Raw genomic sequence first — 103,152 nt, 5'->3', positions numbered from 1 at the left:
CACCCCCCAGGTCATGCCTTCGACAGGGGGACACAGTCATGCCGGGCCCGGAGGCCAGCGGTCCCGTTGCAGGACCGCGAAAAACATAACGGGGGTTCCTCACGCCCGAGGGATACCGGGCCGGCCTGGACGGTCCGATGCCCCACGCGATCGCTCCGGTCGTGTGGGGGCGGTGTCGTCCGTCGCCGGATCCGGTGACCTTGGGCGCGCCTGCCGATCGCGATGCTCGCCGCATCGTGACGGCTGGTCTTGCGGTGGGGGCCGACCATCGGCTTTTGCCAGTGCTGGGCGCCCCACTTGCTGGTGTAGGCGGGGTCGACGGCGATGATCGCGATACCGGTGGCATCGGCCATGGAGGCCGGCCGGGCACGCATCGACGAACGGCGCCGCCACCTCCCGCAGACCGCCCACCGTGACCACCCCCTCCGTCCCGGACCACACACACCCGCCACCATCCCAACGACCGAGACCCGTAAGGGTCACCCATTCGACAGACGAATCCCCGTACCACCGCCCAGGATGCAAACCCGCACACGCCGGCCCACAAGACACCCATAAACGCCAGAACGCACACATGCACCGTCACACGACAGCAGTTCACAACCCCTTTCCCCCGGCCACTTCGTGACGAAGCGAGTCCTGCCATGCCTTCCCTGAACGACGCCACCGGCCGCCGGGTGCTCTTCGGCGGCGACTACAACCCCGAGCAGTGGCCGGAAGAGACCTGGCTCGAGGACGCACGGCTGATGAATCAGGCCGGGGTCAACTCCGTCACGCTCGGCGTGTTCTCCTGGGCGAAGATCGAACCCCGCCCGGGAGCACGCGAGTTCGGCTGGCTCGACCGGCTGATGGACCTGATGGGCGGCAACGGCATCGGGGTCGTCCTCGCCACCCCGACCGCCTCCCCGCCGCCGTGGATGGGCGTCCGGCATCCCGAGACGCTGCCGCGCGGCGAGGACGGGTCGGTGGTCTGGTACGGCTCCCGCCAGCACTTCTGCCCCAGCTCACCGGTCTACCGGGAGTACGCGGCGGCGATCACCGAGGACCTCGCGGCACGCTACGGCGACCACCCGGCGCTGCGCATGTGGCACATCAACAACGAGTACTGCACGTACTGCTGGTGCGACGGGACCGCCGCCCACTTCCGCCGCTGGCTGCGGGAGAAGTACCCGACCCTCGACGCCCTCAACGACGCCTGGGGCACCGCCTTCTGGAGCCAGCGCTACGACGACTGGGAGGAGGTCCTGCCGCCTCGCAAGGCCCAGTACCTGCGCAACCCCGGCTGCACCCTGGACTTCCGCCGGTTCACCTCCGACGCGCTCCTCGAGTGCTACGCCGCGGAGCGGGACATCGTCGCGGCGCGCACCCCGCGGCTGCCGGTGACGACCAACTTCATGCCCTTCTGGACGGGGCAGGACGCCTGGCGGTGGGCCGAGGAGGAGGACGTCGTCTCCGTCGACATCTACCCGGACCCGCGTGATCCGCTGGGCGGGCAGTACGGAGCGATGATCCAGGACATGACCCGCTCCCAGGCGCGCGGTCCGTGGATGCTGATGGAGCAGGCGGCGGGGCCGGTGAACTTCCGGGGCGTGAACCATCCCAAGCCCCGCGGTCTGAACCGCCTCTGGTCGCTGCAGGCCGTGGCACGCGGCGCGGACGCCGTCTGCTACTTCCAGTGGCGGCAGTCGAGGCAGGGCGCGGAGAAGTTCCACTCGGCGATGGTCACCCACGCCGGCGAACAGGGCCGCACCTACCAGGAGATCAAACGGATCGGCGCGGACCTCGCCGGGATCGGCGAGCAGGTCGCGGGGGCCGGCGTGCCCGCCGGCGTGGCGATCCTGCACGACTGGAACTCCTGGTGGGCGGGCGACCAGGAGGGCCGGCTCTCCCGCGACCTCGACTACCCGGCCGTGGTCCGGGCCTGGCACCGCGCCCTGTGGGAGTCGGGCCTGACCACCGACTTCGCCCACCCGGAGCACGACCTGAGCGCCTACCGCCTCGTCGTCGTGCCCCACCTCTATCTGCTGACCGACGCCGCCGTCGACAACCTCGTCCGCCATGTCCAAGGCGGCGGCACGCTCGTGTCCGGCTTCCTCACCGGCACTGCGGACGGCGACGACCGCGTCAGGCCCGGCGGCATGGACGAGCGGCTGAGGGACCTCTTCGGCATCGCGACGGTCCACGAATGGTGGCCGCTGGAGGCCGGCGAGACGGTCGCCTGCGCCGGGCCCGGGCCCTTCCTCGGCACGGTCTGGTCGGAGGAGCTGGAGCCGTCCACCGCCGAGACCGTCGGCGTCTACACCGGCGGTGAACTCGCCGGTCTGCCGGCCGTCCTGCGCCGGGGCAGCGCCTGGTACGTCTCCACGCTCCCCGACCCCGCCGCCCTGCGCGGCCTGCTCGCACGCGCCGCCGAAGACGCCGGGGTCCGGCCGGTGCTGGCGGACCGGCCGGCCGGGCTGGAGGCCGTACGCCGGGGTGACCTGCTCTTCCTGCTCAACCACGCTCCCGGACCGGTCACCGTCACGGTGCCGGGCCACCACCGGGACCTGCTCACCGGCGACCCGGTCTCGGGCCCGGTCCGGCTCGACCGCCACGGCGCCGCCGTGCTGAAGGCCGTACCCGAGGCGGAACGGGCGTGAGACACGGGACGTGGGAACCCTCTCCCGCCACGCGGTGGGAGGACGCCTTCCTCAGCGGCAACGGCCGCCACGGCGCGATGGTGTACGGCGACGCCGGCGACGAGCGGGTCGTGGTCAACCACCACACCCTGGTGTGCCCGAACGGCAGCGAGACGGCCGGCCCGCCGGAGCTCGCCGCCGGGCTGCCGGCGCTCCAGGACGCGCTGCTGGCCGGTGACACGACGGCGGCCGAACGTTTCGGGGCCGGACACCCGCATCTGTGGGTGCAGCCCTTCCACCCCGCCTTCCAGGTCCGCGTCCGGCTTACCCACGACGCCGCGGCGACGGCCGGGACCTACCGCAGGGAGGTCGACTTCACCTCGGGTGTGGTGACCGCGGCGCGCGGCGCCTGGCGCAGCGAGGTGTTCGTCTCCCGCGCCGACGACGTGATCGTCCACCGGACGACGACGGAACCGGGCGGCCTGAGCGCCGAACTCATCCTCGACGAGCAACTGCCGGGCCTGCCCGGCGGACTGCGGATCACCCGCGCCGCCACCGAGGAGCCCGACGGAGCAGGCGCCGCCCTGCTGCGGCTGCGCGTCGACTACCCGAACGGGCGGACCTCGTTCACCGGAACCACCCTGGTCGCCGTCACCGGCGGCAGCACGACACGCACCCGGCACGGTCTGCGCGTGACCGGCGCCTCGGCGGTGCTGCTGCTGACCCGGGTCGAGCGGCACCCGGCCGACCACGAGCCGGCCGACACCCAGGCGGCGGCCCTCCGGGCACTCGTGGCGCCGGCCGGCGCGTACGCCACCGGCGCGTACCCGCAGCTCCTCGCGCGCCATCTCCCGCCGCACCGCGACGCCTACGAGCGCGCCGCGCTCAGCCTGGACGCCGACCCGGCGGAGCGGGAGCTGCCGGGCGGCGAACTGCTCCGCAGGCCCGGTCCCGCCCTGCTGGAACGGCTCTTCGCCGCGGGCCGCTACCACCTGCTGTCGGCCAGCGGCATGCTGCCGCCCCGGCTGGTCGGCCTGTGGACCGGCGACTGGAACACCGCATGGTCCGGCGCCTTCACCACCAACGCCAACCTCAACCTCCAGACCGCCTCCGCCACGGCCGCCGCCCTCCCCGAGGTCACCGAGGCCCACGCCGCCCTGATCCACGGGCAGCTCCCGCACTGGCGGGACAACGCCCGCGCGATCTTCGGCGCCCGGGGCGTCGTCGCGCCCTCGCACACCGACGGCGAGTCCGGGCACACCTGCCACTTCAGCCGCGAATACCCCCTGCACCTGTGGACGGCGGGCGCCGACTGGCTGCTGGGGCCCCTCGTCGAGCACGACGAGAGCCGCGGCGCCCACGACCCCCGCACCACCGCCGCACTCGCCGAAGTCGCCCTGTTCTACGAGGACTTCCTCACCCGGACCGACGACAGCGGCCGCGTGGTCGTCGTCCCCTCCTACTCGCCGGAGAACCGTCCCGCGAACGCGAGCTGGGGCACGGTGAACGCGGCCATGGACCTCTCCGCCGCCCGGCACGCCCTGCTGACCGCCGCCGACCGCCACCCCGAGCACGCCGACCGCTGGCGCGCCCTCGCCGACCGTCTCCCACCGCACCGGATCAACGCCGACGGCGCCCTCGCCGAATGGGCCCGCCCCGGCCTGGCGGACAGCTACGACCACCGCCACCTCAGCCACCTCTACGGCGTCTGGCCGCTCGACGAGATCAACCCCTACGACACCCCCGAACTCGCCGCGGCCGCCCACCGCGCCCTCGAGCTGCGCGGCGCCGAGAACGACTCCGCCCACGGGCACCTCCACCACGCCCTGATCGCGGCCCGGCTCGGCGACGGCGCCCGGGTCGGCCAGGCCCTCGGCCGGGTGCTCGACGGCGACTTCTTCCACCCGTCCCTGATGAGCGCGCACTACCCCCACCGCGACGTCTACAACGCGGACGCCGCGCACGCCCTCCCGGCGGTGCTCATCGAGATGCTCGTGCAGTCCACCCCCGACCGGCTGGTCCTGCTGCCCGCCCTCCCCGCCCTCTGCCCGGCGGGCCGGCTCACGGGCGTACGCACCCGGTTCGGGGCGGAACTCGACCTCACCTGGGCCCCCGGCGCGGACGCGACCGCCGTCCTGCGCCCCACCCGCAGCCACCGCATCGAACTCCGGACTTCGTCCGGCGCCGAGCCGCTCGACCTCGTCGCCGGAGAGGACCGCGTCATCCGCCTCACACGTGTCATGGCGCGGTAGCCCCCGCAACATCCCCCCACCCCTGGAAGGAACCCCCCATGGCATCACGCATCCGCACGCCACGCGTCCTGACGGCCCTCCTGGCCCCGGCCCTCGCGCTGGGCGTCACCGTCGGCCTCGCCGCCCCCGCACAGGCCGCCGTCTGGCACTCCTGCGACCAGTGGGGCAACACGAACCTGAACGGCTACACCCTCTACAACAACATCTGGGGCTCCGGCGCCGGCAACCAGTGCGTCTGGGCCAACTCCGGCACCAACTGGGGCGCCTGGGCCGACCACCCGAACACCGGCGGCATCAAGTCCTACCCCAACTCCAAGAAGGTGATCAACAAGCCGATCGCCTCCCTCTCCTCGCTCAACAGCAGCTACGACGTCAGCGTCCCGTCGTCCGGCGCGTACAACACCTCGTACGACATCTGGGACACCGACTACGACTACGAGATCATGCTGTGGGTCAACCACCACGGCCCCGTCGGCCCGCTCGGCAGCCCGCAGGGGTCGGTCACCCTCGGCGGCCACACCTGGGACGTCTACAAGGGCGACAACGGCGCCAACGAGGTCTTCTCGTTCCTGCGGACCTCCGACTCGAACGCGGGGCGCGTCCAGATCCTGCCGATCCTGAAGTGGATCAAGGACACCAAGGGCTGGATGGGCAACGAGACCATCGGTGACGTCCAGTTCGGCTTCGAGATCACCTCGTCCGCCGGCGGCCTGGACTTCCGCACCAACAACCTGACCGTCAGCGGCGGCTGACACCGCACCTGGGCCGGGGCCGGCCGGGCCGTCAGGCGCGGTCGACCCCGGCCCGCAGCGCGTCGTAGTCCGCGAAGGCCGACGCCACGTCGGCGCGGGTCAGGCCGTAGCGGGCGAGGTCGTACCGGTGGCGGCGGGCGCCCTTGGGCCGGGCGACGACCCCGGCCAGCCGCGCCGCCTCCGCGCCGGTCCAGCGGGCGCCGACGGCGTCGTACAGCTTCGGCGCGCCCGTCGCCGGATCGGACCCGAGCCAGGAGTACGGAACGTCCACCAGCGCCTCCGTCGGGATGGCGGCACGGGCCGCGAGACCGCGCGCCGCGGCGCGGCTCAGCAGGTCCAGCCAGGTGGCGCCGATGCCGTGGAGGTCGACGGGCCGGGTGCTGAGGACCATGCCGTGCTCGACCAGACTGCAGAACGACGCCACGACGGTGACCGGGTCGCGGTGGGTCCACACAATGGTGGCGTCCGGGAAGACCGTGCGCAGCGCGTCCAGATTCTCCAGGTGCATGGGGGACTTCAGGATCCAGCGGCGGCGCGGGCGGCCGTACTGGAGCACCTGGAAGACCCGCTTCAGATGCCGGTAGTCGGGCACGAAGTCCCGTCCGCAGTGCCACGCCTGGTACTCGGGTATCCGGGCCTGGGACAGCGGCATCAGGGCGTGCGGCAGGGCGAAGGTGCACTCCTCGGGCCCGTCCGCGGTCATGGGGTGGATGTCGCGGAAGCGCGGCGCGAACAGGTTGGTGCCGCCGACGAGCCGGCGGGCCGGCGCCGTCGCCGCGCGCCGCCGGCCGGCCGGCACCTCCGGACCGGGGCTGAGCAGCTCCCACAGCAGGGGACCACGGTGCTCGTCCGAGAGGGACAGCACGCCGTGCGTGAGCGTCGTCGCGGTGCGCGGCAGCCCCACCACGAACACCGGTCTCTCCACGGGTTCTTGCTCGATCGCCGGGTGCTCGGCGATCAGCCGCCGGATCCGGGCCCGGTTGGTGAGGTGCCGGCGGACATGGGTCTGCGCCGCCTGCCAGCCCACGGGGGTCAGGTTCTCGGCCCCGGCCCACCAGCGCAGCAGTGATCGGAATTCGTCGGCGAACCGCTCGTCGCCCTCCGCCCCGCCCGCCCGGGCGAGGAGCCGGTCGAAGGTCCGGTCGGGCGTGCGACGGGAGCCGAACGCCGGCCGGAGCAGCAGATCGGCGACGCCGAGAGCGAGGGGAGTCCTGGACACCGGGTTCCTTCCAAGGCGGGACATGGCGCCCCGACCGGGTTGCTGGGCAAGTCGGTTGCTCTACGGGACGAGGACCCGGCAACCTTCGCCCGTCCGGCGGCGACCCGCAAGAACGCCCGTCCGGTCCCGGCCGCGGGCGCGCCACCGTTCCGCCCGGCCGCGGCCGGGCCGGGCGTGTACGACCGGCCCGGCCCGCACCACCCCGCTAAGGAGCCACCGGCAGCTCCGCGCCGTCCCGCAGGAACAGCGGGATCCGCTCCAGCGGCGCGTCCACCGTCACCGTGCGCCCCCCCTCGTACTCCTCGCCCGTCCAGGCGTCGGTCCACCGCGCCCCGGCCGGGAGATACGCCGCACGGCTCGTGGCCCCCGCCGCCAGCACCGGCGCCACCAGCAGATCGGGACCGAAGAGATAGGCGTCGGCCACCTCCCACGCCTTCGGGTCGTCCGGGAACTCCAGGAACAGGGGGCGCATCGGCGGCAGGCCCTCCTCGTGGGCCGCCCGCATCTGCTCCAGCACATACGGCTTCAGCCGCTCCCGCAGCCCCAGGTACCAGCTCAGGATCTCCTCGGCCCGCTCGCCGTACGACCACACCTCGTTGGGGCCGCCCGTCATCGACGGACCGAGCGGCATACCGGGGTCGCGGAAGCCGTGCAGCCGCATCAGCGGGGACAGCGCGCCGAACTGGAACCATCGGACCATGACCTCGCGGTACGCCGCGTCGTCCGGGTCGCCGCCGTGGAAACCGCCGATGTCGGTGTTCCACCACGGGATGCCGGACAGCGCGGTGTTCAGCCCGGCCGCGATCTGGCGCCGCAGGGTGGCGAAGTCGGTGCCGATGTCACCGGACCACAGGGCCGCCCCGTAACGCTGACTGCCCGCCCACGCGGACCGGTTGAGGGTGACGACCTCCTCCTCGCCGGCGGCGAGCATCCCCTCGTAGAAGGTGCGGGCGTTCTCGCGCGGATAGAGGTTGCCGACCTCCAGGCCGGGTCCCGCGTGGTAGCGCAGATTCGCGGAGAAGCCGGGCTTCAGCTCCGGCTCGCAGGCGTCCAGCCAGAACGAGCGGATGCCGTACGGCTCGAGGTAGTTCTCCCGCACCCGCGACCAGAGGAAGTCACGCGCCGCCGGGTTCGTCGCGTCGTAGAACGCGACCTGCACCGGCTCCGCCACCTCCTTGTCCGGCCAGTCGGCGTGGGCCATCGGCCCGTACTCCGTACCGATGAAGTGCCCCTGCTGCTCCATCGGCCCGTGGTTCTCGCTCAGCGGCGACACCGACGGCCACACGGAGACGACCAGCTTGATGCCGAGCTCCTCCAGCTCGCGGGTCATGGCCGCCGGGTCGGGCCACTCGGCCGGGTCGAACTTCCACTCGCCGAGATGCGTCCAGTGGAAGAAGTCGCACACGATCGCGCCGATCGGCAGCCCGCGCCGCTTGTACTCGCGGGCCACCGACAGCAGTTCCTCCTGCGTGCGGTAGCGCAGCTTGCACTGCCAGAAACCCGCCGCCCACTCCGGCAGCATCGGGGTGCGCCCGGTCACCGCCGAATAGCGCCGCTGCGCCGGGGCCGGGTCGCCGGCGGTGATCCAGTAGTCGATCTGCCGGGCGCTGTCCGCGACCCAGCGGGTACCGGTCTGCGCCAGCTCCACCCGGCCGATCGCCGGGTTGTTCCACAGCAGGGTGTAGCCGCGGCTGGAGGTGAGGACCGGAATGGTGACCTCGGCGTTGCGCTGGACCAGGTCGACGACGGCGCCCTTCTGGTCGAGAAGGCCGTGCTGGTGCTGCCCGAGGCCGTACAGCTTCTCGTCCTCGTAGGCGGCGAAGCGCTGTTCCAGGCGGTGGTAGCCGTTGCCGTTCGGTGTGTAGAGGCGGGGGCCGGGCCACCAGAAGTGGGCGCGCTCCTCGGCGAGCAGTTCGCGCCCGTCGTCGGTGGCCGTGAACCGCACCATGCCCTCGGCGTCGATCTCCGCGGTCAGCGCGCCGTTGACGACCCGTCCGCGGCCGTCCTCAGTCTTGACGGTCGCCGCGGCGGGGGGCGGAGCGCCGAGCAGCGCGCCCGGCAGCCCCTCCAGCAGCGGGCCGCCGATCCTGGCCCGGACCCGGACGGCGTCGGGCCCCCACGGTTCGATGCGTACGGTCTCCTGCCGCCCGCTCCACTCCAGGGCGCCCCCGTCCTCACGGAAGGTGCCGGCGGTGGGGGAGGACTGGGCGAGACTCGCTGACTGGTCCACGGAGGGAACTCCTGGGAGTGAGGGCATACGGACGGTATGCCGGGCGGGGACGAGGGGACGGGAGCAGGCCGGAACAGGGCTTCGGCCGCGACGGGGCCTTTGCCACAGGCGCGTCGGATTCGGGGGCGTTGAGTCGAAGCAGGCAGTTCAGTCGGAGGAGGAGCGGCCGGTCGCAGGGAGAGCGGTCGGTCGGGGCGGGCGCGCTCAGTCGGAGACCGGAGCCGGGCCGCTGCTGGCCCGGACCGTCAGTTCGGGCGCGAGGAGGACCACCTCGTCGCCCGCACGGCCCTCGATCTTGGCGATCACATGGTCGACGGCGTGCCGTGCCATCTCCCGGGCGGGAACGGCCACCGAGGTGAGCCGCACCGAGCCCTGGACGGCCACCTGTTCCGGGCAGACGGCGACCACCGAGATGTCCTCCGGCACGGCCCGCCGGTTCTGGCGCAGCAGGCCGAGCAGCGGTTCCACGGCTGTCTCGTTCTGCACGACGAAGCCCGTGACCTCGGGGCGTTCGGTGAAGATCTGGCCGAGCGTGCCGGCCATCGCCGCGTAACTGCCCTCGGAGGGGCGGTGCAGCACGCGCAGGCCCAACAGGCGTGCACGCCCCCGGAGTCCGTCGATGGTCCGCTCCGCGAAGCCGGTCCGGCGCTCGTACACCGCCGGGGCCTCACCGATCACGGCGATCTCGCGGTGTCCGAGGCCGGCCAGATGCTCCGCGCACAGCGCACCGGCCTCGGCGAAGTCGAGATCCACGCAGGTCAGGCCGGTGGTCTCGGCAGGCAGCCCGATCAGTACGGCGGGCCGTCCGCTCTGACGCAGCAACGGCAGCCGGGCGTCCTCGAGTTCGACGTCCATGAGGATCATGGCGTCGGCGAGACCGCTGCCCACCACGCGGCGGACCGCCTCCGGGCCCTCCTCGCCGGTGAGCATCAGGACGTCGTACCCGTACGAGCGCGCGTGGGTGGCGATCGCGATGGCGATCTCCGTCATCACGGGCACGTACATGTCCATGCGCAGCGGCATCATCAGGGCGATGATGTTGGATCTGCTGCTCGCCAGCGCACGGGCCCCGGCGTTGGGGTGGTAGCCCAGTTCCGCGATGCTCCGCTCGACCCGCTCACGGGTGAGCGCGGAGATGGTCCGCTTCCCGCTGAGGACGTAGCTCACCGTGCTGGCCGAGACTCCGGCGTGCTGCGCCACGTCGGCAAGGGTGACCATGGACATCTCCAGTGCTGAAGCGCTTCGACTGAGCCGGGCGTGTCGGTGACGAGCAACTGGTGCAGAGCGTAATTCCCTGCCTTGCGCCCTGTCCAGAGCGTTGTCGAAGCGCTTCAATGAATGCGCGCACCACTGCGGGCACGGATACGTGCGCGGGTCACGGACACCGATAGCGGAACGACGTGCTCGCCGCGTGCCGCGACGGCGAGTCGATCCGCAGCTCCGCTCGGGCCCGGTACTCGCCCCTGCCGCGGAACGTCCACAGCAGATGCAGCCGGGCCTGCCGCTGGCCGCGCGCCACCTCCTGGCGCAGCACGCCCGAAGTGGTCCCGTCGCTGCGTACCCACCGGTAGGTCAGCGTGCCGGGCCGCCCGTCGGTGCGCACGACGCCCACGACATCGGCGGTCCCGTCGCAGCCCGGCCCCTGTGCCGACGCCGTCACGGCCACGTCCCGCACGGCCATCCGCGGCCCGAACCGCTGCCAGGCCAGGAACCCGAGCACCAGCGCCAGGACGACGGCGGCCAGCGCGTACCGCCGCATTCCGCGGTGCCGTCCGCGCGACGGCTGCGGTGCGGTCTGCTGTCCGGCGAGCGTCCCGTGCCACACGTCGACGGCCGTGGCGCCGCTGCCGTGCTGCCGGACGAACGCGGTCACACCGGGGCCGAAACGCAGCACGTCGCCCTCGACCCGGTCGGGCACGGCACTGGGTTCCGGCCGTTCGAACCAGTGGCTGGCCAGCTCGGTGGCGCTGTACTCGTCGTCGTCGCCGTAGGGCGCGGGCGGGTGGTTCACAGGACCGGGCACCCCCCTCTGGTCAGCAACTGCTGGGTGGAGGCGCCGTTCGCCGCGGCCGGGTCGCTGCTCGCCCGGACGGCCCAGTAGCAGCCCGTGCCCTGGTAGGTGTGGTCCAGGGTCAGGGTGTAGCTGGTGGCGCCGCTCCGCTCGAACGCCCCGGTGTGCTCGACGGTCCCCGGCTCGCCCTTCGCGTTGCTCGTGGACCATGAGACGGCGATCGTCACCGGACCCGTCCCGTCCGTCACGATCTCGACGGCGGCGGCGGCCGTAGCCGGACCGGTCTGCCGGAACCCGGTGACGTCGACCGACGTCACCCGCACCGGCACGACCGTCGGCGGCGGACTGCTGACCGGCTCGGCCGACGGCTCCGCCGGCGGCACGGTCGGCGGCACTGCGTACGACGGCACTGCGTACGACGGCGTGGCGGGCGGGGGCGACGACGGCGCGGACGGCTCGGCGCTCGTGGACGCGGAGGGCGGGGGAGAGGTGGCGGCCGGTGAGCCGGACGGCTCCGGCGTGCCGTCCGTCCCGCCCGCCTCCGGCGCCGGCGCGCCGTCGCCGGACGGCAGCGCGCTGGTGGTGGCGACGGCCTGGGCGACCGCGCCCGGCGGGTCGCCCTCGCCCGCCCGGGCGCTGACGGCGATCGCGGCGGCCACGGCCAGCGCGGCCGCCCCCGCGAGGGCCTTGCGCAGGGCCGGCGGCAGCCATCCGGCGGGGTGGGCCCCGGTGCCGATGCCCGCGCCCCCGCCCGTGCCGATCGCGGTCGTGGCGGTGTCCGGCGGCGCCGCGGCCGGGCCGCCCGAGGGGAACAGCAGCGGCAGCAGGGCGGCGAGCGCCGCCAGCCTGCGCTGCCCGCGCTCCTCCCAGTCGGGGCCGTACGCCGCTCCCGCGATCTCCTCGAGCTCGGCCACGAACGCCGCGGCGTTGACCGGCCGCTGCTCGGGCGACTTGGCGAGTCCGCGCCGGATCAGGGGCCGCACCGGCTCGGGCGTGTCGTCCTCGGGGACGGGCGCGCCGATGTGCTGGAGCGCCAGCTCGGCGATGTTCTCGCCGCGGAACGGCTTGAGGCCCGTCAGGCATTCGTAGAACGTCGCGGTGGCCGCGTACACGTCGGCAGCCGGTGACGCGGGCTCGCCGTGCCACTGCTCGGGGGCCATGTAGGCGGGCGTGCCCGCGACGCCCGGCGTGGTGCCGCGGCCCGCGGCGATGCCGAAGTCGACGAGCTTGGACGAGCCGTCCGCCGCCACCAGCACGTTCTCCGGTTTGTAGTCCCGGTGCACCACACCCGCGCCGTGCGCGGCGGCCAGCCCCAGCAGCGAGCCCTTCAGCACCGTCAGCGCCGCCTCGGGACCGGTCGCGCCCTCCCGCAGCAACAGGGCGCGCAGCGCGACCCCGTCGACCAGCTCCATCACGATGGCGGCGCCCTGCGGGGCTTCGACGTACTCGTAGAGCCGCACCACGTACGGGGAGTCGAGGCCGCCCAGCAGCTGGGCCTCCGCGCGGAACTCCCGTACGAACCCGGTGTCCGCGAGCAGCCGCTCGTTCAGATACTTCACCGCCACCGGCACGCCGGTGGCGTCGTGGACGGCGAGCACGACGCGCCCGCAGCCGCCGGAACCGAGTTCCCGGGACTCCGTGTATCCGGATACGGACCAGGTGTTCATGGCGATCCCCCCGCCTGGGTGCTGTCTTGGGCACAGACACATTTTCTTCACGGCCGGTTCCCGGCGGGATCAGGACAACTCGGGTACGCCCGCGCGCTTGGCATGGACCTGATCCCACCCTTTCCGTTACGCTCCGCCCCGGGCGCATCTGAGAGCGCTCTCAGATGCGGCCTGTTCCAACCCCCACATCGCTGGAACAACCGAAAGGTCAACGCCTTGAGACGCACGACAGCCATACGTACCGGCCTGTCCGCACTCCTCATCCTGGGCTCCTGGGCCGCGGTCGGAGCGGGCCCCGCCGCCGCGTCCGCCACCCCCGCGCCGGCACCCCGGCTCTCCACCGGCCTCCTCGAGGCCATGCAGCGCGACCTCGGCCTCGACGAGGCCGGGGCGAAGGCCCGCCTGGCCGCGGAGAAGAAGGCCGCCACCGTCGAAGGAAAGGCCCAGCGGGCCGCCGGCAAAGCCTTCGGCGGCTCCTGGTTCGACGCCGGCACCGGCAGACTGACCGTGGCCGTCACCGACTCGGGCAGGGCCGGAGCCGTCCGCGCCACGGGCGCCGACGTCCGCCTCGTCGCCCACAGCGCCAACCGGCTCGACTCGGTCAAGGCGGAGATCGACGCGCTGAAGGCGCCCGCCGGCGTCAGCAGTTGGCACGTCGATCCGAAGGCCAACCGGGTCGTGGTCAACGTGGTCGCCTCCGAGCGGGCTGACAACGATGTCCGGGCGTTCCTGGACCGGGCGAGGGACGCCGGCCCGGTCGCCGTGCAGGAGACCTCAGAGGCTCCGCGGCCGTTCGCCGCGGGCACCGTCGGCGGCGACCCGTACTACACCGGCAACGTCCGCTGCTCCATCGGCTTCTCGGTGCACGGCGGCTTCGTCACCGCCGGGCACTGCGGGCGCGCCGGAGCCGCCGTCCGCGGCTGGGACGGTACGCACATCGGCCACTTCCAGGGCTCGTCCTTCCCCGGTGACGACTACGCCTGGGTCAACGTCGGCAGCGGCTGGTGGACCGTCCCCGTGGTCCTGGGCTGGGGAACCGTCCCGGACCAGCTCGTCCGCGGCTCGGCGGAGGCCCCGATCGGCGCCTCCGTCTGCCGCTCCGGCTCCACCACCCGCTGGCACTGCGGCAACGTCCTCGCCAAGAACGAGACCGTCAACTACAGCCAGGGCGCCGTCCACCAGATGACCAAGACGAGCGTCTGCGCCGAACCGGGCGACTCCGGCGGCTCGTTCATCAGCGGCGACCAGGCACAGGGCGTCACCTCCGGCGGCTGGGGCAACTGCAGCAGCGGCGGTCAGACCTGGCACCAGCCGGTCAACGAGATCCTGAACCGCTACGGGCTGCGTCTGCACACGGCCTGACGACGGGGGGCCACCCACGGCCGGAGGCGTCCGCCCCCCGACGCGACCGGCCGCAGCGGCTCCCGGGGCCGGGTCACGCGACCGCGTGGCCCGGCCCGCCGTCGCTCCCTGTGCGGCGCGTTCCGCGCGAAGTCCCGAATTACCAGCGGGACGATGTCGAATCGGCGCCTCCCGGATCGACGCACGGGTGAGACCGTCGCCCACCGCACCGAAGGAGCCGCACATGACGACGACCGTCACCGCCGATCTGGCCATGTCACTGGACGGATATGTAGCCGGCACGGACATCAGCCCCGACAACCCCGGAGGCAACGGCGTACAGGCGCTGTTCGAATGGATCCACAACCTCGCGTCGTGGCGCGAGCGCCAGGGCATGACCGGCGGAGAGGACAACGAGGACTCCGAGCTCATGCGCGAGTGGTTCGACTCGACCGGGGCCGTGGTCATGGGACGGACCATGTACGACACCGGGGAGGTGCCGTGGGGCGACGACCCGCCCTTCCGTACCCCGGTGTTCGTCCTCACCCACCGTCCGCGCCGGCCGCTCGTCAAGGAGGGCGGCACCACCTTCACCTTCGTCACGGACGGCATCCACAGCGCGCTGGAACAGGCCAAGGCCGCCGCCGGCGGGCGCAATGTCGACATCGCGGGCGGCGCGGCCACGGTCCAGCAGTATCTGCGGGCCGGGCTGATCGACGAGCTCCAACTCCATGTGGTTCCGGCACTGATGGGCGACGGCCTGCGGTTGTTCGACAGCCTGGGAGCCCAGCAGCGGCGGCTGGAGACGGTCAGGGTCGTCGCCACTCCGCGCGCCACGCACCTCAAGTACCGCCTCCGGCCGTAGCGTCGCGGCGGCCGCCCGGCCGGTCCGCCGGACCGGGTACCGTGCTGCTGTGCTGATCACAGGGGAGGACCCGAAGAACCGGGAACCGGGGACCGCGCTGCTCCTCGCAGCCGCCCCGGCCGGCAAGGGGCGGTTGATGGACGCGGCGTCGGTGCTGCCCGCGCTCGCCGCCGTGCCGGCGGACATCCTCGCCGGCACGGCCGGCGCCGCGTCCGCCACGGTGATCGAGCTCGCCGATCCGCTCGACCCCCAGGCCGTGCTCACCCGCATCCGTGCGGCGGCGGCCGCGCCCGGTCCGCTGCACCTCTATCTCGCCGGACAACTGCAGGTGGACCGCAAACAGCGCCGGCTGCACATGGCCCTCGCGCGCACGGCACCGGCGACACTGCGCTACACGGGCCTGCCCTGGCACTGGCTGGCCGGCGAGATCAAGGCCCGGCGGCCGGGCACCACCACGGTCGTCCTCGACCTCGTCGCCGACGCGGAGGCGTGGGAGCAGGTCACCGACGGCCACATAGGTCTCGGCGACGGAACCCGCGTCTACGGGCGGATCGCCCCCACGCCCGGCCGGCGTCAGCTCGCCTCCCCCGTCCATCTGAAGGCCGTGGCCGGTATCTGGCGCAGCGGGGCGCGTCCGCCGCTTCCGGAGCTCCACGAACAGGCCGCCGCGCAGGCCGCCGCCGAGAACGGCCCGGACGGCGCATTGCTGTTCGGCCTCGCGGGGCCCGGCCCGGCGGGCGCCGCTCACGCGGCCGGGTCCGGTGCCTGGGCGGATACGCCGGGGCCCGGACCCGCACCCGTTCGACCGGCGACCGGTGCCGAACCGCCGCAGCGTGGGCCCGTCCCGGCGCCGGGGCCCGGGGCCGTCCCGTCTGCGGATGTCCGTCCCGCCCCGCGACCGGAGTCCGGAGACGAACCACCGCAGCCCGGTGCCGAACCGGCGCCGCCCGGGCCGGGGCCCGCCGCGTCCCCCCGACCTGGTGCCGTTCCGCCGCGGGAGCCGGGGACCGAAGCGCCCGCGGTCGAACGGCCGGACGGCGATCCGCACCCGGCGATCCTCGCCGCCGCCATGGCCGGGCGTCACGCCGAGGCCGCCGCGGCGGCCTCGGCGCGCGAGGACGAGGCGCTGCGCGCCCACGGTCCCGGCTCGGTCCAGGTACTGCACTGGCTGGAGGTACGGGCGGACCTGGCGCGCCTCGCCCGGGACCCGGCCCGCAGCTGCGAATTGTGGATGGCCGCCGCGGAAGTACGGCTGGGGCGGCAGCAGACCCCCGACGACCCGGATGTCGAGGCGGCCGTGGACCGCGCCCACCACCAGTGGGAGCAGACCGGCGACACCGGCCGGGCCCGCCGGCTCGCCCCGGCCCTCGTCGCGTTGCGACGCCGGGTGCCCGGTCGCCAGCGCGGTGCGCTCCGGCTGCTCCAGCGACGCCTTGAGCAACTCCACGAGCACCGGCCCGCCACGCCGACCCGCTGACGGCGACACGTAAGACACGGCATACGGAGGGCGCCTGACCGGCTCTCATGAACCGGTCAGGCGCCCTCCCCGTGGAACACCCCGCTCGGCGTCGGCGTCAGGCCGCGCCGCCCGGGCCGTGGCGTCCGTGCTTCTCGCTGGAAGCCCGTTCGGTCGCCTGGTCAGGCATCTCGGCCTCGATCCGCTCCTTGCGGACCCGGCCCTTGACGGTCTCTTCGTCGGTGCGCTCCTCGGTGGTCAGCCGGACGCGCTCGACCGGCTCGACGCGGGTCTCCACCACAGGCCGCTCCTCGTACAGAGTGACCTCGTACTCGTCCTCGGAGATCTCCGGACCGGACAACGCGGCGTCCTTGTTGGACTGTGTGATCGGCTCACGCTCGATGCGGACCTCGTCGTGGCGCAGCGGAACGGTCTGCTGCTGTTCCTCCGTCACCACGTACTTGCGCAGCCGCGCCCGGCCGACCTCGTGCCGCTCGGTGCCGATGTGCATGCTCTCCTCGGACCGTGTCATCGCCGTGTCGGTCTCGTCCTGGCGGCCCCTGTCCGCCGTGTCCCGGCGCTCGCCCTCCATGTCCCGGCCGCGGGGTTCACCGGCCGCCGCCGCCCGTCCGTGGGCTGGGGTCTCGCCGGCCATGCCCTGACCGGACGTCGCACGGCTCCTGCCCGCCATGCCCGCCGCTCCTGCGGCACCCGCCGCACCGGCAGCACCCGCGGCGCCCGCCGTGCCTGCGGTGCCCGTGCCCGCGGCACCCGCCGTCCCCGCGGCACCCGCCGTCCCCGCGGCGCCCGCCGTGTCTGCGGTGCCCGTCCCCGCGGTGCCGGTCTTGTCGGAGTGGGCCCAGCCGCTCTCGGTGGGCTGGTTGGCCTTCTTCCACGCGGCGTCCCAGTCGATGCTGTAGTGCCGGTACAGGCGCTGCTCCTCCTGTGCCGAGAGGTGACCGCCGGCGTCCACGTCGACGTTCGGCGCCTCCTTGATCTTGTCCTTCGGATAGGGCACTTCGAGGTGGTCCTCGACCATGTGCGCGTCGCGGATCGGGACGAACGACTCGTTGCTGCCGAACATGCCCGTCTGCACGCTCACCCAGTCCGGTTCCCCGGTTGCATCGTCGAGGAAGACATGCTTGGCGTTGCCGACCTTGTGGCCGTCGGCGTCGTAGACCGGGTGGTCGAGCACATTCCTGATCTGTGCTTTCGTGATCACTTTGCTTCCTCCTTCTCCGCGTCCCTCGATCCGTGTAACCACCCCAAAACTGGATAAACGGCACACCCTGTCGTCGATGAGTGGCGAGTCTTGCCGCGAGACCGGAGAGGGATTAGAATCCGAGCCGGACCGTAATTAAATCTGGATGGGGGAGGCGTCATGCGGGTGAAGGACTTCGACCACCTGGTGCTCAATGTCCAGGACGTCGAGCGCGCCCTGGAGTTCTACTGCGGCCCGCTCGGGCTCGAGCCCGTCCGGGTGGAGGAGTGGCGGGCCGGCAAGGTGCCGTTCCCGTCGGTCCGGGTCACCCCGGCCACCATCATCGACCTCGTGAGCCGACCCCGGGGCGGGTCCAACGTGGACCACATCTGCCTCGTGGTCGACCCGCTGGACTGGCAGGAGGTCATCGACTCCGGTGTGTTCACCGTCCTGGAGGGCCCCGTCGGCCGGTACGGCGCACGGGGTGACGCCCAGTCGATATATGTGCGCGACCCCGACGGCAACACCGTCGAACTGCGCTGGTACCCCGAGGACGCGGACACCGAGCGGTGACGCCCGCCGCCGGCCGCCCGCGCGACCCGGCGATCGACGCCGCCGTGGTCGCCGCGACCCTCGGCGTACTGCGCGAGCACGGGTACGGCGGGTTCGCCCTGGAGGCGGTCGCGGCCAGGGCCGGGACGACGAAGCCGACCATCCGGCGGCGCTGGCCCACCCGGCAGAGTCTGGTCATCGACGCCCTCGCGTCCGTCCTGGTCACGCCACCCGTGCCGGACAACGGCTGCACCCGCTGCGATCTGACCCAGAGCGTCGGCCTGCTCGCGGAGACGCTGCTCGAACGGCTTCCGCCCGGCGTCCTCGCGCCGCTGGTCGCCGACTGTGCCCACGACCCGGCTCTCCATCAGCGGTTGACCGACATGCTGGTGCGGCCGAGCAGACATGCCGCGACGGTCGCCGTGCGGCGCGCCGTCGACCGCGGCGATCTGCGGGCCGGTGTCGACCCGGACCTGCTGGTCGACATGCTGGCCTCCGTGGTCTACCAGCGGGCCCTGTTCGGAGGCCTGCCGTCCGGCCGGGACTCCGCCCGTCAGCTCGTCGACCTGCTGCTGCAGGGCGCGGCGGTCGACTTCGGCCATCTGGTACGGGTGAGCGAGCTGCCCGCCCACGCCAGGCACCTGCACTGACGGCGCGTCAGGAAAGCCTGGAGACATGTGGCACGAGCGGGCGGACCTCCTCGGCCACGAAGCGTACGAAGTCCTCCGGCGCGGGTTCGTCGGCCGTCGGCTGGAGCACCACGGTGCCCGCGCCGGCGTCCACGAGGCGCTGTACGGCCTTCGCCACCGCGTCCGCGTCGCCCGCCACGCCGAGTTCGCCGCCGGTGGCGTGCCCCGAGCGCTCCAGCTCGGCCCTGAGCCGGTCCTCGGCACCGGGGCCCGTCGCCGTGTGGAGACAGACCACGATCTCGTGACGTCCGGTGCGCCCGGCGGCCGCCCGCCCCTCGTCGATGAGCCGGCACGCCTGCCGCACCCCGTCGGGCCCCATCGACGCGTCCAGGACCGTGCCGTCGGCCGCCTCTCCGGTCAGCCGCACGGAGCGCGGACCGACGGCCCCCGCCAGCACTGGGGGAACGGTCGGCGGCGGCCAGCCGAGGGCGACGCCGTCGAGCTTCACGTAACGGCCCTCCATCGTGACCCGTTCCCCGTTCAACAGGGCCCGCATCGCGGCGAGATACTCGCGCAGCAGGGTCAGCGGCGACTCGGCGCGCGCGCCGACCTGGCCCATCCAGTCCTGGACGCCGTGCCCCACCGCCAGGGTGACCCGCCCGGGGAAGAGCCGGTGCAGCGTGGCGGCTTCCATCGACGTCAGCGCCACGTTCCGCAACGGCACCGGGAGCAGGCCGACGCCCACCCTGAGCCGCTCCGACCAGGCGAGCGCGGCGGCCGCCGTCGCGATCCCGCTCTCCAGGAAGCAGTCCTCCCAGAGCCACAGTTCCTCCAGCCCCGCGGCGTCCGCCGTGCGGACCATCTCCCGCAACCGCTCGGGAGGCAACTGCGGACGGAACACTGCGCCGAGAGAAGTCATGCGCCACACCTACCCGTCCGGGTGCGGCTTCGACAACCCGCCATCCCCGGGCGCCCGTTCCGCCGGGCGGCCGGATGCCCGTTTTCGTGCCTCTCCGACGGGAACCCGGAAGCGCATGGACCACTCGCGGACACCCGTACTGGAAGCGCTCGCCGCCTACCACGCGGAGAGCCAGACGCCCTTCACCCCGCCCGGACACAAGCAGGCCCGCGGCGCGGACCCCCGGGTCCGCGCGGTGCTCGGCGACGCGGTCTTCCGGTCCGACGTCCTCGCGATCAGCGGCCTCGACGACCGGACCTCCTCACACCAGGTCCTCGAGCAGGCCCAGGAGCTGATGGCGGACGCCGTCGGGGCGGAGCGCACGTTCTTCTCCACCTGCGGCAGCTCGCTCTCCGTCAAGGCGGCCATGCTCGCCGTCGCCGGGCCGTACGAGAAACTGGTCGTCGGCAGGGACGCCCACAAGTCCGTGGTCTCCGGGCTCGTCCTCGCCGGTATCCGGCCCGTCTGGGTCGACCCGCAGTGGGACCCGGCCCGCCGGCTGGCTCACCCGCCGACCGCCGACGCCTTCCGCGACGCACTGGCCCGCCATCCCGACGCGCGGGGAGCCCTGGTGACGACTCCCACGCCCTACGGGACCTGCTCCGACCTGTCGGGCATCGCGGCCGCCTGCCACGACCACGGTGTGCCGCTCATCGTCGACGAGGCGTGGGGCGCCCATCTGCCGTTCCATCCGGGACTGCCGACCTGGGCCATGGACGCCGGGGCCGACGTGTGCGTCACCTCGGTCCACAAGATGGGCTCCGGCCTCGAACAGGGCTCCGTCTTCCATCTGCAGGGCGACCTGATCGACCCGACGGTCCTCAAGAGCCGCGAGGACCTGCTGGGCACGACGAGCCCGTCCGCCCTGATCTACGCGGCGCTCGACGGCTGGCGCCGCCAGATGGTCGAGCACGGCCGGGCCCTGTACGACGGGGCCCTGGCCCTGGCCGACGGCGTCCGGGCGCGCATCGCGGAGATCCCCGGCATGCACGTCCACGGCCGGGACGACTTCTGCGGTCCCGGCCGCGCCACCGATCTGGACCCGCTGCAGATCATCGTGGACGTCACCGAACTGGGTACGACCGGCTACCGCGTCGCCGACTGGCTGCGTGAGCACCACCGGGTGAACCTCCACCTCGCCGACCACCGGCGCATCAGCGCCCAGCTGACGCACGCGGACGACGAGAGCTCGGCGGACCGGCTGCTCACCGCCCTGCGCGACGTGCCGGGCCACGCGCCACGGTTCGGACCGGCGCCCGTGGTCGAGGTGCCGGACCCCGCGGAGCTGCGTCTCGAGCAGGTCATGCTGCCCCGCGACGCCTACTTCGGCCGGGTCGAGCAGGTCTCCTGGGAGGACGCCGTGGGCCGTGTCAGCGCCGAGATGCACACCCCGTACCCGCCCGGCATCCCCGCGGCGCTGCCCGGTGAGCGGCTGAACAAGGCGGTGCTGCGCTACCTGCGCAGCGGTGCCGGGGCCGGCATGGTGATCCCCGACGGCGCCGACCCCGAGGTCAGGACCATCCGGGTCGCCGTCGAGGAGTGACGGGCCCCGGCCGGGGCGCCTACGGCGGCGGTATGGGCGTAATGTCCATAAAGGGTGAAAACGCAACCGCCCGTCCGGGCCGCGGAGGAACAGGCCATGGCAGCACCCGAGGAGGAAGACGCCGACGGAGAGGACGTCCAACGGCTGCTGTCCGGGATGCTGCGCGAAACCGGCGCCTACGGCGGTGGGGTCTACGTCCTCGTTCCCGGCGACGACCAGGTGCTGTCCGCCGTCGTCCTCGTCGGAGTCCCGTCCAGCCTGGCCATGCCGTGGGCCAGAGTCGGCGTATCGGCCTCCGGGCCGCTCGCCCAGGCGGTCCGCGAGAGGCGCCTGGTCTGGGTGGGGGCCGAAGGCGAGCTGGCACGCCGCTACCCGCGCATCGGACTCGCCCTGCCCTACTCGTTCGCGCTCGCCGCAGCCCCCGTGACCGCCGAGGACCGTGTCCTCGGCGGTGTCGTACTCCTCTGGGCCGGCTCGCAGCCCATGGAGATCGAACCGGCCCGGAAAGAGGCGATCGAGCGGACGTGCCGCCGCATCGGAGCAACGCTGCGCCGGGCGTCGGACGAGGGCCGGCCCGTCCTGCCGGCACCGGAGAACCTGCTGATGCCGGTGCCACGCGGCCGCGAGGTGACACGGTCCCAGGCACTGGCCGCGGTGGACTACGCCGAGCGCCTGCCCGACGGCTGCTGCGCGCTCGACCTCGACGGCAGGATCACCTTCGTCACCACCCGGGGCGCGGAGCTGGTCGGCAGCGACATCGACTCCATGATGGGCGCACGCCCCTGGGAACTGCTGCCCTGGCTGGACGACCCCGTGTTCGAGGACCGCTACCGCTCGGCCGTCATGAGCCGCCGCCCCACCTCGTTCACCGCCCGGACCCCGGACGGTCGGTGGCTGGCGTTCGAGCTCTATCCCGACGCGCGCGGCATCAGCGTCCGCATCGCACGCTCCCGCCTCAGCGAAGGCGCCGGCGAACCGCGGCTCGCCCGCGAGGCCGGAGCGCCCGCCGCGGCGGAGACGGCTCCGGCCTCCGCGGCCCCCCGGATCGGTGTCCTCTACCAGCTCGCCCACCTCTCCGCCGCGCTCACGGAGGCGCTCAGCGTCCCCGACGTGATCAAACTCGTCGTCGACCAGATCGCCCCCAGCTTCGGCGCCCACGCCGTCGCCCTGTTCAGCACCCACGCCGGGAAACTGCGCCTGCGCGGCCATCACGGCTACGGCCCCCACGAGGCGGAAGAGCTCAGCGCCGTGCCGCTGACGCCCGACAATCCGAGCGGCCGCGCGGTGATCACCGGAGAGCCGGCCTTCTTCGGCTCCCGCGACGCGCTGGACGAGGCGTTCCCGGACACGGCCGGCGACCACGGCGGGCACGCCTGGGCGTTCCTCCCGCTGGTCGCCGCCGGCCGCCCGATGGGCTGCTGCGTCCTCGCCTACGAGAGCCCGCAGAGCTTCACCCACGACGAACGGGCCCTGCTGACCGCCTTCGCGGGCCTGGTCGCCCAGGCCCTGGACCGGGGCCATCTCTACGACACCAAGAGCGGCCTCGCCCGCAGCCTCCAGGCCAGCCTGCTCCCGCAGGAGCTCCCGGTGCTGACGGGCCTTCAGGCCACCGCCCGCTATCTGCCCGCCACCCGCGGCATGGACATCGGAGGCGACTTCTACGACCTGATCCGCCTCGACGACACCACCGCCGCGGCCGTCATCGGCGACGTCCAGGGGCACAGCGTCACCGCGGCGGCCCTGATGGGCCAGGTCCGCACCGCGGTGCGGGCGCACGCCCTCGCCGGGGCCGCCCCCGACGACGTCCTCGCCGGCGCCAACCGCGTGCTCGCGGACCTGAATCCGGGACTCTTCGCCAGCTGCCTCTACGTCCAGATCGACCTCGCCCGCGGCGGCGCCTGCCTGGCCACCGCCGGCCACCTCCCGCCGCTGCTGCGCGGGCCGGACGGCAGCGCCGCGCCCGTGGACATGCCGCCCGGTCTGCTGCTCGGCATCGAACCGGGCTCCGACTACCGGTCGGTCGAATGCGCCCTGCCGCCCGGCGCGGTCCTCGCCCTGTTCACCGACGGGCTGGTGGAACGGCCCGGCGCCGACATCGGCGCCGCGATCGACGACCTCGCCCGCTCCCTGGCCGCCGGTCCCCAGGACCTCGAAACCCTGGCCGACCGCCTGGTGGAACGTGCCGCTCCCTCCGGCGACCGGACAGACGACACCGCCCTGTTCCTGCTGCGCGCCATGCCCTGAAGCAGGCGCCCGGCGGCCGCGCACTACAGTGCGAGCGCCATCAGTCCACCGGCGCGCGTGACCCTCCGCCCGCGCCTTCGTCCGACCGGAGCCCTCCTTGCGCCAGCCCCTCACCATCGTCACCGGCGGCAGCCGCGGCATCGGCGCCGCGATCTGCGCCCGACTCGCAGCCGAGGGCCACGACGTGGTGGTCGGCTACCGCTCCGACACCGAGGCCGCGCACGACGTCGCCAAGGCCGTCCGCACGGCGGGCCGCGGGTCCCTCGCCGTCCAGGTCGACACCGCCGACGAGGCGGCCGTCGACCGCCTCTTCGACAGCGCCGCCGAACTCGGCGCCGTCACCGGCCTGGTGAACAACGCCGGGATCAGCGGCCCCAACGGCCGCCTCGCCGACGCCGACGCCGACGGGATGCGCCGCGCCCTCGACGTGAACGTCTGGGGATACCTGCTCTGCGCCCGCCGCGCGGTCCGCGACATGACCCGCTCCGGCGGCGGCGCGATCGTCAACGTCTCCTCCGCGGCGGCCACCCTCGGCAGCCCCGGCCAGTACGTCCACTACGCCGCCACCAAGGCCGCCGTCGACGCCATGACCACCGGGCTGTCCAAGGAGGTCGCCGCCGACGGCATCCGCGTCAACTGCGTGGCGCCGGGCACCGTCTGCACCGGTTTCCACGAGGACCCCGAGCGGCCGGCGAAGGTCGCCGCCGCCGTCCCCATGGGCCGGGCAGGCAGGCCGCAGGAGATCGCCGGCGCGGTCGCCTGGCTGCTCTCCGACGACGCGTCGTACACGACGGGGGCCGTCCTGCGCGTCGCGGGCGGCATCTAGGACCTCTCGTTCGGATCTTGCCGGGCTCGCGGGGTCTGGCACCGCGCCTTACTGCGGTGTCGTCAGTCGCCGACTCCCCCGTAGCCCTTCGGGCACGGGAGGTGCCCCCTCCGCGTGGACTCTCGCCCCGCCTTTGGTGGGGCCCCCTCGGCCCTGGCGGGCCGGGGGAGACCCCATGCCTCGGCCCTGGCGGGCCGGGGGAGACCCCATGCCTCGGCCCTGGCGGGCCGGGGGAGACCCCATGCACCAGACCCCGCTCACTGATCCGGCCTGATCCAAACGGAAGACGCTAACCGCGGGCGGCCCGCGGCGCCGTTCCGGCAGCACCCACCGCGGTCCGGAACACCCCCGCTTGGCCCACCTGGATGGGGGTACTCAGGCTGCTCCGTGCCGCTCGCGGCAGAAGAATCGGCCGGGTATGCCCGACGGCGGTCACCCTCCGGCGTCCGGCACCCGACATCGTGGAGGACGCATGAACCGGAAGGACTCCCCGCCCCGGAACGGCATCCCGGGCGGGCCCTCGCCAGAGCCGCCCACCGTCGAAGAGCCGACCGAGCCCCGACAGCCCCTCCCGGCCAAGCCGGACCAGACCGGTCCCGCGACCGTCAGCCCGACGGGCCAGGAGACCGGGGCGGAGCAGGCGGACCTGGCCCAGGGCGGCGCCTACCTCACCACCGCGCAGGGCGCCCGGCTCCCCGACACAGACCATTCGCTGAAGGCCGGCAGCCGAGGGCCCGTCCTGCTGCAGGACCACCATCTGCGCGAGAAGATCACCCACTTCGACCACGAGCGCATCCCCGAGCGGGTCGTCCACGCCCGCGGCGCCGCGGCGCACGGCGTCTTCCAGGGGTACGGCACGGCCGCCGAGGTCACCAAGGCGGCGTTCCTGGCCAAGGACGTCGAGACGCCGGTCTTCGTCCGCTTCTCGACGGTGCTCGGATCGCGGGGCTCCGCCGACACGGTGCGCGACACCCGCGGATTCGCCACGAAGTTCTACACCAGCGAGGGCACGTTCGACCTCGTCGGCAACAACATCCCGGTGTTCTTCATCCAGGACGCCATCAAGTTTCCCGACATCATCCACGCCGGAAAACCGCACCCGGACCGGGAGATCCCGCAGGCGCAGAGCGCCCACGACACGTTCTGGGACTTCGTCACCCTGCACACGGAGGCCACCCACCACACGCTGTGGAACATGTCCGACCGCGGTATCCCCCGCTCCTTCCGCATGATGGAGGGGTTCGGCGTCCACACCTTCCGGCTGGTCAACGCCGCGGGAGCGACGACGCTGGTGAAGTTCCACTGGAAGCCGAAGCTGGGCGTGCATTCCATGGTCTGGGAGGAGGCCCAGATCACCGGCGGCATGGACCCCGACTTCCACCGCAGGGACCTCGCCGACGCGATCGAGGCCGGTGCCCACCCGCAGTGGGAGCTGGGCATCCAGACCTTCCCCGACAACCCGGAGCAGACCTTCGAGGGCATCGACCTCCTCGACCCGACGAACATCGTCCCCGAGGAGCTGGCGCCGGTGCGGCCGATCGGCCTGCTCACCCTGAACGCCAACCCGTCGAACTTCTTCGCGGAGACCGAGCAGGTGGCCTTCCACCCCGGCCACCTCGTCCCCGGCATCGACATCACGGACGACCCCCTGCTGTCCGGCCGGCTCTTCTCGTACCTCGACACCCAGATCACCCGGCTCGGCGGCCCGAACTTCGCGCAGATCCCCGTCAACCGCACCCACGCACCCGTCAACGACATGCTGCGCGACGGCATGCACCAGACCGCCGTGCACCGGGGCGTGGCGCCCTACCGGCCCAACTCGCTCGACGGCGGCTGCCCCTTCCAGGCCGGGGCCGACCTGGGCGCCTACATCGAGGTGCCCCACGAGGTGCCGGCCGCGAAGAAGGTCCGCGAGGCGCCGGAGACGTTCGCCGACCACTTCAGCCAGCCCCGCCGGTTCTGGCTCAGCATGACCCCCGTGGAGCGGCAGCACATCATCGCCGCCTACTCGTTCGAGCTGGGCAAGTGCTACGAGCAGGCCGTCAAGGAACGCGGCCTGCGGGTCCTCGCCAACATCGACCCGGAGCTGTGCGCCGGCGTCGCCACCGCCCTCGGCCTGCCCGCTCCCGAGCCGTCGGAGCCCCTCGCCATGGTCGAACCGAGCCCGGCGCTGTCCCAGATCGGGCAGACCTGGCCCCTGGACGGCCGGATCATCGGCATCGTCGCCGACGCCGGCTGCGACCTCGACGGGGTCCGCTTCGTGCGGCAGGCGGTGTTCGACGCGGGCATGGTGCCACTGGTCGTCGCGCCGTCCGGCGGGACGCTGGGCGACGGCGGGGAGCCGGTGACCGTGCAGCGCACCTTCGCCACCGCCCGCTCGATCGAGTTCGACGCCGTCCTGCTCGCCGGCGCCCCCGGCCCGGCGGCGGACGCCGCGGGCGCGCTCGACGCGAAGGCCGGCGACCCGGCGGCGGACGGCGGAACCGACCCGCGGGTGCTGCTGATGCTGTCGGAGGCGTACCGCCACGGGAAGGCCATCGGCGGGTGGGCGGGCGCCGAGAGCGTCCTCACGGCGGCGGGTGTGCCCACGGACGCGCCCGGCGTGGTGACCGGTGACAGCGGTGACGACACGCTCGCCGGGATCACCCGGCTGCTGGGCAGCCACCGCGTCTGGGAGCGGTTCGCCTGACGCCCGACCCGCACCGCGTCTCTGCCGCGTCTACCGGCGGGACACCTCACGGAGCACACCGATCTTGTCGATGCGGTGCTCCGGATTGCCCTTGTCGTCCCGCCAGAAGTTGCCTGCCGCGTCGTCCTCCGGCGTCGCGCAGGTGGAGACGGTGATCATCGCCTTGGTGGGCCGCTCGCCGGGGGAGCCGGGCACCGCGGCCCGCTGCTCGGCGAGCGAGCGCTCCGAACGGAACGACGTCTGCCGGGTCTCGGTGATCACGTACTCGTAGACAGTGCCGCCCGCGCGGACGAACACCGACTCGCCCTTCTCCAGCGACGGCAGGTCGCGCAGGGGGCCGCCCGCGGACAGCCGGTGTGCGGTGACCAGGTAGTTGCCGACCTCGCCGGGGCCGACGCCGCCGTTCTCCCCGTACGGGCCGGCGGCCACGCCGCGGTTCTGGATGCGGGTGCCGGGCCAGTCGTCGGTCGTGCCCTCGTACGGGACGACCCGCAGGTCGTCGAGGCCGATGGCCGGTACGGACAGGGTCGCCGTCTCGGGCCGCGGCTCGGGCGTCGGCGTGGGGGTGGGCGTGGGCGCGGCGCTCGGCGGGGGAGCGGCGGCGGTCTGCGCCGGGGCGGAGGCCGGCGCCGGGGCGGCGGACGAGCCGGGCCCGTCGTCGGCGGCAGCGCCGCCGCAGCCGACGACGAGCGCGGCCACCACGCCCGCGAGGGCGGCGGGAGCGATACGGGAAGAGATCATCAGCAGCCGGACTCCGTAGCCGGGGACGGTCGGGCCGAAACGCGGACGGGCCACGACCCTTTCAGGGCGAAAACAGCACAATCCGAGCAGATGTTCCCCGCCGGGTCAACGCCCGTCCCGCCTGTCCGGTCCCGCTGTCAGCACCCCGTGCCAGCATGGGCCGGGTGACCGACCAGGCCCATCTCCGACAGTTGCGGCTGGCCAAGGACGCGATGGACCGCGACGGGGCCGGCCCGCTGGACCTCGAGGCGACCGCCGCCCACGCCGGATACTCCCGGTACCACTTCGTCCGCGCCTTCAAGGCCGTGTACGGGCAGACCCCCGGCCAGTACCTGTCCCGCCGCCGGGTCGAACGGGCCGAGGAGATGCTGCGCTCCGCCGATCTCTCGGTCACCGAGATCTGCACGCTCGTCGGCTTCAGCAGCCTCGGGACCTTCTCCGCCCGCTCCAAGAAGCAGACGGGCCTCTCCCCGAGCGAGTACCGCGCCGCGCACGTCGGCCGCGGCGCCGCCCTCATCCCCGGCTGCTACGCGATGTTCTGGGGCGGAGGCTTCCCCCCGCCGGGCGGCCGCCCACAGCGGAGCGACCCACGGCACGGCGATCCGGAACACCGCAATTCTGGAGAAGCGGGCTGACACGGCCGCTGCCTACCGTGGCAGCACCGCGAAGAACACCGTCCGAGGAGCAGGAAATGATCAAGGGCCTCGCCATTTCCACCGTCTGGGTGCTGGACCAGGACCGCGCCAAGGAGTTCTACACCGAGAAGCTCGGCCTCGAAGTGCGTACGGACATGACGATGGGCGAGGGAGGCATGCGCTGGCTGACCGTCGGGGCCAAGGACCAGCCCGACGTCGAGCTGACCCTGATGGTGCCGGGCACCCCGGCCATGGACCCTGAGTCGGCCGAGGCGATGCGCACCCTCGTCGCCAAGGGCGTCCTCGGCGCGGGCGTCCTCGCCACCGACGACATCCACGGCGACTACGGGAAGCTCAAGGCGCGCGGCGTGGAGTTCCTCCAGGAGCCGCAGGAACGGCCCTACGGGACGGAGGCCGTCTTCCGCGACGACTCGGGGAACTGGTTCTCCTTCACCCAGCGGCGCGAGCAGGCCGACCTCGACCTCGACAAGGACTGGGCCTGCTGACCGGGCCCGCTGAAAGCGGCAGGCCCGGCCCGCGCGGGCGCGTCGCCCTGCGGGCCGTTCAGCGCGTCCGGACGGCCGGTTCCGGCCCGGTCTCCAGGGCGTACAGCAGCTGCTGGGTCTGCGCGGCGATCCCGCCCACCGCGGTCGCCGTCTCGTGGTCGTGGTCCGGGAGGCGTTCCTTGAGACGCCGGTGCGCCTCCCAGGCCCGCCGCAGCGTCTCCCTCCGATCCTCCTGGGCCTTCCCGGCTTCGCCGGCCGGCGGCGGAGAGGCCAGCGCGGCGCGGTCGGCCTCGCACGCGTCCGCGGCGGCCCGCAGCAGGTCGGTCAGGAGGCCCAGCGCCCCGTCCGGCGGCGCGGCGAGCCTGCGCGACTCCCCGGCCGTGTCCATCAGGGTGGCCGTGAGCGACTCCAGACGGTCGGCGATCCCGTTCCAGTAGGTGTCCCAGTGGTCCGGCGGAGGGGGCGCGCAGCGCCGCAGCCGGTGGCCGGGATTGAAGCGGTAGCTCTCCCGCGTCCAGCCGCGTGCGTTGTCCAGGCCCCGCACGGCGCCGCACAGCCGCTGGGCTCCCTCGTGCCACTGGCCGGCGCTGGTCCGGTCGTAGCCGTCCTCCACGTCGTCGGCCACGGTCCTCAGTAGCTTGGCGCTGTCACGGCCGAGTCCGTCCAGGTTCTCCCGTACGTCGCGGAGGTGGACCGGGGGCAGGACGAGGGCGTTCACGGCGATGCCGATCACCGCGCCGACGAACGCCTCGAACAGGCGGTGCGCGATCGCGGTCGTCGAGAAGGAGCTGTAGGCCAGCACGAAGATGGCCGTCGTCGGCGCGTAGATGCCCTGGTCCCCGAAGCGGGAGTAGTTCCCCAGCAGAACGGCCGGCGGCAGCGCCAGCGCCATCGCCGCCATCGAGTTCCCCGTCAGCGTCGCGGCCCCCGCGGCGAGCAGGGTGCCGAGGCAGATGAGGGTCATCTGCTGCGCCCCGGCACGCAGCGACCGGTAAACGGTGCTCTGCACCAGGACCACGGCCGTCCAGGGCGCCATCAGCGCCATCGGCGCCTTCCACCACCAGCCGACCAGCGCCCACGCGAGGACGGCCGCCCCGGCGGCCTTGAGCGACTGGACCGCCAGGTCCCGTTCCGTCCCGGGCTCCGTCAGGGCGCGGCGCACGGACGTCCACACCCGCGCGCACTCCCACGTCACCCACCGCTGCGCCTGCACGGTCAGCTCCGCTCCCTCCCTGTGGCCGCGGCCGCGGGCGGCCCCCGCGCCACCGGTCACGGAACGTGTAACCGCAGGTCGTCCGCCGAATCCTCCGGCTTCCCCCTGCGGCCTCTGGCCAGGAGGCGCGCGGTCAGGCCGTCTCGCAGAGAAGCCGGTAGGCGGTCGTGACGAGCGCGTCGTGCCGGTGGTAGCGGCTGGTGGACAGCGCGGTGAGCGCGGTGCCGGTGTCCGGGCGGAAGCCGAGGAACGCCTGCTGGCCGCTGGTCGCCCCGGAGTGGAAGTACATCTCCCCGTGCTCCGCCGGATGCCGGAACCAGGTCAGCGTGTGCTCATGCCGGTGGCCGAGCCCGCGCCGCAGCACCGGACGCGCCACCGCCCGCAGCGCGTCCGCCGGCGGCAGCGCGCCGGGGCGCAGATGCGCTTCGAGGAAGGTCAGCAGGTCGTGCGGCGTGGCCCGTACCGCGCCCGCGGCCTGGAAGCCGCCGATGAGGAGCGGCGGTACGGGTGTCGCGCCGTCCGCCCGGTGACCGGTCGCGTCGCGGTCCGGGCCGGCCGGGGCGAGGGCGGTGTCCGCCAGCCCGAGCGGGGCGAGGACCTCCCGTGTCAGGAGCTCCTCCCACGGTGTGGCCGTGGCGGCGGCCAGGGTGTGCCCGAGCACGGCGACACCGAAGTTGGAGTAGCGCCACCGGGTTCCCGGCCGGTGCCGGGGCCGGCTGTCGAGGAAGGCCCGGACGACCCGCTCGGCCGGATATCCGGCGTACGGGTTGGTGGACCACCGGGGCAGCGCCTGGCGGCGGAAGCCGGGCGGCAGCGGCGGGAGTCCGGAGGTGTGGGTGATCAGGTGCGTGAGCGCGATGTCGCCGGGGCCGCTCCCGCGCCCGTCGGCGAGGTGCGCCGCGGCCGGATCGGAGCCGGACACCCGGCCGTCGAGCATCAGCCGGGCGAGCAGCAGGCCGGTGAACGTCTTCGACGCCGACCCGATCTCGTAGCGCAGCAGCTCGCGTGGGACCTGCCCGGGCGGCCGGGTGCCGCCGCCGAGCACGGTCCGGCGGCTGCCTCGCGAGAGCGCGAAGACGACGTCCGGGGCGTCGACCGCGCGGACGGCCTCCCGCAGCCGCGCTTCCACGGCGTCGTCGTCGCCGGCCGCCGGGGGGTCCGCTGCCACCGCCGTACGAGCGGTGTCGTGCGCCGTCATACGGAAGCACCCGCCAGCCGGGCCAGGGCACGCGAGGTGGCCAGCACCGAGGCGAAGGCGGCGACCAGCGTCGGGTGGTACACGACGTCGAACACGTCCTCCGGGTCGCCCTGCGGCATTCCGGCGACCGCGGGCATCGCCCCGTCCGGCTGCTGGGCCGCGGCGAACCCCTCCCAGGCCCGTTCGTCGAGGGTGGGGTCCGGCAGGCAGGCGTCGACGACGAGCAGTTCCCCGAGCAGGTCCCAGCGTTCGAGGTCGAGCCAGTCGTCCAGCCAGACCGGCAGCCAGACGTCGAGGTAGTCGGCGACGTCCTGCGGCAGGCCCCCCGGATTCTCGCCCCAGTCGGTGAGGTGGAAGACGGTGTGCGTGATGTCGTAGCCGATGTGCGCGTCGACCGTCCAGGGCTCCGGCCTGCCGCCGAGCCAGGTGCGGCCCAGCGCCTCGTCCTCCGCCATGGTGGCGGGCAGGCCCAGCCGGCGTTCGAACGCCGACAGGCCGAGCCGCCGTACGGGCAGCACCTCGCGCGCCGCCCAGCTGCGCAGCCCGTGCTGGAGCCGGGCGACCCGTTCCATCTCGGGCTGCGAGTAGCCCAGTTCCCGGAACGGCACGTACACCTCGAGGGGGATGGGCGAGCTCGGCTCGATGCGCTGGCCGTGCGCCAGCAGCCGGCCGCCGTCCAGGGCCTCGCGCCAGGCGTGGTCGACCAGGCGGCGGGCCAGCTCCGACTGCCGGGAGCCGGAGACCCCTTCACGGAACAGCACCTTGCAGATCAGGGCCAGTTCACCGATCGGCTTGAAGCGTTCGAGGAAGCCCACTTCCGGGTCGACGTCCCGTTCGAGCCGGAAGCCGTCGCGGTGGGCGTACAGCCACTCGATGGCTCCCTCGCCGACCGCGTGGACCAGGCGGGTACTCGTCATGCCGGCGCTCCTTGCGGGGTGCCGCCGTGGCGGCTGCCGAGGGTCAGGGCGGCGGCGAACGCCGCCATCAGCGTGGAGTGGTAGCAGTTGGCGAAGTCGCGTGGGACGTGCCTGCCCGGGCGCCCGGGGCCGATCTCGGGCAGCGCGCCCGACGGGTCCTGGGCGGCGGCCAGTGCCGCCCAGGCGGGCTCGGTGGCCTCCGGCGGCGGGAGGTCGGGCAGGCCGGCGGCGACCGCGAGGAGTTCGCAGCTCAGGTCCCACTGCTCGTCCTCCAGGCAGGTGTCGAGCCAGGGCGGCAGCCAGGTGTGCAGATAGTCCGCGAGCCGAGGGGGGACACCGTGCACGTCGAGTCCCCAGTCGGTGAGGTGGAAGACGACATGGGTGAGGGCGTAGCCCGCGGCGCGTTCGAACGACCACGGCTCCGGCAGCCCGCCGAGCCAGGTGCGCTCCAGTGCGGAGGCCATCGGCTCGTGGGGCGTGAGGCCGCCGCGCCGCTCGGAGTTGAGGATGCCGAGCCGCCGGTTCGGCTCCTGCTCGGTGAGCCGCCAGCCGCGGGTACGGGAGACGGCCCGGGCGAACTCCTCGACCCCGGCGTGCCGCAGCCCGCCGGAGGCGAACGCGGCATAGACCTCCAGGGGGTACGTCGCCCAGGGTTCGAGCCGCTGGAGGTCGAGGAGGAGGACCCCCTCGCGGGTCTGCCGCCAGGCGAAGTCCAGCAGGTCGCCGGCGCACTCGTGGAGGGTGTCCCCGGGCGGCGTCCGCCCGCGGACGCTGACGCACACCTGGGCGAGTTCGCCGAGGGGTTTCCACGAGCGGTTCACCCGGCCGCCCGGCGCGAGGGCGTCGTCCGCGAGCCGGAAGGAGTCGCGGTGGTCCGAGACCCAGCGGAGCGCCGCCTCGGCGACCGGCCGGACCCGGTCCGGGCCGGCCGCCACCCCGGCGGCAGCGGCCGCTGGTTCCGCTCCGGCCGTCACACCCGTGCTCCGGCCATCAGCTGTGCCGCCCGCACGTGCAGCACCACGCGGGGGTCGCCACCGGCCATGTGCTCCACGAACTCCAGCCCGGCGCCGAGGCCGAGACTGTCCGGCACCCCGTCGAGCACGGCCAGCCAGCGCCCCGCTCCTGCGGCCTGCAGCCAGTCGCGGCGCCGTACCGCGCGCACGAACCCGCGGGCCACGTCGACCGGCCGCCTCCGGGCCGCCGCGGCGACCCCGCACGTCGTGCCGGGCACGCACAGGGCGCCCAGGACGGCGAGTTGGTGCGTGAGCAGCTGCCAGGGCGCGCCGTCCAGCCACGCGGTGTCCGGCTCGTACGCCTGCGCCGGGTCGACGACCGCCGAAGTGCCCTGGTCCAGCAGGGTGGTTGTCATCGCCCAGTGGCTCCACACCGAGGTGGGGGCGGCGTCCGGGCCGGGCGGGAAGGTGACCACCGCCTTCTCCAGCGCGGCGAGGTCCTCCGTGGCGGGCGGCCGGCCGGCCATGACGGCCGGCAGCAGCACGTCCGCTCCGAGGACGCGAACCGCCGCGAGGGACAGGCCTTCGTCCCCCGGTGCTCCGGCCGCACGGCAGACCGCTTCGCCGTGGTCTCCGCTGCTGAGAGCGGAGACCACCTGCAAAGCGAGTTCCTGCACGGCGCCCGTCAGCGGGGACGTGTCAGGACGCTCCATTGCGCTGTCCCGTCAGCGCTTCTTCGGGCGCGGAGTGGGCGGCGCGAGCAGCAGCTCGTGGCTGCCGCCCGACAGCGCCAGCGCGGCGCATTCGCGGGTGTCGCGGTAGAAGCCCTCTGCTTCCACCGGGTTGAGGGCTGCTTCGACGTCGGTCTCCAGGACCTTGGCGTCCTGGACCTCAGGCTTCGTGAAAGACATGCCACCATCCCCTTACGGGAGGAACGTGCAGTTGCCCTTCCAGTGGAGCGCAGCCGGAGGAGCCGCGCAAATGGCATGAAATGGACACGAGTCGTCCAGATTTCAACCGCCGGACGCCAGTTGGCGCCGCCTGCAGCGCCACCCGCCACCCGGCGGGACGCGGCGGCCCGTCAGCGGATCACGTTCAGCGCACCCGGCTCGACGCGCACCGTCACCGGCAGCGCCGCCTCGACCTCGCCGTCGGCGCCGTACGGGACGTCCCGGTCCGCCTCGACACGGACCTCCCGGCCCCGCAGGACCTCCACTTCGGGACGGGCGACGTGGGCCCCGGTCTTCAGTTCGTTCATCATGGTGAAGAACAGGCGCTTGGGTGCGTGCCGGATGACGACGACGTCCAGCAGGCCGTCGTCGACCCGGGCGTCCGGCGCGATCTGCCGACCGAAGCCGTAGAAGCCCGAGTTGGCCGCCACGACCGTGTAGCCGCGCCGCTCGTACAGGGTTCCGTCGACCGTGATGCGGTACGCGGCGGGCCGCCAGCCCACGACGGCCCGCAGCCCGCCCGCGTAGTACGAGGCGGCGCCCCGCAGCAGCCGGGAGGTGTTGGCGTGCCGGTTGGCCACCGCGTCCACGCCCGCGTACACACTGCCCAGCACGGACGTTTCGGCGTGGAAGGCCGAGGACACCCGGATGGTGTCGACCGGTCGCGGGGAGCCGTTCAGCAGCAGTCCGGCCAGCGCGGCGGGCTCCGTGGGCAGCCCCAGCGCCCTGGCGAAGTCGTTGCCGCGCCCGGCGGGGACGATGCCGAGGACGGCGTCGGTGCCGCTGAGCGCGCCGCCGACGCAGCCCGCGATGCCGTCGCCGCCCACGGCGAGCACGACATGACCCTGCCCGCCCGCCTGTCGCGCCACCTCCTGGGCGTGCTCCAGGCTGCGGCTGTACTGCGTGTCGAGCCGTGCCCCGGCCTCCCGCAGGAGGCGGGCCAGCGGCAGCAGGGCCGCCGTACCGCTCGACCCGCCCGCGGCAGGGTTGACGACGGCGGTGAACTGTCGCATGAGTACGCCTTTCGGGAGGCAGTGGCCGGTCAGCGGAGGGGGACGAGCACGCCGGGACTGAGCACCCCGGCCGGGTCGAGTTCGGCCTTGAGGGCCCGCAGGATCCGGACCCCGACCGGGCCGATCTCCCGCTCGTAACCGTCGCGGTGGTCGGTGCCGACGCCGTGGTGGTGGCTGATGGTGCCGCCGGCCGTGAGGATCGCCTCGTTCGCCGCCTGCTTGGCGGGGGCCCAGTGGGGGACCGGGTCGTCACCCTGCGCCGAGACGACCGTGAAGTACAGGGACGCGCCGTTCTCGTACACGTGCGAGATGTGGCACATCACCAGCGGCGGGGTCCCCGCCTCGGTCAGCGTGGCGGTGAGCGCCTCGCGCACCCGCTCGTAGAGCGCCGGGAGGGCGGACCAGAAGGCGGCCGTCTCCAGCGTCTCCGCGAAGGCGCCCGCGTCGAGCAGGGCGTCGCGCAGATAGGGCGCGTTGTAGCGGCCGTGCGCCCAGCGGTCGCCCGGCTCCTCACCCGCGTACTCGCCGCCGCACGCCAGCAGCACCTCACGGGCGCGTGCCCGCCGGTCGGCGGTGTCCGCCGCGGTGCCCTCGTAGCCCGCGATCGCCATGCATCCGGCGGGCTGCCGAGCGAGGGAGCTGCCGATCCGGTCGGGCTGTGCCAGGCCGACGAACGTCTCCGTCTCGTCCGACAGGCGCAGCACGGTCGGCCGGGGACCGTCCTGGGCGAGCCTGCGCAGGGCCGCTGCCCCCGCCTCGAACGACTCGAAGCGCCAGCCCTCGTAGACCCGGGTGGCCGGCAGCGGCCGGATCCGTACGGTCACCGACGTGATCACGCCGAGCGCGCCCTCGGAGCCGAGCACCAGCTGCCGCAGGTCGGGCCCGGCGGCCGAGCGCGGCGCGCGCCCGGCCTCCAGGGTCCCCTCCGGGGTGGCGAGGGTGAGGCCGAGGACCATCTCGTCGAAACGGCCGTATCCCGCCGACGCCTGGCCGCTGGAGCGGGCCGCGGCGAAACCGCCGATGGTGGCCCACTCGAAGGACTGCGGGAAGTGGCCCAGCGTCCAGCCCCGCTCGTTCAGCAGCCGTTCGCACTCGGGGGCGCGCAGCCCCGGCTGCAGGGTGGCCGTACGGGAGACGTCGTCGAGGGCGAGCAGGGCATCCAGCCGGCGCAGGTCCAGTGCGACGAACGGGCGCTCGCCCTCGGGGGCCAGGCCGCCGACGACGGAGGTGCCGCCGCCGAAGGGAACGACGGACACGGTGTGTTCCGCGCAGGCCCGCAGAACGGCCGCCACCTCGTCGTGACCGCCCGGCAGCACGACCGCCGCGGGGACGTCGGCCACGTCGCCGGCCCGGATCCGCAGCAGATCGGGGGTGGACTTGCCCCGGGTGTGCCGCAGACGGCTCTCCGCGTCGGTGTGCACCTGCGCCTCGCCCACGCACCCGCTGAGCGCGGCGCGCGCCGCGTCGGTGAGGGGGCAGGCCGGGACGGCGATGTCCTCGAGCGCGGCGGCGCCGCTCGCCCGCGGTGTCACGCCGAGCAGATCGCGCAGCAGGCCGGTCACCGAATCCGGCAGGGGCGCTGCCTTGGCCGGGTCGCCCCAGCCGCTCCACAACATGTCCACGTGTGCTGTTTCCTCACATCGGTTTCCGCCGGGCTCCGGCGGGGCGCACTGCCGTGCGGCCCGCACTGGCATTACACTGTGACAGATGACGCCCATTCGTCACAACCATTCGGACGCGGACACCGTCCTCGACGCCGCCCGGGACTGCGTCCTGGCCGTCGGCGTACGCCGGACCACGCTCACCGACATCGCCCGGCGCGCCGGGGTCTCCCGGATGACCCTCTACCGCCGCTGGCCCGACGTGCGCACCCTCGTCGGCGACCTGATGACCCGGGAGTGGACCGGCCTCGCCGTCGGCGCCATGCCCGAGCAGCGGCCGGACACGCCCGCGCGCCGTCGCGTCGTCGACGGGCTCGTCGCGGGCGTCGCCGCCTTCCGCGCCCACCCGCTCTTCCACAAGATCATCGACGTGGACCCGGAGCTCCTGCTCCCCTACATCCTCGACCGCAGGGGCGCCAGCCAGGACGCCCTGCTGGGGCTCCTGGCCGGCGGCCTCGCGGAGGGCCACGCCGACGGGTCGATCCGCCGCTTCCACCCCGACCGCCAGGCCCGCTCCCTGCTGCTCGTCGTACAGTCCTTCGCCCTGTCCCTGCGCACGATGACCGAAGAGGCCGACCCCGAACTCGCCGACGCAGCCTTCCTCGACGAACTGCGGACCATCCTGGAGAGGACCCTCGCCCCATGAGCCGCCGCCCCGACAGGAACCACAGGCACGACAGCCACGGCGGGCACGACGGGCCCGGCGCCCGGGCCGCCGCGTCCTCGCTGAACGCGGCCCGCCGCAGCCGTGAACTCGCCGAACTCGCCGACGGCGCCGAGGTCGACGTCCTCGTCGTCGGCCTCGGCGCAACCGGCGCCGGAGCCGCCCTCGACGCCGCCTCCCGCGGCCTCACCGTCGCCGCGATCGACGCCCACGACCTCGCCTTCGGCACCTCCCGGTGGAGCTCCAAACTCATCCACGGCGGACTGCGCTACCTCGCCACCGGCCACCTCGACGTCGCCCACGAGAGCGCCGTCGAACGCGGCATCCTCATGGAGCGCACCGCTCCCCACCTGGTCCGCGCCCAGCCCTTCGTCATGCCGCTCACCCCCCTCGTCTCCCGTGGCCAGGCCGCGCTGACCCGGGCGGGACTGCGCGCCGGGGACCTGCTGCGCGCCGGCGCCCGCACCTCACGCGCCACCCTGCCCGCGCCCCGCACCCTCTCCGCCGTCGAGACCCGGCACATGGCCCCCGTGCTGCGCCAGGCCGGCCTGCGCGGCGGGCTCCTCTCCTGGGACGGCCAACTCACCGACGACGCCCGCCTGGTGACCGCCGTCGCCCGGACCGCCGCCGCCCACGGCGCCCGCATCCTCACCCGGACCCGCGCACTCGAGGTGACCGGCGCCGGCGCCCGCGTACGCGACGAACTCACCGGCGAGGAACTGCGCATCCGGGCCCGCACCGTCGTCAACGCCGCCGGCGTGTGGGCGGGCGGCCTCGTCGACGACATCCGGCTGCGCCCCTCCCGCGGCACCCACCTCGTGCTGCGCTCCGACGACCTGGCCGGTCTGCGGGCGGGCATGCACATCCCGGTCCCCGGCGAGACCAACCGCTTCGTCCTCGTCCTGCCGCAGGGCGACGGGCGGGTGTACGTGGGCCTCACCGACGAACCGGTCGAAGGCCCCGTCCCCGACGTGCCCGACGTGCCGGAGACCGACATCGGCTTCCTCCTCGACGTCCTCGGCTCCGCCCTCGACGCACCGCTGGGCCGCGAGGACGTCATCGGCGCGTTCGCCGGGCTGCGGCCACTGCTGGACACCGGTGCGCCGGGCGGCGCCGGACGCACGGCCGACATCTCCCGCAGGCACGCCGTCCTCACCTCGCCCGGGGGCGTCGTCACCGTCGTCGGCGGGAAGCTCACCACCTACCGGCGGATGGCCCAGGACGCCGTGGACGCCGCCCTCACCGCGGGCGGCCTCACCGCCGGCCCCAGCCGCACCGCCGCCACTCCCCTCGTCGGCGCGGCCCCGGCCGGCGTGCTCGCCCGGCTCGGCGCACCCCGGCGCCTGGTCCGCCGCTACGGGGCGGAGGCCCCGGCCGTCCACGCGCTCGGCCTCGCCGACCCCGCCCTCGCCCGGCCCGCCGTCCCGGGCCATCCGGTCACCCGCGCCGAACTCGTCTGGGCCGTGCGGCACGAGGGCGCCCTGGACGAGTCGGACGTCCTCGACCGCCGGACCAGGATCGGCCTGGTGGGGGAGGACCGCCGGGCCGCGCACGAGGCGGCCCAGGAGGCGCTGGAACGCTGCTTCTCCTGACGGGCCTTCGCCGCGAGACCTGCTGTAAGCCGAACGACGGCCATGACCACCACCGGTTCTTCAACGCGCCGATGCAGCATTGGGCGTGGGGCGGAGTGCTGTCCGCCCTCGCGGGCATCGCCATCACACTGTCACGCTGACGTGCCCGCCCGGTGCGGGCCGGGCACGCTCACGCGCTCTGCGGGACCGGCCGGTCAGCCAGCGGCGCCCTCGCCCCTGAGCCGCACCTGCTCCTCCAGCCGCCGCAGGCTCCGGTCGAGGGCGTCGTTCACCGCCTGCTCCCCGGGGTCGTGCGTCTCGTCGAAGAACGACAGATGGACGGTGACCTCGCTGGCGCCGGAGCCGATGCCGGCCACCTGAAGCCACCCGGCGTAGCTTCCCTGCTCCCGCGTCCCCCACTCGACCCGCATCTGGTCCTTCTCCGGACTCAGCAGGGCGGGGGTGTCCTCGTCGGTGCGGTCCTCGTGCACGGTGACCGCGGGCAGTTCCTCCGCGCGGACGTGCAGGTCCTCAGGGAGCCAGCCGTCGAGCTGGTCCACCCGGGCCGCCTGGTCGTAGACATGTTCCGGGAGTGCGGGCATGGTCCGGGAACGTTCGTATTCGCTCATCAGTGCACCGGTCCTTGGGTCAAGGGGTAACGGGTGTGAAGGAAGTGAAGAAGGCGGGGAGCCCTCCGACCAGCTTTTGCCCCGGCGGCCCGCGTCGAAGCGACAACCGTGCGCGGCCCACCCGTTCGCCGGGAATGCGCCGTATCCGCCCTTTCGGCGTGTTGCCTGGGTCACGTTGGCGGGTTCTCTGAAACCTGTGGGGCTGGTGGTGCGTCTGTCTTCACGGCGCCGGAAGGCAGTGGAAGTCCCGCCAAGGCAGCGTCACGGCGCTGTCGGTGCCGGGACGTCCATGGGGGAGCCGTAGAGGAACAGCAGACAGCCGGTCACGGTACGTACTGAAACCATTACGTCGTACACACGTACCTGTCACACGAGAGCCCGGGCCGGCGCGCACGGGCAAGGGGAGGAAGACGCATGAAACCGTTCGCGTGGAACTTCGCACGCCCAGCCGAGCCGGCCGCGGCGCTCGCCCCCTATGCGTACGACGCGACCCTGCAGTTGAACGTCCTCGCCGACGGACGGCCCGCCGTGACGGACCGGGGGCTGCTCGCCCTGGCCGGCACGACGACGTCGAAGGCCGGCTCCGCGACCCACTTCGACGACTGACCGGCTGTGCGACGTGACGGTGCTGGTGCTCACGTGCGAGGCCGACGTCACCGCCGACATGGTGGTGGCCGAGCTGCACGAACAGGGCGTCCCCCTGGTCCGGTTCGACCCCGCTGACCTGCCCGGCGGAGCGTCGCTCTCCGTGGAGTACGTACGGGGCGAGTTCCGCGGCTACCTGTCCAGCGGCGGCCGGGTGGCGAGCATGCGGGGCCTGCGCTCGGTCTGGATCCGCAGGCCCGGCGAGCCGGCGGCGCACGCGCCGGAGCCGTCCGACTGGCTGACCACCGAGAGCGCGCACGCCCTGTACGGAATGCTCGACTGCACCCCGGCGCGGTGGATGAACCACCCGAGCGCCGCCGCCAAGGCCCGGCGCAAACCCTGGCAGATGCGCATCGCGCACCTCAGCGGCTTCCCGGTGCCCGCCACGCTCCTCACCACGCATCCGACGATGGCCCGCCGATTCGCCGAGCAGTACCGGCAGGTGGTCGTGAAGTCGGTCTCCGGAAAGTCACCGGGCGACCCGCCGATGGCGCTGCCGACCACGCTCGTACCGCCGGACGCCGACTTCTCCGCCGTGGCCGCGGCCCCCACCCTGCTGCAGCGCTACATCGCCAAGCGCGCCGACATCCGGCTCACCAGCGTGGGCGACCGGCACTTCGCCGCCCGCAAGGCCGCCGAACCGGGACAGGTCGACGGCCGCTACGGCGACACCGGGCACGCGTGGCAGCCCGTGGAGGTGCCCGCCCCGATCGCCCGGGCCGTCGAGACGTACAAGAAGCACGCCGAACTCGCCTACGGCGCCTTCGACTTCGCGGAGGACTCCGCCGGCGCCTGGTGGTTCCTCGAGTGCAACCAGGGCGGGCAGTTCGGCTTCGTGGAACTGGAGACCGGGCAGCCCATCGCGCGGACGGTGGCGTCATGGCTGGGCGCTGAACCGTCCTGACCCGTACGAGGGCGGCGTGAGCGGGCCCGTCCTCAGGCGCGGCCGCGCCGCCAGTCCTCGACGACCGCCTCCACGTCGTACGGCGTCAGCCCCAGCGGCGGGCCGGGCGGCGGACGCCGGACCGCCGCCGCGATCTTCTCGTTGATCTCCCCGACGATGCGCCGCACCATGGACTCCGACGGGGCCCGCGCGGCCCTCTCAAGGGCTTCCTCCGCCTCCTTGCGCAGCGCGAGCGTCGGCGGGAGGAAGCCGAGCCCTTCGCGGCGCATCTTCCCCTTGATCCACCACATCTCGTCGTGCGTGTCGCCGGACGTGCCGTCGGACGGCGGGAGCGGACGGCCGAAGCCCGGCAGATCCCGGAACTCGCCACGCTCGGTGGCCTCCCGGATCTGCTTGTCGACCCAGGACTCGAAGCTGACGCCTGGCGGCTTGCGCTCAGTCATGCGTTCCAGGCTACGTCGGCCGTTCCGGCGCTCAGACGCCCGCAGCCACCGGTGCGTCGTCCCTGTCGCGGGCCCGGGCGAGGAGATCGACGACGACGGCGGCGGTCCAGCTGAAGCCCGTCGCGCCGCGCGCCCGACCGGTGTGCGGGTCGACGTACTCGGCGAAGCCGGACGCGCCGGCCGCCGCGAGGAGGGACTGCTCCAGCGCGTCGGCGCGGACGGTCGCGCCGTGCTGCCGCAGCCCGCGCTCCAGCAGCCAGTTCACGTTGAACCAGGCCGGGCCGCGCCAGTAGCGGCAGGCGTCGAAGGCCGGGCCGTGCAGGTCGTAACTGGGCACCAGGTCCGTCGTCGTACCGAGCCCGAAACGCGGTCCGCTCATGGTGCGCACCAGAGTGCCGGCGATGTCCCCGGGAAGACCGGGGAGCACCAGCGGCAGCAGACCGGTGACGCTCATCTCCCGTACGGGGCGGCCGGTGTGCACGTCGCGGCAGAGGAACATCCCGGCGTCCTCGTCCCACAGCCGCCGCACCAGGGCGGCGGTCAGCCGGCGCGCCCGTGACCGGTGCGGGGCAGGGTCCTGCCCGAGCTCCGCGGTGATCTCGGCGAGGGCGTGCTCGGACAGGGCGAGCAGCGCGTTGAAGCCGGGGTCCTCGACGGCGAACGGGTGCTCACGGCCCGCGTCGCGGTAGCCGCCGTCACGGTACTGGGCGGCCAGGCGGACGTAGCGGCCGTAGTCCAGGTCGGTGGGGCGGTCGGCGCCGTCACCGCAGTCGAGGTCGGCCCGCCGGAAGGAGCCGGCGGGAGCCGGCTCGACACGGTCGAGGGGCTCGTCCCAGCACGGGCTGTTGTCCATGCCGGACTCCCAGGGATGGACGACGGCGGCCAGCCCCTCACCGCCGAGGTCGCGGGACCCGGTCAGATAGTCGTGCCAGGCCGCGAGGCGCGGCCGGACGCCCTCCAGGAACCCGCGGCGGCGGGAGAGTTCGGGGTCGCTCCGGTGGACCAGCCAGGCGGCCAGCGCGTGGACGGGCGGCTGCACGATGCCGGAGGTCTCCACGTCCTCCGGCGCGCCCGCCGCCCGGCCGGCGCCGGACGACCGCCAGAAGTCCGGGCTCGGGAAGTAGGCGCCGAGCGGCACGGCGGGGCTGAACACGATGTGGGGGACGCGCCCGTCCGCCCACTGGGCGTCCAGCAGCGTCTCCAGTTCGCCCTGGGCACGCCGGGGCGACAGATGGCGCAGGCCGATGGCGATGAAGGCCGAGTCCCAGCTCCACTGGTGCGGATACAGCGCGGGGGAGGGGACCGTCGACGTGCCCCGCCAGTTTCCCTCGAGGACCTCCGCGGCCTGCCGGCCGAGCTCTTCCCGGCGGAGGTCTTCGTCGCGTCGGGTGGCGCGGCCGTCGGCGGGCGGCGCGGACGCGGGAGCGGTGTGCGGCGGACCCGGCTGCGCGGGGACCGTGGGCGGTCCGGCCTGTGCGGGGACCAGTGTCCGGCGCGGTCCGCTCGCTTCGCCGGGCAGCTCGCCCGGCGCCCGGAGCCCCTCGGAGGCGGCCCGCCCGGGGGTGAGCGGGCCGCGGGCGACGCGTTCCACTGAGGAGCTCCAGATGATCGAGACCGCGATATGTGCCGACGAACCGCAAGGTTAGGCGCTGGTCCTCGGAGAATTCACCACCCCGGCGTAGTGACATTCCCGACATACGTGCCGATCGTGACCATGGCGTGCCTCTCTGTCCCCGTGAGTCCTCCGCCGGTGGCCCTCGCCTCGCGCTACGGGACCCCGGTCGCTCAGTAGCCTGGCAAGATGCTGCATCCGCAGTACTGCACCTGATGTGATTCCGCCTCGACCGGGCAGAAGCCCGACGGCTCGGTGCCCGACCGGGCGGAAAGCCCCACCGGAGAGGAACATGCGCCAGAACCCCCAGCGCCGTACCGCGCTGCTCGACGCGGCCATCGAGGTCCTCGCCCGCGAAGGCTCCCGCGGGCTGACCCTGCGTGCCGTCGACGCCGAAGCCGGCGTCCCCACCGGCACCAGCTCCAACTACTTCACCCACCGCGCCCACATGCTCGGCCAGATCATGAAGCGCACCCATGAACGCCTCACGCCCGATCCGGACCGCCTCGCCCGGACGCTCTCCGCGCCGCCCGACCACCAGCTCGTCGCCCGGCTGCTGCGCGAGATCCACGAGCGGATGGTGGCCGACCGCAGCAGCTACCTCGCGATGCTCGAACTGCGTCTGGAAGGCACCCGCCGCCCGGAACTGGGCGCCGAGCTGGGCCGGATCCTGGCCGCCGAGCTGGAGAACAACATCCGCTTCCATCTCGACAAGGGCCTGCCCGGCGACCGTACCGATGTGGTCCTGCTCTATGTGGCCGTCCACGGCATGATCGTCGACGACCTGACCGTGCCCGCCGTTCTCGCCGGGCAGGCCCCCGCCCTCATCGACCAGCTCACCGCCCGCCTTCTCGGCCCCGCCGCCCCCTGAGCGGCCGTGCTGCGCCGGTGTGGACCGGGCGGGGCCGGCGCTGTGCGCACCGTCGGTTCATCGCACGTGTGAAGAAATGCCATAGGGGACATCCGGGTGCCAATCGGCCCGAACCGCAACTGCCCTCGCCGCGCCGCAGTCCTCCTCTGTACACACACCCCGACCGAGGAGGCACCATGACTGGCTGGCAGACCCCGACCATGACCCCGGACGCCGCGGCCACGGCCGACCCGTACCGCTTCCCGGGCGTCACCGTCCTCGACGACCGGCCCCGGCCGTCCGCCCATTCCGCCCACGACACGGGCGACTACCTCCTGGCGGACCCCGACCGGGTCGACGTCCTCCTCGCCGCGCCCGTCCCCGAGCAGCGCGTACCGCTGACGCTGGAGCCGGCCGACCGGCGCCGCCTGGACCTGCACGCCGCCCTCACCACCGCCGGGATCGCCCCGCTCCCGGGCGACCTCGCCGCCATCGAGGCCCTGTGCGCACTGGACGACAACACCCACGCCGCGCTCCAGCGCTGGCTCACCCACACCCCGTGACCGGCCGATCCGGCCGCACCCAGCCGCGATGGAGGCGGCCGGGCGTCGCCCGCCCGGCCGCCTCCGGCTAACCTTTCCCCCATGCCCGCACTCGAGCGCCTGACGGCAGCCCACGCCACCGCCCTGCTCGCCTTCGAGCAGGAGAACCGGGCCTACTTCGCCGCCTCCGTACCCGACCGCGGCGACGCCTACTTCACCGACTTCGCCGCCCAACTCAGCGCTCGCCTCGCCGAACAGGCCGCGGGAGTGTGTCACTTCCACGTACTCGTCGACTCGTCCGGCGCGATAGTGGGCCGCGTCAACCTCGTCGACGTGGCCGACCGGAGTGCCGAACTGGGCTTCCGCATCGCCGAGTCGGCTGCCGGGGCCGGTCTCGCCACCGCGGCGGTCCGCCAGATGTGCGACCGGGCCGCCACCCATTACGGCCTCACGGCCCTCCGTGCCGCGGCCACACTCGACAACACCGGCTCGCGGACCGTCCTGACCCGCACCGGTTTCACCGAGACCGGCCCGACCGTCCTCGACGGCAGGCCCGGCCTGCTCCACCTCCGCAAGCTCCCCTGACAGGCCGTCATCGTCCGAGTCCAAGTGCCCGGCTCAGCGGACCGGTTCGCCGACGCCCAGCATGTTTCCCTCACTGTCACGGAACCAGCCGCCGCGCTCGCCCCGTGCGCCCTTGCCCGGATAGTTCCCGTCGATCTCCGCGATCCCGTCCCGCGTCCGGAGCCCGGGCAGGTCGACCTCCTCGAACACCACGCCCCGCTGCTTGAGCTCCGACACGACCGTCTCGACGTCCTCGACCTCCCATGCCATCTGAGTGAAGGTGCCGGGTGACGCCCCCGTCGACGCGAACAGTGCGAAGTCCACACCCCCGCACCGGTACAGCAGCCCGCCTGGCCGCTCGTCGACGGGCTCCAGGCCGAGCTTCTCGGCGTAGAAACGCCGCGCCCGCTCCAGGTCCTGCGCGGGCAGCCTGGTCGCCACCCGTCCCCGGGCCAGGAGGTTGCTCTCGTCTGCGTTCATGCCCCCACTGTGCCGTGCGCGATGCCCGCAGAGCGGTCGATCGCCGATCGACACGGCCGTCGCCCGGCGACGTCACACCACCGGCCCGGAGACCTCCAGACCCTCAGCCGACCGTGTGTGATCAGAGTGCGATTCGAGGAGCGATGGGGGTACGTGATCCCTGTAGGCTGCTGGGCGGAGGTGAGCCGTGGCCACGGAGAACGAGCTGTTCGGCGCGGTGGACGCACTCCTGGAACAGGTCGCCCAGGACGATCTGCCGGAGCCCGCCGAGCGCAAGCGGCTGCGGGAGGCGGCCGGGCTGAGCCAGGCCCAGATCGCCAAGGCGCTCGACGCCCGGCGCGAGGCCGTGGGGAACTGGGAGGCCGGCAAGACCGAGCCCCGGCCGCCGAAGCGCGCCGCGTACGCCCGGCTGCTGGAGGGCCTTGCCGCCCGCTTCGCGGCCCCGGCCGACGAGACGCCCGCCCCGGCGCCGGCGGCCCCCGAAGCCCCGGCCGTCCCGGCGCCGGCCCCGGCCAGGACCGCAGCGGCCCCGGTCGAGCCCGCCCCCGTCGCACCTCACGCCCGCCCGGCGACGAGCGGCCCGGGCCCATCGACGCCACGGCGTCGCCCCGCCCCGGCGACCGCCCCGGCAGCGAAGACCGCCGCGAAGGGGACGCCCGCGCCCGCCAACGACCCGCGTTTCGCCAACGGCCCGCTCGCCGTCGTCGACTGCGAGGACGGCGTCGTCGTCGCGTACTGCCTCGGCGGCCTCGTCCTGGACGTCCCCGCCAAGTCCCTGCCCGCGCTGGTCGAGTGGACACTGACCGAGGCGCAGCTGGGCGCGCCCCGGCTCAGTCGCCACGGCAAGGACGCCGATCCGCTCCTCGTCCTCACCGACGCGGCCGCCGAGCACTACGGCCTCCCGGCCCGCCTGACCGACGACGAGCGCCGCGCCGGGCGGCTGGGCGACGGCCACAAGGTCCTCGACCGGCTGGCGCGGGCCGACTGGCAGCTCACCCGCCGCGGCTTCGGCCCCTGGGCCCGCATCTACCGCCCCGCGAAGGGCTCACAACGCGCGTGCGTACAGCTGTGCATCCCCGGCTGGGAGGCGCTCGACTCCCGGTCGTGGGGCGACGCGGCCGACCTGCCGCCGGGCGACCTGGCGCACCTCCTGGGCACCTACGCCGACCGCGTCATGACCCCGCGCGGCTCCACCGCCGTCACCGGCCTGGAGCTGATGACCGCGCTGCATCCGCCCACCCGGGCGAGCGAGCCGGACGCCGACGGCCGCCGGCACAGTGAGCACAATCCCGGCTCGCTGGGCGCCGAGCCGGTGGACTGCGCGCCGTGCGAGGCCCCGGACGGCCACCCGCTCCTCGCCGACCTGCCCCGCTTCCACCAGCGCACCCCGGAAGAAGTGCTGGTGGAAGAGGCGTACGACTGGGCCCGGCCCCTCACCGACGAGGAGTGCGCGAAGCCGTACGTCGTCGGTATCGACGTCAACATGGCGTTCGCGGCCGCGGCGAACGGCACCGTCGTCGGGCTCGGCGCGCCGGTCCACGTCACCCACCCGGCCTTCGACCCGAAGCTGCCCGGCAGCTGGCTGGTCGATCTCTCCGGCGTCGAGCTGGACCCGCGGCTGCCGTCGCCGTTCACCCCGACCGGCGAACGGCCCACCGGCCCCGCCTGGTACGCGACGCCGACCGTCGCCTACGCGGTCGAACTCGGCCACGCCGTCGCGCCGATCGAGGCGTACGTCCGTCCCGAGAACGGCCGCTACCTCGACGCCTGGTACAACCGGCTGCGCGACGCGTACGTGGCGACCATGGCCGACCTGGGCGTCACCGCCGGCCTCGAACCCCAGACCTTCCTCGAGGCGATGGACGGCCACAAGCAGGCCGACCCCCAGGCGGCGATCGTGCTGGCGGCCGTCAAGGCGACGGTGAAGGGCGGCATCGGCAAGCTCCGCGAACGCCCCCGCGGCGGCGGCTGGCGCCCCGGCCGGCCGTGGCCGGCCCTGAACCGGCCCACCTGGCGGCCGGACATCCGGGCGGCGGTCATCTCCAAGGCGCGGATCAACATGCACCGCAAAATGCTCAAGACCGCCCAGGTCACAGGGCAGTTCCCGGTCGCGGTCCTGTCGGACTGCGCCGTCTACGCGGCCGACGGGCCCTCGCCGCTCGACTTCCTCCCCTACAAGGAGGGGAAGCCGCTGCCGGGCGGATTCCGGCTCGGCGTCTCGCCCGGCATGGTGAAGCACGAGGGCACCCAGACCGTGCTGTGGGCGGAGGGCGTACGCGAAGAGCACGGCCAGGAGCTGAACATCGCCCGGTACATCAAGGACGGCGCGGTCGCCGCCACGGACACGGGGGAGTAGCCGGCGGACAGCCTCGACAAGGGGTCCAGGGCGCGTTCCCCGCGCCCGCACCGGACGGAGAAATGACAAAGGCAAGGAGGTCACGGACTCCTTGCCACTCTCAACTTATAGCGCAGTGGGGGGCTTGCGGCAAGGCCCCGGTGGTGCCGCAGAATGATCGGCCCAGGCCGGAACCTGGGTAAATGACGGGTTCGCGAACTGTGCGCGCTTCGGGCCGGAGCCGCGGCCGGTGGTGCGTGCCGTCGGACCGCGTGGAGCGGGCGGCCGGAATCCAATCTCGTTGAATGGGCGTTCTTGATGATTGACGTGATCGTGGTCGGCGGCGGGCCTACCGGGTTGATGCTGGCCGGCGAGTTGCGGCTGGCCGGAGTGGGCACGGTCGTGCTCGAGAAGTCGGCCGAGCCCACCAGGGAGTCCCGCGGACGCGGCCTGCACGTGCGCAGCGTCGAGATGATGGACCAGCGCGGACTGCTGGACCGGTTCCTCGCGGTCAGCGAGAAGTTCCAGGTCGGCGGCCTCTTCGGCGGCATCGCCAAGCCCTGGCCGGACCGGCTGGACACGGGGCACCCGTACGGCCTCTCCACCCTGCAGCCGGTCACCGAACGGCTGCTGGGCGAGCGTGCCGTCGAACTCGGCGCCGAGATCCGGCGCGGCTGCGAAGTGGTCGGGCTGAGCCAGGACGAGGAAGGGGTGAACGTCGAGCTGGCGGACGGGACGCAGCTGCGCTCGCGCTACCTCGTCGGGTGCGACGGCGCCCGCAGCGTGGTGCGCAAGCAGCTCGGCGTCGGCTTCCCCGGTGAGCCCGCCAAGGTCGAGACGCTGCTCGGCGACATGGAGATGACCGAGTCCCAGGAGAAGGTCGCCGCCGTCGTCGAGGAAGTCCGCAAGACGCAACTGCGGTTCGGCACCATCCCCAACGGGGACGGGACGTACCGCGTCATCGTGCCCGCCGACGGTGTGGCCGAGGACCGTGCGACCGCGCCGACCCTCGAGGAGTTCAAGCAGCGGCTGCGGGCGGTCGCGGGCACCGACTTCGGCGTGCACTCGCCGCGCTGGCTGTCCCGGTTCGGCGACGCCACCCGGCAGGCCGAGCGCTACCGCGCCGGCCGGGTGCTGCTGGCGGGCGACGCGGCGCACATCCACCCGCCGACGGGCGGACAGGGGCTGAACCTCGGCGTGCAGGACGCGTTCAACCTCGGCTGGAAGCTGGCCGCCGCGGTGAACGGCTGGGCGCCGGAGGGGCTGCTCGACAGCTACCACGCCGAACGCCACCCGGTGGGCGCCCGCGTGCTGGAAAACACCCGCGCACAGATCACCCTGCTGGGGACGGACCCGGGCGCGACCGCGCTGCGGGAGCTGTTCACGAGGCTGATGGACTTCGAGGAGGTGAACCGGTACGTGACGGAGATGATCACCGCGGTCGGCGTCCGCTACGACTTCGGTGAGGGCCACGACCTGCTCGGCCGCCGGATGCGGGACGTGCGGCTGAAGCGCGGGCGCCTCTACGAGCTGATGCACGACGGCCGCGGGCTGCTGCTCGACCAGACCGGCCGGCTCTCGGTGGAGGGCTGGGCGGACCGGGTCGACCACGTCGTCGACGTCAGCGAGGAGCTGGACGTGCCCGCGGTGCTGCTGCGGCCGGACGGCCATGTGGCATGGGCCGGAGAGGACCAGCAGGAGCTGCTGGGCCGGCTGCCCCAGTGGTTCGGCGCGGCCACCGACGCCACCGGCTGAGCGCGGCACCACCGCCCTGCCGCGCGCCGTCCGGCCCGTGTCGGCTCCGCGCCCGCACCCGACCGGACCGGGCACAGGATGTCGGGTCCGCCATGGTGGGCGCTCCGTAGCGTCGTGGTCGTAAGGGAAGGAGACCGGAGTGCTGGAGCGCCTGAACGAGGCGATGGAGTACCTCGAGCAGCGTCTCGACCAGCGCGTCGAGGTAACGGAGCTGGCGCGGATCGCCGTCACGTCGGAGTACCACTTCCGGCGGCTGTTCTCCGCGCCGGCGGGCATGCCGCTGTCGGAGTACGTCCGCCGCCGGCGGCTCACCGTCGCGGGGGCCGAAGTGCTCGACGGGCGGCGGACGTTGCTGGAGATCGCGGTGCGGTACGGCTACGGCTCGGGCGAGTCCTTCGCGCGCGCCTTCCGTGCCGTGCACGGCGTGGGTCCGGGCGAGGCCCGGCGCGACGCTGAACGCGCAGCCCCGGATGTCCTTCCGCCTCGTCGTCGAAGGGAGTACGAGCATGCGGTACCGGGTCGTGGAGAAGGACGAATTCCGGGTGGTGGGCGAGAAAGCACGGGTGCCGCTCGTCCACGAGGGGATGAACCCGGCGATCGTCGCCTTCATGCGCGGCATCGGGGAGGAGACCCGGCAGCGCATGGAGGCGCTGTCGGACCAGGAACCGAGCGGCCCGCTGAACGTCAGCGTCAACATCGACGAGAGCCGTGCGGGGGGGACCGAGCTCGACTACTACCACGGGGTCGCGACCGGGGCCGACGTCCTCGAGGACATGGACAGCCTCACCGTGCCCGCCGGGACGTGGGCGGTGTTCGAGGGCTCGGGCCTCGCCGCGTCGTCGGCGCACCGCGGCCTGCCCCCAGGTCCCGATCCACTGTCCGCCGATCGGGTCAAGGGCTGGCAAAAGGGGTATATCCCGGAAATGGGCCCCTGTTCCTGGAGGAGGTGGCTGTCATGGTGGAGGATCTGCTGACAGCGTTGGCCCTGGCGGGCTCCGGTGTGGTGGCGTACGTGGCGGCTGCCGCCCGGGTGGTGAAGCAGTACGAGCGAGGGGTGGTCCTGCGCTTCGGGCGGCTGCACGGCGGGATACGCATGCCGGGATTCACCATGATCATTCCGGGCGTGGACCGGATGCGCAAAGTGAACATGCAGATCGTGACCATGCCGGTGCCCGCGCAGGACGGCATCACGCGGGACAACGTCACGGTCCGGGTGGACGCGGTCATCTACTTCAAGGTGGTCGACCCGGCCGACGCGATCATCCGGGTCGAGGACTACCGGTTCGCGGTCTCCCAGATGGCGCAGACCTCGCTGCGGTCGATCCTGGGCAAGAGCGATCTCGACGATCTGCTCTCGAACCGGGAGAAGCTCAATGAGGGCCTGGAGCTCATGATGGACAGCCCCGCCGTCGAGTGGGGCGTCACCATCGACCGGGTGGAGATCAAGGACGTCTCCCTGCCGGAGACCATGAAGCGGTCGATGGCCCGGCAGGCCGAGGCGGACCGCGAACGGCGGGCGCGCGTCATCAACGCCGACGCCGAGCTGCAGGCGTCGAAGAAGCTGGCGGAGGCGGCCGGTGCGATGGCCGACGAGCCTGCCGCCCTGCAACTGCGGCTGCTGCAGACCGTCGTGGCGGTCGCCGCCGAGAAGAACTCGACCCTGGTCCTGCCCTTCCCGGTCGAGCTGCTGCGCTTCCTGGAACGGTCCACCCCGCGGGAACGCGATCAGCAGCAGCGCGCCGAGATGCCGGCGGACGCGCTCGGTTCGCTCACGGGCGGGCCGGAGAGGGACCGGACGGAGACGGAGGAGAAGGAGGAGGAGGCCGAAGCGGCGCCCAGGCTGGAGACGCCCGTCGCCGAGCGGCCCGATCCCGTGGCCTCCGGCGGCCGGCTGCCCCTTCAGGGGGAAGGCGGCTGACCGGGACGCGTCCCGGAACCGGTCCTCCGGGGCGCTACTTGACTCCAGGGCACTCAAGTTTTATGTAGGAGGGGACGGCAGATCCGCGGTGGCAACCTTGAGGAGGCGGCCATGGCCCGAGCAGTCGGAATCGATCTGGGAACCACGAACTCCGTGGTCTGTGTCCTGGAGGGCGGTGAACCGGCGGTCATCGCGAACACGGAGGGCGCCAGGACCACACCGTCGGTGGTGGCGTTCGCCAAGAACGGCGACGTGCTCGTCGGTGAGCTCGCCAAGCGCCAGGCGGTGACCAACGTCGACCGCACCGCACGCTCCGTCAAGCGGCACATCGGCGAGACCCAGTGGCGCTTCCCGGAGTCCGGGGACATCGACGGCAAGCAGTACACCACGCAGGAGATCTCGGCCCGGGTCCTGCAGAAGCTGAAGCGTGACGCGGAGGCGTATCTCGGCGAGGATGTCACCGACGCGGTGATCACCGTCCCGGCGTACTTCAACGACAGCCAGCGCACCGCGACGAAGGAGGCCGGTGAGATCGCCGGCCTGAAGGTGCTGCGGATCATCAACGAACCGACCGCGGCCGCCCTGGCGTACGGCCTGGACAAGGAGAACGACCAGACGATCCTCGTCTTCGACCTCGGCGGCGGCACCTTCGACGTCTCGCTGCTGGAGATCGGCGAGGGGCTGGTCGAGGTGAAGGCGACCAACGGCGACACGCACCTCGGCGGTGACGACTGGGACCAGCGGATCGTCGACCATCTGGTCAAGCAGTTCAAGAACGGCCACGGCATCGACCTGTCCAAGGACAGGATGGCGCTCCAGCGTCTGCGCGAGGCCGCGGAGAAGGCCAAGATCGAGCTGTCCTCGTCCACCGAGACCTCGATCAACCTGCCGTACATCACGGCCTCCGCCGAGGGCCCGCTGCACCTGGACGAGAAGCTGACGCGCGCCCAGTTCGAGCAGCTCACGGCCGATCTGCTCGAGCGCTGCAAGGCCCCGTTCCACAACGCGATCAAGGACGCCGGGATCGATGTGACGGCCATCGACCATGTGATCCTGGTCGGCGGCTCGACGCGGATGCCGGCGGTGACCGGACTGGTCAAGGAACTGACCGGCAAGGACCCGCACAAGGGTGTGAACCCGGACGAGGTCGTCGCGATCGGCGCCGCGCTGCAGGCCGGTGTCCTCAAGGGTGAGGTCAAGGACGTCCTGCTCCTGGACGTGACTCCGCTGTCCCTCGGTATCGAGACCAAGGGCGGCATCATGACCAAGCTCATCGAGCGCAACACCACGATCCCGACCAAGCGGTCCGAGATCTTCACGACGGCCGAGGACAACCAGCCGTCCGTGCAGATCCAGGTCTACCAGGGCGAGCGCGAGATCGCGGCGTACAACAAGAAGCTCGGGGTGTTCGAGCTGACCGGTCTGCCGCCGGCCCCCCGCGGCGTCCCGCAGGTCGAGGTCGCCTTCGACATCGACGCCAACGGCATCATGCACGTGACCGCGAAGGACCTCGCCACCGGCAGGGAGCAGAAGATGACCGTCACCGGCGGCTCCTCGCTGCCGAAGCAGGACATCGACCGCATGGTCCGGGAGGCGGAGCAGCACGCGGAGGACGACCGCCGACGCAAGGAGGCAGCGGAGACCCGCAACCAGGCCGAGGGCACCGTCTACCAGACGGAGAAGCTGCTCCAGGACAACCGCGACAAGATCCCCGACGACGTACGGTCCGAGACCGAGGCGGCCCTGGCGGAGGTCAAGGAGAAGCTCAAGGGCGAGGACACCGCCGAGATCCGCGCCGCCACCGAGAAGGCCACCGCGACCGCCCAGCGGATCGGGTCCGCGCTGTACGCCCAGGCGCAGACCGAGGGCGCGGGCGCCGGTACGGCCGGGACGGCGGGCACCGGCCCGGCCTCGGCGGCGGAGGACCGGGACGACCAGGTCGTCGACGCGGAGATCGTGGACGACGACGAGGAGAAGGGAGGCACCGGATGAGCCAGGACCCCGACGTCAGGAACGCATCGGACCGGCGGCCACCCGTCGTGATCCGCGACCGCCGCAGGATCGACCCGGTCACCCTCCAGCCGCGCCGCCCGGCCGAGCCAGCCGCGCCCCCGCCGCACGAGGCGCCGGCCGGGCGGGGAACCCACGCGCCCGGCGGGCCGGAATCCGCCGAACTGCGGCGTGCGCGGACCGAGTCGGCCGGGCTGCGCCGGGCGAACGCCGAACTGACGGCCGATCTGCAACGCGTGAAGGCCGAGTACGACAACTACCGCAAGCGCGTGCGGCGGGACCGGCTGGCGATCCGGGAGATCGCCGTGACCAATGTCCTGGCAGGGCTGCTTCCCGTCCTCGACGCGTTCGAAGGGGCGCGCAAGCAGGGACCCGACGGCGGAATCGACGCGGTGGCCGAGGTGTTCGACGAACAACTGGGGGCGCTCGGCCTGCGTACGGTCGGAGAACCGGGGGAGCCCTTCGATCCGCGGACCCACGAAGCGCTTGCCTACGCATCGTCCGACGACGCGGCCCAGGCCGTCTGCACGGAGGTGTTCCGGCACGGATACCGCGTCGGGGACCATCTCCTGCGTCCCGCCCAGGTCTCCGTGACCGGCCCGCCGGCCGCGGACACGGCGCTGCGGGAGAGCCTTTGAACCGGCGCAGAGGAGGCAGGACACAGCCGTTGGTGTGAACGGCCCGGCCGCCCAGCGCCGCTGCTCCGGCCGGGCCCCGCCACGCCGCTACGGTCGGGACTGTCCCGGGGTGGAGCGCCGGCCGGGTGCGGGCGCCACCCGATCCACGACACCGAAAGGCGGGTCCAGCATGGCCAGCACCACCGAAACCGGCGGGGTCACAGGTACCAAGGACAAGGACTACAACCTGATCTGGTACGTCGAGAGCTGCCTGAACAACGCCCTGCGGCTGGAGACGTACATCCAGGACGCGGACCGCGACGGCGACAGCGACGTCGCCGAGCTGTTCCGCAAGGCCCAGGCCGACAGCCGCAAGGGCGCCGAGATGGGCAAGCAGCTGCTGCGTACCCGCATCGGCGGCTGACCGGCCCCTGGCGCCCGGCGGCGGGAGCGCGACGCACCCCACGGCCGCGTCACCGGCGAGCGGCGCGCCGTGGGGGCGCGGTGGCGGGCGGGTCGGCCACCGTACCGGAGGGACAGGAGCGGGACGCGATGGCCGTGGACGGACGCGGGCTCGAAGTCGCGGTGCTGGTAGGGCTGCAGGCCGCGGGCAAGTCGACCTTCTACCGGCAGCGGCTCGCCACCGACCACGCCCTGGTGAGCAAGGACCTGTTCCCCCGCACGGCCAGGAACAAGCAGCGGCGGCAGATGCGCCTCGTGGCGGATGCCCTGACCGCGGGGAAACCGGTGGCCGTGGACAACACCAACCCGTCCCCAAAGGAGTGGGGGCCGCTGATCGAGGTGGGCCACGAGCTGGGGGCCACGGTGGCGGCGGCCCGGCGCCCCGGGCCGCCGCCCGGTGGGTGTCTCAGCCGGTGCGGCGCGACATCCGCTCCTCCCAGCCGCTCTTCGTCAGCGCGTACTCGACCTCGCCGTGCTCGGAGCCGGGGATGGTTTCCGGCCAGTCCTCGAAATAGGTGCGGACATACGCCAGCCCCGACTTCTCCATCACCCGCCGTGAACCGGCGTTGACCGCCATCGTGCTCGCGGTCACCCGCTCGACGCCCAGCTCGGTGAACCCCTCGCGGATCAGGGCCCGCGAGCCCTCCGTGGCGTATCCGTGGCCCCACGCCGCCCGGCGCAGACGGTAGCCGAGCTCGACCACCGCCGGACTGTCGTCGTCCAGAGGGCGGAGTTCGAACCAGCCGAGAAACGTCTGCGTGTCCCTGGTCTCCGCGGCCCAGAAACCGCGGGTCCCGGTGCATGGATGGCGGTGGAGGAGGCGTGGCAGTTGCACGGTGCGGACGGCGTCCCGGGGCGTGGGGCGACCGCCGTTGATGTACCGCATCACCTCGGGATCACTGTCCAGGTCGACCAGCCGGTCCGTGTCGTCGGCGGTGAACGGCCGCAGCGCCATCCGCTCGGTTCGCAGGAAGAAGCCCATGGCGTGATCCTCGGCGCCGCCGAGGCCGTCCCGCCACCGAATATCCCGGTGCCGGTCCCGCGGTCACCACACGACGGGCAGGGCGACGATGCCGCCCGTGAGAGTGTCCTTCCGCACGGTGAGGTCGTCGACGTCCACGGCGAGTCGCATGTCGGGGAACCTGTCGAGGAGTTGCGCGAAGGCGACCTGCAGTTCCGTACGGGCCAGCGGTGCGCCGACGCAGTAGCGGGCGCCGTGCCCGAAGGTGAGGTGGGACGCCGCCGCGGGGCGGGCGACGTCGAACCGGTCCGGGTCCTCGAACACGGCGGCGTCATGATTGGCGGCGCCGTTGTCGAGCATCACGAGGCTGCCGGCCGGGGCGGTGACACCGCCGATCTCCAGGTCGGTGCGCGCGTAGCGCGGTATGCCGCCGCCGCCCTTGGCCGGTGCGCGCAGGATCTCCTCCACCGCCCCCGGGACGAGCGAAGCATCCTCGGTCAGCGCCTGCCACTGGCTCCGGTCGCTGAGCAGGAGCACGGCGCCCAGGCCGAGTTGGACGACGGTGGTCTCGTGGCCGGCGAACAGCAGGGCCATCGACAGCATGGCGATCTCGTCGTCGCCGACGCCGTCGGTCGCGCAGAGCCGGGAGATCACGTCCTCACCCGGCGTACGGCGCTTGGCGGCGACGAGGCTCTGGCCGTACGCGAAGAGGTCTCCCAGCCCTTGTTCGGACCGGGCCCTGTCGTTGATGTCCGCCGCGGCCCGCGTCCAGGCGCGGAACCGTTCCCGGTCCTCGTAGGGGACTCCGAGCAGTTCGCAGATCGCCAGGATCGGCAGGGGCAGGGCCAGATGCGTATGGAGGTCGGCGGGCTGCGGCTGTCGCGCGAGGTCGTCGAGCAGCTCCGCGGTCAGCGCCTCGACGCGGTGGCGGAAGGCTCGCATCAGGCGTGGGGAGAAATGGGGCTGCAGCAGGGAGCGCATCCGCCGGTGGTCGGTCTCCTCGGTCGTGTGGTCGCCCAGCGGGCCGCCGAACAGGGCCGACTCGCTGGATCGGGCCGCGTGTTCGGGATCGGGGTGGGAGCGCCCGAGCCGGTCGTCGTCGAGCAGGGCGCGTACGTCGTCGTAGCGGGTGACCAGCCATGCCTCGTCCCCCACCCGGGTGCGGACCCTGTGCACCGGGCCCTCGGCCTGGAGCCGGCGCAGCAGCGGGGGCGCCTGGAGGGGGCCGGGCTGGTCGAAGGGCAGTTGGGCGGTCATGGGAGACTCCCTCGTAGACGCAGATTTGTATACGCGGACTTAAACAAGCGTAGTTGTATACTTGCACGTAAACAAGAGAGGTGGGGTCATGGCAGCCGCCGACAACGAGGCCGCCGCGGCCGGGCCCGTGAAGCGGATGAAGCGGGCGGAGCGGCGAGAGCAGATCCTCGACGCCGCGACGCGCGCCTTCGCCCGCGCGGGCTTCGCGAGCACGGGCCTGGACGACGTCGCGGCGGAGGCGGGCATCACACGCGTGCTGCTCTACCGGCACTTCGAGTCGAAGGCCGACATGTACCGGGCGGCCCTGGACCGGGCCTGCGAGCGGGTGGCGGGCACGGTGGGGACGGACGACTTCGACGGCTCGTCCATCCCCGCGCTCATCGGCGCGGCCGACTCCGACGCGGACGCCTTCCGGCTGCTGTTCAGCCACGCCGCCCGTGAGCCGGAGTTCCGCGACCTGGTGGACAGCATCACGGAGGCCTCGGCCGAGGTCGCCCGGCGCAACCTGGCGCAGCTCATCCCCGAGGGGCCGTGGCTGGACTGGGCGGCGCGGGTGATCCCGGCGTTCACCGTGGAGGCGGTCATCGGCTGGCTGGACGCCGGCCGGCCGGACGACCCGCAGCGTGCCGCGGCGCGCATCAGCCGCGCCGTGGACGGCATCGTGGAGGCTGCCCGGGCGTCGGCGTGACCGCGGGGGCGCGCCGTCGTCCGGGTGTGGAGCTCTTGATCAGCCGGTGAGTGCGGCGAACCGGTTCAGCGTGCCCGCCCAGCCGCCGGGGGAGCCGAAGACCTGGCGCATCATGCCGGCCTGCTCGCCGTAGCGCTCCAGATGGCGGTGGGCGAGCTCGAGACGGGTCCGCCCCGCGGCCTCCTCGACGAAGTCCACCTCGACCTCGGTGACCAGCGACGGGTCGTACGTCCACCGGGCGTTGATCTGCCACAGCAGCACCAGGCGGCCGGGCGGCGACCACTGGGCCACCCTGCCCCACTCGCACTCGCTGCCGTCCACGCCGCGCTCGAACCAGCGCCCGCCCTCGCGCGGCTCCACGACGACCTCGGCGATCTCGGCGGAGCCGATCGAGTGCTCCGACGGCCAGAACTCCGTCATCCGGCCGGTGAACAGTTCGAACGCCTTCTCCGCGGCGAGCGGCACACTCACCGAACGGCGCACCACGACTTCGGTGGTCGGCTGGGATGTCATGTCGGATCTCCTTGCGCAGAGGCCGCGTCCGAAGCCGCTTCCGCCTCGGCGAGCGCGGCGAAGTTGTCCAGCGTCGTCGACCACAGGCCGTCGAGATAGCCGCGCAGCGCGTCGAGGCCCGCCGGGTTGATCCGGTACAGGCGGCGGGTGCCCGCCGACGTCTCGGTGACCAGCTCTGCCTGCTTGAGCACGCGCAGATGCTGGGAGACGGCCGGCCGCGAGATGGGCAGCCGGTCCGCCAGCACCCCCACGGGCACCGGGCCGTCGACGAGCCGCTCGAGGATCGCGCGCCGTGACGCGTCGCCCAGAGCATCGAGCGCAGTTGCAGCGGAAGCCATATCCGTAAGTCTGCGCTTACTGAAGCCGGGAGTCAACCGTAAGTGTCGACTTACGGTCCCGACGCGGAGCCGGTGATCTCCGGTGACGGCACTCGCGGGCCCCGGACCTCAGGAGACGGTCGCCGGGGGCGGCGTCCAGCGATGGGTGCGCGGAACCGCGCCGGAGACGCCGTAGTCCTTCTTGAGCTGCTCGGGGATGGCGTAGTGCATGACACGGCCGCGGGTGAGCGTGGACAGTTCGAACATGGTCGTGAGATGGCCCAGCCGGTCCAGGGCCCAGGCCCCCAGAGGTGAGCCGTCCTCGATGCTCTCCAGCACACCGAGCAGACCGGGCGCGGCCTTGACGACGGTGTCCCAGGCCGTGCGGGGGACTTCGAGCCAGTCGGCGCAGGTGTCGCCGACGAGATGGCGGATCAGGGCGGAGACGACGGGGTCGAAGAAGGTACCGGGGACGACTTCCTCGTACAGGTCGATCAGCCGGCGGGTCAGCTGCGCGCCCTCAAGGGAGGGGCCCATGTGCCGCAGCATGTACAGGTCCAGGAACCGGCGGGCCTCGGCGAGGTCCTTCGGTACGGCCTCCTGGTCGACGCCGAGCATCGCGCCGACGACGCGCCACGCGTAGAAGTAGGCCTCCGCGCCCTCGGCGGACATGTGGATGCCGAGGCGGTGCAGGCTGTCCAGGACGAGCATGGAGAAGAACATCTGCCCGCCGATCACGTCCTCCTGACAGATCGGCACACCGAGCGCGCCGGTGTCCCAGCGGTTCTCGCGCTTCAGGTGGTGGCGGATGGAGGCGTGCAGCAGACGGACCTTCTGCGCTGCGGGGATGAAACGGCTGCCGGCCTCGAAGGCGTCGGGCTGCATCAGATAGACGGTGAACTGTCCCGTCTCCGCCATCCGCCTGGAGGGGTAGCTCAGTCCGTGCGTGGCCGACAGCAGTTTCGCCACATGCGGCACGACGTAGCAGGCGGGCATGGCCGCGAACGACAGAGCGGTGGAGATGTGCACATTGTTGTCGACGAAGAACAGCCGGGCCTGCTCCATCTCGTTCCAGTCGACCCAGGACGGCGGGGCGCCGGTCGCGTGGAGGTACTCGCGGGCCACCTCGGGCAGGCCCTGGGGGAGCTCCTGTCCGACGGTGGAGACGTAGCGCATCAGGGAGTTGAACGTGCCGACCTCGCCGCGTTCGAACAAGGTGGCCACGACGGCGTCGGCGAGCTCGTCACCGCTGTGGCGCAGGGCGTCCATCGACGCCTCGGTGTAGGTCATCGCATCTCCTTCGGGGCGGCCGGGCACACAGGCCGGCGTGGAGTGAAGCCGGCCGACCGGCTTCACGGTGCCGGTCGCGCACGGTGGGGTGGGTTCAGTGGCGGCGGTCGGCCACCTGGCGGGCCAGCTCGCCCAGGGCCCGCCGCGCCTGGGGTGGCAGGTCGATGCCGTCCAGGGCGCGGGCGGCCTGCTCCACCCGCGCGTGGATCATCTCCTCGACCCGGTCGGGCGACTTCAGCCGCACCATCAGCTCACGGACGCGGTCCAGGTGTGTGCCGTCCAGGTCGCGCCGGCCCAGTACGAGGCCCAGTTGCCGGCGCTGTGCGGTGTCGGCGGCCTTCCACGTCTCGGCGAGCAGCGCGGTGGGCCGGTGCGTGCGCAGGTCGTCCAGGTTCGCCTTGCCGGTGCGCTCGGGGTCGCCGAAGAGACCGAGCAGGTCGTCGCGCAGCTGGAACGCCTCACCGAGCGGCAGTCCGTAGGCGGAGAGCCCCTCCCGCAGGTCGGGGGCGGCGCCGGCCAGCAGGCCGCCGATGAGCAGGGGCTGCTCGACGGTGTACTTGGCGGTCTTGTACCGGACGACCTTCAGCGAGGCGCCGGTGTCCGGAGGGCTGCCGGTACGCAGAATCTCCAGGCACTCGCCGGCTACCAGGTCACGGGTGAGAGCGGCCCACAACGCGCGGGCGCGGGCGAGATAGGCGGAGGGCAGGCCACTGGTGGCGAACAACTGCCCTGCCAGGCCGATCAGATGGTCGCCGACCAGTAACGCCAGGGAGCGCGCCGCCGCGGGGCGGACCTCGGGCCGGCCGCACAGGGCCGCCTCCAGGGCGACGTGTGCGGTGGGCAGACCGTGCCGCAGCGGGCTGTCGTCGATGAGGTCGTCGTGGACGATCGCCGCGGCGTGCACCAGCTCCATCGAGGCCGCGGCTCGTACCAGGGCTTCGCTGTCGGGCTGGCCGGCCGCCCGCCAGCCCCAGTAGCAGAAGGCCGCCCGCAGTCGCTTGCCGTGGCCGGCCGCGCCCTGCAACTGCGCGGCCACCGGCTTCAGATCGGGGTCGACGGCCAGCAACTGGTCCGCCTCCTCGGCCAGGAAGTCCCGGAGCACGTCGTCGATGCGCGACCTGAACGCGTCCGGCTCCCACCGGTCGGACATCCCCCGGCGGTCGGGGACCCGTCCGTCGGACGCCCATCGGTCAGGCATCGCCGCTGTCGGCGGTCTGGAAAGCGGTCTGCCGTGCCACCACGAGCCGGGCGAGCACTTCGAGGTGTGCGGGCGGCACACTCGCGTACCGGTCCAGTACGATCCGGCCACGCGCCTCGAGGTCCTGCTCCACATCGCGTGCCAGGTCGGCGGTGTCCGAGCGGCGCAGCAGTCCACGCAGCGTGCCCGCCGCCGACCCGATCGTGCTCAGCGCCAGATCGGCCAGCCCGGCGGCCACCAGTACGGCGCGTTCGTCCAGACCCCGGTCCTGTTGCTTCGTGTGAGTCATGCACCTGCCCTCCGAGAGCGATCCCCGGCCGTGGTGCGCGGCGTCACCGTGCGGCCAGTCCGATCATGCGGGCGGTGAGGAGCCGGGGAGCACGGAATACCCCATTGGGCTAGCGCGCGAACGGGTGTCCGGTTCCGGCTCCCCGGAGCCGTTGCGCGGACACGCCCGGGTCACCCGCTCCGGCGGGAGCAGGACGGCTGCTCGCACGGACCCTTGCCGTGCGCGTCCCCGTACGGCCCCGACAGCACCCTCGCCTGCCGGATCAGGCGACGGCCCGCCGGAAGATCTGGCGCGAACCGCCTTCCGGTCCCGGCTCCGTGGCCTCGGCAGGGGTGAAGCCGAGACGCTCGTAGAAGTCGCGTGCACCACTGGCGACGGCGCCCGGATGGCCGGCGCCGAAGGTGACCACCTCGACGGTGGCGGGCCCGCGCACCCACCTCCGCAGGGAGTCCGCCATCAGGGCCTGCCCGATGCCCTGGCCCCGCGCCGACTCGCAGACCACGAGCCAGTGGACGTGGTAGGTCGGCGCCTCGGCCCCGAACAGCAGCCCGCCGAGGGGCTCCGGCCGGCCGGGGGAGAATGCGACGAGCGCCATGGACCGGCGTATGTGCTCCCGCACGGCGTCATGGAAGCCGGCGTCCTCCACCATCGGACCGAACCAGTGCTCGACCTGGGCGGCCAGGCCCAGGAAGCCGGGGAAGTCCTGCTCTTCGGCTGTTCTGACGATCATCCGAGCAGTCTGGCAGAGCCGGGATCCGGGCGGATCCGGCCGGGTTGCGCGCCCTCGTCACCCGCGAGGCGTGTCTCGGCCCGTCGACCGTCATCGCGCAGGGCTTCCCGGACTCCGGGACGGCGCCAACCTGGCCTCGGCGGCAAGCAGGTCTCCGGGCGCCCGGGCCGGTTGCGGACCGTACGGGCACGGCCTCCGACAACAACACCCCGTATCCGCAACCATCGTGGAAAATGGCGCGTCTTCGACGTACCGACCGCGCACGCGATCGGTACGAAGCGGACAAAGGGGGGACCTGCGGTGAAGGGAATCCAGGAGGTGTCTGAGACGGGGAGCGGGGTGGCGGCCGCGCTCGCGCCGGCGTCGGGCGCGGTGGGGTGCCAGCCCGCGGAAGACGGCGCGGACGGGCCGCGGTCGAAGGGGCCGAAGCCTGCCGCCTCTTTGAAAACACCCGGCAGTGACTCGGGCAAGGGCGAGGGCCCCGATCCGGCGGCCGTGGTGACGCTCAGACGGACCGCCGACTACCGGGTCATGGAGCCCGCCATGGTCGAGGTCCGCCACAGCGACGCCCCGTACACGCCGTAGGACGGCCGGACACCGGCGGTACGGGGCGCCGGCGGGGCCCCCGTACGCCGTGGGTGGCCGGACATGGGTGGGACTGAAGTATGAATAGGGTGAACTCCATGTCTGCCACGTTGAGTTCCACGAGAACACGCGCCGCGCTCCGCGCGTCGGCGCGTGTCTCCGTCGAGTTGTTGCTGGTCCTGGTGGCGGCCGGGGTTGTCCTCTGGCTTCTCGGCCGGATGTGGCCGGTCGTGTGGCCGCTCGTCGTGGCGTTGTTCCTCACGACGCTGACCTGGCCCCTGGCCCGCTTCCTGCGCGGGCACGGATGGCCTCCCGCGCTGGCCGCCGCGGTGGTGACCCTGCTCTTCCTCTCCGTCACCGCGGGCATCGTGGCGCTGATCGCGGTGCCGGTGGCCTCCCAGTCCGGCGAGCTCGCCCACGGTGTGGTGGCAGGCATCCAGCAGCTGCGCGAGTGGGCCGCCGGACCGCCGCTGAACATCGGCGACGACCAGATCACCGGGGCGCTCGACAGCGCGACCGCCCGCGTCCAGGACAGCGTCGGCAGCATGGTCACCACGGTCGTCTCGGGAGTGGGCACCGTGTTCAGCGGTGTGGTCACCGCCGTCCTGGCGCTCTTCCTGATGTTCTTCTTCCTCAAGGACGGCCCGCGGTTCCTGCCGTGGCTGGCCCGTCAGCTCCCCGGCCGGCTCGCCGCCGACATCCCGGCCGTGGCCGCGCGCAGTTGGGACACCCTGGGCGCGTTCGTGCGGTCCCAGGCGTTCGTCGGCCTGCTCGACGCCGTCTTCATCGGCCTCGGGCTGTGGATCCTGGACGTCCCGCTGGTGCTTCCGCTGGCGGTGCTGACCTTCGTGTCCGCGTTCGTGCCGATCGTGGGCGCCCTGTTCGCCGGTCTGGTCGCGGTGCTCATCGCACTGGTGTCGAACGGACTGACGGACGCGCTGCTCGTGCTGGCGATCATCGTCGTGGTGCAGCAGCTCGAGGGCAATGTGTTCCAGCCCATGATCCAGAGCCGCGGGCTGGGCCTGCACGCGGCGGTGATCCTGCTGGCGGTGACGTTGGGCGGGAGCCTGGCCGGCGTCGTGGGCAGCCTGCTGGCCGTACCGGTCGCCGCGCTGATCGCGGTGGTCTGGAACTATCTGCGCGAGCAGCTGACCGACCCGCCGCGGGAGCCCGAGCCCGAGGAGCCCGCGAGCGGCCGGCCCGAGCCCGGCGCGCCGGAGCCCGACGCGTCCGGGCCCGCGTCCGGCGAACCCGCGTCCGGCGAACCGGAGAGCGATCGGCCCGAGAGGGACGAGGCGGGGAGCGGTCGGCCGGAGGGCGGTGAGCCGCACACCGACACCGCCGCCGTCCCGTCGTAGCGCCGGCATGTCGCAGTACGAGCACTGACGAAGCAACGGCGGGGCGGGGCCGCGAGATCGCGGCCCCGCCCCGCCGAAGACGTCCCGGGCCGGCCGGTTCCCCGCCCGGCCCGGACCTCACGATCAGGCGAGGTCGAACCGGTCCAGGTTCATGACCTTGTCCCACGCCGCGACGAAGTCGTTGACGAACTTCTCCTTCGCGTCGTCGCTCGCGTAGACCTCCGCGAGGGCCCGCAGCTCCGAGTTCGACCCGAAGACCAGGTCGGCCCGGGTGCCGGTCCACTTGACCCGGCCCGTGTCGTCGCGGCCCTCGAAGGTGTTCGCGTCCTCGGACGTCGCCTGCCACGTCGTGCCCAGGTCGAGCAGGTTGACGAAGAAGTCGTTGGTCAGCGTCCCGGGGGACTCGGTGAAGACGCCGAGCGGCGACTGCTGGAGGTTCGCGCCCAGCACGCGCAGACCGCCGACGAGGACCGTCATCTCGGGGGCGCTGAGGGTCAGCAGGTTCGCCCGGTCGAGCAGCAGGTACTCGGCCGGCAGCCGGTTGCCCTTTCCGAGGTAGTTGCGGAACCCGTCCGCGGTCGGCTCCAGCGCGGCGAACGACTCCACGTCGGTCTGCTCCTGCGTCGCGTCCACGCGGCCCGGCGTGAACGGCACCCGGACGTCGAAGCCGGCGTCCTTGGCGGCCTGCTCGACGGCGGCGACGCCGGCGAGCACGATCAGGTCGGCGAGCGAGATCCGCTTGCCCCCGGTCTGCGCGGAGTTGAACGACTCCTGGACGCCCTCCAGGGTGCGCAGCACCGTCGCGAGCCGGTCGGGCTCGTTGACCTCCCAGCCGTTCTGCGGCTGGAGGCGGATGCGCGCGCCGTCGGCGCCGCCGCGCTTGTCGCTGCCGCGGAAGGACGACGCCGACGCCCAGGCGGTGGACACGAGCTGCGACACCGTCAGGTCGGTGGCGAGGACGCGGCTCTTGAGGTCGGCGATGTCGCCGGCGTCGACGAGCTCGTGCGTGACCTCGGGCAGCGGGTCCTGCCACAGCTGGGTCTCGCTCGGGACCTCCGGGCCGAGGTAGCGCACGATCGGGCCCATGTCGCGGTGGGTGAGCTTGAACCACGCCCGGGCGAAGGCGTCCGCGAACTCGTCGGGGTTCTCGAGGAAGCGCCGCGAGATCTGCTCGTACGCCGGGTCGACGCGGAGCGACAGGTCGGTCGTCAGCATCGTCGGGGCGTGGGTCTTCGACGGGTCGTGGGCGTCGGGAACGGTGCCCGCGCCGCCGCCGTCCTTCGGCCGCCACTGGTGCGCGCCGGCGGGGCTCTTGAACAGCTCCCACTCGTGGCCGAACAGGATCTCGAAGAAGCTGTTGTCCCAGGTGGTCGGGGTGTTCGTCCAGATTCCCTCGAGACCGCTGGTGATCGTGTCACCGCCCTTGCCGGTGCCGTGGCTGTTCCGCCAGCCGAGGCCCTGCTCCTCGAGCGGGGCGGCCTCGGGAGCGGGGCCGACGGCGTCGGCCGGGCCCGCGCCGTGGGCCTTGCCGAAGGTGTGACCGCCGGCGATGAGGGCGACCGTCTCCTCGTCGTTCATGGCCATCCGGCGGAACGTCTCACGGATGTCGCGGGCCGCGGCCAGCGGGTCCGGATTGCCGTTCGGTCCCTCGGGGTTGACGTAGATGAGACCCATCTGCACGGCGCCGAGCGGGCTCTCCAGCTCCCGGTCGCCGGTGTAGCGCTCGTCGCCGAGCCACGTCGACTCGGGGCCCCAGTACACGTCCTCCTCGGGCTCCCACACGTCCTCACGGCCGCCGGCGAAGCCGAAGGTCTCGAAGCCCATCGACTCCAGGGCGACGTTGCCGGCGAGGATCATCAGGTCGGCCCAGGACAGCGCCCGGCCGTACTTCTTCTTGACCGGCCACAGCAGACGGCGGGCCTTGTCGAGGTTTCCGTTGTCCGGCCAGCTGTTGAGCGGGGCGAAGCGCTGCTGGCCCGCACCGGCGCCGCCGCGGCCGTCGCTTATCCGGTAGGTGCCCGCGCTGTGCCAGGCCATCCGGACCATGAACGGGCCGTAGTGGCCGAAGTCGGCGGGCCACCAGTCCTGGGAGGTCGTCAGCACCTCCGCGATGTCCCGCTTCACGGCCGGGAGGTCGAGGGACTGGAACGCCGCGGCGTAGTCGAACTCCTCGCCGAGCGGGTTCGCCACGGCCGGGTTCTTGGCGAGAATCTTCAGGTTGAGCCGCTCCGACCACCACTGGCGGTTTCCGCCGCCCTGGGTCGGGTGCGGGGCGCGCCCGTGCGCGACCGGGCAGCCGCCCCCTCCGCCCTCCGTCTTCGGGTCTGTGACGATTGCATCCGGGTTCTCGGACATGGGAATCCTTTCGAGCGGGGCGGGATCGTAATGCTCGGCAATCACCGGCGGTGGAACGGTCGGGGCCCGTGAGCCCCTTGAGGGGCCCGGCTTGCCCGACCGGTCCGACGTGGCGTGGGGCGCCCCTCACAGGGAGGGGGTACGGCTTCCTCGCGGAGAGGGGGTACGGCTCTCTGCGCGGGGGGCGGGGGCGGAGGGCTTCGACGTCGGTCCGCGGCGACGCACCGCGTGCGCGACGGACAGCGACACCGGGGCGACCACGCCGACGCGGAGTGGTCCCGGCTCGCAGGGCCGTCGGCGGCATGACGTGAACGGCCGTCAGCCGCGGTCCCGCAACGCCGTGCGACTGCTCGGCGGTGGTCCTGTCATGTCTCAGTCTCCTGCCGTACTGAAGGCTCCGGTGCCCTTGGCCATTGCCGGAACCGATCCTACGATGGACACAGTCCAGGTCAAGAAGTTTCCGCGTTTCATATCCCATCGGGATCCGGACACCGGCCGGTAAACTTCGGGTATTCCGCCGAGCCTGAAGAGGTGAACCGATATGAGTGACCTGCTGCAGCGACTGCGAGGACGCGGCTGGCGGGTGACCTCCCAGCGGCGCGTCGTCGCGGAGGTCCTCGACGGCGACCACGTACATCTCACCGCCGACGAGGTGCACGCCCGCGCGGCGCGGCTGCTTCCCGAGATCTCCCGGGCGACCGTCTACAACACCCTGGGCGAACTGGTCTCGCTCGGTGAGGTCCTGGAGGTTCCGACCGACGGTCGCGCCAAGCGCTACGACCCCAACGCGCACCGGCCGCACCACCACCTGATCTGCTCCCGCTGCGGCACCATCCGGGACGTCCACCCGGCCGGCGATCCGCTCGCCGACCTCCCGGCGGATGAGCGGTTCGGCTTCACGGTGTCGGAGGCCGAGATCACCTACCGGGGCGTCTGCTCCTCCTGCGCCTGACGCCGCGGCCTTCGGTCGGCGGACCGCCCGGGGGCCCGAGGAGCAGCGCGGCCGCGGACAGTTTCACCGGCGGCTTCACCGACCGGGCTGCCGCTCCACCATGACCTCCAGGGGCGCCCGGAAGGACAACAGGCCGAGCATCGGCGGTCGTGCCCCTTCCGGCGTGAGCCGCACCTCCGGCAGCCGGCGGGCCGCCGCCCGCAGGGCGATCGCCGCCTCCGTACGTGCCAACGACGCGCCCGGACAGCGGTGCCGGCCGGCGCCGAACGCCAGGTGGTGGCGGACGTTCGGCCGCTGCGGGCACATCCGCTCCGGGTCGTCGAACACCGCCGGGTCCGAACCGCTGCCCATCAGCATGAGGAGCAGCGGCGCGCCCGCCGGAAGTCGCCTGCTCGCCAGTTCCACCGGCCGTGCCGTGACCCGGCGCCAGGTGGTCACCGGCGGCTCGCGCCGCAGCACCTCCTCCACCCACGCCTCGGCCAGGCCCGGTTCGTGCGCCGGGCGCGGCCAGAGTCCCGGCTCGCCGAGCGCGCTGCGCAGCACGGTGGCGATCAGCTGGCCGGTGGTGGACTGCCCGGCGATGAAGACGAAGAAGCAGGCACTGACCGCGGTCGCCGTGTCCAGCGTTTCTCCGTCGGGCAGCCGGTGGCGGGAGAGCGCGCCGACGAACGAGTCCGGTGAGGACGTGGCGGCGGAAGCGCGTACGGTCTCCGTCAGCCATTGGTGGAACTCGCCGACGAGACGGGCGAGTTCCAGCTGCCGCTCGGCCGAGGGCCGGCCCCAGAACAGCTCCAGCGACGCGTCGCTCCAGCGGATCAGCGTGTCCGGCGTGACGCCCCGGATGCCGAGCAGTTCCATCAGCACCCGGCACGGCAGGATCTGGGCGTAGGCGGCGAAGAGGTCGCAGCGCGCGTCGGCGCCGACCCGGTCCCGCGCCGCGTCCAGCAACTCCTCGGCGCAGCGCTCGATCACCGGCACGGCGGCCTCGACCCGCCGGGCGTTGAAGAACCGGTTGACCAGCCGGCGCAGCCCGGCGTGACTTTCGGTGCCGTTGTTGGCCAGCGCGGGCGGGAGGGTGAAGCCGGCTCTCGCGAGCGTCCGCAGCACGGCGACGGGCAGTGGGGCGACCGCGTGCTGCGCGTTGTCGGGCAGAAAGGCGGCGGGGTCGGACAACACCCGGCGCACGTCCTGGTGGCGGCTGACCAGCCACAGTCCCGTCGCCGCATCCTGGTGCACGGGCGCCTCGGCGCGCAGGGCGTCCAGCCACGGGTGCGGATCGCGTACGAAATCCTCGCCGAGCAGGTCGAAGCCGCTCCCGGCAGGCACGTCGGCCACCCCGGGCTCCGCCACGGCGGTGTCCGAGGTCCGCGCGTGCGGGGCCGGAAGAGTCACGCGCGGACGCTAACACGCGCCGTGCGGCGTCCTCGCCCGCATGTGCCCGGCGTCACGCACCGGGCCGCACCGGCGCGGTATCCGTCCGTCCCGCACCCGCCGGTCATTGGCGCGAGCGGAGGGGAACGCGCGTGAGCCGCGTCTCACCGGGCCGGTCACGGCTTGCCTATGCAACAAGTTGCATAGCAGGATCGCCGTATGGCGCTCGAACACGCGATCCTCGTCTCCCTGCTGGAGAAGCCGGGCTCCGGGTACGAGCTGGCCCGGCGGTTCGAGCGGTCCATCGGCTACTTCTGGACGGCCACCCACCAGCAGATCTACCGCGTCCTCAAGCGCATGGAGGCCGACGGATGGATCGATGTACGGGAAGTCGCGCAGCAGGGCCGGCCGGACAAGAAGGAGTACTCGGTCTCGGCGCACGGCCGGTCCGCCCTGGGCGAGTGGCTCCACGAGCCGATCCAGCCGGAAAGCGTCCGGCACGAGCTCGCCGTGAAGATCCGCGGGGCGGCCTTCGACGACCCGCACGCCCTGATCGGCGAGGTCGAGCGGCATCAGCGGATGCACCGCGACCAGCTCGAGCACTACCTCGCCGGCGAGCGACGGGACTTCGGCCGGAGTGAACCCGCCGCGTCCGGCGGCCAGGCTGTCGACGGCCGGACCACCGGCGGCCAGGCTCCCGACGCCGGGCGGGAGTTGCAGCACGCCGTGCTCCGCGGCGGGATCGCCTACGAGCGGATGATGATCGCCTGGCTCGACGACGTACTGGCCACCCTGCGCCGCCTCGACCGCGACCGATGAAGGCGTCCGCAGCCCACGCGCGTACCCCGCGCCCCGGGCCCTCGGCGGCCCGCACCACCTCTTCCTGCCCCCTCAACACCCCGAGCCGGAAAGGCACCCCTCATGGCTGACCCGCTGCTGTTCAATCCCCGCACCTACGACCCGGCGCACTTCGACCCGGAGACCCGCAGGCTGCTGCGCGCCACCGTCGACTGGTTCGAGGCGCGCGGCAAGCGCAGGCTGATCGAGGACTACCGCACCCGCGCCTGGCTCGCGGACTTCCTCGCGTTCGCCGCGGAGGAGGGGCTGTTCGCGACCTTCCTGACCCCCGCCGCCGAGGCCGGGGCGCAGCAGCAGGACAAGCGCTGGGACACGGCGCGGATCGCCGCCCTCAACGAGATCTTCGGCTTCTACGGGCTCGACTACTGGTACGCCTGGCAGGTCACCGTCCTCGGCCTCGGGCCGGTCTGGCAGAGCGACAACGCCGCGGCCAGGACCCGTGCCGCCGAACTGCTCGACCAGGGAGAGGTGTTCGCCTTCGGCCTCTCGGAGAAGGCCCACGGCGCCGACATCTACTCCACCGACATGCTGCTGGAGCCCGACGGCGAGGGCGGCTTCCGGGCCCGTGGCTCCAAGTACTACATCGGCAACGGCAACGCCGCCGGACTCGTCTCCGTCTTCGGCCGCCGCACCGACGTCGAGGGCCCCGACGGCTACGTCTTCTTCGCCGCGGACAGCCGCCACCCCGCCTACCACGTCGTGCGAAACGTGGTCGACTCCTCCAAGTACGTCAGCGAGTTCCGGCTGGCGGACTACCCCGTAGCCCCCGAGGACGTGCTGCACACCGGCCGTGCCGCCTTCGACGCCGCGCTCAACACCGTCAACGTCGGCAAGTTCAACCTGTGCACCGCCTCCATCGGCATCTGCGAGCACGCGATGTACGAGGCGGTCACCCACGCCCACAACCGGATCCTGTACGGCCGCCCCGTCACCGCCTTCCCGCATGTGCGCCGCGAGCTGGCCGACGCGTACGTCCGGCTGGTCGGGATGAAGCTGTTCAGCGACCGCGCCGTCGACTACTTCCGCTCCGCGGGCCCCGACGACCGCCGCTACCTGCTCTTCAACCCGATGACCAAGATGAAGGTCACCACGGAGGGCGAGAAGGTCATCGACCTCCTCTGGGACGTCATCGCCGCCAAGGGCTTCGAGAAGGACACCTACTTCGCCCAGGCCGCCGTCGAGATCCGGGGCCTGCCGAAGCTCGAGGGAACCGTCCACGTCAATCTCGCGCTGATCCTCAAGTTCATGCGCAACCACCTGCTGAACCCGGCCGAGTACGCGCCGGTGCCCACCCGGCTCGACGCCGCCGACGACGACTTCCTCTTCCGGCAGGGGCCGGCCCGCGGCCTCGGCTCCGTCCGCTTCCACGACTGGCGTCCCGCCTTCGACGCCTACGCCCACCTGCCCAACGTCGCCCGCTTCCGGGAGCAGGCGGAGGCGCTGTGCGAGTTCGTCGCCACCGCCGCCCCCGACGAGGAGCAGAGCCGTGACCTCGACCTGCTCCTCGCCGTGGGCCAGCTCTTCTCGCTGGTCGTGCACGGTCAGCTGATCCTGGAGCAGGCCGGGCTGACCAGTCCGGACGAGGACGTGCTCGACGAGCTGTTCGCCGTCCTGGTCCGGGACTTCTCCGCGCACGCCGTCGAGCTGCACGGCAAGGACTCCGCCACGGCTCAGCAGCAGAGCTGGGCCCTGGCCGCGGTCCGGCGCTCCGTCGTCGACGAGGGCCGGGCGGCGCGGGTGTGGGCGCGCGTTGAAGCCCTCTCGGGGGCCTACGAGATGAAGCCCTGACCCGGTAGCGCCGACGGGCGGTCCGGAAGCGGCCGGCGCGGGTCCCGCCCGCGCCGGCCGTACGGTGGCACCGGCCCCGGCCCCCGCGTCGGCCGTACGGTGGCACCCGCCCCTGCCCCTGACCACGACGGGGTGCACGCGACGGCGCCCCCCAGCAGGAGCACGTTCGCCGGCCCCGTCGTGTGTCGTCCGCCCCCGGTGGGCTCACGCGGCGGCGGACGCCGTCGGCCTGCCCGCGAGGATCGTGGTGTCGACGCGCAGCAGTGCGCCGATGTCGGCCAGCGGGTTCCCGTCCACGACGACGAGATCGGCGTCGTAGCCGGTACGGATGTGTCCCTTGCGGTCGCCCACCCCGCACGCCGCCACGGCGGCCGACATCGCCGTCGCCGGGCGGTTCGACGCCGGCGATCCGGTCGCCGGCCACGAGGACGACGCCCGCGCCGGGCACGAGGTCACGGCCGTCGAAGACCCGGGCGACGCGAACGGCCAGCATGGGGATCCTCCTCCGCCCGCCGGTGCCCGGACCGCGTCGTGGCACTTCACCGGCAGGGCAGGTCCGACAGCGGGTGCGACCGGTGGTGGCACCACCCCCGCCGTGCCACCCACCGCCCACGCCGATCACCGGTCGACATCACGGGCCGGTGCGATGACCGCGGCGGCTTTGTCCTGGCCCTGGAGGAAGTTGGGGAAGTCGACGCCAAAGGGCTTACGGAGTCGCGAGAACGCCGCTAACTTGCTTACGGGCCGCCCCAGTTGGCGACCCGGAGCGACCTGTCGGCGTGACGGCGCACGCCTGCGGTTTCCACGACGTGGCCCTCCCCGGGGCCACTCGGGCACCCCCCACCTCTTTCGGGAGACACCTGTGCGCCCAAGGCTCTTAGGATTCCGACGGGCAGCGGCCGGCCTTCTCGCCGCCCTGCTCTCCGCCGCACTCTTCACCCCCGCCGCACCCGCGGCCGCGGCGCCCGCACCAACCGCCCCGCCCAGACCGCCCGCGGCCCAGCAGGCCGCCGCCGAGGAGTTCCAGCAGGTCACCCTCGCCAAGGGCGTCGCCGAGACCGGCGAGCCCATGACGATGGCCGTACTGCCCGACCGGTCCGTGCTGCACACCTCGCGCGACGGCACCCTGCGGATCACCGACGCGGCCGGCACCACCCGGGTGGCGGGCAGGCTGGACGTCTACAGCCACGACGAGGAGGGCCTGCAAGGGGTCGGCGTGGATCCCGGCTTCACCTCCAACCGGCACATCTACCTGTACTACGCACCCCGGCTCACCACCCCGGCCGGCGATGCCCCCGGCGACGGCACGGCCGCCGACTTCGCCCCCTTCGACGGCGTCAACAGGCTCTCCCGTTTCACCCTCGGCGCCGACGGGAAGCTGAACGCCGCCAGTGAGAAGAAGATCCTGGACGTCCCCGCCTCCCGCGGCATCTGCTGCCACGTCGGCGGCGACATCGACTTCGACGCGCAGGGCAACCTCTATCTGACGACCGGCGACGACACCAACCCCTTCGCCTCCGACGGCTACGCGCCGCTCGACGAACGCGCCTCGCGCAACCCGGCCTACGACGCCCAGCGTTCCAGCGCCAACACCAACGATCTGCGGGGCAAGGTGCTGCGGATCAAGGTCGCCGCGGACGGCTCGTACACCGTCCCCGCCGGCAATCTCTTCGCCCCCGGCACCGCCAGGACCCGGCCCGAGATCTACGCGATGGGCTTCCGCAACCCGTTCCGGATGAGCGTCGACCGGCAGACCGGGACCGTCTACCTCGGCGACTACGGCCCCGACGCCGGCACGGCGGACGCGTCCCGCGGTCCGGCCGGACAGGTCGAGTTCAACCGGATCACCAAGGCGGGCAACTACGGCTGGCCGTACTGCACCGGCGCCAACGACGCCTACAACGACTACGACTTCGCCGCCGGAACCTCGGGCGCCACGTTCTCCTGCGCGGCTCCGAAGAACACCTCGCCGCGCAACACCGGCCTGACCGACCTGCCGCCCGCCGAGCCGGCCTGGCTGCCGTACGACGGCGGCTCGGTGCCCGAGTTCGGCAGCGGCTCCGAGTCCCCCATGGGCGGCCCGGTCTACCGCTACGACGCGGGACTCGACTCCCCGGTGAAGTTCCCAGAGGCGTACGACGGTGACTTCTTCGCCGGCGAGTTCGGCCGCAAGTGGATACGCCGCATCGAGCAGAGCGGCGATGGCACGGTCCAGTCCATCAACGCCTTCCCCTGGAGCGGCACCCAGGTGATGGACATGGCCTTCGGCCCGGACGGCGCGCTGTACGTCCTCGACTACGGCACCGGCTACTTCAGCGGTGACGAGAACTCGGCCCTGTACCGGATCGAGCACGTCACCGGCGGCCGCTCGCCCCTCGCCCAGGCCAAGGCCGACCGCACCTCCGGGCAGGCCCCCCTGACCGTGGCGTTCTCGTCGGCCGGCAGCTCCGACCCCGACGGCGACACGCTGTCCTACGCCTGGAAGTTCGGCGACGGCGCCACGTCGAACGCGGCCGACCCCTCGCACACGTACACCGGCAACGGCCGCTACACCGCCGAACTGACCGTCTCCGACGGCACCGGCCGGACCGCCACCGCCTCCGTGCAGATCACCGTCGGCAACACCGCCCCGACCGTGCGCCTCGAACTGCCGGCGGACGGCAGCATCATCGACCCCGGCACCGCCGTGCCGTTCCGCGTCAGCGTGAGCGACCCGGAGGACGGCACCGTCGACTGTTCCCGCGTCAAGGTGACCTTCATCATCGGCCACGACAGCCACGGCCATCCGCAGACCTCCGCCACCGGCTGCTCCGGCACCGTGCAGACCATCGCGGACGGCGAGCACGACCCGAACGCGAACATCTTCGGCGTCTGGGACGCGGAGTACACCGACCAGGGCGCGAACGGACAGCCCGCCCTCACCACCCACGACCAGCACATCAGCCAGCCCACCCACCGCCAGGGCGAGCACTACGGCGACTCCGCGGGCGTGCAGGTCGTCAGCCACGCGGCGGCACACGGCGGGAAGACCGTCGGCTACATCGACGACGGCGACTGGATCTCCTTCGAGCCGTACGTCCTCGGCAACGCCACCCGCTTCACGACCCGCGTCTCCTCCGGCGGCTCCGGCGGGACCGTCGAGGTACGCGCCGGCTCGCCCACCGGGACGCTGCTCGGCACCGTGACCGTGCCGGTGACCGGCGGCTGGGAGACGTTCGAGGAGGTCGGCACCGCCCTGTCCAGCCGGCCGTCCGGCACCACGACCCTGTACCTGGTCTTCAAGGGCGGCAGCGGTTCCCTGTTCGACGTCGACGACTTCCACTTCACCACCTCGGCCACCGGGGCCCGGACCGGCGAGATCAAGGGCGTCAACGGCAAGTGCCTCGACGTCGCCGACGGTGCCACGGCCGACGGCACGCAGGTGCAGCTCTGGACCTGCAACGCGACCGCCGCCCAGCGCTGGACGGTGCCGGGCGACGGCACGCTGCGCGCGCTCGGCAAGTGCCTCGACGTGAGCGGTGGAGGCAGTGCCGACGGTACGAAGGTGCAACTGTGGACGTGCAACGGGAGCGGAGCCCAGCAGTGGTCCGCGCAGGCCGACGCCTCGGTGCGCAACCCGCAGTCCGGCAAGTGCCTCGACGCCGAGGGCAGCACCTGGAACGACGGCACCAGGGCCCATCTGTGGACCTGCCACACCGGCCCCAACCAGAAATGGACCCTGCCCTAGCAGGAAGGAGGCGACACCGACATGAGACGACACCTCATCACCCACACCGGGGCCCTGCTCGCCGGGCTGCTCCTGTGCGCCGGCACCGCGCCCGCCGTGGCGTCCGCCGCTCCCGTTCCCTCGGAGAACGCCCCCGGCGCCGCCGTGCGGACGGCCGCCGAAGACCCCGCGTACCGGGTCCTCGCCTTCTCCAGGACGGCCGGCTTCCGCCACTCGTCCATCGACGACGGGCTCACCGCCCTGCGCGAACTGGGCGGCGGCCACAACTTCACCGTGGACGCCACCGAGGACCCGACCGCCTTCACCCCCGCCAACCTCGGCAGATACCGGGCCGTGGTGTTCCTCTCCACCACCGGCGACGTGCTGAACGGGACGCAGGAGACGGCGTTCGAGCAGTACATCCGCGGCGGCGGAGGCTACGTCGGCATCCACGCCGCCGCGGACACCGAGTACGACTGGCCGTTCTACGCCGGACTGGCCGGCGCGCTGTTCCACTCGCACCCGCACAACCAGAGCGCGACGGTACGCGTCGAGGACCGCGCCCACGACGCCACCGCCCACCTCGGCAGCACCTGGCAGCGGTTCGACGAGTGGTACAACTACCGGTCCAACCCCCGCACCACCGCGCACGTCCTCGCCTCGCTCGACGAGGGCAGCTACTCGGGCGGCAGCATGGCGGGGGACCACCCCATCGCCTGGTGCAAGGGCTATGAGGGCGGCCGGGCGTTCTACACGGGCGGCGGCCACACCGACGAGTCGTACACCGAGCCCGCGTTCCGCCGGCATCTGCTGGGCGGAGTCCGGTGGGCGGCCGGGATGACCGAGGCCGACTGCCGGCCGGAGACCGGATACACCCCGCTCTTCGACGGCAGCGGGACGGCCGGCTGGGAGCAGGCGGGCCCCGGCTCGTTCTCCCTGGCCGACGGCACCCTCACCTCCCAGGGCGGCCTGGGCATGCTCTGGCACTCGGCCCGTGAGGTGACCGGCGACTACTCGCTGAAGCTGGACTGGCGGATGGACGGCGACGACAACTCCGGCGTCCTCATCGGCTTCCCCGCGTCCTCCGACCCCTGGTCGGCGGTGGACAACGGCTACGAGATCCAGATCGACGCCACCGACGCCGCCGACCGCACCACGGGGGCGGTGTACGGCTTCAAGTCCGCCGACATCGCCGCCCGCGACGCCGCCCTGAACCCTCCGGGGGAGTGGAACACCTACGAGATCCGGGTCACCGGCGAGCGCCTGGAGGTCTTCCTCAACGGCAGGAAGATCAACGACTTCACCAACACCGACCCGGCCCGCAGCCTGCGCCAGGGCCACATCGGCATCCAGAACCACGGTGACGGCGACCAGGTGTCGTTCCGCAACATCCGCCTGGCCGCCGCGGGCACCGGGGCGGGCACCGGCGAGGTCAGAGGGGTGAACGGCAAGTGCCTCGACGTCGCGGACGGCGGCACGGCCGACGGCACGCAGGTACAGCTGTGGAACTGCAACGGGAGCGCCGCCCAGCGCTGGACGGTGCCCGGTGACGGCACGGTGCGCGCACTGGGCAAGTGTCTCGACGTGAGCGGCGGAGGCAGCGCCGACGGCACCAAGATCCAGTTGTGGACCTGCAACGGGACCGGCGCGCAGAAGTGGTCGGCGCAGGCCGACGGCTCGGTGCGCAATCCGCAGTCCGGCAAGTGCCTCGACGCCGAGGGGGGCACCTGGAACGACGGCACCAGGGTCCACCTGTGGACCTGCCACACCGGCCCCAACCAGAAATGGACCCTGCCGTAGGGAGTCGTGAGGAGTCGAGAGCCGGGAAGCCCTACACCGACGGGGTCCTCGAGGCCCGCGACTCCACCGACGCCTTCTACCCGCTCACCGAACGCGTCTCCGGCTGGACCGGGAGCGACCCGGACGCGTTCCTGCGCCATCTGCGGCGCGACCTCCTGGACCACGTCGGCGGCCACCTGGGTGACGACGCCGCGGTGATCGCCATCGAGCGCCCGCCCCCGTCCTGACCGCCTTGACGGGACCTCCGGACTCGCCACCGGGGCACACGCGACGGCGGCTCCGCCGGCCCGGAGGCCGACGGAGCCGCGCGGCGGGCGGGGTCAGGCGCCGACGTAGGCCGCGAGGTGCTCGCCGGTGAGGGTGGAACGGGCGGCGACCAGGTCGGCGGGGGTGCCCTCGAAGACGATCCGGCCGCCGTCGTGGCCCGCGCCGGGGCCCAGGTCGATGATCCAGTCGGCGTGCGCCATGACCGCCTGGTGGTGCTCGATGACGATGACCGACTTGCCCGCGTCGACGAGCCGGTCGAGCAGGCCGAGCAACTGCTCGACGTCGGCGAGGTGGAGGCCGGTGGTCGGCTCGTCGAGGACGTAGACGCCGCCCTTGTCCGCCATGTGCGTGGCCAGCTTCAGCCGCTGCCGCTCGCCGCCGGACAGCGTGGTCAGCGGCTGGCCGAGGGTGAGGTAGCCGAGCCCGACGTCGTCGAGCCGCTCGAGGATCTTGTGCGCCGCCGGTGTGTGCGCCTCTCCGGCGCCGAAGAACTCCTCCGCCTCGGCGACCGACATCGCGAGCACCTCACTGATGTCCTTGCCGCCGAAGGTGTACTCCAGCACCTCCGCCTGGAAGCGTTTGCCCTCGCACTCCTCGCACGGGTTGGCGACACCGGCCATCATCGCCAGGTCGGTGTAGACGACACCCGCGCCGTTGCAGTTGGGGCAGGCGCCCTCCGAGTTGGCGCTGAACAGTGCCGGCTTCACACCGTTGGCCTTCGCGAACGCCTTGCGGATCGGGTCGAGCAGGCCGGTGTACGTGGCCGGGTTGCTCCGCCGCGAGCCCTTGATCGCCCCCTGATCGACGGAGACGACATCCGCTCCGGCCGGGACCGACCCGTGGATCAGCGAGCTCTTGCCGGAGCCGGCGACGCCGGTGACGACGCACAGCACGCCGAGCGGGACGTCGACGTCGACGTTCCGCAGGTTGTGCGTCGAAGCGCCGCGGATCTCCAGCGTGCCGGTCGGCTTGCGGACGTCCTCCTTGAGGGTGGACCGGTCGTCGAGGTGGCGGCCGGTGACGGTGTCGCCGGCCCGCAGCCCCTCGACGGTGCCCTCGAAGCAGACGGTGCCGCCCGCCGTACCGGCGCCGGGCCCGAGGTCGACCACATGGTCGGCGATCGCGATCGCCTCCGGCTTGTGCTCCACGACGAGGACCGTGTTGCCCTTGTCCCGCAGCCGCAGCAGCAGCTTGTTCATCCGCTGGATGTCATGGGGGTGCAGGCCGATGGTCGGCTCGTCGAAGACATAGGTCACGTCGGTGAGCGAGGAGCCGAGGTGGCGGATCATCTTGACGCGCTGCGCCTCGCCGCCCGACAGGGTGCCGGCCGGCCGGTCGAGGGAGAGATAGCCGAGGCCGATCTCCACGAACGAGTCCAGGGCCCGCTGCAGCGCGGTGAGCAGGGGCGCGACCGACGGCTCGTCGAGGGCGCGGACCCATTCGGCCAGGTCGCGGATCTCCATCGCGCAGGCGTCGGCGATGGAGACCTTCTTGATCTTCGACGACCGGGCGCCCTCGCTGAGCCGGGTGCCGTCGCACTCGGGGCAGGTGGTGAAGGTGACCGCCCGCTCCACGAACGCCCGGATGTGCGGCTGCATCGCCTCCTTGTCCTTGGACAGGAAGGACTTCTGGATCTTGGGGATCAGACCTTCGTAGGTGAGGTTGACGCCGTTGACCTTCACCTTGACCGGTTCGCGGTAGAGGAAGTCCTGCATCTCCTTCTTGGTGAACCTGCGGATCGGCTTGTGCGGGTCGAGGAAGCCCGACTGCGCGTAGAGCCCCACCGTCCACTGGCTGTCCGACTTCCAGCCGGGGATGGTGAACGCGCCCTCGGCGATCGACTTGGAGTCGTCGTAGAGCTGGCTGAGGTCGATGTCGGACACCGAGCCCCGGCCCTCGCAGCGCGTGCACATGCCGCCGGTGCGGTTGAACGTCGCCTTCACTGTCCTGGTCTTGGCGTCACCGCGCTCGACGGTGATCCCGCCGCTCGCCCGGACGGACGCGGTGTTGAAGGAGTACGCGCTGGGCGGGCCGATGTGCGGCTCGCCGAGGCGGCTGAAGAGGATGCGCAGCATGGCGTTGGCGTCGGTGGCGGTGCCGACGGTGGAGCGCGGGTCGGCGCCCATCCGCTGCTGGTCGACGATGATCGCGGTCGTCAGCCCGTCGAGTACGTCGACCTCGGGCCGCGCCAGCGTCGGCATGAAGCCCTGCACGAAGGCGCTGTACGTCTCGTTGATCATCCGCTGCGACTCCGCGGCGATCGTGCTGAACACGAGCGAACTCTTGCCCGAGCCGGAAACGCCCGTGAACACCGTCAGCCGGCGCTTCGGGATCTCGATGCTGACGTCCTTGAGATTGTTCACGCGCGCACCGTGCACGCGGATCAGGTCATGGCTGTCGGCAGCGTGCGGCGCGGGCGCAGGCGACTGCGGGTCCGCCTTCGTGGCCTTGCTCATCGTCTCTCCATCCATGGGGCGGGCCCGCCTGCGCGGTCTCCGCCGTCGTCGCCCGGCTCGATCCGACCAAGCTTCGATCCGTACGTCCGGCTGCCCCGCGTCGCCGCGGCCGTCAGCAGTGCCCGGCCGCCCCCGTCGAAGGACAGCGGCACCCTATCCGGCACCACCGACAGCCGAGGTGCCGTGCACCACGACGTCATGGCGGTAAATGAAGGGGTGAATTCCATGGCGGCCACGCTATGCGCGCTGCGGCCCGGGGCGCTTCTCGATTACTGACCGGTCCGTCCCGGGCCACGCACACATGGCCCGCCGCCCGTGCGGTCGACGGGCCGGGCGGTCCCGGTCAGAGAAGGTCGGCGCTGCTCGCCGGCTCCCGGCGGGGCTGGTTGTTGATGCGGTGGCGCTCGATGGAGGAGCGGCGGTAGACCTCTTCGCGCACCCGCTGTATCTCGCCGATCGGCCGGTGGTCCTCACGCGTGCGCCACGGTGTGATCGACGTTCCGTCCGCCGCCGCGAGGTTCTCCTCGCCGCCGATGTCCTGGCGCGGCAGGTCGATCCGGGCGACCGTGACCCACGGCGAGAGCTGCTCCGGCCACTGGACCGACGTGTTGTCCACGGGCATCCGCGCGAGATCGGCGTTGAGCTGGACCTGCAGTTCGAAGGCGTGGTCCCGCTCGACGGCCTCCGCCACCAGGGTGTTGCGGAACGCCTCGCCGTCCGCCTGCACATCGACGTCGAGGTACGCGACGGAGGAGACCGGGACCGTACGCATCTTGGCGATGTGATCGCCGTACCGGAAGGCGCCCATGCTGTTGTACGTGTAGGAGAGCAGGTTCCGGCGCCGCACCTGGGTGAACGAGAGCATGGCGAACAGCTCGTCCCACAGCCACTCGTCGGCGCTCGTCAGCGTCCCGCGGCGGGTGAGGAAATCGCCCATCCACGACTTGCGCCGGGCCGGATTCACCAGGGCGTCGGGCAGCTCGGCGAACAGGTCCTCGATGACCATGTAGTCGTACGCGGTGTTGGCGAAGAACACCGTGTTGTTGATCAGGTTCAGATCGAAGGTGCCGGTGTCGGACTCGTCGGCCAGCAGTGTCGTGCCGGGCACGCCGAACATCTTGACGCCCATGCCGCAGGCCGCGCCGAGCAGCGAGTCGGCGCGCAGATGGCCGAGCCCGTTGGAGTAGCGCACGACCGCGTCGTACGTCGCGGGAGTGGCGAAGATGCCCTGGGCGTAGGGGGCCGGGACGTCACCGATCGTGACCATCGCCTTCATCAGGCCGTAGGTCTTGCCGTGGGCGGTGCGCACCGCGCGTCCCACCCCCTGGCGCTGCACGGACTCGCGGGTGCGGCGGCCGACGGTGCTGACGACCTCGTCGAGTTCCTGCTGGTAGGTGGGGCGTTCGACGGGGTTGTACTGCTCGTACCGGACGAATTCCATCGCGGGTCTCTCCTCTTCGTGTTCACCGCTCGAGGCTGTGTTCTCCGTTCCAGAGAAACATAGCGCACGATTCAATCGTGCACGATGTAACTGCTTGTGAGGAAGCCCACGAGCATGACGGAACTCCGGTCAGCCGGCGGGCGTACCCAGCCGGTCGGTCAGGGCGCGCAGCCGGTCACGCAGCTGCGCCGCCTCCTCGGCCGTCAGCCCGTAGGCCCGGCCCATCGACCCAGGCACCCCCTCGGCGCGCTCCCGGAGCGCGCGGCCCCGCTCCGTCGCCTCGACCGTCACCACCCGCTCGTCGTCCAGCTGCCGCTCCCGGCGCAGCAGCCCCGCGCTCTCCAGCCGCTTGAGCAGCGGCGACAGCGTGCCGTAGTCGAGCCCGAGCACCCCGCCCAGCTCCTTCATCGGCACCGGACCGCGCTCCCAGACGGCGAGCATCACCAGATACTGCGGATACGTGAGGTCCAGCGCCGCCAGCACCGGCCGGTAGGCCGCCGTCACCGCCCGCGACGCGGAGTACAGCGCGAAACACAACTGGTCGTCGAGGGTCATGGACGCGGCCGGGGTGTCGTTGTCTGCCATGCCCCCATTCTCGCCAGCCGCCGAACCAGCCGCCGAACGAGTCGTCGCCCCGCCCCGCGCCGGGCGGACGCGGGGCGAGGGGAGGGGACGATCAGGCGGGGGTGACGTTCTCGGCCTGGGGGCCCTTCGGACCCTGCGTGACGTCGAACTGGACCTTCTGTCCCTCGGCGAGTTCCCGGTATCCGGTGGCGGCGATGGCCGAGTAGTGGACGAACACGTCCGGGCCTCCGCTGTCCTGGGCGATGAAGCCGAAGCCCTTCTCAGGGTTGAACCACTTCACTGTGCCGGTAGCCATCGTGCTTGTTCTCCTTCGTGCGGACGCGGGAGCGAGCCCGCGTCGGGGGTGCGAGGCGATCGTCACGGCTGCGCGGCCCGCCGTGCAGCCGACACGCCCATGCACACGAGTGATGGTTTCATCGGGGGCGAAACGAGGAATCGGAAGGAATCGACGGGCGGCCCCGACGACGATGGCGCCCGCCGCCGTCAGGGCCGGGTCCGGGGCCGGACGCGGGCGGCGGGCAGTGGCACCGGGGCCACGCCGGGCACCACGGTGTTGGACACGGCGCCGATGCCTTCGACGGTCAGGGGGACCGTGTCACCCGGCTTCAGGTGGGCGGCGGCCGCTCGCCGCGCACGCCCCGAGGCCGCCCCGCGTCTCGGCGGACCGGAGGTCGCGGGCGGACCGGTCGTTGAAGACCGTGTAGCCGACGATGTGGTCCCGTGCCTGCTCAGGGGTCAGATTAGGGCCCGGGCGGCCGACGACGGCCCGGGACCTCGAGCTCGAAGTCCCGGTCAGCCGATCGTCAGCAGACCGGCGTCGAGGACCGCGCGGCGGAACGGGCTCGCGAGTTCGGCGAGGCGTTCGCTGTCGGTGTCGCCGAGGGCGGCGTAGGCGGGCAGGGCCAGTCGGTCGGTGCGGTCCTCGAGGTGCCCCCGCAGCCGCGCGCCCTCCGTGCTGAGGGACTCGCCGTCGAGAAGGCCCCGTGTGCGCAGGCGTTCCTCGGCGGCGGCCCATTCCTCCTCCGGCCACGCGCGGCTCGCCTTGAGGAAGCCGACGGGGACGTCACCCGTCGCGGCGTGCAGGACCAGGGACTCCAGGGCGCCGACGCCCTCGCTCAGCAGACACGCGACATGGCCGTCGCCGCGGAACTCCCGGAGCAGCGTCTGCGCGTGCCACAGCTCCAGCACCGGCTCGTCCGGCCACGGCAGCGCGGCGTGCGCGGCGAACAGCGGGCGGCCCTGTACGTGTTCGCGGGCCGCCTCGGCCGCCCTGCGGGCCAGCGTCACGACCTCGGGCAGAGCGGGGAGTTCGTGGACCCCGGCCCGGCGCAGGGCTTCCCGGGCCGCGGCGTGCCGCGCGTCCAGCACCTGCTGTGGCGTCGCCTTGTCCCAGACGCCGTCGATCGCCCGCCGTACGGCAGCGGGGTTGAAGTTGTAGAAGGTCGAGGCGACCAACTCGGCGGAGGCCCGGCCGAAGGCGGCGCTCCGGGACGCGAAGTACCCCGCGTGTGCGCCCAGTCCGAGATCGGCGTACCGCTGCCGTGCCTCGGGGACGAAGTAGATCATGGCGTGCAGGGGTTCGAGCCGGCGCCAGGCTTCTCGCGCACTCTTCATCTCAGGTCACCTTTTCCGGGAGTCGACGGTCGGGGACTTCGCTGTGGTTCCGGGTTCGCCGTTCGCCCGCAGATGGCCGAGCAGCAGGGAGTTGAGCGACTCGGGTGCCTCCTCCGGGACCCAGTGGCTGACGCCGTCGAGCGTCTCGAACCGGTACGGCCCGCTCACCCATTGCCCGGTCTCCCGCGCGGCCGTCGGGCCGAACGCGCTGTCCCGCGTGCTCCACACGTACAGCGTCGGCACGTCGACGACGCCGATCGCGCCGTCCGGGCGGCCCGCCCGGTACCAGTTCAGCGCCGCGGTGAGCGCGCCCGGCCGGGACAGGTGCCGCACGTAGGCGTCCGCGCTCTCCGGCGGGACCTGGCCGGCGTACGAGGCGCGCAGCTCCGCGGCGTCGGCTGCCAGCATCCGCTCCTCGGTCACGGGCGTCTCGCGCCAGTCGATCATGTAGCGGGATCGTTCGCGCTGGTCCTCGTCGGTCCGCAGGGCCGTGGCCAGAGCGCCCGGGTGCGGGGTCGACACGACCGTCAGGGTGCGTACGCGGCCGGGATGGGCGTCGGCGGTCCACCACGCCACGGCGCCTCCCCAGTCGTGGCCGACCAGGTCGAACGACGCCCAGCCCAGCTCCTGGGTGATCGCGACGACGTCCTCGACCAGGGCGCCGACGCGGTAGTCCTCGGGCCGCGCGGGGCGGGCCCCGGGGGAGTACCCGCGCTGGTCGGGCGCCACCACCCGGCAGCCGCTCGCGGCGAGTGCCGCGAGCTGCCGTTTCCACACGAGCCGCGTCTGTGGAAAGCCGTGCAGCAGCAGCACGGGGCGGCCGTCGGGCGGGCCGGCCGCGGTCGCGTCGAACACGCCCGCGGCAGTGGAGATGCTCAGCTCGGTCACGACCCCGCCCCTTCATACCGACTGGTCGGTCAGCCTCCAGCCGGGGAAATGGATTGTCAAGGCCGCGCGTCCCTCGAGCGCGGCCGCGCACCGCACCTTTGGCCTGACCGTGCACCAGGTGTGGCGGATTCCGGCCCGCGGGCCGTCGCTCGATGCCGCGAGGGCTCTGTTGAACATGAGGCCGGGTTCAACTATAACCATGGGGCATGGACAGCGTGGCGTGAGGCCGGTGGCGAGCCGGTCGCGAGAGAGGGTGTGGGCTCTGTGCCGGACGTGGCGGAAAAGACCCGGACCGCGGTCCTCGTGGACTTCGGCGGGGTGATCACCTCCAGCGTGCTGCGGGCCTTCACCGACTTCGGCGCCTCGCTCGGCGGCGACCCGCGCCTGCCGCTGGACCTCCTCGGCCGGGACCAGCCGTCACGCGCCCTGCTGGCCGACCACGAGTGCGGCCGCATCGACGCCGCGGCGTTCGAGCGGGGATTCGCCGAGCGTCTGCGCGCCCACGGCGCCGACGTGCGGGCAGAAGGGCTCGCGGCGCGGATGCAGGCCGGAATGACGATCGACCAGGACATGCTCGCCCTGCTCGGCGATCTCCGCGCCGCCGGATACCCCGTCGCGCTGGTGTCCAATTCGTTCGGCACCGGAACCTATGACGGCGTCGACCTCGCCGCCGTCGCCGACGTGCGGGTCATCTCCGGCGAGGTGGGGATCCGCAAGCCGTCCCGGCGTATCTATGCGATCGCCTGTGAACGCCTGGGCGTCGCCCCCGAGGAGGCCGTCATGATCGACGATCTGCGGCAGAACCTCGACGGAGCGGCACGGCTCGGGATCGGGGGAGTGCTGCACACCGGCGCCGCCGACACCCGCCGTCAGCTCGCCGGACACTTCGGGATCACCCCCTGACCGGCCGCCCGAACCGGGGTGCGTGGGCGCCCTCCGCATTCATGACTCCGGCGTCGGATTCAAGTAGGGTCCCGGGGATGGACACCACCGCGCTCGGGGAGAACGACAGCGAGCAGACCCCGCCGATGGCGCCGCTCTCGTCCCACCGCGAGCCGCCGACGACGAAGCGCGGAGCACGCACCCGCGCCTCGCTGGTGAAGGCCGCGCGGAAGGTGTTCGAGCGGGACGGCTACCTCGACGCCCGGCTGGCCGACATCACCAAAGAGGCCCAGTGCGCGGCGGGTTCGTTCTACACCTACTTCACCAACAAGGAAGAGGTGCTCGCCGCCGTCCTCCTGGAGGCGCAGGAGGACATGCTGCACCCCGGCATGGGCCGGGTGGAGGGGGCGGACGATCCGTACGCGGTCCTCGAAGCGAGCAATCGCGCCTACCTCGAGGCGTACCGGCGCAACGCCAAGCTGATGGCGCTGCTGGAGCAGGTCGCGCAAGTGGAGCCCGAATTCCGTGAGTTCCGCAGCCGGCGCACGGACGCCTTCATCCGCCGCAACGCCCGCGGCATCGCCGACCTCCAGGCGCGCGGGGTCGCGGACCGTGAGATCGATCCGATGATGGCCTCACGGGCGCTGTCCGGCATGGTCAGCGTCATGGCCTACAGCGCGTTCGTGCTCGGCGAGAAGCAGGGGGAGGGCACGCCGGCGGAGTTCGAGGAACTCGTGTCCACGGTCACCCGGCTCTGGGCGAACGCCCTGCGCTTCCCCGGCCACGCCTGACCCTGCCTGCCACGCCCCTTCGGCGAACGCCGTCCCTGTCGCCCGTCGCGCCGGCCTGCCCGCCCGACTCCTCGCGCACTCCCGGCCGTTGCCGGCCCCCTTGCCTGGCTCGTCGCGTGCCGCCGTGTGGACCTCACTTGAACTTGAAGTCGGATTCAATTACAACTGGGAGTCCACCCACGGAGAGGGTTCCCTGTGAACGCTGCGCAGAGAGTCGCCACCACGGGCAGCGGAGGCGGCGGCGCGCCCGCCGAGCCGGTCCTCGCCGAACACCGCGGGCCCGTGCTGGTGCTCACCTTCAACCGCCCCGCCAAGCTCAACGCCTGGACCGACGAACTCGAGAACCGCTACTTCACCCTCCTCGACGCCGCCGAGGACGACCCGGACGTCCGCGCCGTCGTCGTCACCGGCGCCGGACGCGGCTTCTGCGCCGGCGCCGACCTCCAGCGGCTGCGGTCGGTCGGCGAAGTCTCCGAGGGCGCAGAGGTCGCAGGGCTCGCCGGCACGGACATGACGCGGCGCCCCCCGCGCGACCTGCCGCTGACCCTGCGCAAACCCCTGATCGGCGCGGTGGGCGGCGTCGCCGCCGGGCTCGGCATGGTGGAGGCGCTCTACTGCGACGTCCGCTTCGGCTCGCCCGCGGCCCGGTTCACCACGGCGTTCGCCCAGCGGGGACTGATCGCCGAATACGGGATCTCCTGGCTGCTGCCCCGGCTGGTGGGGCACAGCAGGGCCGCCGACCTGCTGCTGTCGAGCCGCATGGTGGACGCCGAGGAAGCCTTCCGTATCGGACTCCTCGACCACCTGGTCCCCACCGGCAGCGTGGTCGACGCCGCGGTCGCGTACGCCACCGATCTGGCGACGCGCTGCTCCCCGGCCTCCATGGCCACCATCAAGAGCCAGCTGCGCGACGACGCGGACGGCGCCTACGCCGATTCCGTGGCCCGCGCGGAAGCCGTCATGCTCCAGGCCTTCCGCGGCGCCGACTTCGTCGAGGGCGTGGCCAGCCATCTCGACAAGCGCCCACCGAGTTTTCCCTCCCTACCCGTCAGGAGTTCGGATGTCCCTGTTTGAGACGTCGGACCGCGCCAAGAAGTACCAGGCGGATCTGCTCGCGTTCATGGACTCGCACATCTACCCCGCCGAGGCGGTCTATCACGAGCAGATGCGCGCCTCCGGCGACCCGCACTTCCATCCGCCGGTCCTGGAGGACCTCAAGGCGGCGGCACGCGAGCGGGGGCTGTGGAACCTCTTCCACCCGCACCCGGAGTGGGGCCCGGGGCTGACCAACCTCGAGTACGCGCCGCTGGCGGAGATCATGGGACGCAGCCACATCGCCTCGGAGGCGTGCAACTGCAACGCTCCCGACACCGGGAACATGGAGGTGCTCACGCTGTTCGGCAGCGACGAGCACAAGGAGAAGTATCTGAGGCCCCTGCTCGACGGGACGATGGCCTCGGCGTTCGCGATGACCGAGCCGCGCGTCGCCAGTTCCGACGCCACCAACATCGAGCTGCGGATGGAGCGCGACGGCGACGCGTACGTGCTGAACGGCCGCAAGTGGTTCGCGTCCAACGCCCTGCACCGCAACTGCAAGGTGCTCATCGTCATGGGGAAGACCGACCCCGCCGCCGCCCCGCACCGGCAGCAGTCGATGATGGTCGTCCCCATCGACGCCCCCGGCATCACGGTGATGCGCGGACTGCCCGTCTTCGGCTACCAGGACCGGGAGGGGCACGCCGAGATCGACTTCACCGACGTACGGGTGCCGGTCAAGGACGTGCTCAAGGGCGAGGGGGAGGGCTTCGCGATCAGTCAGGCCCGGCTCGGGCCCGGCCGTATCCACCACTGCATGCGGGCGATCGGCGCCGCCGAGCGGGCGCTGGAGCTGATGTGCCGGCGCGCCCAGTCACGGGTGACGTTCGGCCGCCCGGTTGCCGACCGGTCCAACATCCAGGACTGGATCGCGGAAGCGCGCATCGACATCGAGATGATCCGGCTGCTCACCCTCAAAGCCGCGTATCTGATGGACACGGTCGGGAACAAGGAGGCGCGCACCGAGATCGCGGCGATCAAGGTGGCCGCGCCGAACATCGCGCTGAAGATCGTCGACCGGGCGATCCAGGTGCACGGGGCGGCCGGAGTCACCGAGGACTTCCCGCTGGCCATGATGTACGCGCATCTGCGCACCCTGCGCCTGGCGGACGGTCCCGACGAGGTCCACAAGCGGGCCATCGCGAGGCAGGAACTGCGGCAGTACCGCGACACCGCCACGGCCGTGGCGGGCTGAGGGAACGCCGTCGGCCCGGCTTACGCCGGGCCGACGGGGGATCAGCCGCGCGGCTCGGCCAGGACGGCCTTGCGGTGGCTGAAGGTCTCGATGGAGTACCGGCCGTGGTAGCGGCCCATGCCGCTCTCCCCGACGCCGCCGAACGGCAGGTCGGAGACGGTGAGATGGGCCAGCGGCAGGCCGAACCCCAGGCCGCCCGAGGAGGTTTCGGCCGCGAGCCGTTCCCGGGTCGTCTCCGACTCGGTGAACGCGTACAGGGCCAGTGGCTTGTCGCGGTCGTTGATGAAGGCGATGGCCTCGTCGAGTCCCGCCACCTCCACGATCGGGAGGATCGGCCCGAAGATCTCCTCCCGCATGACGGGGGCGTCCGGCGACACCTCGGCCAGCACGGTCGGCGCGATGTACTTGGTCGCGCGGTCGTGCTCGCCGCCGACGACCCGGCGGCCGGACGCGAGGAGAGCGGTCAGCCGGTCGAAGTGGCGCTCGTTGACGATCCGGCCGTACTCGGGGGACGCGGCGGCGTCCGCCCCGTACAGGCCCTCCACCGCCTTGGCCAGCGCGCCTTCGAGAGCCCGGGCGGTCCCTGGGTCGGTGAGGACGTAGTCGGGTGCGACACAGGTCTGCCCGGCGTTGAGGAACTTCCCCGCCGCCAGGCGGGCGGCGACGGCGTCGGGATCGGTGCCCTGGTCCACGAACGCCGGTGATTTTCCGCCCAGTTCGAGGGTGACAGGGGTGAGGTGCCGGGCGGCCGCGGCCATCACGACGCGGCCGACGGTGCCATTGCCGGTGTAGAGGATGTGGTCGAAGCGCTGTTCGAGCAGGGCGGTCGTCTCCGGTACCCCGCCCTCGACCACGGCGACCGCGTCGGTGTCGAGATACCGGGGCAGGAGACGGGCGACGGCGGCGGACGTGGCCGGGGCCAGTTCGCTGGGCTTGGCGACCACCGCGTTGCCCGCGGCCAGGGCGCCGGCCACCGGGGCGAGCAGCAGCTGCAGCGGATAGTTCCACGGGGCGACGACCAGCACCACGCCCAGCGGGTCGTACTGCGTCCAGGCGCTCGCGTTGCCCAGGAACGCGGGCACCGGGGCCGGTTCGGGCCGCAGCCAGCCGTCGAGATGCGCCAGGGTGTGGTCGATCTCGCGGATGACGAAGTCTATCTCCGTGCGGTACGCCTCGGTAGGGCTCTTCCCCAGGTCTGCGTGGAGCGCCGCGGCGAACGTCTCCCCGTGCTCGGTGAGCAGGGTGCGCATCCGCCGCAGCTGTCCGGTACGCCAGTCAACGGGCCTGGTGGCGCCGGTGCGGAAGGTGGCGCGCAGCCGGGCGACGAGCTCGGCGGGCTGCGCGGGCGCGGTGGTGGTCAAGGCTTCCCTCACAGGTGCGGTGGGTGGACGGGGTGATGGCTCGCTCAGGCGACGGTGACGACGACCTTGCCGCGGGTGTGGCCCTCCTGGTTGAGCCGCTGGGCGTCGGCGGCCCGCTCCAGCGGGAACGCGGCGGCCACCTCCACCCGGAGCTGCCCCCGCTCGGCGAGCGCGGTCAGCGCCTCGAGGTCCCCGGCGTCGGGGCGGACGAAGACGTACCGGCCCCCGAGACCGAGGACGGCGCCGTCCGCGACGGAGGCCAGGCGGCCGCCCTCGGCGAGCAGTTCGGGGGAGATCTTCAGCGCGTCGCCGCCGATCAGGTCGAGCACGGCGTCGACACCCCGCGGCGCCAGGGCGTGGACCCGCTCGGCGAGGCCCTCGCCGTAGGAGACCGGCTCGGCGCCGAGCCCGCGCAGGTAGTCGTGGTTGCGCTCGCTCGCCGTGCCGATGACGCGGGCGCCGAGCGCGCGGGCGATCTGCACCGCCAGGGAGCCGACGCCACCGGCCGCGGCGTGGATCAGGACGGTGTCGCCCTTGCCGGCGTTCAGGGCGCGGGTCAGCGCCTGGTACGCGGTCAGACCTGCCAGCGGCAGGCCGGCGGCCTCCTCGAAGGAGAGGTTGGCGGGCTTGCGCGCGAGGGTGCGGACCGGGGCGGCGACGTACTCGGCGAAGGTGCCGCGGGAGACGAAGTCCTCCCGGGCGTAGCCGATCACTTCGTCACCCGGCGCGAACTCGGTGACCCCGACGCCGGCCTCCTCGACGACGCCCGACACGTCCCAGCCCGGAATGACCGGGAAGACGGTGTCCATGACGCCGTCCAGGTATCCGGCCTGGATCTTCCAGTCGACCGGGTTGACGGAGGCGGCCTTCACCCGGATCAGGACGGCGTCCGGACCGAGCTTCGGGTCGGGGACGTCGCCGTATTCGAGAACGTCCGGGCTGCCGTAGGTGCGGTAGGTGATGGCCTTCATGGGGTGCTCCTCGATGCGGTGCGGTGGTGCGTATGCGGGATGAGGGGTCAGGCCGTGGCGGCGGCCGGCTCGGGGGCCGTCGCGACGGCGGGCAGGTGCTCCGTACGGGGCGCCTGCCGCCGCGGCTTGAGGCCGAACAGGGCGATGGCCAGGACGACCGCGAAGGCGGCGGCGGCGATGGTGAAGCTCAGGGTGAACTGGCTCTCGGCGGGCAGCGGGGGCACGCCGGCCGGCAGGTTCTCGATGGTCCTGGAGACGAGCAGCGTCGTGATCAGCGCGCTGCCGATCGAGCTGCCGACCGAGCGGGAGATGGAGTTGATGCCGTTGGCGACGCCCGTCTGGTGGGGCGGCACCCCCGCGACGATCAATGCGGGCATCGCGGCGTAGCCGAGGCTGATGGCCGTTCCGACGGCCATTCCGGCGCCGACGACCGAGGCGGTCGAGGAGTGTGCGGCGGCCAGCCACGCGAAGCCCGCGATGCCGGTCACCGCGCTCAGCGCCAGGGTGAGACGGGGGCCGATCCGGCGGATCAGCACGCCGCCGAACTGGGCGGCGACGAGGGAGGCGAGCGTGCTGGGCAGCAGGTACTGGACGGAGGCGCGCAGCACGGAGGCGCCGAAGCCGTAGCCCGCGACGTCCTGCGGGATCTGCGCCAGATACGAGACGCCGAGGAACTGGGCGAACATCCCGAACCCGACGAAGAGGCCCGCGAGGTTGCTGAAGAGCACCGGACGGTTGACGAACATCCTCATGTCGACCATCGGTTCGCGCACACGGTTCTCGGTGACGGCCCAGACACCGGCCATGACGACCGCCGCCGCGAAGCTGCCCAGAGTGCGGGCCGAGGTCCAGCCCCACTCGTGCCCCTGGGTGATCGGCAGCAGAAGCAGCACCAGGAACAGCGCGAGTGTGAGCGCGCCCAGCAGGTCGGTGCGCCCGCCGCTCCTGGCACGGCTCGCCGGTACGAAGAGGATGACGGCGAGGAGCGTGACCAGCGCGAGACCGGCGGCCAGCCAGAAGACGCGGTGGTAGTCGGCGTCCGCGCCGCGGGTCAGCAGGCCGGTGGTGACCAGTGCGAAGCCGCTGCCGAACGCCAGGGTGCCGCTGACCAGTGACATCGCTCCGGGCAGCCGGTGGGCGGGGATCTCCTCGCGGAGTACGGACAGCGCGAGCGGGAAGATGGCCGTGGCGGCGCCCTGGAGGACCCGGCCCACGATCAGCCAGAGGAGCGAGTCGGTGGTGGCCGCCAGGACGGAGCCGGCGATCATCACCACCAGCACCCCGACGAGGGTGGGCTTCTTGCCGTGCTGGTCGCCCAGGCGGCCGAGCAGGGGTGTGAAGACGGCGGCGGAGAGCAGCGTCGCGGTCGTGACCCAGCTGACCTCCGCGGCACTGCTGCCGAGGCTGGTTCCGATCAGCCCGAGGATCGGGATCACCAGCGTCTGCATCATCGACACGACCATGGCGGCGAGGCTCAGGACGAGGACGACTGCGGTCTCATGCCGGTGTCGGCCGGCGGAGGACGGGGCGACGGCAGCGGTTCGGGACACGGGTGCTCACTTCGAGGCAGGGCGGGGGCAGGACGGGCGTGGGGCCGGGGAGCCCGGAGACGGGGGCGACCGGAACAGACAAGTGCTTGATGAGCTCAAGCAATGAGAAGGACCGTAGACGTCAATGGTTGAGGAAGTCAAACGTTGACTTTCACCTACACTGGAGCCATGTCCCGCACCCCCGCGCCGCACGCCGCCCCCGAGACCCCTGATCAGAAGGGCGGCGACCCCACCCACGTCGACCTGCTCGAGCGCCTGGCGCGGGCCGCTGCCGGCTACTACCGGGACCTCACCTCTTCCGCCGCGGAGCAGGGGCTCACCATGACGCAGGCCAAGGTGCTGATCCTGCTGCGGCAGCCGCTGCCCATGCGTGCTCTCGCGGGACTGCTCGCCTGTGACGCGTCCAACATCACCGGGCTCGTCGACCGGCTCGAGGCCCAGGGGCTGGTCTCCAGGCATCTCAACCCGGCCGACCGGCGGGTCAAGAACGTCGTCGCCACGGAAAAGGGCATGGAGGCCGTCCGCCTCGTCCGTGCCGGTATGCGCTCCACGTCGGCGGCGTTCGACCGCCTCGACGACGCGGGTCGCCGCAACCTCTACGAACTGCTGGGGCAACTGCACCCCGAAGCCTGATCACGGCCGCGCGCCCGGAAGGTCAGGACTTCCCAGCCTCAGAGGGGCGGGGAGGCCCTGACATCGGTACTCAAGGCTCCTGCCTCGACGCGTCCTTGAAGCGTCCCAGGGCCTTGGTCAGCAGGCCGCGTGGGGAGCCGGAGCCGGCGCTCCTGGCGGCGGGCTCGGGGGACGACGGCCGCGGCAGGCTGTCGGGTCCGGTCACCTCGGCCAGTGCGGCCTGGGCGAGCTCGGCCGCCTCCCGGTACAGGTCACGGGAGCGGGTCATGGCCTCCAGCGCCTCGGCGTACGTGGCGACGAGTTCCCGGGCGTGGGCCAACTCCTCCTCCACGGTGAGCAGATGCCAGCGGTCGCGCAGGCTGTCCAGGGCCTGTTCCGCCTCTGCGGTCAAGGTCCGCGGCAGCTCGGCGAAGGACGTCACCTTCTCGACGAGTTCCATCGGCTCCGAGCCGTCCAGGAAGACGCTGCGGACCGTGAAGCGCTCCGCGTCGTACTCCGGGCGTGCCGGCGCCGAGGGCAGCACCACGGCGCCGCCCCGAGGCACCCGGACGTGCAGGTCCTTGATCGCCCAGTTGACGATCTGGAACTGGTCCGGCGCCGCCCGGTGCTCCACCACCCGATGGCGCAGGCTCGGCGGCAGAAACGATGTCAGGGACCGGCGGCCGCGTGCGTCGGGGGTCATGGCCTCGTGCACGACGACGTGAATGTTCCAGCTGTCGCGGGCGCAGTCCTTGAGGAGACGGCGCATCTCCTTGTCGTCGGCCGGCAGCCGATTGGTGGTCCGCAGACGCAGACCGGCGACGGGGTCGTGGTCCCAGGCGACGCGGTTGTTGTCCGGCCAGAACATCGTGGCGGGGGAGGGCCATTGCTGTTCCCACCGGCGTTCCGCCCGCGCGGCCAGCGTCCATGCGACCCCCTCGCCGTCACCCTGCCGCCCCTGCGCCGGGGTGTCGTAGCACCTCAGCTGGGCACGCACGACGACATCGCCGGCGACGCGCCAGCGGGCCTCGAAGAGGCGGCGCGCGGAGGAGTCCGGCGCGGGCGGCGCGCTCCCCTGGGCGGGGAGCACGGGGGAGAGGCCGCCCACGCCGGATGCGGAGGAAGCGGAGGGGCCGGTGGCGTCGGTGGAGCCGGAGGGGCCTGCGGGGTCGAGATCGAGGAAGTCGTCGATGACCCCGGCGGCCTTGAGCGCGATGAGGTTGCGCCGGACGTCCTGCTCGGGAGAGGGCCCGAGGTGGCGCCCGTGCCCCAGCCACGTCGTGTCGGGGGCGGTGGTCAAGGAGGTACTTGTCTTTGGCATGGAGTCGTTCTCTGGGGCGGTCGCGGGCCGCTCCAGTATGGCGGGACGCGCGGCGGACGGTGCGGCGAGGGGGACGGGGTCACCCGAAAGCTCCGGATGCCCCGGATGATCCCGGTCTCCGCGGCGCGGACAGCCACGGACGGTCACGGCGCGGGCTCGTCGCCGCCGGCGGGCAGGTCGTCGGAACCGGTGTGCTGATGGGCGACGCCGGACGGCGGCCCGTGGAGGAAGGCGCGGAGCAGAGATGTCTCCTGAGTCGCGCAAGACCCCCTGGCCTCCTGCGTCGCAGCGCCGCCGCGGGTCTGGAGGCGGCGCGTTCCTGCGGCTGCGGAGCAGATGGACCGCCAGGGGCAGGGCCGGCAGCCGCCGAACACCAGGTCCGGCGGAAGTTCGTGGATCAGGTGGCCGCAGGCGAAAGGGGACAGCACCGGGTAGAGCGGAAGTGCTTCTCGCCCACCTCGCGGACGCCCTGGACCGTCGGCCGCGCCCGCCGCGCCCGCCGCGCCCGCGGCGCCCCGGTGCCGAGGCGATGCTCGAACACGACCGCAGCCGTCATACGCGCTGCGCCGAATCGGTGACGGCCTGGCCGGACGCCGTCGGGAACGTCGGCGAGGCGGCACAGCGGCTCGGCGTTCACCCGAACACCCTCAAGTACCGCATCCGGCGTACCCGGGAGATCTTCGGCCCCGACGCACCGGACGACCGGCTCCCCAGCCGGCTGCGGATGTGGATCGCGACCTCGGACTCCGGCCCTGGACAGGGGCGGCGGGGCATCGCCGCACCCCGATCGGAGGGAGTCGGACGGCGCTTTCCGGCCGTCGCGATTGAGCCTTGATCAGGGCACGCGGCGGTTTTCCATGGTGAAGAGGTGACGGGCCGTGTAGCGTCAGTGCCAGCTGTCATGGTTCCGAAGTACCGGTCGCCCGTGAGCGCGAGTTCACGGGCGTTTCGCTGTTCAAAGCCTCTGAGGACCAGGGCGATCACCTCCGGGTCCCGCACCGTGCGGGAGCCGATTCATCAGTCCCCTTGGAGGACGAAATGGCCAGTGGAACAGTCAAGTGGTTCAACTCGGAAAAGGGCTTCGGCTTCATCGAGCAGGACGGCGGAGGCCCGGACGTCTTCGCCCACTACTCGAACATCGCCAGCTCCGGCTTCCGTGAGCTCCAGGAGGGCCAGAAGGTGAACTTCGACGTCGTGCAGGGCCAGAAGGGCCCGCAGGCGGAGAACATCACCCCCGCCTGACCCGTACAGGTCCGACGCCCGCCCCGGCCCACCGGGGCGGGCGTCGCCGTACCCCCCGTTCGGGCGGCCGCTCCGCGGCGCCCGAGCACGCAGCGGGGTGAAGCGTGCGGCGACACGGTTTCCAGCGGTGGAGCCGGTCGTCCACGTCGTGCCTAATGGGACGAATGCCTGACCGTACCAACTTCCGACTTCCGGCCGACGCCGCGCTGCTGGTCGGCCGGGCGCTGCCCTGCGTCCTGCTCGTTCTGGCGGCGGCTCTGGACATGGCCACGCCCGACACGAAGCACTTCGAGAACTTCCTGTTCGCCGTGCCCGCCCTCGCGGCGGTCACCTGGGGGGTCCTCATCACCCTGGGGTTCGGGCTGCTCTCCATGGCGCTGTTCGCGGCGCTGGGCACCCGCGGCGACGCTCTCGTCTCCGGCGACGTGGGGCTCCGCTTCCTCGCGCTGACGGTCGTGGTGGCCGCGGCGGTGTGGGTGAGCCGTGTCCGCACCCGGCGGGAGCGCCAGTGGAGGGACCTCGTCGCGCTGGCCGATGTGACCCAGCGGGCGGTCCAGCGGCCCCTGCCCTCCCGGCTCGGCCCGGTGGACCTGCATCTGCTGTACGAGGCGTCGGCGCACGGCGCCCATGTGGGCGGCGACTTCTGCAAGGCTCTGCCGGTCGGTGGCGGGGTGCGCCTCATCCTGGGCGACGTGCAGGGCAAAGGGCTCGGCGCGGTGGAGGCGGCCTCGATGCTGTTGAGCTCCTTCCGCGAGGCCGCGTACTCGGAGCCCGGACTGCCCGAGATCGCGCGCCGGCTGGAGCTCAGCATGCGCCGGTACCGGCAGCGGGCCCCCGACGCGGAAGGTGCCGACCGGTTCGCCACCGTGATGCTGGCGGAGATCCCCGGCGACGCCCCGGTGGTCCGGCTGCTCAGCCTCGGCCACCCGCCACCGCTGATCCAGTACGACACCACGGTCACCGGCGTCGACTTCCCCGCGCCCTCACTGCCCGTCAACCTGCCGGTGCTCCTTGAGCAGGAGTACGACGTACGGGAACTCCGCTTCGAGCCCGGGGACCGGCTGCTGCTGTTCACCGACGGGGTGAGCGAGACACGTAACCGGAAGGGGGACTTCTACCCGCTGGAGGAACGCTTCCGCCGGTGGGCCGGCTCCCCCGCCGGCGAGATCACCTCCCTTCTGAAGCGCGACCTCCAGCACTTCGGCTTCCACGGTCTGGAGGACGACATCGCGGCCCTCCTCGTGGTCCGCCACTGACCGCGGCGGCCGGTCCGGCCCGGTGCCTTGTGCCGTGCTCCCCGGCGGCGTGAGCACCGATTACCGGTGGCCTCCTCGTGTCCGGCAGGATGGGGCTCATGACCGACATCCGCACCCCCCGCCTCCTGCTCCGCCGCTGGCACGACGACGACCTCGTGCCCATGGCGGACATCAACGCGGACCCTCAGGTCATGCGCTGGGTCGACGACGCTTCCGTGCACGACCTGGAGCGCACGGCCGAGGAGATCGAGCAGTGGGAGGAGGAGTGGGACGAGGAGGGCTTCGGCCTCTTCGCCGTCGAACTCCTCGCCTCCGGCGAACTGGCCGGCTTCACGGGGCTGTCCGTGCCCGGATTCCTGCCGGAGGTGATGCCCGCCGTGGCGATCAGCTGGCGGTTCGGCCCGCACTTCTGGGGCCAGGGCTACGCGTCCGAAGCCGCCCACGCGACACTGGAGTTCGCGCTCCAGGACCGCGGGCTCGACCGCGTCATCAGCATCACCCGGCCGGGGGACGACGCCTCCGAGAACGTCATCCGCAAGCTCGGCATGGAGCCGGAGCTCGAGACGACCCACCCGGTGCACGGCTTCCCGCTGCGCGTCCACAGCATCGACCTCACCGAGTTCCAGGCGTAGCCCGCCGGCGGGTCAGCTCTCGTCGCTCCAGACGGTCTCGAAGTACCTGACGCGCTCGTCCTGCCCGGCCGGCCGCATGCCGGCTGCCGTCATGACGCGCTGGGACGCGATGTTGTCGCGGTCGGCGTCGCCTTTCACACAGGTGACGCCGCGCGTCCGCGCGAACAGCAGCAGTCCGCGGAGGGCCTCGGAGGCGTATCCCCTGCCTCGCGCCGACGGGGTGAGGCCGTAGCCGATCGTGACGGTGCCGTTCTCGTCGACCGGTCCGTGGAAGCCCAGGCCGCCGATCGCCCGGCCGCTCCCGCGGTGGCGGATCTCGTAGTTGCCGAACGGCTGCGGATCGCCGGTGTCCGCGCAGGTTCCCAGGAAGCGCCTGGCGGCGGCGACGTCCCCGTCGGTCGGATACCCCGGCGCCCATCGGACACCGTCGTCCGGCTCCCCGGCCACCACTCGCTCAGCCTCGGTCGCGGTCATCGGATGAAGTACCAGTCGTGCTGTCACAAGATCGCCCATGGCGAGGATTGGTATCAGGCGGGACGACCGGCCCGCACCCGGATTACCCGGCCGCCGTACTTCGGGACCGGTACGGTGCCCGGCCTCAGGACCATGGGGAGACCCCCTCAGCCCGTCCCCTGTCCCCCCGACGAAGCCGCCGATCCCGCGCCGACGGGCGCCGGAGCGGCCATCTCGCCCAGGGTGAGCAGCAGCCGGTCCCGCGGGTCGTGCAGGCTGCGGCCGGTCAGCTGCTCGATCTGCCGCATCCGGTAGATCACCGTGTTGCGGTGGCAGAACAGCTGCTCGGCGGCGTGTGTCGGGGACCCGTGGTGGGCGATCAGCGCGCGCAGCGTCTCCAGCAGTACGGCCGCCTGGTGCGGCGGCTGCGCCAGGATCGGGCTGACGGTCTGCTCCACCAGTACGGCGGTCGCCTCCGGGCTTGCCCGGAGCAGCACTTCGGGCAGCCGGTCGGTCACCGGCACCACCTCCGGCGTGCCGCTCGACACCGTGTCGGCGGCTCCGGCGGCGAGCCGGTAGGCGGTGGCGAAGCCGGCCAGGCCGTCCGGGGAGGCGGCCACCCCGGCGCGGCCGGCGACGGCGGGCCGCAGGGCGCGCACCACGCCCTCCACACCGGCGGCCCCGGTGGCCACCAGGCCGAAGTAGATGTCCCCGCGGACGTGCCAGTACGACGTCAGTCCCAGGCGCTCCAGCCGGTCCTCCGCCCCGCGGATCGGTCCGTCGAGCATCCCGTCGAAGTGCGCCACCACGCAGGCCACCGGCTCGTCGGTGCGGATGACGAGCACCTCCCTGGCCTCCGCCGCGAAGACCGGGTCGGCGCCGCGCCCCTCGACGAGGCCGTCGAGCAGCCGCTGCTGGCGCCGGAGGTCCTGGCTCTGCAGCCGGGCGCTCTCCCGGCGGTAGGACTCCACCAGCGTGGCGTTCTGCACGTCCAGGGCCGCCCAGATCCGCTGGCCCGCGATCAGCAGCACCCGGTCGTCGAAGTCGTGGTCGGGGTGGCCCCGCTGGGTGAGCAGCGCCTCCCACAGGACCCGGGTGCCGAGGCTGTAGGCGTTGAGCACATGTTCCATCCGCACACCCTGCCGGGCCCGGCGCCGGCCGGTCTCCCGCCAGACGTGAATGGCCCGCTCGCCGTCCTGGGCGAGACCGGCCATGGTCCGGATCCCGCGGTGGATGTGCTCCCGGGTGCTGGAGCGGATGTCGGCCCGCAATTCCGGACCGGCGACGTCGAGCCAGTCCTTGGCCAGCAGGGTGAGCGTGATGTCGTCGGCGATCGCGTCGGCGCGCGGCAGCAGTGACGCCCAGGCACGCTCGATGTCGCGCTGCAGGTCTTCGTCGTCGGGGGGCACCGACGCTGTGGAGGTCATGCCCATGCCGGGGAGGATCGCACGCAGCGCACAGCCGCACCAGACCCGCGTACGCGTGCAGGGCGATGCGCACCAGGAGTTTTGTGCGCTCCGCCCATGTCGGTTTCTGTGCTCAGCGCCCACCGTAGGGGCTCGTCACAGCCGACGAGGAGCCCGGCCCAGGGCCAGACAGGGAGCCCCAGTGAGCGGAGCAGCGACCGGACCCGCGGTCCGGAACGGCGAACCCGCAGCAGTCCTCTCGATCACCGACGTCTCGGTCCGGTTCGGGGGAGTCCAGGCGCTGTCCGAGGTGGCGCTCGACGTGGCGCCCCGGCAGGTGCTCGGGGTGATCGGCCCCAACGGGGCCGGCAAGACCACGCTGTTCAACGTCGCCTGCGGCTTCGTCCGCCCGGACACCGGCAGGCTGCTCTGGAAGGGGCGCGAACTGACCGGCCTGCGCCCCCACCAGCTGGCCGGCCTCGGCATCGGCCGCACCCTCCAGGGCCTGGGCCTGTTCGACAGGATGACCGTGCTGGACAACGTCATGGTCGGCGCCGACCGGCACGCCGGAACCGGCTTCTTCGCCGCCCTGCTCGGCGCCCGCCGCAGCGCCAGGGACGACACCGCGCTCGCCGGCCGGGCCCGGGCCGCCCTGGCCGACCTCGGCGTAGAGCAGTACGCGGGGCGCTACCCCGGCAGCCTGCCCTACCCGGTCCGCAAACGGGTCGCCCTGGCCCGCGCCCTCGTCGGCGAACCGGAACTGCTGCTGCTCGACGAGCCGGCGAGCGGTCTGTCCAACGACGAGATGGCGGAGCTCGGTGAGCTGATCCGCGGACTCACCGACCGGATGGCGGTGATGCTCGTGGAGCACCACATGGATCTGGTGATGAGCGTCTGCGACGACATCACGGTCCTCGACTTCGGGCGGGTCATCGCCCGCGGCGGGCCGGACGAGGTACGGCGCGACCCCGCCGTCGTCGCCGCCTACCTCGGCGACGAGGTGGATCACGAGCGGACGGGAACCTGACCATGTTCGAAGTACGCGACCTCACCACCAGCTACGGCCCCGTCCCCGCCCTCGACGGGGTGTCGTTCACCGCCCCGCAGGGCAAGGTCACCGCCGTGCTCGGCGCCAACGGCGCGGGCAAGACGACCCTGTTGCGCACCGCCTCCGGCCTGGTCCGGCCCGACCGCGGACAGGTGCTCCTCGACGGCCGGGACATCACCCGTACGCCGGCCGAGAACATGGCCCCGCTCGGTCTGTCGCACGTGCCGGAAGGCCGCGGCGTCATCACCGAGCTCACCGTCGAGGAGAACCTCAGGCTCGGCGGCCTGCACCGCCCCGGCCGGTCCCGGCCGGCCGACATCGAGCGGATCTGCGGTCTCTTCCCGGCGCTCGGCGAGCGGTACGACGCCACCGCGCACGTCCTCTCGGGCGGCGAGCGGCAGATGCTCGTCATCGGCCGTGCCCTGATGGCCGCCCCGAAGGTCCTCCTGCTGGACGAACCGTCGCTCGGCCTGGCACCGCGGGTCGTCGCCCAGATCTTCGACCTGCTCCGGTCGCTCGTGGCGAGCGAGGGACTCACCGTCGTCCTCGTCGAACAGAACGCCCGCAGCGCCCTGTCGATCGCCGACGTCGGCGTCGTCCTGAACCTCGGCAAGGTCGTGGTCCAGGACGAGGCGCCGGCCCTGGCCGCGGACGAGAAACTCCGCCACGCCTACCTCGGATTCTGACCACGGGAGACTTTGTGCAGCAGCTCCTCACCACCGCGCTCAGCGGTCTGACCCTCGGCGCGGTCTACGCCGCGTTCGCGCTGGCGCTCTGCCTGATCTGGCGGTCCACCCGGATCGTGAACTTCGCCCAGGCGCCGATGGCCATGATCACCACCTATGTCGCCCTGGTCATCATCGACGCCGGCCACTCGTACTGGTTCGGCTTCGCCGCGGCACTGCTCTGCGGACTGCTCCTCGGCGCCGTCGTGGAGCGGGTCGTGATCCGCCCCGTCGAGGGCAAGGCCCACATCAACGCGGTGATCCTCACCCTCGGCCTGTTCATCCTCCTCCACTCGCTCGCCGCCATGATCTTCGGCTCCCGCTACCGCTCCTTCCCCGCCCCCTTCGGGCTCCGCGGCTTCACCGTGGGGGAGACCACCATCGCGCTGACCGGCTTCGGCATCTTCACCGTCATCGCCGTCGTGATCGTCATGGCCCTGCTCGTCCTGCTCTTCCGCTACACCGAGGTCGGCCTGAAGATGCGGGCCGCCGCCTTCAACCAGGAGGTCGCCCGGCTGCTCGGCGTCAAGGTCGGCAGGATGCTCACCCTCGGCTGGGCGCTGGCCGCGCTGGTCGGCTCACTGTCCGGGCTGCTGATCGCCGGCGGCAGCCTGGTGCACCCGGCGTACATGGACTCCGTGGTCGTCTACGGATTCGTCGCCGCCGTCCTCGGCGGCCTCGACAGCCCCGTCGGTTCGGTGATCGGCGGCATGCTGCTCGGTCTGTCGCTGAGCGCCGTGAGCGGTTACGTCGGCTCCGAACTCGTCCCGCTCGCCGCCCTCGCCATCCTCATGGCCGTACTCCTCCTGAAACCCGGCGGCCTCTTCTCCCACCTCGCGGAACGGAGGGTCTGACATGACGACCACCTCACCCACCAGCGAGGGCACCACCGCCGCACCGAAGCCGGACGGTCCCGGCGGACCCCTCGCCGGGCTCCGGCGCCGCTGGGACTCCTCGGTACTGCTGCGGCACCTGGCGCTCGCCGTCCTCGGCCTCGCCGTGGTCACCGCCGTCATGGAGTCCACCGGCTCCTTCGCCAACTCGCAGCTCGCCTCCATGGCCTACCTCGGCATCGCCGCCGGCGGCCTGACGGTGCTCACCGGGCTCAACGGCCAACTGTCGCTGGGCCACGGCGCCTTCATGGCCATCGGTGCGTACACCACGGCGCTGCTCCTCGACGGAGCCGGACCCGCGCTGCCGCTGCCGGGCGTACTGGCGGCGGCCACCCTCGTCGCCCTCGTCGTCGGAGCCGCCGTCGGCGTCGCGGCCGCCCGGCTGCACGGCCCCTACATCGCGGGAGCCACCCTGGCGCTCGCGATCGCGGTGCCCGGCGCCGCGCTCTACTTCGAACGCCTCGGCGGCGAACAGGGGCTGGGCGTACGCGTGCCGGACATCCCGGTGTGGGTGCTCGACGCGGCGTACTTCGTCACCGGCAGCGAGCTGAACTCCACGAAGTACGTCGCCTACATCGGCTGGATCTGCCTCATCGGCACCTACGTCCTGCTCGCCAACCTGATGCGCAGCCGGGTCGGCCGCACCTGGCGGGCGGTCCGCGACGACGAGGTGTCCGCCGAGATCGCCGGCATCCACCTCGGCCGGGCCCGGGTGCTGGCCTTCGTGGTCAGCACCGCCTGCGCCGGTCTCGCCGGAGCCGTCATGGCGATGGTCGTCAGGATCACCGCACCCAGCGGATTCTCCCTCAACCTGTCCCTGGCACTGCTCAGCGCCGTCGTCCTCGGCGGACTCGGCAGTCTGACCGGCGCGCTGATCGGCTCCGCGCTGCTGACCTTCCTGCCGCACCTGGTCACCGACCTGGGCGTGGACGCCGGACTCACCGACGTCCGAGCGGCCGAACTCGCCCCGCTGGTCTACGGGCTCACCATGATCATCGTGGTCCTCGTGGCACCCGCGGGCATCACCGGCACCCTCCGCGACGCCTGGCGGCGGCGCCGGCGCGCCGCATGACGGCAACGACCCCACCGGCGCGGCGGCCCATCGGGCCGCGCACCCACGAAGGAGGCACCACCGTGCACAGAACGGCCCACCGCGCGACCACGCTCGTCAGCGTACTCACCGCGGCCGCCCTGCTCGCCGCGTGCGGCGCAGGCGGGCGGCCCGACGAGGGCGGCGACAAGAACAGCGCGCCCGACGTCGGCATCACCGAGAAGACCATCAAGATCGGCGCGCACTTCCCGCTGACCGGCGTCGCGGCTCCCGGCTACAGCGAGATCCCCAGCGGCCACAAGGCCTACTACGACTACGTCAACGCCAACGGCGGGGTGAACGGCCGCACGATCGAGTACGTCGTCAAGGACGACGCCTACAACCCGACCAACACGAGCACCGTCACCAACGAACTCGTCCTCAAGGAAGAGGTCTTCGGCATGGTCGCCGGCCTCGGCACCCCGACGCACAGCGCGGTGGTCGACTTCCTCAACGCCGAGAAGGTGCCCGACCTGCTGGTCTCCAGCGGCTCGCTGGCGTGGGGCGACGCCCCGGAGAAG

The 103,152-nt window shown here is 72.6% G+C and carries 93 protein-coding genes and 5 pseudogenes (1 of these 98 cut by a window edge); 52 read left to right on the top strand and 46 right to left on the bottom strand.

From position 1 onward, the window contains the following. Window positions 1-95: 95 nt before the first annotated feature. Window positions 96-374: pseudogene (locus ACFYOP_RS23030) on the bottom strand (IS200/IS605 family accessory protein TnpB-related protein); the annotation flags it as partial. Window positions 375-644: 270 nt separating this feature from the next. Here ACFYOP_RS23030 and ACFYOP_RS23025 point away from each other — a divergent pair. Genes ACFYOP_RS23025 through ACFYOP_RS23015 form a run of 3 tightly spaced genes read left to right on the top strand, consistent with a single transcriptional unit; the run spans window position 645 to window position 5,622 of the window. After that, window positions 645-2,639, top strand: a complete 1,995-nt coding sequence (locus ACFYOP_RS23025) for a beta-galactosidase (RefSeq protein WP_356892970.1) — start codon at window positions 645-647, stop codon at window positions 2,637-2,639. After that, on the top strand, window positions 2,636-4,870 hold the full coding sequence (locus tag ACFYOP_RS23020) for a glycoside hydrolase N-terminal domain-containing protein (protein ID WP_356892972.1): 2,235 nt from the start codon (window positions 2,636-2,638) through the stop codon (window positions 4,868-4,870). Before ACFYOP_RS23025 ends, ACFYOP_RS23020 begins: the two co-directional genes overlap by 4 nt. A gap of 38 nt (window positions 4,871-4,908) precedes the next feature. Next, complete coding sequence (locus ACFYOP_RS23015) at window positions 4,909-5,622, top strand: hypothetical protein (protein WP_356892974.1); 714 nt, start codon at window positions 4,909-4,911, stop codon at window positions 5,620-5,622. Window positions 5,623-5,653: 31 nt separating this feature from the next. Here the strand turns inward: ACFYOP_RS23015 and ACFYOP_RS23010 are convergent, their stop codons facing one another. The 5 genes from ACFYOP_RS23010 to ACFYOP_RS22990 all read right to left on the bottom strand — a co-directional run bounded on the left by ACFYOP_RS23010 (window position 5,654) and on the right by ACFYOP_RS22990 (window position 12,749). Next, window positions 5,654-6,841: a sulfotransferase gene (locus tag ACFYOP_RS23010; RefSeq protein WP_356892976.1), complete on the bottom strand. Its 1,188-nt coding sequence runs from the start codon at window positions 6,839-6,841 to the stop codon at window positions 5,654-5,656. A gap of 205 nt (window positions 6,842-7,046) precedes the next feature. Then, window positions 7,047-9,098 (bottom strand): glycoside hydrolase family 31 protein, encoded by a 2,052-nt coding sequence (locus tag ACFYOP_RS23005; RefSeq protein WP_356892978.1) that lies wholly within the window; start codon window positions 9,096-9,098, stop codon window positions 7,047-7,049. Between the two features lie 177 nt (window positions 9,099-9,275). Next, window positions 9,276-10,289: a LacI family DNA-binding transcriptional regulator gene (locus ACFYOP_RS23000; RefSeq protein WP_356892980.1), complete on the bottom strand. Its 1,014-nt coding sequence runs from the start codon at window positions 10,287-10,289 to the stop codon at window positions 9,276-9,278. Window positions 10,290-10,446: 157 nt separating this feature from the next. Next, window positions 10,447-11,082: a hypothetical protein gene (locus ACFYOP_RS22995; RefSeq protein WP_356892982.1), complete on the bottom strand. Its 636-nt coding sequence runs from the start codon at window positions 11,080-11,082 to the stop codon at window positions 10,447-10,449. Continuing rightward, a complete protein-coding gene (locus ACFYOP_RS22990) occupies window positions 11,079-12,749 on the bottom strand; it encodes a protein kinase (protein ID WP_356892984.1) in 1,671 nt (556 codons plus the stop codon). Before ACFYOP_RS22990 ends, ACFYOP_RS22995 begins: the two co-directional genes overlap by 4 nt. A 216-nt stretch (window positions 12,750-12,965) precedes the next feature. On the opposite strand from ACFYOP_RS22990, the gene ACFYOP_RS22985 reads away from it, so the two are divergent. The 3 genes from ACFYOP_RS22985 to ACFYOP_RS22975 all read left to right on the top strand — a co-directional run bounded on the left by ACFYOP_RS22985 (window position 12,966) and on the right by ACFYOP_RS22975 (window position 16,432). Continuing rightward, window positions 12,966-14,111, top strand: coding sequence for a S1 family peptidase (locus ACFYOP_RS22985; protein WP_356892986.1), 1,146 nt, complete (start codon window positions 12,966-12,968; stop codon window positions 14,109-14,111). A 223-nt stretch (window positions 14,112-14,334) separates the two neighbouring features. Beyond that, the gene (locus ACFYOP_RS22980) at window positions 14,335-14,955 is read left to right on the top strand and encodes a dihydrofolate reductase family protein (protein ID WP_356892988.1); all 621 of its coding nucleotides are present in this window, start codon (window positions 14,335-14,337) and stop codon (window positions 14,953-14,955) included. 49 nt (window positions 14,956-15,004) lie between these two features. Then, a complete protein-coding gene (locus ACFYOP_RS22975) occupies window positions 15,005-16,432 on the top strand; it encodes a hypothetical protein (RefSeq protein ID WP_356892989.1) in 1,428 nt (475 codons plus the stop codon). Window positions 16,433-16,529: 97 nt separating this feature from the next. Here ACFYOP_RS22975 and ACFYOP_RS22970 read toward each other — a convergent pair whose 3' ends face one another. Then, complete coding sequence (locus ACFYOP_RS22970) at window positions 16,530-17,633, bottom strand: PRC and DUF2382 domain-containing protein (RefSeq protein ID WP_356892991.1); 1,104 nt, start codon at window positions 17,631-17,633, stop codon at window positions 16,530-16,532. Window positions 17,634-17,792: 159 nt separating this feature from the next. Between ACFYOP_RS22970 and ACFYOP_RS22965 the strand changes: the two genes are divergently transcribed. Both ACFYOP_RS22965 and ACFYOP_RS22960 read left to right on the top strand, forming a co-directional pair. Next, complete coding sequence (locus tag ACFYOP_RS22965; protein ID WP_356892993.1) at window positions 17,793-18,185, top strand: VOC family protein; 393 nt, start codon at window positions 17,793-17,795, stop codon at window positions 18,183-18,185. Continuing rightward, entirely contained in the window at window positions 18,182-18,814 is a 633-nt protein-coding gene (locus tag ACFYOP_RS22960; protein ID WP_356892995.1) for a TetR/AcrR family transcriptional regulator, read from the top strand. Before ACFYOP_RS22965 ends, ACFYOP_RS22960 begins: the two co-directional genes overlap by 4 nt. A 7-nt stretch (window positions 18,815-18,821) precedes the next feature. On the opposite strand, the gene ACFYOP_RS22955 is transcribed toward ACFYOP_RS22960, so the two are convergent. Further along, window positions 18,822-19,712 carry an LLM class flavin-dependent oxidoreductase gene (locus ACFYOP_RS22955; RefSeq protein ID WP_356892997.1) on the bottom strand — a complete coding sequence of 297 codons (891 nt, stop codon included), beginning with the start codon at window positions 19,710-19,712 and terminating at the stop codon, window positions 18,822-18,824. A gap of 115 nt (window positions 19,713-19,827) precedes the next feature. On the opposite strand from ACFYOP_RS22955, the gene ACFYOP_RS22950 reads away from it, so the two are divergent. The 4 genes from ACFYOP_RS22950 to ACFYOP_RS22935 all read left to right on the top strand — a co-directional run bounded on the left by ACFYOP_RS22950 (window position 19,828) and on the right by ACFYOP_RS22935 (window position 27,053). Then, complete coding sequence (locus ACFYOP_RS22950) at window positions 19,828-21,294, top strand: ornithine decarboxylase (protein WP_356892999.1); 1,467 nt, start codon at window positions 19,828-19,830, stop codon at window positions 21,292-21,294. Window positions 21,295-21,390: 96 nt separating this feature from the next. Beyond that, entirely contained in the window at window positions 21,391-23,538 is a 2,148-nt protein-coding gene (locus ACFYOP_RS22945; protein ID WP_356893001.1) for a SpoIIE family protein phosphatase, read from the top strand. A gap of 97 nt (window positions 23,539-23,635) precedes the next feature. Continuing rightward, complete coding sequence (locus tag ACFYOP_RS22940; protein WP_356893003.1) at window positions 23,636-24,364, top strand: glucose 1-dehydrogenase; 729 nt, start codon at window positions 23,636-23,638, stop codon at window positions 24,362-24,364. A 472-nt stretch (window positions 24,365-24,836) separates the two neighbouring features. After that, window positions 24,837-27,053 (top strand): catalase, encoded by a 2,217-nt coding sequence (locus ACFYOP_RS22935; protein ID WP_356893005.1) that lies wholly within the window; start codon window positions 24,837-24,839, stop codon window positions 27,051-27,053. A 30-nt stretch (window positions 27,054-27,083) separates the two neighbouring features. Here ACFYOP_RS22935 and ACFYOP_RS22930 read toward each other — a convergent pair whose 3' ends face one another. Then, a complete protein-coding gene (locus tag ACFYOP_RS22930) occupies window positions 27,084-27,794 on the bottom strand; it encodes a class E sortase (RefSeq protein WP_356893007.1) in 711 nt (236 codons plus the stop codon). Window positions 27,795-27,949: 155 nt separating this feature from the next. Here ACFYOP_RS22930 and ACFYOP_RS22925 point away from each other — a divergent pair, with 155 nt between their 5' ends. Both ACFYOP_RS22925 and ACFYOP_RS22920 read left to right on the top strand, forming a co-directional pair. Next, complete coding sequence (locus tag ACFYOP_RS22925; RefSeq protein WP_356893009.1) at window positions 27,950-28,429, top strand: helix-turn-helix transcriptional regulator; 480 nt, start codon at window positions 27,950-27,952, stop codon at window positions 28,427-28,429. A 56-nt stretch (window positions 28,430-28,485) separates the two neighbouring features. Further along, window positions 28,486-28,935: a VOC family protein gene (locus ACFYOP_RS22920; protein WP_356893011.1), complete on the top strand. Its 450-nt coding sequence runs from the start codon at window positions 28,486-28,488 to the stop codon at window positions 28,933-28,935. A gap of 58 nt (window positions 28,936-28,993) precedes the next feature. On the opposite strand, the gene ACFYOP_RS22915 is transcribed toward ACFYOP_RS22920, so the two are convergent. From ACFYOP_RS22915 to ACFYOP_RS22880, 8 genes are all read right to left on the bottom strand, one after another. Then, window positions 28,994-30,148, bottom strand: coding sequence for an aromatic acid exporter family protein (locus ACFYOP_RS22915; protein ID WP_356893013.1), 1,155 nt, complete (start codon window positions 30,146-30,148; stop codon window positions 28,994-28,996). 133 nt (window positions 30,149-30,281) lie between these two features. Then, on the bottom strand, window positions 30,282-31,346 hold the full coding sequence (locus tag ACFYOP_RS22910) for a serine hydrolase domain-containing protein (RefSeq protein ID WP_356893015.1): 1,065 nt from the start codon (window positions 31,344-31,346) through the stop codon (window positions 30,282-30,284). Beyond that, a complete protein-coding gene (locus ACFYOP_RS22905; protein WP_356893017.1) occupies window positions 31,343-32,263 on the bottom strand; it encodes a DUF6895 family protein in 921 nt (306 codons plus the stop codon). The genes ACFYOP_RS22910 and ACFYOP_RS22905 overlap by 4 nt, the downstream gene beginning before the upstream one ends. Further along, window positions 32,260-33,237 carry a DUF6895 family protein gene (locus ACFYOP_RS22900; protein ID WP_356893019.1) on the bottom strand — a complete coding sequence of 326 codons (978 nt, stop codon included), beginning with the start codon at window positions 33,235-33,237 and terminating at the stop codon, window positions 32,260-32,262. Before ACFYOP_RS22900 ends, ACFYOP_RS22905 begins: the two co-directional genes overlap by 4 nt. Further along, window positions 33,234-33,929 carry a hypothetical protein gene (locus tag ACFYOP_RS22895; RefSeq protein ID WP_356893021.1) on the bottom strand — a complete coding sequence of 232 codons (696 nt, stop codon included), beginning with the start codon at window positions 33,927-33,929 and terminating at the stop codon, window positions 33,234-33,236. The genes ACFYOP_RS22900 and ACFYOP_RS22895 overlap by 4 nt, the downstream gene beginning before the upstream one ends. Before the next feature lie 12 nt (window positions 33,930-33,941). Continuing rightward, a complete protein-coding gene (locus ACFYOP_RS22890) occupies window positions 33,942-34,127 on the bottom strand; it encodes a hypothetical protein (RefSeq protein WP_356893023.1) in 186 nt (61 codons plus the stop codon). Window positions 34,128-34,297: 170 nt separating this feature from the next. Beyond that, complete coding sequence (locus tag ACFYOP_RS22885) at window positions 34,298-35,179, bottom strand: YegS/Rv2252/BmrU family lipid kinase (protein ID WP_356893025.1); 882 nt, start codon at window positions 35,177-35,179, stop codon at window positions 34,298-34,300. 29 nt (window positions 35,180-35,208) lie between these two features. Then, window positions 35,209-36,801: an FAD-binding oxidoreductase gene (locus tag ACFYOP_RS22880; RefSeq protein WP_356893027.1), complete on the bottom strand. Its 1,593-nt coding sequence runs from the start codon at window positions 36,799-36,801 to the stop codon at window positions 35,209-35,211. Between the two features lie 85 nt (window positions 36,802-36,886). Here ACFYOP_RS22880 and ACFYOP_RS22875 point away from each other — a divergent pair, with 85 nt between their 5' ends. Further along, window positions 36,887-37,486 carry a helix-turn-helix domain-containing protein gene (locus ACFYOP_RS22875; RefSeq protein WP_356893029.1) on the top strand — a complete coding sequence of 200 codons (600 nt, stop codon included), beginning with the start codon at window positions 36,887-36,889 and terminating at the stop codon, window positions 37,484-37,486. After that, window positions 37,483-39,096, top strand: coding sequence for a glycerol-3-phosphate dehydrogenase/oxidase (locus ACFYOP_RS22870; protein ID WP_356893031.1), 1,614 nt, complete (start codon window positions 37,483-37,485; stop codon window positions 39,094-39,096). Before ACFYOP_RS22875 ends, ACFYOP_RS22870 begins: the two co-directional genes overlap by 4 nt. 194 nt (window positions 39,097-39,290) lie before the next feature. Here the strand turns inward: ACFYOP_RS22870 and ACFYOP_RS22865 are convergent, their stop codons facing one another. After that, the gene (locus ACFYOP_RS22865) at window positions 39,291-39,704 is read right to left on the bottom strand and encodes an SRPBCC family protein (protein WP_356893033.1); all 414 of its coding nucleotides are present in this window, start codon (window positions 39,702-39,704) and stop codon (window positions 39,291-39,293) included. Between the two features lie 414 nt (window positions 39,705-40,118). Between ACFYOP_RS22865 and tgmA the strand changes: the two genes are divergently transcribed. Together tgmA and tgmB are read left to right on the top strand one after the other, a co-directional pair. Further along, a complete protein-coding gene (tgmA, locus tag ACFYOP_RS22860; RefSeq protein ID WP_356893035.1) occupies window positions 40,119-40,310 on the top strand; it encodes a putative ATP-grasp-modified RiPP in 192 nt (63 codons plus the stop codon). Between the two features lie 13 nt (window positions 40,311-40,323). Next, window positions 40,324-41,253: an ATP-grasp ribosomal peptide maturase gene (gene tgmB, locus ACFYOP_RS22855; protein ID WP_356893037.1), complete on the top strand. Its 930-nt coding sequence runs from the start codon at window positions 40,324-40,326 to the stop codon at window positions 41,251-41,253. Window positions 41,254-41,285: 32 nt separating this feature from the next. Here the strand turns inward: tgmB and ACFYOP_RS22850 are convergent, their stop codons facing one another. Next, window positions 41,286-41,696, bottom strand: coding sequence for a DUF1992 domain-containing protein (locus ACFYOP_RS22850; RefSeq protein ID WP_356893039.1), 411 nt, complete (start codon window positions 41,694-41,696; stop codon window positions 41,286-41,288). A 31-nt stretch (window positions 41,697-41,727) separates the two neighbouring features. Then, on the bottom strand, window positions 41,728-43,182 hold the full coding sequence (locus ACFYOP_RS22845; protein WP_388452593.1) for a trehalase family glycosidase: 1,455 nt from the start codon (window positions 43,180-43,182) through the stop codon (window positions 41,728-41,730). 418 nt (window positions 43,183-43,600) lie between these two features. Here ACFYOP_RS22845 and ACFYOP_RS22840 point away from each other — a divergent pair, with 418 nt between their 5' ends. The 3 genes from ACFYOP_RS22840 (at window position 43,601) to ACFYOP_RS22830 (ending at window position 45,285) form a co-directional block, all read left to right on the top strand. Next, window positions 43,601-44,179 carry a TetR family transcriptional regulator gene (locus ACFYOP_RS22840; protein WP_356893043.1) on the top strand — a complete coding sequence of 193 codons (579 nt, stop codon included), beginning with the start codon at window positions 43,601-43,603 and terminating at the stop codon, window positions 44,177-44,179. A gap of 176 nt (window positions 44,180-44,355) precedes the next feature. Then, a complete protein-coding gene (locus tag ACFYOP_RS22835; RefSeq protein WP_356893045.1) occupies window positions 44,356-44,721 on the top strand; it encodes a hypothetical protein in 366 nt (121 codons plus the stop codon). 81 nt (window positions 44,722-44,802) lie between these two features. After that, complete coding sequence (locus tag ACFYOP_RS22830) at window positions 44,803-45,285, top strand: GNAT family N-acetyltransferase (RefSeq protein WP_356893047.1); 483 nt, start codon at window positions 44,803-44,805, stop codon at window positions 45,283-45,285. A 33-nt stretch (window positions 45,286-45,318) separates the two neighbouring features. Here ACFYOP_RS22830 and ACFYOP_RS22825 read toward each other — a convergent pair whose 3' ends face one another. Next, window positions 45,319-45,744: a VOC family protein gene (locus ACFYOP_RS22825; RefSeq protein ID WP_356893049.1), complete on the bottom strand. Its 426-nt coding sequence runs from the start codon at window positions 45,742-45,744 to the stop codon at window positions 45,319-45,321. Window positions 45,745-45,931: 187 nt separating this feature from the next. Between ACFYOP_RS22825 and tap the strand changes: the two genes are divergently transcribed. The 8 genes and pseudogenes from tap to ACFYOP_RS22785 all read left to right on the top strand — a co-directional run. Beyond that, window positions 45,932-48,100 carry a telomere-associated protein Tap gene (gene tap / locus ACFYOP_RS22820; protein ID WP_356893051.1) on the top strand — a complete coding sequence of 723 codons (2,169 nt, stop codon included), beginning with the start codon at window positions 45,932-45,934 and terminating at the stop codon, window positions 48,098-48,100. 297 nt (window positions 48,101-48,397) lie between these two features. After that, a complete protein-coding gene (gene rox / locus ACFYOP_RS22815) occupies window positions 48,398-49,834 on the top strand; it encodes a rifampin monooxygenase (RefSeq protein WP_356893053.1) in 1,437 nt (478 codons plus the stop codon). A gap of 139 nt (window positions 49,835-49,973) precedes the next feature. Beyond that, window positions 49,974-50,808 (top strand): annotated as a pseudogene (locus tag ACFYOP_RS22810) (helix-turn-helix domain-containing protein). Beyond that, window positions 50,790-51,752: a slipin family protein gene (locus ACFYOP_RS22805; RefSeq protein WP_356893055.1), complete on the top strand. Its 963-nt coding sequence runs from the start codon at window positions 50,790-50,792 to the stop codon at window positions 51,750-51,752. Before ACFYOP_RS22810 ends, ACFYOP_RS22805 begins: the two are co-directional and overlap by 19 nt. Before the next feature lie 111 nt (window positions 51,753-51,863). Continuing rightward, the gene (gene dnaK / locus ACFYOP_RS22800; RefSeq protein ID WP_356893057.1) at window positions 51,864-53,744 is read left to right on the top strand and encodes a molecular chaperone DnaK; all 1,881 of its coding nucleotides are present in this window, start codon (window positions 51,864-51,866) and stop codon (window positions 53,742-53,744) included. Next, window positions 53,741-54,400 carry a nucleotide exchange factor GrpE gene (grpE, locus tag ACFYOP_RS22795; protein WP_356893059.1) on the top strand — a complete coding sequence of 220 codons (660 nt, stop codon included), beginning with the start codon at window positions 53,741-53,743 and terminating at the stop codon, window positions 54,398-54,400. The genes dnaK and grpE overlap by 4 nt, the downstream gene beginning before the upstream one ends. A 169-nt stretch (window positions 54,401-54,569) precedes the next feature. After that, entirely contained in the window at window positions 54,570-54,803 is a 234-nt protein-coding gene (locus ACFYOP_RS22790; protein WP_356893061.1) for a hypothetical protein, read from the top strand. A gap of 128 nt (window positions 54,804-54,931) precedes the next feature. Continuing rightward, window positions 54,932-55,153 (top strand): annotated as a pseudogene (locus tag ACFYOP_RS22785) (AAA family ATPase); the annotation flags it as partial. Between the two features lie 94 nt (window positions 55,154-55,247). Here ACFYOP_RS22785 and ACFYOP_RS22780 read toward each other — a convergent pair. Both ACFYOP_RS22780 and ACFYOP_RS22775 read right to left on the bottom strand, forming a co-directional pair. Continuing rightward, on the bottom strand, window positions 55,248-55,823 hold the full coding sequence (locus ACFYOP_RS22780; protein ID WP_356893063.1) for a GNAT family N-acetyltransferase: 576 nt from the start codon (window positions 55,821-55,823) through the stop codon (window positions 55,248-55,250). Window positions 55,824-55,886: 63 nt separating this feature from the next. Continuing rightward, on the bottom strand, window positions 55,887-57,059 hold the full coding sequence (locus ACFYOP_RS22775; protein ID WP_356893065.1) for a cytochrome P450: 1,173 nt from the start codon (window positions 57,057-57,059) through the stop codon (window positions 55,887-55,889). 88 nt (window positions 57,060-57,147) lie between these two features. Between ACFYOP_RS22775 and ACFYOP_RS22770 the strand changes: the two genes are divergently transcribed. Continuing rightward, window positions 57,148-57,747: a TetR family transcriptional regulator gene (locus ACFYOP_RS22770; protein WP_356893067.1), complete on the top strand. Its 600-nt coding sequence runs from the start codon at window positions 57,148-57,150 to the stop codon at window positions 57,745-57,747. Window positions 57,748-57,786: 39 nt separating this feature from the next. Here ACFYOP_RS22770 and ACFYOP_RS22765 read toward each other — a convergent pair whose 3' ends face one another. The 6 genes from ACFYOP_RS22765 to ACFYOP_RS22740 all read right to left on the bottom strand — a co-directional run bounded on the left by ACFYOP_RS22765 (window position 57,787) and on the right by ACFYOP_RS22740 (window position 62,084). Then, complete coding sequence (locus ACFYOP_RS22765) at window positions 57,787-58,260, bottom strand: SRPBCC family protein (protein ID WP_356893069.1); 474 nt, start codon at window positions 58,258-58,260, stop codon at window positions 57,787-57,789. Continuing rightward, on the bottom strand, window positions 58,257-58,598 hold the full coding sequence (locus ACFYOP_RS22760; protein ID WP_356893071.1) for a metalloregulator ArsR/SmtB family transcription factor: 342 nt from the start codon (window positions 58,596-58,598) through the stop codon (window positions 58,257-58,259). The genes ACFYOP_RS22765 and ACFYOP_RS22760 overlap by 4 nt, the downstream gene beginning before the upstream one ends. 108 nt (window positions 58,599-58,706) lie before the next feature. Then, complete coding sequence (locus tag ACFYOP_RS22755) at window positions 58,707-59,867, bottom strand: oxygenase MpaB family protein (protein ID WP_356893073.1); 1,161 nt, start codon at window positions 59,865-59,867, stop codon at window positions 58,707-58,709. Between the two features lie 94 nt (window positions 59,868-59,961). Next, window positions 59,962-61,017, bottom strand: coding sequence for a polyprenyl synthetase family protein (locus tag ACFYOP_RS22750; RefSeq protein WP_356893075.1), 1,056 nt, complete (start codon window positions 61,015-61,017; stop codon window positions 59,962-59,964). A gap of 40 nt (window positions 61,018-61,057) precedes the next feature. Then, the gene (locus ACFYOP_RS22745; protein ID WP_356893077.1) at window positions 61,058-61,354 is read right to left on the bottom strand and encodes a polyprenyl synthetase; all 297 of its coding nucleotides are present in this window, start codon (window positions 61,352-61,354) and stop codon (window positions 61,058-61,060) included. A 262-nt stretch (window positions 61,355-61,616) separates the two neighbouring features. After that, window positions 61,617-62,084, bottom strand: coding sequence for a GNAT family N-acetyltransferase (locus ACFYOP_RS22740; protein WP_356893079.1), 468 nt, complete (start codon window positions 62,082-62,084; stop codon window positions 61,617-61,619). Between the two features lie 318 nt (window positions 62,085-62,402). On the opposite strand from ACFYOP_RS22740, the gene ACFYOP_RS22735 reads away from it, so the two are divergent. Continuing rightward, window positions 62,403-62,669 carry a hypothetical protein gene (locus ACFYOP_RS22735; protein WP_356893081.1) on the top strand — a complete coding sequence of 89 codons (267 nt, stop codon included), beginning with the start codon at window positions 62,403-62,405 and terminating at the stop codon, window positions 62,667-62,669. Window positions 62,670-62,767: 98 nt separating this feature from the next. Further along, window positions 62,768-64,027: an AI-2E family transporter gene (locus tag ACFYOP_RS22730; RefSeq protein ID WP_356893083.1), complete on the top strand. Its 1,260-nt coding sequence runs from the start codon at window positions 62,768-62,770 to the stop codon at window positions 64,025-64,027. A gap of 123 nt (window positions 64,028-64,150) precedes the next feature. On the opposite strand, the gene katG is transcribed toward ACFYOP_RS22730, so the two are convergent. Further along, window positions 64,151-66,382: a catalase/peroxidase HPI gene (gene katG / locus ACFYOP_RS22725; protein ID WP_356893085.1), complete on the bottom strand. Its 2,232-nt coding sequence runs from the start codon at window positions 66,380-66,382 to the stop codon at window positions 64,151-64,153. A 541-nt stretch (window positions 66,383-66,923) separates the two neighbouring features. Between katG and ACFYOP_RS22720 the strand changes: the two genes are divergently transcribed. Continuing rightward, window positions 66,924-67,334: a transcriptional repressor gene (locus ACFYOP_RS22720; RefSeq protein ID WP_356893087.1), complete on the top strand. Its 411-nt coding sequence runs from the start codon at window positions 66,924-66,926 to the stop codon at window positions 67,332-67,334. A 75-nt stretch (window positions 67,335-67,409) separates the two neighbouring features. On the opposite strand, the gene ACFYOP_RS22715 is transcribed toward ACFYOP_RS22720, so the two are convergent. Next, complete coding sequence (locus ACFYOP_RS22715) at window positions 67,410-68,726, bottom strand: cytochrome P450 (protein ID WP_356893089.1); 1,317 nt, start codon at window positions 68,724-68,726, stop codon at window positions 67,410-67,412. A 198-nt stretch (window positions 68,727-68,924) separates the two neighbouring features. Between ACFYOP_RS22715 and ACFYOP_RS22710 the strand changes: the two genes are divergently transcribed. Both ACFYOP_RS22710 and ACFYOP_RS22705 read left to right on the top strand, forming a co-directional pair. Further along, window positions 68,925-69,524, top strand: a complete 600-nt coding sequence (locus ACFYOP_RS22710; protein WP_356893091.1) for a PadR family transcriptional regulator — start codon at window positions 68,925-68,927, stop codon at window positions 69,522-69,524. A 102-nt stretch (window positions 69,525-69,626) separates the two neighbouring features. After that, on the top strand, window positions 69,627-71,351 hold the full coding sequence (locus tag ACFYOP_RS22705) for an acyl-CoA dehydrogenase family protein (protein WP_356893093.1): 1,725 nt from the start codon (window positions 69,627-69,629) through the stop codon (window positions 71,349-71,351). 204 nt (window positions 71,352-71,555) lie between these two features. On the opposite strand, the gene ACFYOP_RS22700 is transcribed toward ACFYOP_RS22705, so the two are convergent. Next, on the bottom strand, window positions 71,556-71,729 hold the full coding sequence (locus ACFYOP_RS22700) for an amidohydrolase family protein (RefSeq protein WP_356893095.1): 174 nt from the start codon (window positions 71,727-71,729) through the stop codon (window positions 71,556-71,558). A gap of 484 nt (window positions 71,730-72,213) precedes the next feature. Between ACFYOP_RS22700 and ACFYOP_RS22695 the strand changes: the two genes are divergently transcribed. The 3 genes and pseudogenes from ACFYOP_RS22695 to ACFYOP_RS22685 form a co-directional block, all read left to right on the top strand. Beyond that, window positions 72,214-75,078, top strand: coding sequence for a PQQ-dependent sugar dehydrogenase (locus ACFYOP_RS22695; protein ID WP_356893097.1), 2,865 nt, complete (start codon window positions 72,214-72,216; stop codon window positions 75,076-75,078). A gap of 21 nt (window positions 75,079-75,099) precedes the next feature. Further along, window positions 75,100-76,857, top strand: coding sequence for a lectin (locus ACFYOP_RS22690; protein ID WP_356893099.1), 1,758 nt, complete (start codon window positions 75,100-75,102; stop codon window positions 76,855-76,857). Window positions 76,858-76,889: 32 nt separating this feature from the next. Then, window positions 76,890-77,084: pseudogene (locus ACFYOP_RS22685) on the top strand (SpoIIE family protein phosphatase); the annotation flags it as partial. Between the two features lie 93 nt (window positions 77,085-77,177). On the opposite strand, the gene ACFYOP_RS22680 reads toward ACFYOP_RS22685, so the two are convergent. The 7 genes and pseudogenes from ACFYOP_RS22680 to ACFYOP_RS22650 all read right to left on the bottom strand — a co-directional run bounded on the left by ACFYOP_RS22680 (window position 77,178) and on the right by ACFYOP_RS22650 (window position 84,099). Beyond that, window positions 77,178-79,580: an excinuclease ABC subunit UvrA gene (locus ACFYOP_RS22680; protein WP_356893101.1), complete on the bottom strand. Its 2,403-nt coding sequence runs from the start codon at window positions 79,578-79,580 to the stop codon at window positions 77,178-77,180. 343 nt (window positions 79,581-79,923) lie between these two features. After that, entirely contained in the window at window positions 79,924-81,021 is a 1,098-nt protein-coding gene (locus tag ACFYOP_RS22675; RefSeq protein WP_356893103.1) for a catalase family protein, read from the bottom strand. 129 nt (window positions 81,022-81,150) lie between these two features. Further along, complete coding sequence (locus ACFYOP_RS22670) at window positions 81,151-81,606, bottom strand: MarR family transcriptional regulator (protein WP_356893105.1); 456 nt, start codon at window positions 81,604-81,606, stop codon at window positions 81,151-81,153. 91 nt (window positions 81,607-81,697) lie between these two features. Then, window positions 81,698-81,901 carry a cold-shock protein gene (locus ACFYOP_RS22665; RefSeq protein WP_356893107.1) on the bottom strand — a complete coding sequence of 68 codons (204 nt, stop codon included), beginning with the start codon at window positions 81,899-81,901 and terminating at the stop codon, window positions 81,698-81,700. A gap of 188 nt (window positions 81,902-82,089) precedes the next feature. Further along, window positions 82,090-82,406, bottom strand: a pseudogene (locus ACFYOP_RS22660) (fumarylacetoacetate hydrolase family protein); the annotation flags it as partial. Next, the gene (locus tag ACFYOP_RS22655) at window positions 82,399-83,220 is read right to left on the bottom strand and encodes a hypothetical protein (RefSeq protein ID WP_356893109.1); all 822 of its coding nucleotides are present in this window, start codon (window positions 83,218-83,220) and stop codon (window positions 82,399-82,401) included. The pseudogene ACFYOP_RS22660 and the gene ACFYOP_RS22655, both read right to left, overlap by 8 nt. 6 nt (window positions 83,221-83,226) lie before the next feature. Further along, window positions 83,227-84,099 carry an alpha/beta fold hydrolase gene (locus ACFYOP_RS22650; RefSeq protein WP_388452590.1) on the bottom strand — a complete coding sequence of 291 codons (873 nt, stop codon included), beginning with the start codon at window positions 84,097-84,099 and terminating at the stop codon, window positions 83,227-83,229. Window positions 84,100-84,381: 282 nt separating this feature from the next. Here ACFYOP_RS22650 and ACFYOP_RS22645 point away from each other — a divergent pair, with 282 nt between their 5' ends. The 4 genes from ACFYOP_RS22645 (at window position 84,382) to ACFYOP_RS22630 (ending at window position 88,071) form a co-directional block, all read left to right on the top strand. Beyond that, entirely contained in the window at window positions 84,382-85,011 is a 630-nt protein-coding gene (locus ACFYOP_RS22645) for an HAD family phosphatase (RefSeq protein ID WP_356893113.1), read from the top strand. Window positions 85,012-85,088: 77 nt separating this feature from the next. After that, window positions 85,089-85,781 carry a TetR/AcrR family transcriptional regulator gene (locus ACFYOP_RS22640; RefSeq protein ID WP_356893115.1) on the top strand — a complete coding sequence of 231 codons (693 nt, stop codon included), beginning with the start codon at window positions 85,089-85,091 and terminating at the stop codon, window positions 85,779-85,781. A 195-nt stretch (window positions 85,782-85,976) separates the two neighbouring features. Further along, on the top strand, window positions 85,977-86,855 hold the full coding sequence (locus ACFYOP_RS22635) for an enoyl-CoA hydratase-related protein (RefSeq protein ID WP_356893117.1): 879 nt from the start codon (window positions 85,977-85,979) through the stop codon (window positions 86,853-86,855). Then, window positions 86,842-88,071 carry an acyl-CoA dehydrogenase family protein gene (locus ACFYOP_RS22630; RefSeq protein ID WP_356893119.1) on the top strand — a complete coding sequence of 410 codons (1,230 nt, stop codon included), beginning with the start codon at window positions 86,842-86,844 and terminating at the stop codon, window positions 88,069-88,071. The genes ACFYOP_RS22635 and ACFYOP_RS22630 overlap by 14 nt, the downstream gene beginning before the upstream one ends. 41 nt (window positions 88,072-88,112) lie before the next feature. Here ACFYOP_RS22630 and ACFYOP_RS22625 read toward each other — a convergent pair whose 3' ends face one another. From ACFYOP_RS22625 to ACFYOP_RS22615, 3 genes are read right to left on the bottom strand one after another with little or no spacing between them, the layout of a single operon-like run. Further along, a complete protein-coding gene (locus ACFYOP_RS22625; RefSeq protein WP_356893121.1) occupies window positions 88,113-89,432 on the bottom strand; it encodes an aldehyde dehydrogenase family protein in 1,320 nt (439 codons plus the stop codon). Window positions 89,433-89,476: 44 nt separating this feature from the next. Further along, a complete protein-coding gene (locus tag ACFYOP_RS22620) occupies window positions 89,477-90,403 on the bottom strand; it encodes an NADP-dependent oxidoreductase (protein WP_356893123.1) in 927 nt (308 codons plus the stop codon). Between the two features lie 47 nt (window positions 90,404-90,450). Beyond that, a complete protein-coding gene (locus ACFYOP_RS22615) occupies window positions 90,451-91,953 on the bottom strand; it encodes an MFS transporter (protein WP_356893125.1) in 1,503 nt (500 codons plus the stop codon). Between the two features lie 168 nt (window positions 91,954-92,121). Between ACFYOP_RS22615 and ACFYOP_RS22610 the strand changes: the two genes are divergently transcribed. Then, the gene (locus tag ACFYOP_RS22610; protein ID WP_356893127.1) at window positions 92,122-92,586 is read left to right on the top strand and encodes a MarR family transcriptional regulator; all 465 of its coding nucleotides are present in this window, start codon (window positions 92,122-92,124) and stop codon (window positions 92,584-92,586) included. 70 nt (window positions 92,587-92,656) lie between these two features. Here ACFYOP_RS22610 and ACFYOP_RS22605 read toward each other — a convergent pair whose 3' ends face one another. Next, on the bottom strand, window positions 92,657-93,886 hold the full coding sequence (locus tag ACFYOP_RS22605) for a hypothetical protein (protein WP_356893129.1): 1,230 nt from the start codon (window positions 93,884-93,886) through the stop codon (window positions 92,657-92,659). A 143-nt stretch (window positions 93,887-94,029) separates the two neighbouring features. Beyond that, on the bottom strand, window positions 94,030-94,314 hold the full coding sequence (locus ACFYOP_RS22600; protein WP_356893131.1) for a hypothetical protein: 285 nt from the start codon (window positions 94,312-94,314) through the stop codon (window positions 94,030-94,032). 101 nt (window positions 94,315-94,415) lie between these two features. Between ACFYOP_RS22600 and ACFYOP_RS22595 the strand changes: the two genes are divergently transcribed. The 4 genes from ACFYOP_RS22595 to ACFYOP_RS22580 all read left to right on the top strand — a co-directional run bounded on the left by ACFYOP_RS22595 (window position 94,416) and on the right by ACFYOP_RS22580 (window position 97,016). After that, window positions 94,416-94,721: a helix-turn-helix domain-containing protein gene (locus ACFYOP_RS22595; protein ID WP_356893133.1), complete on the top strand. Its 306-nt coding sequence runs from the start codon at window positions 94,416-94,418 to the stop codon at window positions 94,719-94,721. Between the two features lie 203 nt (window positions 94,722-94,924). Further along, entirely contained in the window at window positions 94,925-95,128 is a 204-nt protein-coding gene (locus tag ACFYOP_RS22590; RefSeq protein WP_100105551.1) for a cold-shock protein, read from the top strand. Between the two features lie 164 nt (window positions 95,129-95,292). Next, complete coding sequence (locus ACFYOP_RS22585; RefSeq protein ID WP_356893135.1) at window positions 95,293-96,384, top strand: PP2C family protein-serine/threonine phosphatase; 1,092 nt, start codon at window positions 95,293-95,295, stop codon at window positions 96,382-96,384. A 98-nt stretch (window positions 96,385-96,482) separates the two neighbouring features. Further along, entirely contained in the window at window positions 96,483-97,016 is a 534-nt protein-coding gene (locus ACFYOP_RS22580) for a GNAT family N-acetyltransferase (protein ID WP_356893137.1), read from the top strand. A 12-nt stretch (window positions 97,017-97,028) separates the two neighbouring features. On the opposite strand, the gene ACFYOP_RS22575 is transcribed toward ACFYOP_RS22580, so the two are convergent. Together ACFYOP_RS22575 and ACFYOP_RS22570 are read right to left on the bottom strand one after the other, a co-directional pair. Beyond that, window positions 97,029-97,529 (bottom strand): GNAT family N-acetyltransferase, encoded by a 501-nt coding sequence (locus ACFYOP_RS22575; protein WP_356893139.1) that lies wholly within the window; start codon window positions 97,527-97,529, stop codon window positions 97,029-97,031. A 107-nt stretch (window positions 97,530-97,636) separates the two neighbouring features. Then, window positions 97,637-98,902, bottom strand: a complete 1,266-nt coding sequence (locus ACFYOP_RS22570) for a PucR family transcriptional regulator (RefSeq protein WP_388452530.1) — start codon at window positions 98,900-98,902, stop codon at window positions 97,637-97,639. Window positions 98,903-99,077: 175 nt separating this feature from the next. Between ACFYOP_RS22570 and ACFYOP_RS22565 the strand changes: the two genes are divergently transcribed. The 5 genes from ACFYOP_RS22565 to ACFYOP_RS22545 all read left to right on the top strand — a co-directional run. Further along, complete coding sequence (locus ACFYOP_RS22565; RefSeq protein ID WP_356893143.1) at window positions 99,078-99,902, top strand: ABC transporter ATP-binding protein; 825 nt, start codon at window positions 99,078-99,080, stop codon at window positions 99,900-99,902. Window positions 99,903-99,904: 2 nt separating this feature from the next. Next, on the top strand, window positions 99,905-100,609 hold the full coding sequence (locus tag ACFYOP_RS22560; RefSeq protein ID WP_356893145.1) for an ABC transporter ATP-binding protein: 705 nt from the start codon (window positions 99,905-99,907) through the stop codon (window positions 100,607-100,609). A gap of 14 nt (window positions 100,610-100,623) precedes the next feature. Beyond that, complete coding sequence (locus ACFYOP_RS22555; protein WP_356893147.1) at window positions 100,624-101,502, top strand: branched-chain amino acid ABC transporter permease; 879 nt, start codon at window positions 100,624-100,626, stop codon at window positions 101,500-101,502. Window position 101,503: 1 nt separating this feature from the next. Continuing rightward, window positions 101,504-102,613, top strand: a complete 1,110-nt coding sequence (locus ACFYOP_RS22550; protein ID WP_356893149.1) for a branched-chain amino acid ABC transporter permease — start codon at window positions 101,504-101,506, stop codon at window positions 102,611-102,613. Between the two features lie 62 nt (window positions 102,614-102,675). Next, window positions 102,676-103,152, top strand: partial view of an ABC transporter substrate-binding protein gene (locus tag ACFYOP_RS22545; RefSeq protein WP_356893151.1) — the beginning only. It continues 864 nt past the right edge of the window; 477 of the gene's 1,341 nt are visible here — the first part of the coding sequence; the start codon lies at window positions 102,676-102,678; the stop codon falls past the right edge of the window.

The organism is Streptomyces sp. NPDC006294, from assembly GCF_042870895.1.
In the GTDB taxonomy this organism is placed as follows: Bacteria; Actinomycetota; Actinomycetes; order Streptomycetales; family Streptomycetaceae; genus Streptomyces.
Note: the sequence above shows the minus strand (reverse complement) of the source record. Positions and strands in the feature narration are given on the sequence as shown.

What these genes read in the sequence shown, in the direction of transcription:
- ACFYOP_RS23025 (WP_356892970.1), top strand. Translation starts at nt 645, where the DNA reads ATGCCTTCCCTGAACGACGCCACCGGCCGCCGGGTGCTCTTCGGCGGC.
- ACFYOP_RS23015 (WP_356892974.1), top strand. Translation starts at nt 4,909, where the DNA reads ATGGCATCACGCATCCGCACGCCACGCGTCCTGACGGCCCTCCTGGCC.
- ACFYOP_RS23005 (WP_356892978.1), bottom strand. Translation starts at nt 9,098, where the DNA reads ATGCCCTCACTCCCAGGAGTTCCCTCCGTGGACCAGTCAGCGAGTCTC.
- ACFYOP_RS23000 (WP_356892980.1), bottom strand. Translation starts at nt 10,289, where the DNA reads ATGGTCACCCTTGCCGACGTGGCGCAGCACGCCGGAGTCTCGGCCAGC.
- ACFYOP_RS22990 (WP_356892984.1), bottom strand. Translation starts at nt 12,749, where the DNA reads ATGAACACCTGGTCCGTATCCGGATACACGGAGTCCCGGGAACTCGGT.
- ACFYOP_RS22980 (WP_356892988.1), top strand. Translation starts at nt 14,335, where the DNA reads ATGACGACGACCGTCACCGCCGATCTGGCCATGTCACTGGACGGATAT.
- ACFYOP_RS22965 (WP_356892993.1), top strand. Translation starts at nt 17,793, where the DNA reads ATGCGGGTGAAGGACTTCGACCACCTGGTGCTCAATGTCCAGGACGTC.
- ACFYOP_RS22955 (WP_356892997.1), bottom strand. Translation starts at nt 19,712, where the DNA reads ATGACTTCTCTCGGCGCAGTGTTCCGTCCGCAGTTGCCTCCCGAGCGG.
- ACFYOP_RS22950 (WP_356892999.1), top strand. Translation starts at nt 19,828, where the DNA reads ATGGACCACTCGCGGACACCCGTACTGGAAGCGCTCGCCGCCTACCAC.
- ACFYOP_RS22945 (WP_356893001.1), top strand. Translation starts at nt 21,391, where the DNA reads ATGGCAGCACCCGAGGAGGAAGACGCCGACGGAGAGGACGTCCAACGG.
- ACFYOP_RS22935 (WP_356893005.1), top strand. Translation starts at nt 24,837, where the DNA reads ATGAACCGGAAGGACTCCCCGCCCCGGAACGGCATCCCGGGCGGGCCC.
- ACFYOP_RS22930 (WP_356893007.1), bottom strand. Translation starts at nt 27,794, where the DNA reads ATGATCTCTTCCCGTATCGCTCCCGCCGCCCTCGCGGGCGTGGTGGCC.
- ACFYOP_RS22925 (WP_356893009.1), top strand. Translation starts at nt 27,950, where the DNA reads ATGGGCCGGGTGACCGACCAGGCCCATCTCCGACAGTTGCGGCTGGCC.
- ACFYOP_RS22920 (WP_356893011.1), top strand. Translation starts at nt 28,486, where the DNA reads ATGATCAAGGGCCTCGCCATTTCCACCGTCTGGGTGCTGGACCAGGAC.
- ACFYOP_RS22910 (WP_356893015.1), bottom strand. Translation starts at nt 31,346, where the DNA reads ATGACGGCGCACGACACCGCTCGTACGGCGGTGGCAGCGGACCCCCCG.
- ACFYOP_RS22905 (WP_356893017.1), bottom strand. Translation starts at nt 32,263, where the DNA reads ATGACGAGTACCCGCCTGGTCCACGCGGTCGGCGAGGGAGCCATCGAG.
- ACFYOP_RS22895 (WP_356893021.1), bottom strand. Translation starts at nt 33,929, where the DNA reads ATGGAGCGTCCTGACACGTCCCCGCTGACGGGCGCCGTGCAGGAACTC.
- ACFYOP_RS22890 (WP_356893023.1), bottom strand. Translation starts at nt 34,127, where the DNA reads ATGTCTTTCACGAAGCCTGAGGTCCAGGACGCCAAGGTCCTGGAGACC.
- ACFYOP_RS22885 (WP_356893025.1), bottom strand. Translation starts at nt 35,179, where the DNA reads ATGCGACAGTTCACCGCCGTCGTCAACCCTGCCGCGGGCGGGTCGAGC.
- ACFYOP_RS22875 (WP_356893029.1), top strand. Translation starts at nt 36,887, where the DNA reads ATGACGCCCATTCGTCACAACCATTCGGACGCGGACACCGTCCTCGAC.
- ACFYOP_RS22870 (WP_356893031.1), top strand. Translation starts at nt 37,483, where the DNA reads ATGAGCCGCCGCCCCGACAGGAACCACAGGCACGACAGCCACGGCGGG.
- ACFYOP_RS22865 (WP_356893033.1), bottom strand. Translation starts at nt 39,704, where the DNA reads ATGAGCGAATACGAACGTTCCCGGACCATGCCCGCACTCCCGGAACAT.
- tgmA (WP_356893035.1), top strand. Translation starts at nt 40,119, where the DNA reads ATGAAACCGTTCGCGTGGAACTTCGCACGCCCAGCCGAGCCGGCCGCG.
- ACFYOP_RS22850 (WP_356893039.1), bottom strand. Translation starts at nt 41,696, where the DNA reads ATGACTGAGCGCAAGCCGCCAGGCGTCAGCTTCGAGTCCTGGGTCGAC.
- ACFYOP_RS22840 (WP_356893043.1), top strand. Translation starts at nt 43,601, where the DNA reads ATGCGCCAGAACCCCCAGCGCCGTACCGCGCTGCTCGACGCGGCCATC.
- ACFYOP_RS22835 (WP_356893045.1), top strand. Translation starts at nt 44,356, where the DNA reads ATGACTGGCTGGCAGACCCCGACCATGACCCCGGACGCCGCGGCCACG.
- ACFYOP_RS22830 (WP_356893047.1), top strand. Translation starts at nt 44,803, where the DNA reads ATGCCCGCACTCGAGCGCCTGACGGCAGCCCACGCCACCGCCCTGCTC.
- ACFYOP_RS22825 (WP_356893049.1), bottom strand. Translation starts at nt 45,744, where the DNA reads ATGAACGCAGACGAGAGCAACCTCCTGGCCCGGGGACGGGTGGCGACC.
- rox (WP_356893053.1), top strand. Translation starts at nt 48,398, where the DNA reads ATGATTGACGTGATCGTGGTCGGCGGCGGGCCTACCGGGTTGATGCTG.
- ACFYOP_RS22805 (WP_356893055.1), top strand. Translation starts at nt 50,790, where the DNA reads ATGGTGGAGGATCTGCTGACAGCGTTGGCCCTGGCGGGCTCCGGTGTG.
- dnaK (WP_356893057.1), top strand. Translation starts at nt 51,864, where the DNA reads ATGGCCCGAGCAGTCGGAATCGATCTGGGAACCACGAACTCCGTGGTC.
- grpE (WP_356893059.1), top strand. Translation starts at nt 53,741, where the DNA reads ATGAGCCAGGACCCCGACGTCAGGAACGCATCGGACCGGCGGCCACCC.
- ACFYOP_RS22790 (WP_356893061.1), top strand. Translation starts at nt 54,570, where the DNA reads ATGGCCAGCACCACCGAAACCGGCGGGGTCACAGGTACCAAGGACAAG.
- ACFYOP_RS22780 (WP_356893063.1), bottom strand. Translation starts at nt 55,823, where the DNA reads ATGGGCTTCTTCCTGCGAACCGAGCGGATGGCGCTGCGGCCGTTCACC.
- ACFYOP_RS22775 (WP_356893065.1), bottom strand. Translation starts at nt 57,059, where the DNA reads ATGACCGCCCAACTGCCCTTCGACCAGCCCGGCCCCCTCCAGGCGCCC.
- ACFYOP_RS22770 (WP_356893067.1), top strand. Translation starts at nt 57,148, where the DNA reads ATGGCAGCCGCCGACAACGAGGCCGCCGCGGCCGGGCCCGTGAAGCGG.
- ACFYOP_RS22765 (WP_356893069.1), bottom strand. Translation starts at nt 58,260, where the DNA reads ATGACATCCCAGCCGACCACCGAAGTCGTGGTGCGCCGTTCGGTGAGT.
- ACFYOP_RS22760 (WP_356893071.1), bottom strand. Translation starts at nt 58,598, where the DNA reads ATGGCTTCCGCTGCAACTGCGCTCGATGCTCTGGGCGACGCGTCACGG.
- ACFYOP_RS22755 (WP_356893073.1), bottom strand. Translation starts at nt 59,867, where the DNA reads ATGACCTACACCGAGGCGTCGATGGACGCCCTGCGCCACAGCGGTGAC.
- ACFYOP_RS22750 (WP_356893075.1), bottom strand. Translation starts at nt 61,017, where the DNA reads ATGTCCGACCGGTGGGAGCCGGACGCGTTCAGGTCGCGCATCGACGAC.
- ACFYOP_RS22745 (WP_356893077.1), bottom strand. Translation starts at nt 61,354, where the DNA reads ATGACTCACACGAAGCAACAGGACCGGGGTCTGGACGAACGCGCCGTA.
- ACFYOP_RS22740 (WP_356893079.1), bottom strand. Translation starts at nt 62,084, where the DNA reads ATGATCGTCAGAACAGCCGAAGAGCAGGACTTCCCCGGCTTCCTGGGC.
- ACFYOP_RS22730 (WP_356893083.1), top strand. Translation starts at nt 62,768, where the DNA reads ATGTCTGCCACGTTGAGTTCCACGAGAACACGCGCCGCGCTCCGCGCG.
- katG (WP_356893085.1), bottom strand. Translation starts at nt 66,382, where the DNA reads ATGTCCGAGAACCCGGATGCAATCGTCACAGACCCGAAGACGGAGGGC.
- ACFYOP_RS22720 (WP_356893087.1), top strand. Translation starts at nt 66,924, where the DNA reads ATGAGTGACCTGCTGCAGCGACTGCGAGGACGCGGCTGGCGGGTGACC.
- ACFYOP_RS22710 (WP_356893091.1), top strand. Translation starts at nt 68,925, where the DNA reads ATGGCGCTCGAACACGCGATCCTCGTCTCCCTGCTGGAGAAGCCGGGC.
- ACFYOP_RS22705 (WP_356893093.1), top strand. Translation starts at nt 69,627, where the DNA reads ATGGCTGACCCGCTGCTGTTCAATCCCCGCACCTACGACCCGGCGCAC.
- ACFYOP_RS22700 (WP_356893095.1), bottom strand. Translation starts at nt 71,729, where the DNA reads ATGTCGGCCGCCGTGGCGGCGTGCGGGGTGGGCGACCGCAAGGGACAC.
- ACFYOP_RS22690 (WP_356893099.1), top strand. Translation starts at nt 75,100, where the DNA reads ATGAGACGACACCTCATCACCCACACCGGGGCCCTGCTCGCCGGGCTG.
- ACFYOP_RS22680 (WP_356893101.1), bottom strand. Translation starts at nt 79,580, where the DNA reads ATGAGCAAGGCCACGAAGGCGGACCCGCAGTCGCCTGCGCCCGCGCCG.
- ACFYOP_RS22675 (WP_356893103.1), bottom strand. Translation starts at nt 81,021, where the DNA reads ATGGAATTCGTCCGGTACGAGCAGTACAACCCCGTCGAACGCCCCACC.
- ACFYOP_RS22670 (WP_356893105.1), bottom strand. Translation starts at nt 81,606, where the DNA reads ATGGCAGACAACGACACCCCGGCCGCGTCCATGACCCTCGACGACCAG.
- ACFYOP_RS22665 (WP_356893107.1), bottom strand. Translation starts at nt 81,901, where the DNA reads ATGGCTACCGGCACAGTGAAGTGGTTCAACCCTGAGAAGGGCTTCGGC.
- ACFYOP_RS22655 (WP_356893109.1), bottom strand. Translation starts at nt 83,220, where the DNA reads ATGAAGAGTGCGCGAGAAGCCTGGCGCCGGCTCGAACCCCTGCACGCC.
- ACFYOP_RS22640 (WP_356893115.1), top strand. Translation starts at nt 85,089, where the DNA reads ATGGACACCACCGCGCTCGGGGAGAACGACAGCGAGCAGACCCCGCCG.
- ACFYOP_RS22630 (WP_356893119.1), top strand. Translation starts at nt 86,842, where the DNA reads ATGTCCCTGTTTGAGACGTCGGACCGCGCCAAGAAGTACCAGGCGGAT.
- ACFYOP_RS22620 (WP_356893123.1), bottom strand. Translation starts at nt 90,403, where the DNA reads ATGAAGGCCATCACCTACCGCACCTACGGCAGCCCGGACGTTCTCGAA.
- ACFYOP_RS22610 (WP_356893127.1), top strand. Translation starts at nt 92,122, where the DNA reads ATGTCCCGCACCCCCGCGCCGCACGCCGCCCCCGAGACCCCTGATCAG.
- ACFYOP_RS22605 (WP_356893129.1), bottom strand. Translation starts at nt 93,886, where the DNA reads ATGCCAAAGACAAGTACCTCCTTGACCACCGCCCCCGACACGACGTGG.
- ACFYOP_RS22595 (WP_356893133.1), top strand. Translation starts at nt 94,416, where the DNA reads ATGCTCGAACACGACCGCAGCCGTCATACGCGCTGCGCCGAATCGGTG.
- ACFYOP_RS22590 (WP_100105551.1), top strand. Translation starts at nt 94,925, where the DNA reads ATGGCCAGTGGAACAGTCAAGTGGTTCAACTCGGAAAAGGGCTTCGGC.
- ACFYOP_RS22585 (WP_356893135.1), top strand. Translation starts at nt 95,293, where the DNA reads ATGCCTGACCGTACCAACTTCCGACTTCCGGCCGACGCCGCGCTGCTG.
- ACFYOP_RS22580 (WP_356893137.1), top strand. Translation starts at nt 96,483, where the DNA reads ATGACCGACATCCGCACCCCCCGCCTCCTGCTCCGCCGCTGGCACGAC.
- ACFYOP_RS22575 (WP_356893139.1), bottom strand. Translation starts at nt 97,529, where the DNA reads ATGGGCGATCTTGTGACAGCACGACTGGTACTTCATCCGATGACCGCG.
- ACFYOP_RS22570 (WP_388452530.1), bottom strand. Translation starts at nt 98,902, where the DNA reads ATGGGCATGACCTCCACAGCGTCGGTGCCCCCCGACGACGAAGACCTG.
- ACFYOP_RS22560 (WP_356893145.1), top strand. Translation starts at nt 99,905, where the DNA reads ATGTTCGAAGTACGCGACCTCACCACCAGCTACGGCCCCGTCCCCGCC.
- ACFYOP_RS22550 (WP_356893149.1), top strand. Translation starts at nt 101,504, where the DNA reads ATGACGACCACCTCACCCACCAGCGAGGGCACCACCGCCGCACCGAAG.